The organism is Lentibacillus kimchii (genome assembly GCF_055381965.1).
This window is the reverse complement of record NZ_AP043934.1, coordinates 576,716-692,058: the sequence shown is the minus strand read 5'-3', so window position 1 is coordinate 692,058 and position 115,343 is coordinate 576,716. Positions and strand designations below refer to the sequence as shown.

At 42.9% G+C, this 115,343-nt stretch carries 101 protein-coding genes, 1 pseudogene and 1 riboswitch (1 of these 103 cut by a window edge); of the genes and pseudogenes, 35 read left to right on the top strand and 67 right to left on the bottom strand.

Annotated elements, in window-relative coordinates; all coding sequences use genetic code 11:
* Positions 1-590 carry the 5' end (the start) of an SH3 domain-containing protein gene (locus tag ACZ444_RS03895; protein ID WP_382358664.1) on the bottom strand. Its footprint begins 1,390 nt before the window's first position, so the window shows 590 of its 1,980 coding nt (coding positions 1-590); it begins with the start codon at positions 588-590; the stop codon falls past the left edge of the window.
* Positions 591-782: 192 nt separating this feature from the next.
* On the opposite strand from ACZ444_RS03895, the gene ACZ444_RS03890 reads away from it, so the two are divergent.
* The 3 genes from ACZ444_RS03890 to ACZ444_RS03880 are packed head-to-tail and all read left to right on the top strand — an operon-like array spanning position 783 to position 1,295.
* Positions 783-908 (top strand): hypothetical protein, encoded by a 126-nt coding sequence (locus tag ACZ444_RS03890; protein WP_382358663.1) that lies wholly within the window; start codon positions 783-785, stop codon positions 906-908.
* A gap of 17 nt (positions 909-925) precedes the next feature.
* On the top strand, positions 926-1,075 hold the full coding sequence (locus ACZ444_RS03885; RefSeq protein WP_464433583.1) for an amidase family protein: 150 nt from the start codon (positions 926-928) through the stop codon (positions 1,073-1,075).
* A 25-nt stretch (positions 1,076-1,100) separates the two neighbouring features.
* Positions 1,101-1,295, top strand: a complete 195-nt coding sequence (locus tag ACZ444_RS03880) for an amidase family protein (protein WP_382358662.1) — start codon at positions 1,101-1,103, stop codon at positions 1,293-1,295.
* 324 nt (positions 1,296-1,619) lie between these two features.
* On the opposite strand, the gene ACZ444_RS03875 is transcribed toward ACZ444_RS03880, so the two are convergent.
* The 7 genes from ACZ444_RS03875 to ACZ444_RS03845 all read right to left on the bottom strand — a co-directional run bounded on the left by ACZ444_RS03875 (position 1,620) and on the right by ACZ444_RS03845 (position 8,483).
* Positions 1,620-2,480: a MurR/RpiR family transcriptional regulator gene (locus ACZ444_RS03875; protein WP_382358661.1), complete on the bottom strand. Its 861-nt coding sequence runs from the start codon at positions 2,478-2,480 to the stop codon at positions 1,620-1,622.
* 19 nt (positions 2,481-2,499) lie between these two features.
* Positions 2,500-3,975, bottom strand: a complete 1,476-nt coding sequence (locus ACZ444_RS03870) for a PTS transporter subunit EIIC (protein ID WP_382358660.1) — start codon at positions 3,973-3,975, stop codon at positions 2,500-2,502.
* A 37-nt stretch (positions 3,976-4,012) separates the two neighbouring features.
* Positions 4,013-4,906 carry an N-acetylmuramic acid 6-phosphate etherase gene (gene murQ, locus ACZ444_RS03865; protein ID WP_382358659.1) on the bottom strand — a complete coding sequence of 298 codons (894 nt, stop codon included), beginning with the start codon at positions 4,904-4,906 and terminating at the stop codon, positions 4,013-4,015.
* A gap of 12 nt (positions 4,907-4,918) precedes the next feature.
* Positions 4,919-5,980, bottom strand: coding sequence for a MupG family TIM beta-alpha barrel fold protein (locus ACZ444_RS03860; protein WP_382358658.1), 1,062 nt, complete (start codon positions 5,978-5,980; stop codon positions 4,919-4,921).
* A 377-nt stretch (positions 5,981-6,357) separates the two neighbouring features.
* Positions 6,358-6,615 carry a hypothetical protein gene (locus tag ACZ444_RS03855; RefSeq protein ID WP_382358657.1) on the bottom strand — a complete coding sequence of 86 codons (258 nt, stop codon included), beginning with the start codon at positions 6,613-6,615 and terminating at the stop codon, positions 6,358-6,360.
* Positions 6,593-7,240, bottom strand: a complete 648-nt coding sequence (locus ACZ444_RS03850) for a cyclase family protein (protein WP_382358656.1) — start codon at positions 7,238-7,240, stop codon at positions 6,593-6,595. Before ACZ444_RS03850 ends, ACZ444_RS03855 begins: the two co-directional genes overlap by 23 nt.
* A gap of 94 nt (positions 7,241-7,334) precedes the next feature.
* Entirely contained in the window at positions 7,335-8,483 is a 1,149-nt protein-coding gene (locus ACZ444_RS03845) for a S1C family serine protease (RefSeq protein WP_382358655.1), read from the bottom strand.
* Positions 8,484-8,767: 284 nt separating this feature from the next.
* Here ACZ444_RS03845 and ACZ444_RS03840 point away from each other — a divergent pair, with 284 nt between their 5' ends.
* Positions 8,768-9,364 carry a class I SAM-dependent methyltransferase gene (locus ACZ444_RS03840; protein ID WP_382358654.1) on the top strand — a complete coding sequence of 199 codons (597 nt, stop codon included), beginning with the start codon at positions 8,768-8,770 and terminating at the stop codon, positions 9,362-9,364.
* 40 nt (positions 9,365-9,404) lie between these two features.
* Here the strand turns inward: ACZ444_RS03840 and ACZ444_RS03835 are convergent, their stop codons facing one another.
* A complete protein-coding gene (locus ACZ444_RS03835; RefSeq protein WP_382358653.1) occupies positions 9,405-10,211 on the bottom strand; it encodes a transglycosylase SLT domain-containing protein in 807 nt (268 codons plus the stop codon).
* A gap of 212 nt (positions 10,212-10,423) precedes the next feature.
* Here ACZ444_RS03835 and ACZ444_RS03830 point away from each other — a divergent pair, with 212 nt between their 5' ends.
* Together ACZ444_RS03830 and ACZ444_RS03825 are read left to right on the top strand one after the other, a co-directional pair.
* Complete coding sequence (locus ACZ444_RS03830; protein WP_382358652.1) at positions 10,424-11,341, top strand: ABC transporter ATP-binding protein; 918 nt, start codon at positions 10,424-10,426, stop codon at positions 11,339-11,341.
* Between the two features lie 4 nt (positions 11,342-11,345).
* Entirely contained in the window at positions 11,346-12,323 is a 978-nt protein-coding gene (locus ACZ444_RS03825; protein ID WP_382358651.1) for an ABC transporter permease, read from the top strand.
* A gap of 213 nt (positions 12,324-12,536) precedes the next feature.
* On the opposite strand, the gene ACZ444_RS03820 is transcribed toward ACZ444_RS03825, so the two are convergent.
* Both ACZ444_RS03820 and ACZ444_RS03815 read right to left on the bottom strand, forming a co-directional pair.
* Entirely contained in the window at positions 12,537-13,844 is a 1,308-nt protein-coding gene (locus ACZ444_RS03820; RefSeq protein WP_382358650.1) for a Na+/H+ antiporter NhaC family protein, read from the bottom strand.
* Between the two features lie 149 nt (positions 13,845-13,993).
* A riboswitch (SAM riboswitch) is annotated at positions 13,994-14,103 on the bottom strand.
* A gap of 108 nt (positions 14,104-14,211) precedes the next feature.
* Entirely contained in the window at positions 14,212-14,673 is a 462-nt protein-coding gene (locus tag ACZ444_RS03815; RefSeq protein ID WP_382358649.1) for a YrvL family regulatory protein, read from the bottom strand.
* Positions 14,674-14,845: 172 nt separating this feature from the next.
* Here ACZ444_RS03815 and ACZ444_RS03810 point away from each other — a divergent pair, with 172 nt between their 5' ends.
* A complete protein-coding gene (locus tag ACZ444_RS03810; protein ID WP_382358648.1) occupies positions 14,846-15,505 on the top strand; it encodes a type 1 glutamine amidotransferase domain-containing protein in 660 nt (219 codons plus the stop codon).
* A 116-nt stretch (positions 15,506-15,621) separates the two neighbouring features.
* Here the strand turns inward: ACZ444_RS03810 and ACZ444_RS03805 are convergent, their stop codons facing one another.
* Positions 15,622-15,954 carry a YolD-like family protein gene (locus tag ACZ444_RS03805; RefSeq protein ID WP_382358647.1) on the bottom strand — a complete coding sequence of 111 codons (333 nt, stop codon included), beginning with the start codon at positions 15,952-15,954 and terminating at the stop codon, positions 15,622-15,624.
* A gap of 366 nt (positions 15,955-16,320) precedes the next feature.
* Between ACZ444_RS03805 and ACZ444_RS03800 the strand changes: the two genes are divergently transcribed.
* Positions 16,321-17,130 carry an alpha/beta hydrolase gene (locus ACZ444_RS03800; RefSeq protein ID WP_382358646.1) on the top strand — a complete coding sequence of 270 codons (810 nt, stop codon included), beginning with the start codon at positions 16,321-16,323 and terminating at the stop codon, positions 17,128-17,130.
* Positions 17,131-17,352: 222 nt separating this feature from the next.
* On the opposite strand, the gene ACZ444_RS03795 is transcribed toward ACZ444_RS03800, so the two are convergent.
* Together ACZ444_RS03795 and ACZ444_RS03790 are read right to left on the bottom strand one after the other, a co-directional pair.
* Positions 17,353-17,988 (bottom strand): SDR family oxidoreductase, encoded by a 636-nt coding sequence (locus ACZ444_RS03795; RefSeq protein ID WP_382358645.1) that lies wholly within the window; start codon positions 17,986-17,988, stop codon positions 17,353-17,355.
* A 151-nt stretch (positions 17,989-18,139) separates the two neighbouring features.
* Positions 18,140-18,616 carry a GNAT family N-acetyltransferase gene (locus ACZ444_RS03790; protein ID WP_382358644.1) on the bottom strand — a complete coding sequence of 159 codons (477 nt, stop codon included), beginning with the start codon at positions 18,614-18,616 and terminating at the stop codon, positions 18,140-18,142.
* A gap of 347 nt (positions 18,617-18,963) precedes the next feature.
* Here ACZ444_RS03790 and ACZ444_RS03785 point away from each other — a divergent pair, with 347 nt between their 5' ends.
* A complete protein-coding gene (locus ACZ444_RS03785) occupies positions 18,964-19,815 on the top strand; it encodes a sulfurtransferase (RefSeq protein WP_382358643.1) in 852 nt (283 codons plus the stop codon).
* Here ACZ444_RS03785 and ACZ444_RS03780 read toward each other — a convergent pair.
* The 3 genes from ACZ444_RS03780 to ACZ444_RS03770 form a co-directional block, all read right to left on the bottom strand.
* A complete protein-coding gene (locus tag ACZ444_RS03780) occupies positions 19,812-20,099 on the bottom strand; it encodes a hypothetical protein (protein ID WP_382358642.1) in 288 nt (95 codons plus the stop codon). The two genes, ACZ444_RS03785 and ACZ444_RS03780, sit on opposite strands and share 4 nt — an antisense overlap.
* A gap of 213 nt (positions 20,100-20,312) precedes the next feature.
* The gene (locus ACZ444_RS03775) at positions 20,313-21,557 is read right to left on the bottom strand and encodes a metal-dependent hydrolase family protein (RefSeq protein ID WP_382358641.1); all 1,245 of its coding nucleotides are present in this window, start codon (positions 21,555-21,557) and stop codon (positions 20,313-20,315) included.
* 189 nt (positions 21,558-21,746) lie between these two features.
* Positions 21,747-22,919, bottom strand: a complete 1,173-nt coding sequence (locus tag ACZ444_RS03770; RefSeq protein ID WP_382358640.1) for a hypothetical protein — start codon at positions 22,917-22,919, stop codon at positions 21,747-21,749.
* Between the two features lie 323 nt (positions 22,920-23,242).
* Between ACZ444_RS03770 and ACZ444_RS03765 the strand changes: the two genes are divergently transcribed.
* From ACZ444_RS03765 to ACZ444_RS03755, 3 genes are all read left to right on the top strand, one after another.
* Positions 23,243-23,662, top strand: coding sequence for a MarR family winged helix-turn-helix transcriptional regulator (locus ACZ444_RS03765; RefSeq protein ID WP_382358639.1), 420 nt, complete (start codon positions 23,243-23,245; stop codon positions 23,660-23,662).
* A gap of 2 nt (positions 23,663-23,664) precedes the next feature.
* The gene (locus ACZ444_RS03760; RefSeq protein WP_382358638.1) at positions 23,665-24,870 is read left to right on the top strand and encodes an MFS transporter; all 1,206 of its coding nucleotides are present in this window, start codon (positions 23,665-23,667) and stop codon (positions 24,868-24,870) included.
* Between the two features lie 124 nt (positions 24,871-24,994).
* Complete coding sequence (locus ACZ444_RS03755) at positions 24,995-26,062, top strand: M42 family metallopeptidase (RefSeq protein ID WP_382358637.1); 1,068 nt, start codon at positions 24,995-24,997, stop codon at positions 26,060-26,062.
* Between the two features lie 109 nt (positions 26,063-26,171).
* Here the strand turns inward: ACZ444_RS03755 and ACZ444_RS03750 are convergent, their stop codons facing one another.
* From ACZ444_RS03750 to ACZ444_RS03730, 5 genes are all read right to left on the bottom strand, one after another.
* The gene (locus ACZ444_RS03750; RefSeq protein WP_382358636.1) at positions 26,172-26,492 is read right to left on the bottom strand and encodes a TM2 domain-containing protein; all 321 of its coding nucleotides are present in this window, start codon (positions 26,490-26,492) and stop codon (positions 26,172-26,174) included.
* A gap of 169 nt (positions 26,493-26,661) precedes the next feature.
* Positions 26,662-27,936, bottom strand: coding sequence for an O-antigen ligase family protein (locus tag ACZ444_RS03745; protein ID WP_382358635.1), 1,275 nt, complete (start codon positions 27,934-27,936; stop codon positions 26,662-26,664).
* A 365-nt stretch (positions 27,937-28,301) separates the two neighbouring features.
* On the bottom strand, positions 28,302-29,702 hold the full coding sequence (locus tag ACZ444_RS03740; RefSeq protein ID WP_382358634.1) for an S-layer homology domain-containing protein: 1,401 nt from the start codon (positions 29,700-29,702) through the stop codon (positions 28,302-28,304).
* 143 nt (positions 29,703-29,845) lie between these two features.
* Entirely contained in the window at positions 29,846-31,603 is a 1,758-nt protein-coding gene (locus tag ACZ444_RS03735; protein ID WP_382358633.1) for a GMC family oxidoreductase, read from the bottom strand.
* A 32-nt stretch (positions 31,604-31,635) separates the two neighbouring features.
* Positions 31,636-32,520: a gluconate 2-dehydrogenase subunit 3 family protein gene (locus ACZ444_RS03730; protein WP_382358632.1), complete on the bottom strand. Its 885-nt coding sequence runs from the start codon at positions 32,518-32,520 to the stop codon at positions 31,636-31,638.
* Between the two features lie 283 nt (positions 32,521-32,803).
* On the opposite strand from ACZ444_RS03730, the gene ACZ444_RS03725 reads away from it, so the two are divergent.
* A complete protein-coding gene (locus ACZ444_RS03725; RefSeq protein ID WP_382358631.1) occupies positions 32,804-34,582 on the top strand; it encodes an S-layer homology domain-containing protein in 1,779 nt (592 codons plus the stop codon).
* Positions 34,583-34,639: 57 nt separating this feature from the next.
* Here the strand turns inward: ACZ444_RS03725 and ACZ444_RS03720 are convergent, their stop codons facing one another.
* The 3 genes from ACZ444_RS03720 to ACZ444_RS03710 form a co-directional block, all read right to left on the bottom strand.
* Positions 34,640-36,310 carry an aryl-sulfate sulfotransferase gene (locus tag ACZ444_RS03720; RefSeq protein WP_382358630.1) on the bottom strand — a complete coding sequence of 557 codons (1,671 nt, stop codon included), beginning with the start codon at positions 36,308-36,310 and terminating at the stop codon, positions 34,640-34,642.
* 133 nt (positions 36,311-36,443) lie between these two features.
* The gene (locus ACZ444_RS03715; protein WP_382358629.1) at positions 36,444-38,168 is read right to left on the bottom strand and encodes a pyruvate oxidase; all 1,725 of its coding nucleotides are present in this window, start codon (positions 38,166-38,168) and stop codon (positions 36,444-36,446) included.
* A gap of 145 nt (positions 38,169-38,313) precedes the next feature.
* Positions 38,314-39,987, bottom strand: coding sequence for an S-layer homology domain-containing protein (locus ACZ444_RS03710; protein WP_382358628.1), 1,674 nt, complete (start codon positions 39,985-39,987; stop codon positions 38,314-38,316).
* Positions 39,988-40,302: 315 nt separating this feature from the next.
* Here ACZ444_RS03710 and ACZ444_RS03705 point away from each other — a divergent pair, with 315 nt between their 5' ends.
* Positions 40,303-40,779, top strand: a complete 477-nt coding sequence (locus tag ACZ444_RS03705; protein WP_382358627.1) for a nucleoside deaminase — start codon at positions 40,303-40,305, stop codon at positions 40,777-40,779.
* A 66-nt stretch (positions 40,780-40,845) separates the two neighbouring features.
* Here ACZ444_RS03705 and ACZ444_RS03700 read toward each other — a convergent pair whose 3' ends face one another.
* The 3 genes from ACZ444_RS03700 to ACZ444_RS03690 all read right to left on the bottom strand — a co-directional run bounded on the left by ACZ444_RS03700 (position 40,846) and on the right by ACZ444_RS03690 (position 43,422).
* Positions 40,846-41,385, bottom strand: coding sequence for a GNAT family N-acetyltransferase (locus ACZ444_RS03700; RefSeq protein ID WP_382358626.1), 540 nt, complete (start codon positions 41,383-41,385; stop codon positions 40,846-40,848).
* Positions 41,386-41,609: 224 nt separating this feature from the next.
* The gene (locus tag ACZ444_RS03695; RefSeq protein WP_382358625.1) at positions 41,610-42,176 is read right to left on the bottom strand and encodes a transposase; all 567 of its coding nucleotides are present in this window, start codon (positions 42,174-42,176) and stop codon (positions 41,610-41,612) included.
* Between the two features lie 343 nt (positions 42,177-42,519).
* Positions 42,520-43,422, bottom strand: a complete 903-nt coding sequence (locus ACZ444_RS03690; protein ID WP_382358624.1) for a polysaccharide deacetylase family protein — start codon at positions 43,420-43,422, stop codon at positions 42,520-42,522.
* 164 nt (positions 43,423-43,586) lie between these two features.
* Between ACZ444_RS03690 and ACZ444_RS03685 the strand changes: the two genes are divergently transcribed.
* Entirely contained in the window at positions 43,587-45,479 is a 1,893-nt protein-coding gene (locus tag ACZ444_RS03685; protein WP_382358623.1) for a S8 family peptidase, read from the top strand.
* Positions 45,480-45,536: 57 nt separating this feature from the next.
* Here the strand turns inward: ACZ444_RS03685 and ACZ444_RS03680 are convergent, their stop codons facing one another.
* From ACZ444_RS03680 to ACZ444_RS03650, 7 genes are all read right to left on the bottom strand, one after another.
* On the bottom strand, positions 45,537-47,918 hold the full coding sequence (locus tag ACZ444_RS03680; protein ID WP_382358622.1) for an EAL domain-containing protein: 2,382 nt from the start codon (positions 47,916-47,918) through the stop codon (positions 45,537-45,539).
* Between the two features lie 207 nt (positions 47,919-48,125).
* On the bottom strand, positions 48,126-50,519 hold the full coding sequence (locus tag ACZ444_RS03675; protein ID WP_382358621.1) for a bifunctional diguanylate cyclase/phosphodiesterase: 2,394 nt from the start codon (positions 50,517-50,519) through the stop codon (positions 48,126-48,128).
* Between the two features lie 468 nt (positions 50,520-50,987).
* Positions 50,988-53,141, bottom strand: coding sequence for a S8 family peptidase (locus ACZ444_RS03670; RefSeq protein ID WP_382358620.1), 2,154 nt, complete (start codon positions 53,139-53,141; stop codon positions 50,988-50,990).
* A 121-nt stretch (positions 53,142-53,262) separates the two neighbouring features.
* Positions 53,263-54,906 (bottom strand): S-layer homology domain-containing protein, encoded by a 1,644-nt coding sequence (locus tag ACZ444_RS03665; protein ID WP_382358619.1) that lies wholly within the window; start codon positions 54,904-54,906, stop codon positions 53,263-53,265.
* A gap of 132 nt (positions 54,907-55,038) precedes the next feature.
* Positions 55,039-55,737, bottom strand: a complete 699-nt coding sequence (locus tag ACZ444_RS03660; protein WP_464433582.1) for a hypothetical protein — start codon at positions 55,735-55,737, stop codon at positions 55,039-55,041.
* Positions 55,738-55,797: 60 nt separating this feature from the next.
* Positions 55,798-56,580 carry a hypothetical protein gene (locus tag ACZ444_RS03655; RefSeq protein WP_382358617.1) on the bottom strand — a complete coding sequence of 261 codons (783 nt, stop codon included), beginning with the start codon at positions 56,578-56,580 and terminating at the stop codon, positions 55,798-55,800.
* Positions 56,581-56,646: 66 nt separating this feature from the next.
* Positions 56,647-57,069, bottom strand: a complete 423-nt coding sequence (locus ACZ444_RS03650) for a hypothetical protein (protein ID WP_382358616.1) — start codon at positions 57,067-57,069, stop codon at positions 56,647-56,649.
* Between the two features lie 237 nt (positions 57,070-57,306).
* On the opposite strand from ACZ444_RS03650, the gene ACZ444_RS03645 reads away from it, so the two are divergent.
* A complete protein-coding gene (locus ACZ444_RS03645) occupies positions 57,307-57,450 on the top strand; it encodes a hypothetical protein (RefSeq protein ID WP_382358615.1) in 144 nt (47 codons plus the stop codon).
* 172 nt (positions 57,451-57,622) lie between these two features.
* Here the strand turns inward: ACZ444_RS03645 and ACZ444_RS03640 are convergent, their stop codons facing one another.
* From ACZ444_RS03640 to ACZ444_RS03610, 7 genes are all read right to left on the bottom strand, one after another.
* Entirely contained in the window at positions 57,623-58,093 is a 471-nt protein-coding gene (locus ACZ444_RS03640) for a DinB family protein (RefSeq protein WP_382358614.1), read from the bottom strand.
* A gap of 293 nt (positions 58,094-58,386) precedes the next feature.
* Positions 58,387-59,421 (bottom strand): immunoglobulin-like domain-containing protein, encoded by a 1,035-nt coding sequence (locus ACZ444_RS03635; RefSeq protein WP_382358613.1) that lies wholly within the window; start codon positions 59,419-59,421, stop codon positions 58,387-58,389.
* Between the two features lie 51 nt (positions 59,422-59,472).
* Entirely contained in the window at positions 59,473-59,634 is a 162-nt protein-coding gene (locus tag ACZ444_RS03630; RefSeq protein ID WP_382358612.1) for a hypothetical protein, read from the bottom strand.
* A gap of 254 nt (positions 59,635-59,888) precedes the next feature.
* Positions 59,889-60,512 (bottom strand): hypothetical protein, encoded by a 624-nt coding sequence (locus tag ACZ444_RS03625; protein WP_382358611.1) that lies wholly within the window; start codon positions 60,510-60,512, stop codon positions 59,889-59,891.
* Positions 60,513-60,743: 231 nt separating this feature from the next.
* Positions 60,744-64,043 (bottom strand): S-layer homology domain-containing protein, encoded by a 3,300-nt coding sequence (locus ACZ444_RS03620; protein WP_382358610.1) that lies wholly within the window; start codon positions 64,041-64,043, stop codon positions 60,744-60,746.
* 301 nt (positions 64,044-64,344) lie between these two features.
* The gene (locus tag ACZ444_RS03615; RefSeq protein ID WP_382358608.1) at positions 64,345-64,518 is read right to left on the bottom strand and encodes a Zn-dependent hydrolase; all 174 of its coding nucleotides are present in this window, start codon (positions 64,516-64,518) and stop codon (positions 64,345-64,347) included.
* Positions 64,519-64,573: 55 nt separating this feature from the next.
* Positions 64,574-64,939 carry a hypothetical protein gene (locus tag ACZ444_RS03610; protein WP_382358607.1) on the bottom strand — a complete coding sequence of 122 codons (366 nt, stop codon included), beginning with the start codon at positions 64,937-64,939 and terminating at the stop codon, positions 64,574-64,576.
* A 79-nt stretch (positions 64,940-65,018) separates the two neighbouring features.
* On the opposite strand from ACZ444_RS03610, the gene ACZ444_RS03605 reads away from it, so the two are divergent.
* From ACZ444_RS03605 to ACZ444_RS03585, 5 genes are all read left to right on the top strand, one after another.
* Positions 65,019-65,237 (top strand): hypothetical protein, encoded by a 219-nt coding sequence (locus ACZ444_RS03605; protein ID WP_382358606.1) that lies wholly within the window; start codon positions 65,019-65,021, stop codon positions 65,235-65,237.
* A 223-nt stretch (positions 65,238-65,460) separates the two neighbouring features.
* The gene (gene istA, locus ACZ444_RS03600) at positions 65,461-66,339 is read left to right on the top strand and encodes an IS21 family transposase (protein WP_464433581.1); all 879 of its coding nucleotides are present in this window, start codon (positions 65,461-65,463) and stop codon (positions 66,337-66,339) included.
* 57 nt (positions 66,340-66,396) lie between these two features.
* Complete coding sequence (locus ACZ444_RS03595) at positions 66,397-66,966, top strand: hypothetical protein (protein WP_464433580.1); 570 nt, start codon at positions 66,397-66,399, stop codon at positions 66,964-66,966.
* Positions 66,967-66,971: 5 nt separating this feature from the next.
* Positions 66,972-67,700 carry an IS21-like element helper ATPase IstB gene (gene istB / locus ACZ444_RS03590; protein ID WP_449280300.1) on the top strand — a complete coding sequence of 243 codons (729 nt, stop codon included), beginning with the start codon at positions 66,972-66,974 and terminating at the stop codon, positions 67,698-67,700.
* A 185-nt stretch (positions 67,701-67,885) separates the two neighbouring features.
* Positions 67,886-68,266 carry an integrase core domain-containing protein gene (locus ACZ444_RS03585; protein ID WP_382358603.1) on the top strand — a complete coding sequence of 127 codons (381 nt, stop codon included), beginning with the start codon at positions 67,886-67,888 and terminating at the stop codon, positions 68,264-68,266.
* A 184-nt stretch (positions 68,267-68,450) separates the two neighbouring features.
* Here the strand turns inward: ACZ444_RS03585 and ACZ444_RS03580 are convergent, their stop codons facing one another.
* Both ACZ444_RS03580 and ACZ444_RS03575 read right to left on the bottom strand, forming a co-directional pair.
* Positions 68,451-69,389, bottom strand: coding sequence for a hypothetical protein (locus ACZ444_RS03580; RefSeq protein WP_382358602.1), 939 nt, complete (start codon positions 69,387-69,389; stop codon positions 68,451-68,453).
* A gap of 16 nt (positions 69,390-69,405) precedes the next feature.
* Positions 69,406-69,849 carry a toxin-antitoxin system YwqK family antitoxin gene (locus ACZ444_RS03575; protein WP_382358601.1) on the bottom strand — a complete coding sequence of 148 codons (444 nt, stop codon included), beginning with the start codon at positions 69,847-69,849 and terminating at the stop codon, positions 69,406-69,408.
* A 571-nt stretch (positions 69,850-70,420) separates the two neighbouring features.
* Here ACZ444_RS03575 and ACZ444_RS03570 point away from each other — a divergent pair.
* Entirely contained in the window at positions 70,421-71,623 is a 1,203-nt protein-coding gene (locus ACZ444_RS03570) for an IS256 family transposase (protein WP_464433579.1), read from the top strand.
* A 125-nt stretch (positions 71,624-71,748) separates the two neighbouring features.
* Here ACZ444_RS03570 and ACZ444_RS03565 read toward each other — a convergent pair whose 3' ends face one another.
* From ACZ444_RS03565 to ACZ444_RS03550, 4 genes are all read right to left on the bottom strand, one after another.
* Entirely contained in the window at positions 71,749-72,309 is a 561-nt protein-coding gene (locus ACZ444_RS03565) for a DUF1871 family protein (RefSeq protein ID WP_382359412.1), read from the bottom strand.
* A 133-nt stretch (positions 72,310-72,442) separates the two neighbouring features.
* Positions 72,443-72,817, bottom strand: a complete 375-nt coding sequence (locus ACZ444_RS03560) for a hypothetical protein (RefSeq protein WP_382359415.1) — start codon at positions 72,815-72,817, stop codon at positions 72,443-72,445.
* Between the two features lie 67 nt (positions 72,818-72,884).
* Positions 72,885-73,688: a hypothetical protein gene (locus tag ACZ444_RS03555; protein ID WP_464433578.1), complete on the bottom strand. Its 804-nt coding sequence runs from the start codon at positions 73,686-73,688 to the stop codon at positions 72,885-72,887.
* A 45-nt stretch (positions 73,689-73,733) separates the two neighbouring features.
* Positions 73,734-74,555: a hypothetical protein gene (locus ACZ444_RS03550; protein WP_382359421.1), complete on the bottom strand. Its 822-nt coding sequence runs from the start codon at positions 74,553-74,555 to the stop codon at positions 73,734-73,736.
* Between the two features lie 270 nt (positions 74,556-74,825).
* Here ACZ444_RS03550 and ACZ444_RS03545 point away from each other — a divergent pair, with 270 nt between their 5' ends.
* The 3 genes and pseudogenes from ACZ444_RS03545 to ACZ444_RS03535 form a co-directional block, all read left to right on the top strand.
* On the top strand, positions 74,826-76,019 hold the full coding sequence (locus ACZ444_RS03545) for an IS256 family transposase (RefSeq protein WP_464433219.1): 1,194 nt from the start codon (positions 74,826-74,828) through the stop codon (positions 76,017-76,019).
* Between the two features lie 1,272 nt (positions 76,020-77,291).
* On the top strand, positions 77,292-78,647 hold the full coding sequence (locus ACZ444_RS03540; protein ID WP_464433229.1) for an IS1182 family transposase: 1,356 nt from the start codon (positions 77,292-77,294) through the stop codon (positions 78,645-78,647).
* Positions 78,648-78,877: 230 nt separating this feature from the next.
* Positions 78,878-79,075 (top strand): annotated as a pseudogene (locus ACZ444_RS03535) (ankyrin repeat domain-containing protein); the annotation flags it as partial.
* Positions 79,076-79,183: 108 nt separating this feature from the next.
* On the opposite strand, the gene ACZ444_RS03530 reads toward ACZ444_RS03535, so the two are convergent.
* From ACZ444_RS03530 to ACZ444_RS03520, 3 genes are all read right to left on the bottom strand, one after another.
* Positions 79,184-81,688 (bottom strand): AAA family ATPase, encoded by a 2,505-nt coding sequence (locus ACZ444_RS03530; protein WP_464433577.1) that lies wholly within the window; start codon positions 81,686-81,688, stop codon positions 79,184-79,186.
* 391 nt (positions 81,689-82,079) lie between these two features.
* On the bottom strand, positions 82,080-83,207 hold the full coding sequence (locus ACZ444_RS03525) for a J domain-containing protein (protein WP_382359209.1): 1,128 nt from the start codon (positions 83,205-83,207) through the stop codon (positions 82,080-82,082).
* 1 nt (position 83,208) lies between these two features.
* Positions 83,209-84,759, bottom strand: coding sequence for an Hsp70 family protein (locus ACZ444_RS03520; protein ID WP_382359206.1), 1,551 nt, complete (start codon positions 84,757-84,759; stop codon positions 83,209-83,211).
* Positions 84,760-85,131: 372 nt separating this feature from the next.
* On the opposite strand from ACZ444_RS03520, the gene ACZ444_RS03515 reads away from it, so the two are divergent.
* Positions 85,132-85,725 carry a cell envelope integrity protein TolA gene (locus ACZ444_RS03515; RefSeq protein WP_382359203.1) on the top strand — a complete coding sequence of 198 codons (594 nt, stop codon included), beginning with the start codon at positions 85,132-85,134 and terminating at the stop codon, positions 85,723-85,725.
* Positions 85,726-85,943: 218 nt separating this feature from the next.
* On the opposite strand, the gene ACZ444_RS03510 is transcribed toward ACZ444_RS03515, so the two are convergent.
* Positions 85,944-86,474, bottom strand: a complete 531-nt coding sequence (locus ACZ444_RS03510; RefSeq protein ID WP_382359200.1) for a Fic/DOC family protein — start codon at positions 86,472-86,474, stop codon at positions 85,944-85,946.
* 337 nt (positions 86,475-86,811) lie between these two features.
* Here ACZ444_RS03510 and ACZ444_RS03505 point away from each other — a divergent pair, with 337 nt between their 5' ends.
* Entirely contained in the window at positions 86,812-87,162 is a 351-nt protein-coding gene (locus tag ACZ444_RS03505; RefSeq protein ID WP_382359197.1) for a hypothetical protein, read from the top strand.
* A gap of 37 nt (positions 87,163-87,199) precedes the next feature.
* Here ACZ444_RS03505 and ACZ444_RS03500 read toward each other — a convergent pair whose 3' ends face one another.
* Positions 87,200-87,799 carry a LuxR C-terminal-related transcriptional regulator gene (locus ACZ444_RS03500; protein WP_382359194.1) on the bottom strand — a complete coding sequence of 200 codons (600 nt, stop codon included), beginning with the start codon at positions 87,797-87,799 and terminating at the stop codon, positions 87,200-87,202.
* A 551-nt stretch (positions 87,800-88,350) separates the two neighbouring features.
* Here ACZ444_RS03500 and ACZ444_RS03495 point away from each other — a divergent pair.
* From ACZ444_RS03495 to ACZ444_RS03485, 3 genes are all read left to right on the top strand, one after another.
* The gene (locus ACZ444_RS03495; RefSeq protein ID WP_382359191.1) at positions 88,351-89,253 is read left to right on the top strand and encodes a mechanosensitive ion channel family protein; all 903 of its coding nucleotides are present in this window, start codon (positions 88,351-88,353) and stop codon (positions 89,251-89,253) included.
* A gap of 127 nt (positions 89,254-89,380) precedes the next feature.
* Positions 89,381-89,701: a transposase gene (locus tag ACZ444_RS03490; RefSeq protein ID WP_382359182.1), complete on the top strand. Its 321-nt coding sequence runs from the start codon at positions 89,381-89,383 to the stop codon at positions 89,699-89,701.
* Entirely contained in the window at positions 89,665-90,537 is an 873-nt protein-coding gene (locus ACZ444_RS03485) for an IS3 family transposase (protein WP_464433808.1), read from the top strand. The genes ACZ444_RS03490 and ACZ444_RS03485 overlap by 37 nt, the downstream gene beginning before the upstream one ends.
* A gap of 101 nt (positions 90,538-90,638) precedes the next feature.
* On the opposite strand, the gene ACZ444_RS03480 is transcribed toward ACZ444_RS03485, so the two are convergent.
* From ACZ444_RS03480 to ACZ444_RS03430, 11 genes are all read right to left on the bottom strand, one after another.
* Complete coding sequence (locus ACZ444_RS03480; protein ID WP_382359276.1) at positions 90,639-92,000, bottom strand: HAMP domain-containing sensor histidine kinase; 1,362 nt, start codon at positions 91,998-92,000, stop codon at positions 90,639-90,641.
* Between the two features lie 29 nt (positions 92,001-92,029).
* Complete coding sequence (locus ACZ444_RS03475) at positions 92,030-92,701, bottom strand: response regulator transcription factor (protein ID WP_382359273.1); 672 nt, start codon at positions 92,699-92,701, stop codon at positions 92,030-92,032.
* Between the two features lie 114 nt (positions 92,702-92,815).
* On the bottom strand, positions 92,816-93,421 hold the full coding sequence (locus tag ACZ444_RS03470) for a PepSY domain-containing protein (protein ID WP_382359270.1): 606 nt from the start codon (positions 93,419-93,421) through the stop codon (positions 92,816-92,818).
* Between the two features lie 302 nt (positions 93,422-93,723).
* Complete coding sequence (locus tag ACZ444_RS03465; RefSeq protein ID WP_382359267.1) at positions 93,724-94,353, bottom strand: hypothetical protein; 630 nt, start codon at positions 94,351-94,353, stop codon at positions 93,724-93,726.
* Positions 94,354-94,359: 6 nt separating this feature from the next.
* Entirely contained in the window at positions 94,360-95,316 is a 957-nt protein-coding gene (locus ACZ444_RS03460) for an ImmA/IrrE family metallo-endopeptidase (RefSeq protein ID WP_382359265.1), read from the bottom strand.
* Between the two features lie 4 nt (positions 95,317-95,320).
* Positions 95,321-95,662 (bottom strand): helix-turn-helix domain-containing protein, encoded by a 342-nt coding sequence (locus ACZ444_RS03455; protein ID WP_382359262.1) that lies wholly within the window; start codon positions 95,660-95,662, stop codon positions 95,321-95,323.
* Positions 95,663-96,202: 540 nt separating this feature from the next.
* The gene (locus ACZ444_RS03450) at positions 96,203-96,403 is read right to left on the bottom strand and encodes a putative motility protein (RefSeq protein ID WP_382359259.1); all 201 of its coding nucleotides are present in this window, start codon (positions 96,401-96,403) and stop codon (positions 96,203-96,205) included.
* 532 nt (positions 96,404-96,935) lie between these two features.
* Positions 96,936-98,291: an IS1182 family transposase gene (locus ACZ444_RS03445; RefSeq protein WP_464433565.1), complete on the bottom strand. Its 1,356-nt coding sequence runs from the start codon at positions 98,289-98,291 to the stop codon at positions 96,936-96,938.
* A gap of 245 nt (positions 98,292-98,536) precedes the next feature.
* A complete protein-coding gene (locus tag ACZ444_RS03440) occupies positions 98,537-98,797 on the bottom strand; it encodes a hypothetical protein (protein ID WP_382358207.1) in 261 nt (86 codons plus the stop codon).
* A 69-nt stretch (positions 98,798-98,866) separates the two neighbouring features.
* On the bottom strand, positions 98,867-99,007 hold the full coding sequence (locus ACZ444_RS03435) for a hypothetical protein (protein ID WP_382358208.1): 141 nt from the start codon (positions 99,005-99,007) through the stop codon (positions 98,867-98,869).
* Between the two features lie 323 nt (positions 99,008-99,330).
* Positions 99,331-99,549, bottom strand: coding sequence for a hypothetical protein (locus ACZ444_RS03430; protein ID WP_382358209.1), 219 nt, complete (start codon positions 99,547-99,549; stop codon positions 99,331-99,333).
* A gap of 181 nt (positions 99,550-99,730) precedes the next feature.
* Here ACZ444_RS03430 and ACZ444_RS03425 point away from each other — a divergent pair, with 181 nt between their 5' ends.
* The 4 genes from ACZ444_RS03425 (at position 99,731) to ACZ444_RS03410 (ending at position 102,427) form a co-directional block, all read left to right on the top strand.
* Complete coding sequence (locus tag ACZ444_RS03425; protein ID WP_382358210.1) at positions 99,731-99,967, top strand: helix-turn-helix domain-containing protein; 237 nt, start codon at positions 99,731-99,733, stop codon at positions 99,965-99,967.
* A gap of 106 nt (positions 99,968-100,073) precedes the next feature.
* Complete coding sequence (locus tag ACZ444_RS03420) at positions 100,074-100,634, top strand: sigma-70 family RNA polymerase sigma factor (protein ID WP_382358211.1); 561 nt, start codon at positions 100,074-100,076, stop codon at positions 100,632-100,634.
* 90 nt (positions 100,635-100,724) lie between these two features.
* Complete coding sequence (locus ACZ444_RS03415; protein WP_382358212.1) at positions 100,725-101,816, top strand: DnaD domain-containing protein; 1,092 nt, start codon at positions 100,725-100,727, stop codon at positions 101,814-101,816.
* Between the two features lie 119 nt (positions 101,817-101,935).
* Positions 101,936-102,427, top strand: coding sequence for a helix-turn-helix domain-containing protein (locus tag ACZ444_RS03410; protein ID WP_382358213.1), 492 nt, complete (start codon positions 101,936-101,938; stop codon positions 102,425-102,427).
* A gap of 409 nt (positions 102,428-102,836) precedes the next feature.
* Here the strand turns inward: ACZ444_RS03410 and ACZ444_RS03405 are convergent, their stop codons facing one another.
* A complete protein-coding gene (locus tag ACZ444_RS03405; RefSeq protein ID WP_382358214.1) occupies positions 102,837-106,241 on the bottom strand; it encodes an immunoglobulin-like domain-containing protein in 3,405 nt (1,134 codons plus the stop codon).
* A gap of 1,202 nt (positions 106,242-107,443) precedes the next feature.
* Between ACZ444_RS03405 and ACZ444_RS03400 the strand changes: the two genes are divergently transcribed.
* Positions 107,444-108,541 carry an integrase core domain-containing protein gene (locus ACZ444_RS03400; protein WP_382358215.1) on the top strand — a complete coding sequence of 366 codons (1,098 nt, stop codon included), beginning with the start codon at positions 107,444-107,446 and terminating at the stop codon, positions 108,539-108,541.
* 631 nt (positions 108,542-109,172) lie between these two features.
* Here the strand turns inward: ACZ444_RS03400 and ACZ444_RS03395 are convergent.
* On the bottom strand, positions 109,173-111,812 hold the full coding sequence (locus ACZ444_RS03395; protein WP_382358216.1) for an Ig-like domain-containing protein: 2,640 nt from the start codon (positions 111,810-111,812) through the stop codon (positions 109,173-109,175).
* A 105-nt stretch (positions 111,813-111,917) separates the two neighbouring features.
* Positions 111,918-115,103 carry an S-layer homology domain-containing protein gene (locus ACZ444_RS03390; protein WP_464433576.1) on the bottom strand — a complete coding sequence of 1,062 codons (3,186 nt, stop codon included), beginning with the start codon at positions 115,101-115,103 and terminating at the stop codon, positions 111,918-111,920.
* Between the last annotated feature and the right edge of the window lie 240 nt (positions 115,104-115,343).

Here is a 115,343-nt window from a genome sequence, read left to right as displayed (position 1 = left end):
GTCGCAAATTGCCCTCGGGTTACAGCTTCATACGATCTAAAATCACCTTTTAAGCTGGTTATATCGTTCTGGGCTAAGATTTTGACATTTTTTCTATGAGAGGATGAGACGGTCGATAGATTTATAGCTGGATCTGTGCCGTCATCTTCAAAGTTAAATGCCCGTACGATGGTTGTGGCCATCTGTTCCCGAGTCATCTCGTTATAAGGGTTAAAATAATCCTGCTCACCTTTGAAAATAGCAGGCGTTACGGCCGCGATTTCGAAAGCGTAGCGATGGTCAGCATCAATATCTTCGTAGAAACTGAAGTCCTGTGAGGCCATCGTGCGCCTTCCAGACCACAAAGCATCATAGAATAACTTCGCCGCCTGCTGCCTTGACAGATGCTTATTCGGACGAAATGTCTCGTTAGGGTAGCCATTAATAATCCCCTCTTGCGTCAGCTCCATAATCGCCTCAAAATGCGCATTACTCGCGTTCATGTCAGTGTAAGGATTACTGAAAGCAAGCGTCACCCTCGGCATGACCAGAAGCAGCATGACAGCCATCAGCACAATGACGCCTGTTTTCGTTTTATCCAAATTCTGCAAACATTTTCACCTCCTCCGTATTCCCTACTCACTATCATCGTCTATTTATCTCTCAAAATGAAGGGTCTTTTTTCTCAAATTGGAATACTTTTCTATAAAATACAAGTAAATGCTTGTGCAAAATATTATAATCGGGAATAAATATAACATGAGACAAGTTGTTGAAGTTTATTAAAGAGGAGATTGATAGTTTTGCAGTTATCGATTGGACAACTGCTCAAAAACAGAGGGATTCAAATGGGTGACGGCCATTCAGAAGTGCTTCAGGCCCGTTGGCAGGCATCACAGGATCTTAAAGGAGACCTGAAACATATTTAAATGGCCATTACCGCGGTATGTACTATGGCATTCCAATGGCATTCAAAAATAATTTATATATAAAAGATGATGTCACCACGATGGCTTCAGAGATCCATCAAGATTTTATCTCTAACTATGATGCAACAGTCACAAAAAAATTAAAAGATCCCAGCGCTTCAGTATAGTGATATCGGCAATATAGTACGTTTTATGGGACCTGGAAATTTAACCGGTCTCCCTGCATTATCGCTCCCTTGTGGATTTAAGGGGGAGCTTCCAGCAGGAATGCAAATTATGGGGCCAGCCTTTCATGAAGGAACCGTGCTGAATACAGCCTATGCATTGGAAAAGTCAAATCCTTTGAAAAATAAGAAACCATACGCTGCCAGCAAGTCATCCCAGTAACATATTGACTATTGGAAGCCTGTACGGCTGAGACAAATGTATTTTTATTAACTAAAAACCGAACAATTGGAATACATGGTTAGAGTAATACCCGCTCCGGAAATATATTCTGATTTCCGCGGGCAGCTGGTGAGCCTCCGAAGCGCTGGCGCACTCCGGGGTCTCACCTATCCTTTGCTCCCACAGCAATCTACATATATTTTCTCCACTGAATCCCGCGTTCAGTTCGTTTATACAGCTGGTCACTTAAGTTATGTCTCAGCCCCAACAAAAACAGGCGCTTATAGCGGATTCGTTAACACCTCTTTCATCCAGGACACATTTTCAGTCATCTTCATTATGAAAAAAAGCCTGAATATTAATTTTGGACTCCTTCAGCATGTCCAGAACATGATCTGAATTCTGGCTGACGTAAGCAAAGTATAAAACATCAATCATAAATAGCTGCGACATGAGTGATGTTGTAGCAGCACTCCGCAGCATCACTTCCTCACCGCCATGATGGATAAGCGGGAAATTAGCAAGCTGCGCGAGTGTGCTCTCCTCATGCTGCGAAATGCCAATGGTGTCGAACCCTCTTTTATTAGCAATCTCAGTTAATTTAATCACTTCATTCGTTTCACCTGAATTTGATACAGCAACAAATAGCTGAGGCTCCTCTGCATTAATAATCAGCGAGCTCATAAGATGATGATCGAGCATATGAATAACAGACTTGCCAATCCGGGAAAATTTCTGTGCGAAATCTTCAGCAACAATATGAGAGGCGCCAAGACCGTACACATAAACACCCGCAGACTGTCTGATTAAAGAAGATGCTGACTCAATCACCTCCCGGTCCAGATGATTCGTAGTTTGCGTAATTGATTGATTGAACCGCAGAGCCAGCTTTTCCGCAATCACCCCTACATCTTCATTTGGCGTAATATCGGTATACAAATCACTGTCTACTTCTGATGCGTCAGCATATAACTGGATCTTTAATTGTGAAAAACCGGTCAGCCCAATGGAGCGGCAAAAACGAATGACCGTCGCGGCGCTGACACCGGCTTTTTGAGCAAGTTCATTGGTATTGCACGTCACTGTCTCAACAGCATGTTCAAGTATATAAGCCCCAATCTTTTTCTCCGCTTTGGGCAGTTTCAGTAATTTTGCTTGAATGTGCAATATGATGTTTTCATTCATCTGCATTCCCTGCCTGTTTTTAGTCTTCTGTCACTTCTTCCTGAATATCTTTTGGCACACCAAAGAAATACGTCGCCACAAAGCCGCCAAGATAACCAGCACAGAGTCCTATAATATAGCTTAACCATTTCCCATTAGCAATCAGTGGAATAAGAGACAAGCCGCTTGGTCCAATGGCTGTGGCACCAATCGTTCCAATACTGGCAACAACGGCGCCGCCGATACCACCGCCAATACATGCTGTAATAAATGGCCGGCCCAGCGGCAGTGTAACCCCATAAATAAGTGGTTCACCAATGCCTAAAATACCCACGGGCAAGGCCCCTTTAACGAGACGGGTAATACGCTTGTTCTTGTGGCATTTAACCCATATAGCAAATGCTGCACCTACCTGACCGGCTCCAGCCATAGCAAGAATCGGCAAAAGTGGTGTGAAACCAGACGAATTAATCATTTCAATATGAATAGGTGTTAATATTTGGTGCAGGCCAAACATAACCATCGGCAGGAAGAATAGCCCTAAAACAAATCCGGCAAACGCACCGCCTATATCAAGCACCCATGTTATTGCACCGACCAGACTGCTCGAGACAAGACCTGCAGCAGGCATGACGATAAAGATCGTAAATAATCCAACAAGCAGCAGTGTAATGGTTGGTGTCACGATAATATCCAGTGAATTCGGAATGATCTTGCGCACACGTTTTTCAACCATTGAGAGAATCCAGACAGCAAAGATAACCCCAATAATACCACCCTGTCCGGATGCTAATGCATCACCGTTGAAAATATTAATCAGCGGTTCTTCCGGATCCATTCCGCTCAACATAGTCACAGCACCAATAACACCGCCAAGACCAGGCGTTGCCCCGAATTGACGGGCAGCATTGATACCGACAAAAATAGGCAGATAGGCATACAAACCACTTTGGATAACGGTTAAAGTCGTGATAATACCTTGCCAGCTGTCACTGATATCGCCGGCTTCCTGCAGGTTTGCCAGCACAGAAGCTATACCGCCAACGATACCAGCCCCGACAAATGCCGGAATCAGTGGAATGAAGATGTTTGCAATCGTTTTCAAAAGACGTTTAAACCGGCTGTCTTTATCACGTTTCGCTTTCGACTCAGCCTTCATTTCCTTAGCTTTTGATTCAACTTTTTCCCGGTCTGATTCATCAGTTTCTCCACCAATGTCATTAGCTGCAGCGTTGTCATCGGAGATTTCCTCGCCGAGCTCAACACCTGCCTGCTCCGCCATGATCCCTGCTACTTTACCGGCGATTCCGGGGCCAACAACTACCTGAAGCTCATTTTCTTCCACGACCCCCATCACACCATCGATCGCCTCAAGCTGTTCCTTATCAACCTGGCTGTCATCGCGAAGTGTGATCCGGACTCGGGTCATGCAGTTTGTCAAGCTGCTGACATTTGCTATACCGCCGATTTGCGCATAAATGTCTTTCGCTAATCGCTGTTCTTTTGATTCAGCCATAAGGTTTCACTCCCCCTCAGTTTTGACACGAATACATCTATTCCTCTGTAATACGCCTTACAAACCCATCATTTGCTTTAAGCTGTTGTTTGGCTTCATCTTTGGACAAATGAGTTAAAATCATGACAATGGCCAGCTTCACGTTTTCATCAGCTTCATTGAGGTAATCTTTCGCCGTTTCAGCGTCACATCCTGTTGCCTCCATGATAATCGATTTGGATCGTGCGATTAATTTTGCATTCGTTGGCTTAATGTCGACCATTAAGTTTTTATAAACCTTTCCAATTCCGATCATCGAAGCAGTCGATATCATATTAAGAACCAGCTTTTGCGCTGTACCCGACTTTAATCGTGTGGAGCCTGTCAGCACTTCCGGACCTGAAGAAACCTCAATATTAATGCTCGCATACTGACTGATGTCCGCTTCTTTGTTGCAGGCCAGACTAGCTGTGGCCGCCCCCATTTTGTCAGCGTATTCAAGGGCACCCATTACATAAGGTGTGCGGCCGCTGGCAGCGATACCGAGAACCGTATCTTTTTCCGTTACGGGGATTTGCTGTAAATCCTGCTTCCCTTGTTCGCGTGAATCCTCCGCTCCTTCAACAGACTCCGTCATAGCGCGTTCACCCCCGGCAATCACAGCCTGCACCATGGACGGATCAGCATTGAAAGTCGGAACACATTCTGCAGCATCCAGCACGCCTAAGCGCCCGCTCGTCCCAGCTCCGGCATAAATCAAGTGGCCTCCTTGATCAAATGACTGTTTAACCGCTTCGATGGTTTCTTCAATTTGCGGCAGCACCTCTTTAACACTTGAGGGAACACTTTGATCTTCATAGTTCATAATTTTCAAGATTTCATAAGTTGAAAGACTGTCTAAGTTCATGGTTTTCGCATTACGCTGTTCTGTTGCCAGTTTACTCAAATCCATCATAAAGCCTCCTCATACTGGTGATTGCATGGTAAATAACGTCCCGCTTTGTATATAATCTATTAAAGCTAAATCGTTTTCCAGGATATGACCAATCACATTCACTTTCCTGTCTTGCGGAAGCTCACGCCGTGTTATTTGCAATTCACCTTTATAGCGCTGATATAAATGATTATCAATTGTAATACTTCCCAGGCAGCGCAACACAGTGTTTTCAGGCGGAATAGTATCATAGGCATTCTTGCTTCTCGATCCATCACTGCGCACAACATCCCGCGACACATCCAAACGATTCGAGTGGTCACCGTCCAGATAAGCACGAGCCTCAGGCCAATGAGCTGCAGTATGCAATAGCAAACGGCCACGATGCATATAAGCGTTAAATTGCTCATATACCCACTGGGATATACCGGGATCACCTATATAGACATCATCAACGTCATACCTCTGCTGGAGCGCCAAGAATGAAGCAAACGGATTCTGCTGGCGGTGGCACTCTAATGTAGGAAGTGTCTCAAATAATGGCAAACGCAAATCGCGATCACCCGGTGCAAAAGCAGCCACCCGAAACTTTTTCGCCTTCAGCCAAGCATTTCGCGCAGAAAACCAGCTTTCATCTAAACCAGTCTCAGGCTTCGGATAATAATTATGCCAGGCAATCATATGATTAAAATCTGCCCCGTACTCGACAAGCTGCGCATAATCGTTTTCCGTCAGTGTACTGGCATTCAGTCCAATAATCATGTGATGTGACAGACCTGCTGCTGTCTGCATTCCGATGCCATCATCCAAACGCAAACCGCTGAATCCGCTTGCTATGATAGCTTCTGGATCATGTAAAGAAAAGCCGATTTGTCTCAGAGCATCACCAGAAATATCAGCCACCAATTTAAGCCTGCGCTTCTGCACAATCGCCAGCAGCGGCTGAAGACGATCCCAGTAAGAAGTACCATTGTCTTCCGGAATATGCAACGACGTGAACACACCCTCAAAACCAGCATCAGCCATGTCATTCACATAAGCTTCTTTTGCCTCAGTCCAATTCTCATTAAGAAAAACAGAAAACCCCAGCAACCAGCATCCCCCCCTTTTTCAAGGATTAATTTACGATTTTTGAAAGCGTTTTCTACATCCTTGACTTCATAGTACTACTTATGAAATAAAATTTAAATATATGAGACAAAATTTATTTAAAATGAAATATAATTTCATACAGTGAATAAAAAAACGCGTGAAACATGACGAATCTTGAGGTATATAGCTACAGAAGCGTCCCGTAATTAAACTGGGGACTGATAGGAAGGAAGCCAAGAGTGGTGTTATGGACATGTATTTAAATAATAACCATTAAGAATCTAAAAATAATGCTGAATCAAACATAAGCACAAATAATAATACAAAGACTAATATTGCTTAACCAAATATCAGAGCGTGGTAAATCATAAAACAACTTAAACAGCACCAGACGATTGTCGATCGAATCTGGGCAGTGCTCGATCGAAATTCTGTTCTCCTCGATCAAAATTGCGTGATGCCCGATCGAATCTGTACGGTGATCGATCGATTTTCTGTGCGCCTCGATCAACTTTCCGCACGCCTCGATCGGTCCTGTGCAATCCACGATCGATATTGTGCTGCTCTCGATAGGTCCCGCGTCCGATCCAGATCAAGGCCGCTCCCGCGTAATCAGCCTTGCATGGCAACAGCACGAACGGGTGAACCATCGCCGCCTGATAACTTCAGTGGCAATACCGATATAAGCGGGTCAGGAAAGTCGATCGCTCCGAGATTGGTCAGATTTTCAATGATCACACCATCCCGTCCTAATATTTCCTCATGGGCTGAAAAATCCTCACCGCCTGTTTTGTCGGGATTGAGTGCATCAATGCCAATCGTGCGGACACCCTGATCCATCAGCGCACGCGCGACAGCCGCGCTTATATACGGATGGCGCTCATATGTGTCAGTGCCGGCATACTGCGCCCATCCGGTATAAAACAGGGCGATATCACCAGGCCTGGCCTGCTCGATAAATGCTTCGGTATCAGCAAGTGTAATGGGTTCCTGCTCACCTTTATTTGGTACCGGAATGATCAAGCCTCTTCCCATAAATGCATTTAAATCAAGCTGATCAATGCGGGATCCATTTTCAAAAAAGTGCAAAGGCGCATCAACATGGGTTCCTGTATGGGAAGCAATATTGATATGATGCACACTGCACCCGTCATTTTCCAAAGTCGCGGCCGGATAAATATCTGGCTTCGGGTCTCCTGGATAAACAGGCGTTTCATTATTTAAGCCAATCGTTAAATCAATTATTTGTTTCGGTTGCATATAGATGATCGCTCCTTTATATAGGATGACATTCGCGACGCTATTTATGTCCGGTTCACACGTGGAATGCATTTCTAAGAAACAACCCCTTCACTTATGGTCCCTGCAACATCTTACCTGTACCAGAAAGCAAGGTCATCCGATTATTTTCATAGCCCGCCTGATAAGTCATATGGTAATGATGATAGGCTGTGGAACCATCATCGGCTATTTCTTTAGCTGTTATATTAAATGCAATTTCCACAGTATCACCATTGGATGTGGTGGTCATATTGTCGATTGTGACAGACATCGTTTCCAGATAACCGTTATAAAATTCTTCGAAAGATAATTCTGACTGCCAGCTGTTTCCCAGTAATGAATAGGCTGCTTCGTAATCCTCAGCGTTGACCCGTTCATAGAAATAACTGACCACATCCTCTGCTCGTTTTTTATCATTAGCCTCATGATCTTTTTCCTCAACTGCACCATTATCCCTATGAGACGGCAGCGATGTCATCGGACTCTTTGACCACCCTTTAATTAAATCAATGACCTGCACAATAGGGATACTAAAGCCAATGGATCCTTCATCCGTACTGGCTGAATTAATGCCCAGAACTTTTCCTGTCTCACTGTTAATCAGTGGCCCACCGCTATTCCCGGGCGCAATCGGAGCAGATATTTGATAGGCTTCATTGTAGACATAAGATTCCAATTCAAAATTACGGTCATTTCCGCTGATGATCCCTGTCGTGGCTGTATCCTTCAGACCAAAAGGGCTTCCAAACGTCAAAATCTCTGTTCCAACATCTGCCTTTTCCGTTGCCATATCCAGCGGTTTCTGATCGTCCAGACCTTTGACTCTCACAACAGCGACATCTTCATCATTACTGATACCGATGACCTGACCAGAATAAACCTGCCCATCTGATGTCCTAATCGTTGCCTCTTCCGCACCAGCAACAACATGGGCATTAGTGACCACATCACCCTGATCATTATAAAGAAAACCAGATCCCTGACGATCCTGCGAGGTATTTGTCTGTTCAATCTCCACTACTTTCTTTTGCGTTTCCTGAATAACATCTTTTTGATCCTTGTTTTTTTCCGTTTCATCGTCAGCATGCGGCTTATTCATATCATCTGCTGCGACTGTTTGCTCTGCGGACTCTTCTTCTTCATTTCCAAGGGAAAAACCGAGAACTCCCGCACCGCATACAACAGCCAGAATAGCACCCCACATTATCCATTGTCTGCTCAAAACACGTTCACTCCCCACATACGATTTCCAATCCTATCCACCTGTATATTTAGTTAATTGAACCATGCCAAATAATGTAAGATTTATACGCATTATATCATATTGATGTCTGTCAGAATTATAAGAAGTAATCACCTTTTTCTTATTGGCCGAAGTTTATGGAATAGGCAGGGAAAAAGTGGACGAAGTTTAGGTCATAGTCAACGAGCATCACTAAGACAAAAAAATGGTACAATGGTATTAAACGCTGAAAGTGACATCCTATTCCTGTCGAGGTGATAACGTTGGGTAAGTGGTTTTCCAGACTATACGATCCGTTCATGGCACCATTAGAGAAAAAATCTTTCAAAGGCATACGGCAAGATCTCATCTCAAAGGCGCGGGGAAACGTATTGGAGGTTGGCTCGGGGACAGGCATTAATTTTCCCTATTACGTTAATGCCGAGCAGGTAACAGCTGTGGAACCCAATCCCGATATGCTAAAAAAATCATTACGGCGACTTAAAAACCGTGATCAACCAATTCACACACATGTGGGAGAAGCGGAAGATCTGCCGTTTCCGGATAACACCTTTGATACAGTGATCGGAACACTTGTCTTTTGCACGATACCTGAACCGGATAAGGCGTTTGCCGAAATTCGCCGCGCGTTAAAACCGGACGGGAAGTTGCTATTGTTTGAGCATGTCCGTCTCGAGCAAAAAACCCTTGGAAAACTGCAGGATATCCTGACACCATTATGGAAACACGTCTGTGACGGCTGTTGTTTGAACCGCAACACGCTGAACATGGCAAAAAAAGCTGATTTCCATGTTGAAAACGTCCAGTCAATGTACAAAGGCCTCTTCCTCACAATCGAACTGACCCATCCAAACACTTAATTGTCAGAATCGTGTATGTACCTGGCACCCCGGCACCCCGCTATCGCAGAAACATGTTGGATGGTTCGGTCAATATGCCTGGTTCTTGGGTGACAATTGTCAGTGGGGTGTCAGCGCTGTTTATAAAGGAGTCAGATGGAAAACGTGTATAGCTATTCGGTGTATTCAGGAAAATAAAATCATTCAAATCGTACAATTGCTGCGAAACGGTTTGCTGTTGTGTGGCATAATGGTTACCGGACGACAGCGACATGATCTGACTGTTCGGTTGATATTGGATGTCATACGATGGAAACGTGAAATACGAGCCATTCGGACCAGGCAGAAACGAAGCCTGTTCAATGCGGTTATAAACCTGATTCTGATACGTGTCAGCGCCATGAAGGCCTGGATCATTGGCAGCGGACAAACCATTATAAGCCATAATCGCAAAATACCAATCCTCAAGCACAGCCTTATCGTGCTGGTTCACATCCGGAATACTGTCAAGCTGCCATTTATTTAACAGGACGCGTGCACCCATTTTTATATTATAGGCAATATCCTGTTTCAGCTTGTCCTTATCAAGCTCCATCGAAAGTTTAGCCGGGTTGACCTGCATAATGCCAATACCACCACCCGGCGACATGTGGGGTTCACCATCATGGTCAAACTGACGGTAATCAGACTCTTGCGCTGCGATTGCTTTTAAAATCTCCGGCGGAATACCCTGCTCACGTGCCTCTTCCGTTACTTTTTCCTTCACCTTGCTCACGGGGGGATTAGCCGTGTCTGCAGCTGCTGCACTCATAGGCACAAAACCGCTTATCCCGATACAAACGGCTGCCGTCATTAGACATCTCGTCACAGCAAAACCTCCTCTAATCGTCAATAGTCATTAACACACATTCCCGGTTCCACAGAATTTTAATCCAGACTGGTACTCACAATTGTCAGAATCGTGTATGTACCTGGCACCCATTGGAGTTGTCAAAATACTGTTGACATTTATGATGTTATTGATATAGTCATATCGTAATCATATTTAAATAGAGAAATGAAGCAAAGGGGGGGCTTTATATGGCAGAAACGGCTATGGCATTAGATGGTGTCAGCAAAACTATCCGGAATAAAACCATTATCAGCGATCTGACATTCGCCATCGACAAAGGGGAAGTATTCGGCTTCATTGGGCCAAACGGTGCCGGCAAAACAACGACGATCCGCATGATGGTTGGTCTTATGAAGATAAGCGACGGTGATATCCGCATTCTGGGCAAGAGCATTAAAAGTGATTTTAAAGAAGCTATCCAGGGGATTGGCGCCATTGTGGAGAATCCGGAACTTTATCCGTTCATGAGCGGCTGGAAAAATTTAAAACATTTTGCCCGCATGATTCCCGGCATTACAGATGAGCGCATCCTGGAAGTGGTACGGCTGCTGGGCATGGAAAAGCCTATCAACGAAAAAGTCGGCCGGTACTCACTCGGCATGCGGCAGCGTCTCGGAATTGCCCAGGCCCTGTTGCACGAGCCATCTGTTCTGATTTTGGATGAGCCGACAAATGGGCTCGATCCGGCTGGTATGCGGGAAATCAGGCAGTATATTCGGCGGCTTGCGGTTGAGGAAAATGTCGCCGTGATTATTTCCAGCCATCTTCTATCAGAAATTGAGCTTATCTGTGACCGAATCGGCATTATCAAAAACGGTGAGCTCGTCACCACCCAATCTGTGCATGACAACTCAGACCAGCAGCTAAGTAAAATACAGCTGGAAGCAGCACCTGCCGAACGAGCCATTCAGCTGCTCAAATCCCAGCATGATATCGATGCCTCGGATCAAGACGGATCGGTAGCCTTTAAGTGCGAAAAAGAAACCATCCCAGCCCTTGTCAAAACACTGACTGAACAGGATATAGCCATCTATCAGATCAAGACGGCCAACGAAACACTTGAGGACACATTCTTTGATGTGATTGGGGCGAATACAATTGAGTAAGCTAATGAAGCTCATCTACAATGAAGAAATGAAAATCATTATCCGCAAGTCGACATGGGCTATGTTTGCCATTCTTGCCGTCATTATTATCGGCAGCGGGCTGATCGAAGTATTTCTCGGTGACCATCAAACGGCACCCGATGACAATTGGCAGCAGGCGCTGCAGGATGAAAACCAGCAAATCACGAAAGAAAATGAAGAATATAAAAAAGAAGTGGAAAACGATAACCGGCCATCGACCATTCCGCCGAGTATGGATAAGGTGGACAAAAACAACTATTACTTGGATAACGACATTCAGCCGAAAGAATATGGTGCCTGGCAATTTGTTCTCCAGAATAAATCCCTTTCATCACTGGTCAGCCTTTTCACCATTATTATGGCAGGCGGCATTGTCGCCCAGGAATTTAAATGGGGGACGATTAAACTGCTGCTGATCCGCCCGGTTTCACGGTCACAAATCTTGCTGTCCAAGTTTGCAGCGGTTATTCTCTTTGCCTTGGTGACTGCCTTGTTTGTGATTGTCTTTTCTTGGATCACCGGTGCAATTATGTTTGGCATCGAAGGTTTTCTGCCTGAAGTTGTGCTGCAAAATAATATTTTAGATACCAGTGAAGGTTTCCGGCAGACATTTATTGTCGGCGACGTATTCGCTGATTATGGGTATAAGCTCATCAATCTGGTCATGATGGGAACATTCGCGTTTATGATTTCCGCCGTATTCCGAAATAATACGCTGGCAATCGGAGCCGCTATTTTTCTTATGTTTACAGGAAATACGATTGTTACAGCTTTCAATGACTACGACTGGGCTAAATATATCCTGTTTGCCAACACCGATCTTGAGCAGTACACCGTTAGCGGATCGCCCGTTATTGAGGGTATGACGCTCGGTTTCTCGATTACCATGCTGATCGTTTACTTTGCTATTTTCATAGCTTTATCGTGGCTCGTCTTTAGCAAACGGGATGTTGCCAGCTGACAGATAGCGACTCAGCAGAACAAACGCGTGTCATAGCAAACAAAACAACCAGATTAAAATGAACAATCAACCGCTCCGGAAATAAAGGTAGCTTTTTCGCGGGCGGCTGGTGAGCCCCCTCGTGCTTGTTGCGCCCACAAGCTTTTCCGGGAAGCTTTGCGCTGTGCTTATCGCACGCCAGGGTCTCACCTATACCTCTTTTCCCGCAGGAGATTAGCCGTTTTCCCGTACAGAAAAGCGCGGAAAACCTGCTGCAATAGCAATCAAGCCAGCAATTCCTAATAAAATCGGATAAATGCAGTACGGCATAATGGCGACAGGCGATATCGACGCCACGCCGGCAATTGCCAATAATTGCGCACCATATGGTAAAATGCCCTGGAAAGCACTGCCGAAAATATCCAGAACACTGGCTGTGCGGCGCGGATCAATGCCAAAGCGCTCCGAAATTTGCTTGGCCAGGGAACCGACACTGATAATCGCAATGGTATTGTTAGCCGTTGACAGGTCAAACACCCCAACAATCCCGGCAATACCAACTTCAGCCCCTTTTCTTGAGTTAATGCGCTTGCTGATTGTCCGCAACAGAAAATCAATCCCGCCATTCACACGGATAAGTTCAACCAATCCGCCCAGTAAAATGGCTAACAGCGCCAGTTCCTGCATGCCTGCCATGCCATCGCCAAGCTTCGTCAAAAAAGCCATGACATTAAAGGAACTTTCATAAAAACCAACAGCTCCCGCTAACGCAATGCCGCCGATCAGGACATAAATGACATTAACACCTATAACAGCAAAAATAAGGACAGCAAGATACGGCAGCACTTTAATCAACTCAAATGGATGCTCACCGCTAATGGAGCCGCCGGCGTTCCATGTCAGAACACCAAACACAACCGCCGTTATAACAGCAGTAGGCAGCGCGATGAAAATATTCACCTTAAATTTATCGCTCATCTTCACAGCCTGCGTTTTGACAGCAGCAATCGTTGTATCCGAAATAATCGACAAATTATCCCCGAACATGGCACCGCTGATGATCGCACCCAAAATCAGTGGCATGCTCATGCCTGTCTCATCAGCCAAACCGACACCAATGGGGCCAAGTGCCACAACCGTGCCCACCGATGTTCCCATAGAAATGGAAATGAAGCAGCCAATCACAAACAAGCCCACAACCAAGAGACTTTCCGGCAGAATTGTCAGACCGAGATTCACCGTCGAATCAACAGCCCCAACGCCTTTAGCCACTTCAGAAAAAGCACCTGCCAGCAGGTAAATAATGACCATAAGCATAATATTCGGATGCCCTGCTCCTTTAGTCAGATAATCCAGCTTGTCGTTAAAAGGCATTTTCCGGTTCATCAATAAAGCTGCCAGAATAGCGATAAAGACCGCTACCAAAATAGGCAGTTTATAAAAGTCACCACTGATAATACCGGAACCGATAAACAGGACGAGAAAAATGACAAACGGGATTAACGCCGATGCACGCCCTTTATTCAAATCTGATGTATCCATGTCTACTCCTCCATTCATGATAGTTTCGCGCGTCTGCGTCCAGGACAGTTAAGCAAGGCAGACTGAACACTCGGCCTGCAAACAAATGGCTGTGCCGGCGTTTTAAGGGAATAAAAAAGCCCTCCGTTTTGGAAGGCGTTAGTCCGGACACCTTATCTGTCAAAACGCTCAAAACGCGAATTGCTGGATTTAGCACCTTGCATATTTGCAGGTTGCCGGGCTTCACAGGGCCAGTTCCCTCAGCCGCTCTGGATAAGTCATATGAAATTGGTTGATAATTCGAAAGTATAATAGAAGAAGCTGCATGTGTCAATAGCCGTACCTGTAAAAAGTGAATCGAATGGTGATACTTATGGCCGTAAGCCGCTTAAACTGCTTGATCATGCCCCTTCTGTTTATTATCAAATACAGGGTCCAGGACCGCCAGCAGTAATGAAAGAATCAGCTTGGTTCCACCCGAAAGTGTGATACTGTCTATAAACGCATCCACCGCCACAATAACTAACCAGTTCGACGCAAACGAAAAAAGCAATTGAACAAAAAATGCGAATCCCCTGCCTGTCATATTTTTAACAGACAGTTCAGCCATCGCCTCAAACGGCAGATCAACCACCGTTCCCAGGATAAAAAAGCTGGCCACAAACAACAGAAGGGACCAAATCGACTGGTACTGAACGCCCAGCAGCTCAAATGCACCCGCAAAACCAAAGAAGAACATCGCTAACACAAAACCGAGAACCAGGCTCATAAACAGCGTGGCGCCAATAACAGTAACGATTTTATCTTTTAATGTCATATCGCGAAACGAATGGTCCTGTTCATCAGACAAAAAGGGACCCTCCCAGCACGTTAATTAAAGAATAGTTCGATTGTAACATTTACCCATTAAAGGATCATATTGTGACGAATACCTACTTTCAAGCACCCTGCTTTATTTTTTCACGCCAACAATTTATGATGAACAGTGTACGGGATAAATTTGCGTTAGGAGACACACTAATATGCCTAAAAATATTCTAATGGTCGTAACCAATCATGAAAAGATTACAGAAGAGATCAAATCGGGTATATGGCTATCCGAATTTGCAGAAGCCTACAATGAATTTAAAGAGCAGGGCTACACGGTTATGGTTGCAAGTCCACAGGGCGGCAAATCGCCAGTGGATCAAAGCAGTATCGATGATCAGACACCACAGGCCATTCTCGATGCACAGCCCTATCTTGAGGAGACCGTCAAGCTGGATGAGCTGGATCCCCGGAACTTTGATGCGATATTCCTCCCTGGCGGCCATGGTGCCATGTATGATCTTCCGGAAAACCAAACGCTGCAGACATTTTTACGTGATTTCTATGAAGCTGATAAACCAGTAGGCGCTGTCTGTCATGGTCCAGCCGGATTGGTTGGTGTCACACTTTCGAACGGCGAACCGCTTATAGCCGGCAAGAAAGTCAACGCCTTCACAAATCTGGAAGAGCGCGATACAACACTTGATAACTATGTGCCTTTCTTACTGGAAAGCAAAATCCGTGATCTCGGAGCTATTTACGTCGCCGCTCCTAACTGGACATCACATGTTGAAAAAGACGGCAACCTGGTTACCGGACAAAATCCGCAATCAACGCTCGCCGTGACACAATCATTCATCAAACTGCTTGGCTAATAATGAATAGGGGATCAGCTGCGGCTGGTCTCCTTTTTTAATAGATGAAATAGAGTCTCCGGTCATGACTCGCCCATCATTAGCTAGTGCAACAGCCACTCCCCATTCAGAAAAAGCTATTCCACAACGACATCGACCACATCCGGAAGTGATACAACGCTGTCCGCTTGATCAAATCTTAAAACACCGGCAAACGTATCAATCATAAGCAGTCTCCCCCGGATTTTTTGAAAATCATGCAAGTCGTGATCATAGTACTCGGCTTCAATCATCAGATCATCGTTTATAGCCAGCTGCAGCTTTGTATCGATTTCCATCTGCTTCTGTTCATCAAGAATTGGTTTTTCTTTATATTCCTGCTCCTGCCATAGCTGTCTGAGCATTTCCTCATGTTCCGGCATCATCATAGCCGTCCATTTTTTAGTGCCGCGATCATTAATGTCAGCCATACAATCACTTCTTTCAAGAACATTTGTTCGTATTATATCATAAAAATAGCGATTGTCCAATGGTTACTTATATGGCAAATAAACTGAGACAACGAATGATGCCCGATCGAAATTGCAACACCAGCATTAAACTAAATGGTTCACAAAACACATTTTTATGGTATACTTTATACAGAATCTTCGTACATTAAAACCGGCAGTAAATCAGCGGTCAACAATAGACTGAACCCCTTTCGTCCCACGTCGAGCTGCCAACCCAGGGTGAGGTTTATTTGTTGGCCATGATGTACGATAAATTAGCGGTGTTTCTTCTATTATTGAAATGATTAAATTTGGTAAGACGAGCTATGAAAGGTGTGAGACCGTTTGAATTACATAAAATATTTAGAATCTGAGGATGGCACAAAATTATATACGAAGGTGAATGATGTCGCTGTCCCTAAAGCCAATTTGATTATATCGCATGGTATTGCTGAACATTTAGATCGCTATGATCAAGTTGCGGATTTTTTTCAAACGAATCATATAAATGTCATTCGATATGATCAACGGGGGCATGGACGCTCGGGAGGCAAATCCACCTATTATAGTCGCGTAGATGAAATTACAGAGGACCTTGACGCAATTGTGACATATACTCGGGCCAACTACAGCGGGAAAATTTTTTTACTCGGTCATAGTATGGGCGGGTATACGGTATCTCTTTACGGAACGAAATATCCTAACAAAATTGATGGCTATATTACCTCGGGGGCTGCAACTAGAATGAATAATAGTCCTTTCGGGGAAATCGATACCTCATTGTCAGATGACTATTATGTAGAGAACGCTCTAGCTGATGGCGTTTGTTCTGATCAAGAGGTAGCAGAAAAATATGAATATGATGACCTGGTAAGCAAAAAAATAGCGATGGGTCTTATCTATCGTTTAGCAGAAGGAATCGAATTTTTAAAACAAAATCCAGAATCATTTGTTGATCCTATCCTCATTATGCATGGCCGTCATGATGGTTTAGTTTCAACAGAAGATTCTTTTCAGTTTTATCGTGAAATTGCATCTAAGGATAAATCATTAAGAATATACGACGGACTTGAACATGAAATACTAAATGAATCATCCTATAATCATACAATATTCAATGATATGCTGAATTGGATTAATACCTATTTAGAATAAAACGGGCATTCAAACAAAGCAGCAATTGATAAAGCAAATTCTGCGTGAGTCTCCCCCACGCAGAATTTTTCGCAAAAGCATTCACCTGAAGTAACTTAGATATCTCCTGCTTAGTACGCACGCCATCCGCCGTCTACTGGCAGGGTGACGCCATTTCGAAGCGTTTTCTCCTAAGTCCCGGTAAACCGTGATAAAAGCATAATTGCGGGACGGCCAAATAGCCTATCTGATCATGTCAACCAGCCCTGCTGCGACGTCCATCGGGTCATTTTCGCCATGCGGATTAACGTCTGTCGCGACACTTCCCGGGTCGAGGAGTTCTACTTGCAGCCCATTAGCTTTTTCTTCTTCTGCAACTGTCTGAATCAGACCCTCGGCAGCTGCTTTGCCTGCCGAATAAGCACCGAATCCTTTCATATAAAAGTGCGCAAGACCTGATGTTACCGCAATAATAGCGCCACGCTCACGCTTGCGCAAAGCCGGCAGCATGTACTTGGTCACGAGGAATTGACTCGTCGCATTTTTATCGATTACCTGCTGCCATTGATCGAGTGTCAAGTCGTCAATCGGTCCTCTGGCAGGGACGCCGCCGACATTATTGACCAGAATATCAAGCCGCCCATCCGTTTGTTCCAGCAGTTCATCCCGAAGCTTTTGCACGCTCGCTTCGCTGGTCATATCACCCGGAATCACAAGCGTCTGCTGTTTGCCGATTTCCTCGCTGGCCTTCTGCAGCACGTCCTCCCGTCTGCCTGTCAGAACAACTGTCATGCCTTCATTCACGAGCGAGGCAGCAATCGCTTTACCCAAACCTGTGCCAGAACCTGTCACAAGCGCCACACGATTATCGTTTGCCATGAGTTCATCTCCTTAACGTTTTTTATCTATTTTTAAGCAGATCGTTGTTGTTTGGAAAGAACTATCCATTCGCGTCAGCCACTGCTTTTCAGTGAGGCTAATGACGTTTCGGAAAAAGGCCTCTAGTCCCCGCTGCCAGACAGTGATTAAATTAGAGCGTTTTAATATACCAAGCGTCCATTGCACCATGCTCCGAACCATCCAGCGGTTCATCCAGTTCCTGAAAACCAAACTTGTGATAGAGACTAGCGGCAACCTGGAGTTTCGTGGATGTTTCCAGATAACAATACGTATAATGCTGGCGGGCGAAGTCGAGTACTGTCGTCATTAATTGCTTGGACAGTCCTCTGCCTTGAAATTCAGGCGCAATATATAATTTCTGCAACTCGCCGACGTCGGATTCCTGTGCATAGGGAGCGATCCCCGCACCACCCGCGACTTCGTTCTTATCCGTCACGGCCACCCAATATTTGGCCGCGGTATACTCTTGGTAAAATTGCGCCAAATGACCCAGCTGAGGATCAAAGTAAGCTGTTCCGGGAATATCTAAGCCGGCATCCTCCAAACAGCGTCTAATAATACGTTCCAATGCCTGATTGTCCTTCGTTTCAATTTCGCGAATCTCCATCGTTTTTCCTCCCTCGTCTAAAGCCAGAACAAAGTCGAACGGCAATAATATGCAGCAATATCATGCCAAATTATGTAAGTTCTGCCGTAACAATGGCCGTACTCAGTAATGTTACCTTATAGCGTACCAATAGTCACTATTAGCTTTCCCGCCATGTCAGCTGTTAAACTAAAATGTGGAAAGTGCGGCCCGTCCAAATCAAACAACGGGGCCGTTGTGAAGCATGTTTTCAGGAATCATGCTTAATTGAATCACAATGCGCGCATACTGGAAAGGTGTGCCTTGTAACTTGCTCAGGCTGCATGATATTGTAACATTAGCTGAACGATTCCAGAGGAGGATCAATTATGACGCAGCCATTTTATAAAGATACACTCACCAGCACCGATTGGGTCAGCGATCATAAAGATGACCGCAACGTCCAGCTTGTTGAGGTTGACGTTGATAACACAGCCTATGAAACGGGACATATCCCGGGAGCGATTGCCTGGAACTGGACAACACAGCTCAATGATCAAACCCGCCGTGATATTTTAAACGGTGAGCAAATGGCTGAATTGCTCGGAAATTCAGGAATCACACCTGATACAATGATTATATTGTATGGTGATAACTATAACTGGTTTGCTGCTTACGCTTACTGGCAACTGAAAATGTTTGGCCATGAGCCTGTCAAAATCATGGATGGCGGCCATGTTAAATGGGAGCAGGAAAACCGCACCTATACAACCGACATTCCCGATGTCACGCCTGTCACCTATGAACCGACAACACTCGATCAATCGACACGCGCTGTACAGCCCGAAGTAGCCGAAGCGGTGAAACGCTCAGCCGCGCTCGTCGACGTCCGCAGCCCGCAGGAATACAGCGGTGACGTCATTGCACCGCCCGGCATGACCGAAACAGCTCAGCGCGGCGGCCATATCCCAGGCGCTGCCAACATTCCGTGGAGCCAGGCGGTTAATGCGGACGGAACATTCAAATCACCGGAAGAATTGAAAAAGCTGTATGCCGATCATGGCATTACACCGGATAAAGAAGTGATTACGTATTGCCGCATCGGCGAACGTGCCGCGCACACATGGTTCGCCCTGCATGAACTGCTCGGCTTTCAGAATGTCCGGAACTATGACGGATCCTGGACTGAATGGGGCAGCATGATCGGCGTCCCGATTGAAAAAGGAAACAGTGACCTTTAAGAGCACCTGATACGTAAAACAGCAGCCTTTTTAAAACTGGCAGCACAGAAGTTGTGCTGCCAGTTTTTATCGTTTTCTGTGCGGTGCTCGATCGACTTTCCAGTGCTCCCGATCGATTCTGTGCGGTGCTCGATCGACTTTCCGGTGCTCCCGATCGATTCTGTGCTGTGCTCGATCGATTTTCCGGTGCTCCCGATCGATTCTGTGCTGTGCTCGATCGATTTTCCAGTGTTCTCGATCGATTCTGTGCGGTGCTCGATCGATTTTCCAGTGCTCCCGATCAATTCTGTGCTGTGCTCGCGCGCCCCTGTGCGATGCTCGCGCGCTTTTGCGCGATGCTCGCGCGCCCCTGTGCTGTGCTCGCGCGCCCCTGTGCGATGCTCGCGCGCTTTTGCGCGATGCTCGCGCGCCCCTGTGCTGTGCTCGCGCGCCCTCGTCCTGTGCTCGCGCGGGCGCGTCCTGTGCTCGCGCGGGCGCGTCCTGTGCTCGCGCGCCTACTAATCCAAAGTATTCTTTTCAACTTTGCCGTCTTTCATGACCATTTGAATCGCGTCATTGGCGGCAAGAGAATCAATATCGTTAAGCGGGTTGCCGTTTACGACGAGCACATCTGCCAGTTTGCCGGATTCCAATGTACCAACCTGATCGTCCCATTCGAGGCATTCGGCAGCTGTTTTGGTTGATGCAACGATGGCTTCCATAGGTGACATGCCGATATCAGTCATGAGACTCAATTCACGCAGGTTTGTTCCGTGGTCCATGACGCCTGCGTCGGTTCCCATAGCAATTTTGACGCCTGCTTTATAGGCTTTTTCGATACTTGCTTTATGGGCTTCGATGACATCGCGTGCTTTTTGCACTGCTGTATCCGGCATGCCTTTTTCATCTGCCGTTTCGAGAACAGCGACCGGTGCCAGCAAGGTTGGTACGAGGAATGTATCGTTTGCAAGCATCAGTTCAATGGCTTCATCATCGAGAAAAATGCCGTGCTCAATGGAATGGATGCCTGCTTTGACTGCATTTTTAATGCCTTCTGACCCTTGGGCATGGGCCATGACTTTAGTTCCTCTGCGGAAACGGCCTTCTTCAACGATCACTTTTAATTCCTCAAGCGAAAATTGGGTGAATTCCGGATGATCGGTAGCGCTCATAACGCCGCCTGTTGCGTGAACTTTGATGACTTCTGCACCAGCGCGCAGCATCTCCCGTGTTTTCTTGCGGACTTCTTCTACCCCGTCGCAAATACCATTTGGCATGCCGCGATGGCCGGATGGCAGGATATCATTGGCATCCCCCGAAACCGTATAACCGTCACCATGACCGCCTGTTGTGGTTAGGGCGTTGATGCTTAATTCCATTCGTGGTCCGGAGATCAGCCCATCGTTCACAGCTTTTTTAACGCCGCGGTCGGTGCCCAGCGCATCACGCACCGAGGTGATTCCCGTATTCAGCGTCGTTTTCAAATACTGCTCCGCTTGATAATACATATAGGAGAATGGGGTTTCCAATTTTTCAGCTACTGGTTTATATTGCATCATCATATGCACATGGGAATCAATCAAACCTGGCATGATCGTTCCGCCCCCGGCATCCACGATTGTTTCATCACCAGTTGGTGTATAAGCCGCTTCCGGGCCTGCGAAAACAATCTGGTTATCCTCAACGACGACCGCACCATCAGGCTGAGCGTCGCCTCCGTTACCATCAATTAATTGGCCGTTTTTAATATATGTTCGCGTCATGGTGAATCCTTCCTTTCGCCATTAAATGTTTAAATCGTTTCGTGTCTTTGCTGATTCCTCAAAGCAGCGTTGCCGCATCCCCCCTTTTAAGAGTCGCCGCTCCGTATCGGATCATGCATACACCAATCAGCCTATCATATTTTCCATGCCTTTTACGTCACAAAAATCCGACTTTTCATATTATACTGTCTACAATGTGTTCACAAGCACGCCGGCTATCAGGACAGATACAACGGTTACGGTTGTAAACCCACCGATTAACATCGGTGATAACAATTCATTGAAAATAACATGCTCTTCCTGTTTAGTTCGTGCCACACTTCGGCTTGCCTCTTCACATAACAGGTAATCGCCGGGAAAGCCGAATAATGCCGTTAATGCAACAGGCATGCCTTTTAACGGATCCCAGTTCACCAGTTTGGAAACGATATAGCCGCCAAGTGACAAACCGGCTGTACCGAGAAGCAAAAGTGTGATGATCGCCGGCAGATTGGCCAGAACTTCCTGCGGTGTTACATCCGCCATGGTGCCAATAACGGCAAAAATAACGCCGATCATGGTAATGGTAAACGAATTGGCTTTCTCCAGGGACTTCTCTTCCAAAATCCCGAGCCGCAGTCCTATAATGCCAATCGCCAGGCACCACAGCGTGTAATGAATACCGGTGATATTGCCCAGCGCAACCCCGATGGCTGCCGCAACAAATACAAGGAACAATTTCAGCGTCATACTTGATCTGACAGGGCCCTCCGGCTTCGCTTCACTGGTTTGCGTCTCGTCTGCTGCCGCGGCTTGATCCGTTGCTGTGAACATGCCCTTATCTATCGCTCTCTGCACTTTTCTGGCGTACCTGCGGATGAAATTCAGCGCCAGCGGCATTCCCAGAACACCCTGGAAAGCAACCACCAGAGCAGGAATGACCACCAGACTCGCGCGCCCGACTTCTTTCAAGCTGTCTGTGGTGATCAAAAGAGCGATAAGGCCGCCATTAAGCGGGCCTACCCCAGCAACGGCGGTATGATAGTCAAATACCAGCGTGACAATTGTCAATATAAGGACGGCTGATACAACCATGCCCCCTAAAGCAACAAACACGGCTTTATACTGCTGTTTCAACAGCGAAAAGGGAATCATCGTCCCCATATGAACAATCGCAGGACCAATCAGGATCGATCCCAGCGCTGGAAACTGGGCCTTATCCAAAATGTCATCCGGAAAAACACCGGTCCACGATAAAACGAGAAATCCTACCATAGCCGTAAGCAGCATAGGGATTCTCGCCCGGGTTTTAATCGACAGCCACTCACCGAATGCGATGATGGCAAATACAAGCACCGTAGCTATCAACGGTTCGCTTAACATGAGAATCCCTCCGTTTAATCTTGTTGTTGTTTGTCACTTTTTAGCGAATTTTGTAAAAATAATCACGTGATAGTCGCTAATATAGCACCGTTCTTTTGTCTTGTCCATAGATTTTTTTCTGTTAATTTTTTATTTTCACTAATCTATTCGAAACCCTGACATAGCAAACTTGACGCATGACAATAACGTAAGCGGATACATGAATTCGATAAATTTTTAGGCAGAAAACGGCTTGAGTGATGGTTCTATTGACAACTGTATGTCATCATAATATAGTTGCCTTTGTTAATTATTAATAAAGGCAACTATATAGGAGGAGGAGCATGCAAGGGTTTTTTCAGCAATTTTTACGCTTGTACAGACCGCTTACCAATAAACTGAATGAGCTGCTGGCTGAATTCGGGCTGTCTTATTCGCTATGGCAGGTTATCTTTTATATTAAAAATATGGGCCCCTCACAGCTGTCATCGATTTCAGCTTATTTTTATATCGAACGGCCTTCTGTGACGAGAGTTGTGCAGCAGCTCGAGGAAAAAGGGCTTGTCGAACATGTCCCCGGGCAGGACAAGCGGCAAAAGAGTATTCAGCTTACAGAGCATGGTGTGGCGATTTACCATGCCTGCCGGGAAAAAATATCGGAACTGGAACACAGTATGCTGGCGGACATTCCAGACGAAACGCTGCAGACAGCTTTCGATCTGTTTCCTGAAATACGCCAGAATCTTATAGAGAAAGAGGAATAAATGTGACACCGACGAAACTATGGAACAAAGATTTTATTATCGTTTCGCTATCTAACTTATTTTTATATTTTATATTCTATTTATTAATTTCAACCATCTCTGTTTTTGCAATTAATCAGTTCGATGCCAGTACCAGTCAGGCTGGTTTTGCAGCTGGTGCCTTTGTGATTGGCATGCTCATAGCTCGCGTTTTTGCGGGACGGTATGTTGATTCATTCGGACCGAAAAAAATGCTGTATCTCGGATTCATTTTTACTGTTATAACAACATTCTTTTATTTTGCAGCCGGTAATTTAACGATGCTTTATATCGTCCGCATACTGCATGGCGGTTCGTTAGGCATCGCGATAACAGCAACAGGCGCGATTGTTGCGCGTATTGTGCCACCCGAAAAACACGGGGAAGGCATCGGCTATTATGCTTTAAGTATTCCCTTGGGCGCGGCAATAGGACCGCTTTTAGGCATGTTTATCACGCAGCACGCCCCATTTGATGTGAACTTTATTCTGTGCGCTGGTTTAGTTATCATCAGTTTCCTGTTTTCCCTTTTTCTAAAGGTTCCTAATGTGGCATTGACGGACGAGCAATTAGACGAAAAGGAAGGATTTAAACTCAGCAATTTCTTTGAATCCAAAGCATTGCCGATCGCGATTATTGCGCTGTTTGTCGGAACAGGCTATTCGAGTATTATATCCTTCCTGAATTCGTACGCGATCAACCTTGACCTCGTTGACATGGCCAGTTTCTTCTTTATTTTCTACGCAGCCGCAACGGTGGTTTCCCGGCCATTTGTCGGACGCTGGTTTGATTTGAAAGGCGAAAACGTCGTGATGTATCCAGCCTTTATAGCATTCGCAATTGGTTTGGCTGTCCTGAGTCAGGCCGATATTGCCGGCTGGTTCATTCTCCTGGCGGGCATCTTCGTCGGTCTTGGCTACGGCTCATTCATTTCCAGCGGACAGGCAATTGCTGTTAAAAACGCGCAAAAACACCGGGCAGGACTCGCAACGTCAACATTCTATATTTTCCTTGACGGCGGCGCGGGCGTCGGACCAAGCGTGCTCGGACTATTCATCCCCATGCTCGGTTTCCCCGGCCTGTACCTAACAATGGCCGGCCTCGTCATCATCAGCGGCATCCTGTATTACATGCTCCACGGCCGGAAAAAAAGCGCTGTGCAGCATACCGGCTATCAAGAAGCATCGTAATAATAATAAGAAGTACCAGGTACATACACAATTCTGAATAGTGTATGTACCTGGCACCAATGTATACCCGGCATTTTTCCGTCCAAACTATACGTAATACGACGAAAAAGATAGGATGAGTTAGATGCCATTATTAGAAAAGTTAACGCAAGCTCAAAGCACGTCTGGCTATGAGAATGAAGTACGTCAAATCATGAAACAAGAACTAGAGGGAGTAGCCAGCGAGATTTTGTACGATCGCACAGGAAGCATTTATGGGAAAAAAGCCGGAAACGCCGAAGGACCGCGCGTCATGCTCGCAGCACACATGGACGAAGTCGGTTTTATGGTGACAGGCATCACGAAAGACGGCTTCCTCCGCTTCACCCCGCTCGGCGGCTGGTGGGATCAAGTATTGCTTGCCCAGCGCGTCACCGTCATGACCAAACATAAAAAATTCACCGGTGTTATCGGTTCAAAACCGCCCCATTTACTAAGACCGGAAGAAAAGAAAAAAGTTTTCCCTATACGTGAGATGTATATTGATGTGGGCGGGCACAGCAAGGAAGACATTCAAAACTGGGGCATCTGCGTTGGCGACCCGATCGTTCCCATTTGCCCGTATGAAACCATGCCTGACGATGATACGATTCTCGCCAAAGCTCTCGATAACCGGATCGGCTGCTACATGGCAATTGAAACGGCGAAGCAATTAAAAGGAGCAGAACACCCCAACACCGTGTTTGCCGGCGCAAACGTTCAGGAAGAAGTCGGCCTGCGAGGCGCGGAAACATCACCATACGCGGTTGATCCAGACGTCGCCATCGTGCTCGACGTCGGTGTTTCCGAGGATACCCCAGGCACAAAAAGCGGTGATGTTGACCAGCCAGCTTTGCAAGAGGGGCCTCTTGTGTCATTTTTTGACGCCTCAATGATTCCCAATACACGGCTGCGTGATCTGGTCATCGACACCGCCGAAACGCATAACATTCCTTACCAGATTGAAGTCACAACTGGCGGCGGAACCGATGCCGGAAAGATTCACATGTATCAGGAAGGCGTGCCAACCATCGTCATAGGCGCACCCATCCGCTACATGCACAGCCACGTCTCACTCGCAAGCCAACAAGATATCGATAACAGCGTCAAACTGCTCACCGAACTAACCAAACGCCTCGACACCGACACATTCAAGTCCCTTATCAATTATTGATTAGGTGCCAGGTACATACACAATTCTGAATAGTGTATGTACCTTGGCACCAAGAAGAGCAAAAAGCCCTGCAGAGACTTATTTCCCTGCAGGGCTTTTAAACACAATATTATCTTTCTAAAGTGGCAACAATCTCATCCTCAATTAAACTGTTTTGATGCTCAACTATTGCAGGAACTAAGAACAAATCAACAATCAGCCAAACCCCGACAACAATCAAGGCGACAATACCAATTATCAGAATGGCTGTGAGCCAGCCGCCAACTGTCAGACACAGCTGAGCAATGGCTGATCCTTTTTTACCCAAATAAAAGCGGTGTATTCCTAAAGATCCCAGGAAAATCAATAAAACATAAGATAATAGCATGCTTTTTCCTTTTCGCTGCAACTCTGAATTCACAAGCATTCTTTCTTCATTTGTCAACTGCATTCTAATCACCTCCTATCCTCTATTGAATCAATTCGGGATATGCGACAAAAATCCTGCTGGTTGGCACACAAACAATTCTGAATAGTGTATGTACCTGGCACCAAAAAGGACACCCAGAAGTGATTGGCGCCCGTGCAGGGCTTTTCGGAAACAGGGCAGCTGCTGCACTCTATCTCGATCGATGTTGTCTGCTTCTCGTTCGGGTTTGTGTGTTGTTCTGGTTTGCTTCGTCCGGGTTCGCACTTTGGCCCCATTCGGGTGAGTGGTACAGCACAGCACTGAGGCCGACGCCGATGATAAACCATTGCAACAGGCCGATTGATGGCATATTGGAAAAGAACGAGATTTCCACACTCTGATAGACGAGCAGCCCAAGAAAAAAGCATGCTGTCCAGCGCACAACGGTTAAATTCAAGCGTTTCAGCAGCACTTTCCAGATTCCAAAAAGCAATAGTATAAAGAATGCAAGGCCAACCAGACCATTTTCCAGAAAGATTTGCAGATACTGATTATGAGCATGAACATACTGCGTACCATCCATAAAATCATTAGGATCGATACCCAGACCGTGTCCGAAAAATGGCTTTTCCAGCCCGTATTGAATCCCTTGCTCCCAAATATCCTGCCGTCCTGATAGTAATCGTTTGCCGAATGCATCGATCGACCACGCATTCAATTTCTCAAATAAACTCACATGGGAAGTCATACCAAATACTAATAGAAAAATAGCGTTAAAACCCATGACAGCGTAAAATAGTTTGGAAAACAATGGCTTAAACAAACTTAATACGATCCTGGCCGCAAGCATTACTAGAATTAACAGCATAGCAGCTCTGGCTGATGAAACATAAATAAGAATCAGGGCACTTGCTATGCTGATTCCAAGAAAAATCCGCCAGGCTGGCCGCACACGGTTGAAACGAACCAGCGGAAAAAACAGTAAGATAGACAGCAGGACACCCGTGATATTCGGATTGCGGATAAGACCTTGGAACCCTGTCAGTGGTGTTCCGGCGAATAGCCAATGAATTAAGAAAATCAGCGTCAGCCCTGCACTAATACAGGCAAAACGATTGAGCTGCGCGTCATTCCAAGCAATGTGGGCTGCTCCAAGCGCGAATGACAACACCAGCAAAATATGTATGAGCATAGTACCATCCTGATCGATGGGATTTGATATAAACAGCAATGCATTAAATACAGTAAATAGCAGCATACCCAAATAAAACAGCTTAAAAGATCGCAAAAAGACCATTTTTCGCGCAAATAAATAGCCAAGGATAAACAGCATCAAAAAATGAGTCAAACTCACCGTAACTATAGCCACGTCGCGAATCGGCAATTTGGTTAACATAAATGCATTAAACAATAATAACAAAAAAAATAGTGACGCCCGCCCAGCATAAGAGCCGGACGCAGTACCATTAGCATTCCATCTCTGCATAATAAGACCCCTTACTCCGTTTCTAACTGTTCTTGCCTAAGTTATTATATCAGTATCCGTACATGGGTACCAGGTACATAAACAATTCAGAAAACAACCCTGTGGATTACACCAGATAAACTGCGAACCAAGCAAGTTGATCAGGGACGTTCGCTGATTGATCCCAATTCAATGCATGACGATCAAACTATGAATATCGCGTTGGTGCTTTTTTTAAAAAACAGTGTCAATCTGTCAAATCCATATCCGCAACAAGCCTGAATGAGATCATTCCAAAAGCCAATTAAAAGATCCTGCGCAGGACTTTCCTCCACGCAAGGCCTTCCAATCAGCCAAATTGACAGAATTGTTTTTGTACCTGGCACCTATAGAACCATTGTCCGATAGATGAAGAGGACAAATTGGGATCGGGTTATGTTTTCTTCGGGGTTGAATGGATCGGCTATGGTCACATTGTTGTAGTACATTGTGTTGACTGGGCCTGGGTTCCAGAGCTTATCCTGATCTTCGAATGAATGCATCGATTCTGGCTCATCGTAATACGAATCAAATGCATCGTTCATAACCTGCGCCATTTGGGCACGCGTGAAGTACTCATTGGGGCGCAGTTTGCCGCCACCGCCGAGCAATCCCTGGTATTCGGCTTTACGCAATTGCTCCCTGTACAACTTAACTGCATCTGCATCTGACGCTTTTATATCATAATCGTCCGGGGCATCAAGGTCCAATATCTGATCAAGAATAACCGCGACGTGTTCCCTTTTTAACGGTTCATTAGAGCCAAAACGGCCATTATCATAACCTTTAATATAACCGTTCATCGAAGCATAGGCCAGTGCTGCCGCCCGCTTATCATCAATTGGATCAGAGAACACCATATTCTCGTTTCCCAGCTGAAGATATGCTGAAGCCACATAACCATCGGCTTGAACACCCTTTACCTTGTAGTAAGTAAAATCATTAGCAGGATTTGATGACTCGATCGGGTCACTGGTATCAATGGTTAACGGCGTATAAGGCCATAATCTCGTCGTCTCTCCCGTTATCGAGCCTGAATGTATATTGACATAACCATCTTTTCCGTCAATATAGACGACATCCCCCGCGTTATATTGCTGCTTCGAGGTGGTCTTGTGCGATGTTTTATAATGCTTGCCGGCAGGAAACTTCATCGTCTCATCCTCGTGCTCATACCGGATATCAAATTTCGGAAATTCAAAATACGTTTCATTCTTGCCATACAAAAGTGAGGCCTGTTCAATGCGCTGATAGATTTCCTGCTGATAGGTATCATCCGAATTGATGGCCGGATCATTCGTCTTGGCTAAACCATTATAGGCCATAATGGCAAAATACCAATCTTCCAGCACAGATTTCTCGTGCTGATTGATGTCCGGAAGATAACGTAGATTCCATTTATTCAAAAGCACCTGTGCTCCAATGTTAATATTATATTTCCAATCGGTTTTCAGCCGCTCGCGATCCACTTGCATATCGATGTTGTCAGGCGTTACTTGCATGATGCCAATGCCGCCATCCGGCGACGTATGCGGTGTTCCGTCGTCGTCAAACTGTCTGTAATTCGATTCATGGGCGGCAATCGCCTTTAAAATTTCTGGTGGAATATCCAGATCGTGCGCCACGTCCACTGCTTTTTCCTTCACCTCATCAACTGGCGGATTAACCGTTTCCGCAGCCGATGCATTGGCAGTCATCAAACAAAACAAAGCTGTGCAAACAACCGCCGCCATCATTAAACGTCTCACTGCCGACCCCCCTATTCACACATTTCTGAAGCTAATTATAACGCATATTTTCATAGATTAATAGAGGTGGTGCCAGGTGCATACACAATTCTGAATTGTGTATGTACCTGGCACCGCGCAGGAGGCACCCGCAGTAAGGCCTGTCAGGCATATCGTTCAGCCGTGGCGCTTTTTGTCAGCAGGCCGCCGCCTTCTTTCAAATATGTTTCCATGCCTTCTGCTGCGCGGTAAGCGAAGGCGCCGATGGTTTCGGTTGGGTTATAGTTGCTGAAATGCGGAAAGGATGATGAGCCGACAACGAATAAATTTTCCATATCCCACATTTGCGAGTACGTATTGACTGCGGATGTGGCTTTATCCGCGCCCATGATCACCCCGCCGCCATTATGAGAATTGGTATAAGCATTGTTGAATTCCACATCATCCGGCAGATCATCTGAGTCCACAATATCAGCACCCATTTTCTTCATAATCTCCGTAGCGCGCTTAATCGCGTATTGCCCCAGTTTGCGCTCCTGATCATGATATTCGTAGGTGACCCGCAGCAAAGGATTGCCGAGAAAATCTGTATATGTCGGATCCAGATCCATATAGTTCGTATCCCAGGGCATCGCACCGCACTGGGCATCGACATATAAATTGCGATTCGTATAATGGAGCATCTTATCCTTGAATTCCTTGCCCCACGTCGGCGTCCCATCAGGCACATTGTTATTTTCAATCGGCCGATTGCCCATCACACGAATATGCGGCTCAAAACCATGCAGAAAATCCAAATCACTGTGATCAATATTATCGCCGCTAAAATCATCCAATGTAGACGCGAGTGCGCCCGCTCCAGCAAAGTTATTGAATTTCTTATCATCAAAATACCCTCTCGCACCAAGGTAATTGATATTATTAAAATGACCGGTGAAATTTTTGCCTATAATGCCTTTGCCGGTTTTCGGATCATACGGTTCGCCAATATCCGACAAAAGCAACAAACGGGTATTGGTGAAGACAAATCCCGCCAGAACCACGATGTCCGCGGGCTGCTCGAATGTCTCGCCGGTTTTGTTATTAACATACTGAATGCCGGTCGCCTTCTTGCCGTTATGCAGCACTTTGGTAGCGGTGGACTGGTTGCGCAGCTCATAATTGCCGGTTTTTTTCGCTGTCGCCAGAACCGTAATAATCGGATCCGCCTTCGCGCCAAAATCACACCCAAACGTCTCGCAAAACGCACAGTACATGCACGCATTAATTTGTTCGCCATCCGGGTTGGTATAGGCCTCCGTTACGTTGGCAGATGGAATTTGATAGGGATGATAGCCCAGCTCCTTGGCCGCCTGTTTGAACAGCTTGGTAGATGGCGTATCTTTCATGGGCGGATTGGGAAATTTGTCAGAACGCTCCGGCCCGATCGGATTCTCCTCGCCAGAGATGCCAGCCGTCTTTTCATATTTATCATAATAAGGCTCCATGTCATCATAAGTAACGCCCCAATCCTGCAAATTCATGCCCTCGGGAATCTTATCTTTCCCGTAGCGATCAACAGTTTTGCTGTAAATTTCAAAGTCATAGGGCAGATAACGAAAATTGTGGCCATTCCAATGGACACCCGCCCCGCCTGTATTCGTCCCGAGAAACGCATTTTCGTTGCTGCGGACCGGCAACGCCTGTTTATCGCCATCGTTGCGCGACGTGATCGTTTCCTTCGATAAATCCTGCATCATTTCATAGCGCATGGAAAAACGAAGCTCATCCTTGCTTCCGACGTAATCATCATGATTTTTATCTTTCCCTCGCTCCAGACCGACCACCTGATAGCCTTTTTTGCTTAATTCAGCCGCCGTAATACCGCCAGCCCAGCCTGATCCGACAATCACCGCGTCCACTTTATCCAATTTCGTTGCCATTTGCGATCCCTCCATATAATGTCCCTGTCCGATTAATGATTTTGATAGGTCGTTAAACTGACAGGTTTCATATTGACAAATTCATCTTTTTCAATAATATTTTTATACGACGTTTGGGCACCGGGAAACTCTTTCATTTTCCAGCCTTCCATGTCCCGGTTGCCGCCATATAAAGGATCACTGAACGCGCCTTCCAGGGTCATCGTTCGCAATAACACGAAAAAATTTTGCGCCGCAACACCGCTCATCTGGATGTCACCGCTCTGCATATCCTGCAAAATCTTCGTCTGCTGATCCTCATTTGCTTCATCAAATGTCGTATCAAAACGCTGCTGACTTTCCTGATCCATTTTGCGCAGACCGTCAATCATAATCTCACCCCGCGTCATGCGGGACTGGTGACGCTGCAGATCCGTTTCAGTCTTATTAAATACATAAGGCGGATTCGTCGGCTGCGACTCTTCCTTTTTGCCTTTCATACTCTCCACCTGCTTAAATTCCGCAAATGGCCCCTGCCGGTAGTCACTGGCATTTTTGCCCCACTGGCCGGCTAATTGTTTATCAATATAATAGGGAACATGCAGCTCAACAGCGCCCGGCCCGTTATCATCCTTAGGCAAAATCCGCTCAGAAGCCGCTGCCAGCACATGAAAATCAGCTAGACGCATGAAAAATTGCCGCGCTTTGGGATAATCCGTCTGCGACTGCTTGTTATCAGTTGCCTTTTCATCCGTTTCCGAGGTGAATTGATCGGTCAAAAAACCCCCAAGCAAAGACCCGCCAACAACACCGCCCGCGGCTATACCTGTATTCTTCAAAAACTTCCGGCGCGTCGGATCATGACCTTCTGATTTCGCCGCATCCGGGTTCTTGTCAGATGACTGACGTTTATCATCGTCCGAATACTTATCTGTCAACGTTCATAACCCCCTTCAAAAAAACTGCTTAAAATCTATAACTAAACCTATTTTTCCCAGCGTTTCCACGAATATGTATATAGCAGGGTGCCGGGTGCGGGGTACATACACAATTCAGAATTGTTTATGTACCTGGCACCCCGCACAACACACAAAAAAGACCCTGCATGAGATTGCTCTCACACAAGGCCTTTCCATCGGGACGTTCGACAAAAACCGGGAAGTGACAGGCACCGTAATTATGGTATAATTTACCTATCTGTTTTGAAGGAGGTTTCATTTAATGGCATTATTCAGGAGAACGTTTGAAAAGGTGGTCGTTGTGCTTATCGGTCTGCTGCTTGCTGCCGGTTTTATGGCGGTACAGGCAAGTCCTGCTGAGGCGCAGGGACAGCCGGCTTACACGATTACACCGGACAGTAAAACGTATGAAGGCAACATGATGAATTATTCCACGTATAATGACAATACCAAGCATTATTACCTGCTGCGTTCTTATCTTGAGCAGCTGGAAGAAACAGACGGCGGCACACTTATTCTGAGTCAAGGCACTTATACCATCTCGAACACGCTTTATGTCCCGTCCAATGTCACGATTAAATTGCAGGATGGCGCCAAAATTGTCAAAGGCAATCAATCAGGCACCAGCCAATTTTCCGCATCCTCGTCCATTTTCCAGTTCATTCGCCCTTCCCTGGCCAAACAGGATGGCGTTTATGGCGGCTATAACGGCGAGAAAAATATTAAGATCAGCGGCAGCGGAGACGCGACGATCGACCTGAACGGTGTCTATGGCAGTCTTGCTATCATTGCCGGTCATAATCAGAACGTCACCATCGAAAATATTCATTTTAAACATATGCACGCGAACCACTTTATCGAAATGGATGCCACGAAAAATGCGGTGATCCGCCATAATACGTTCACCGATGCTAAACCATCGCCTAAGCGAAATAAAGAAGCGATCAACCTGGACACGCCTGACCAGAAAACAAATGGCTGGAGTCAGGATTGGAGCACCTATGATAAAACAGCCAATAAAAATGTGACGATCGAAAATAATGTATTCCGCGATCTGGAAAGAGCCATTGGGACGCATAAATATTCCGGCGGCAGCTTTCACGATCGGATAATTATTCGCGGAAACACCATTGACACGATGCAAAAGGACGCCATTCGTGTGATGAACTGGCGCGATTCGGTGATTGCGGGTAACCTGATCAAAAACGTTGCTCCCAGTTCCGACCATAATAACCGGGGAGTTCTGGTCAGCGGTGCTCACAATCCACATTTCCGGAACAACACATTTGTCAGCATGCCCCGCGCTATGCAATTCATGGTATGGCAAAATCATGGTGCCGGCTCAGAATATGATACAACATACAATGAGTTAAGCAGCCAAAATATCAAGGATTTGAAAACGAATACCATCGTCAACGGAGACGAGAATTTCATTCGCAACAATAAAAAACTCGGGGAATTCGGCAAAGATTATACCGATAATATCGACATCCAGACATCTCGATTCATCGATATGGACCAAAGTCAATCAGGCTATGATCAAGTCGTCAGTCTGATGGATCAAGGCATTATTAGCGGTTATGATGATAATACCTTCAGACCCTATCAATCTATCAGCAGGCAGCATGTCGCACTGATGCTGGCCAACGCGCTGAACCTGTCAGCACCAGCCGATACAAAGGCTGTTGTAAGTCAATTTGAGGATATTGATTCTGATCACTTGTATGCCGGGCAAATAGCGGCGATGGCCAAGGCTGACATATTCAGCGGTGCCAACGGCTTTTTCAAACCCAATGAAAATATCACACGCAGTCAAATGGCCACCGTTCTTGTAGGAGCAATGGGACTCGAAGCAACCGGCGAACCTGTCGAATTAACAGACATCGCTGACATTGGCGCGTCCCACCGGCAGAGTGTACGGATACTAGCGCAAAATAAAATAACCATCGGCAAAACAAATGCCAATGGCGATCACTATTACGACGGCACCGGCAAACTAACCCGCACCCAATTTGCCATCCTGCTGAAGAAAGCCATGTAAAAGGTGCCAGGTACATACACAATTCAGAATAGTGTATGTACCTGGCACCCACTCAAATCATGTACCTGGCGCCGTATACAGCGGCCATCTGTGGGCGCGATAGGCAAATTTGTGGCTGTCTTCGTTAAATCCGGAGAGTTTGATTTCGTAGAGCACATCGGCGTCGTCTTTGTCATTGGTTTCGACAATGCGGCTCTCACGCGCATCACCGTCCGGATTGGGTGCGATATAGCCGGATGTAATTAGGCGATTGCCTGTATCAGGCATATATTGCACATTGCCGACAATCGATGAATAAAAATCCTCGCCACGGCCTTCACCATAGGACCAGATTTCGTCAACGGTCTGTTCCTTTTCATTGATCCGATACTGCACCATACGGCTGTAATCGTCACTAATCGTCTCATCACCACGCGTCACGACATGATTATTATCAAAAAGAATAATATCTTCCGTGTCCGGATCGTCATCCATGTCCGGCAATTTTTTAACCGCATGCTGAGCAGTCGGGAATTTCACATCATCATCCACTGGTTCAAGCAACTTGTCCTCAAGATTATCGGACCAGCCCTCGTCAGCACCCAAAATCCACTGAACATCAGCATCCGGATAACTCAGGTTCATCACCGCGTCCTGATGCCGGCTGGATACGAGAATCGAGTTGTCCGCCTCATCAAACCAGACTGCATTCTGATGGAACCAATCGTTGTCATCGGCATATTCCCCGTCATAGTCTTCATAGACCTTTTCCGGAAAAATATCCTTAAGATCGATTTGCTGCACCGTTTTTCCTGTATTGCGGTCGATTTCAATCATAGTATCTTCCACATATTTGGAATCGGGATCATGCACAGTCGCGAGGAGATTACCGCTTGGCAGATCAATCACATCATGATGGATAAGGTTATCGTCATCATAATTGTCGATGCTGATCCGATAAGCATTGTAACGTTTTCCGAGCGGATCTATTTCCAGCATATCTTTGTATTGATCCTCGTCATTACCACGAACATTGATCAGAAAATGACCATTCGATAAGCGGCTCAAAATCAGCCGTGTATCCAGACTGCTGTACCAGCGAACATTCGCATCCTCATCCACTGCATACAAATAATTCTTGGCCGTTGTAATAAACGTCAGCCCATCCGCCATTTGCTCCGGATTCGAGGTCTTCAGATCTGTCTGCGGCATGTCATCTGGCAGTGGGTCTGTCTTAATCGACACCTCGGTTGACTTCTTGTTGCCATCCTTATCATAGGCCTTAATGAGGACCTGATTTGTTTCATCCGGATAAAGACCCAAAACTGGAATTTCATGCTCTGTTTTATACGCTGACCATGTCTTAGTAATGGGAACTTCACCATCTCCAGTTCCCGTAATCACTTCAATTTGCATCGGCTTGTCCGTCTCAAACTGAAGCAGTGCCGAAAGGGGTGCGGCATCATATGGATCAAGCTTCACATATGGGTCTTCCAGCGAATAATCACCCGAAGCAAGATCCTCAGCCAATCTTTTATCGGCATCCTTCTGTGCCTGCATCCGATCGTCATCATATTCCGTCAGCTGCGCTGCATCCGGATCCGACGCAGGATCAAACACCTTTTTCTGTTCATCATCGTTCCCCTCAGGCGGCCCACTCTTCCCTTCGTCCTGCTCCGAACAAGCCGCGAGCAGCCCGACAAGAAGAATAATGAGACCCAAAATCGAAACCAGCCTTCTCCTCTCCATCTCCGTCCCTCCAAATACTATATTTCCTGTTTATTATAACAGACATAACTCAGTACAGGGGACAGAAGGAGGCTGGAAGGAAGGCGGTGCCAGGTACATACACTATTCTGAATTGTGTATGTACCTGGCACCCTTAAAATAACCGCCGGAGTGTTTTTTCGGGGTCTGGGAATTCGATTTTTTTGTTGAGGAAGAAGTCTTTGATTAGAAATTCGCCGTAGCTGACCGCTTGGTCGTAGGTGATTTTTCCCGGAAGCGGGGCCATATCTTCTGTCACCACATCAATAATAGCGGGTTTGGCTGAGAGAAATGCTTGTTGCATGGTCGTGTCCAAATCCGCCTGCTTATCAACACGGTGCCCTTCTCCGCCGCAATTTTCGGCAAATCCAGCAAAGTCAATGGCTCCTAAATCCGTTTCATAATCGACGTTTCCGGTTTCTTGCTGTTCATATTTAATCATACCAATTTTGCTGTTGTTCAGGATGATTACTTTGATCGGCAAATCATACTTGACAGCTGTTACAAAATCCTGCATCACCTGAGCAAAACCGCCATCCCCGCAGATAGCAACGACCTGTTTGTCCGGATAAGCAAGCTGGGAAGCGATGGCACCCGGCAGTCCAATGCCGATCGTGGCGAGCCCGCCGGACAGCAGAAAGTGCTGCCTGGTAAGATAGAGAAAACGGGATGTCCAGACCGTTACGTTGCCCACATCACACGATACGACAGCATCATCTTGCATATTGTTCTCCACGGCACCGATGACTTGCGGTCCATAAAGGCTGCCTTCCCTTTTATTTTTCTCATCATCCACATGAGCATGCCACCGCTTCATCTTTTCCTGATAGGTTTCAAGAAAATCGGTGTTTTCTTTTTCTGAAATCCGCTCCGTCAGCATGGGCAGAATCTCTTTCGTATCCCCGCAAAGCCCCTCAGTAACGGGGTAAATGCCGCCTACCCGGTCCTGCATAATCTCAATCTGAATCGAGCGGACGTCATCCGGCAGATAACCCCGATACGGAAAACTAGTCCCGATGAACAGCAGCAAATCCGTATCCATCACTGCTTCAAAGGCCGGCTTGGTGCCAATTTGCCCGTGCTGTCCGAGGTTTAGAGGATGGCGATCCGGAATCGTCCCTTTTCCAAGCAAACTTAATACAATCGGTGCGTTGATTTTTTCCGCAAATTCAAGCAAGGCTTCCCTGGCTCCGTAGGCACCTTTTCCAGCAAGAATAACTGGCTTCTCTGCCGCCTCAATTAGTTGAACGGCGCGCTGCAGGTTATTCTGATGAGGAACGGGCGTGGACGCTGCCAGGGTTCTATTCGTTAGTTTTTTCTTATCCTGTTTTTGTTTCGCCGCGAACAAGTCATCAGGCACAATTAAAACCGAGACACTCCGGTGCGTATAGGCCATGCGAATCGCCGTATTCAGCATATCCGGGAGATGTGTGGCGGTCTCCGCGCGCCTGTTATAAACAGCCACGCCATCAAACATTCTTTCCAGATTAATTTCCTGATGCGTATCGGTGCCAACATCATCAGATGGCACCTGTCCAACAATCGCCAGCACCGGAACCCGGTCTTTTTTAGCGTCATACAAGCCATTCAGCAAATGAATACCACCCGGCCCTGCGATCGATGAACAAACACCCAACTTTCCGGTCAACTTAGCATAAGAGGATGCCGCGAGGGCGCCAACCTCTTCATGGCGAATTTGCACAAAATTAATAGCATCTTCCTTCTTGCGCAAATCATCCATGAATTCATTTATGGAATTTCCGGGCATGCCATAAATACGATTAACATCCCAATCAATCAGCAAATCAGCCATCACTTCACCAGTCCGATTATCAAACATGTCTATCGCCCCTTCTTTCGCGCGTTATCTATCTGCTTTTACTATAACCCATATAGCAGAAAATATGAGGTAAATCACAATTAGGTGCCAGGTACATAAACAATTCTGGCAATTGCCAATCGTGTATGTACCTGGCACCTATCGTTTACAGCGTGATATCTGGTTTCATTTCTTCTAGTGTTGCGGGGCCGATGTAGCTGACATTGTCTAGTTCTTTTAGTGTGTCGAATGAGCCGTGTTCCTGCCGGTAGTCTATTATATTTTGAGAGATTGCTGTGCCGACGCCGGTGATTAATTGAAGATCTTCCCTATCAGCATTATTGACGTTAATCGGATAAGGATCTGGATCTGGACTGGGCTCGGGCTCTGGATCCGGCTTAGGATCGGGCTCTGGATTTGGCTCAGGGTCCGGATCTGGCTCGGGCTCTGGTTCAGGTTCCGGTGCCGAACCATATTCTGACGCATCCACTTTATAAGCAAATTTATTGGAATCTACTGTGATGTCACCTGACTGCATCGTTGAATACAGGCTGGTGCCAGCATCATTCAAGCGATCCACGACTGCGTCATCAGGATGACCATAATTATTTTCCCCATACGACAATATGCCCACATCCGGCTCAACTTCATCGATGAAAGCTTGCGAAGTTGACGTACTGGATCCATGATGGCCAACTTTCAATATGTCAGATGACACATCGTAATTTTCCATCATTTTCTGTTCGTTTTTCGTCGTTGCATCACCCGTTAATAAATAATCAACATCACCTTGTGTCAGTTTTAGCACAATGGATGAATCATTATTATCACTGCTTGTGTTTTTGCTGTTCAGCACTTTAATATCCAAACGTTTATCCAGATCGAGCATTTCGCCGGACGCCGCTGTATCCATGGGAATATTTTTCTTATCAATCACGTCCGTGTATTCTTCATAAGTTTGCGTCGTATGCGATTTCCCGCTATCCAGCACACGATCAACGTTAAACTGTTTAAGGACATCGATAAGACCGCCAATATGGTCGGCATCGGGATGTGTTGCCACAAGAAGATCGATCGATTCAATGCCTTCCTGATGCAGGTAGTCAACCACGTCATCTCCCGCGGATTTAGGACCGCCATCAACTAAAATAGTTTCATCGTTTGGCGTCTCGATCAGAATGCCATCACCTTGCCCCACATCAATAAAATGGGCGGACATTTCTTTGTATTGATCAGACGTCACCTGCAAAGTCTTATACAGGAACGTGGCAAACTGACCGCGTGTCACTTTTTCAGCCGGCCGAAAGTCATCTGTCTGATTGGAAATGCCATGCTGTAACAATCGTTTCACATTCTTTTTGTGTGATGGACTCACGTTGGAAACATTGGCATCAACAGTGTTTCCGCTGTCCTTAATATCATAAGCGTGAACCAGCACCGTTGCCATCTGTTCCCGTGTTAATGGCTGACTGCCATTAAAATAACCATTTTTCCCTTTGAATATGTCAGCATCATATGTAGCAGCAATCGGGTCAGCATAATAATCTGAAGCTGATGTATCCTTAAAATGATTTAATAGACGCGACGGATGAGATGGTTCCGAGAGATCTTTAGCTTTGAAAAATAACGCCGCCGTCTGCTGTCTGCTGATGTCTTCATATGGATGGTACTCATTTGAAGCATAGCCGTGAATGATGTCATCTTCCGTTAATGTCGCTATCCCCATATAGTGAGAATTCTGCTGAGACACATCTTTAAAATCAGATGCGGCATCTGCCGGCGATGTAAAAACCGCAAGCAACATACCGACCAGAATAACAACAAAACCATACCTTCTCACTTAAATTCCTCCCCAATACTAAATTACGTGCAACATGATAGTACTTATGAAGGGAAGGAAACAAGAAAGAAATAGCGGTCGGTGCCGGCGGTGGGTGCCCGGCGGTGGGTGCCCGGCGGTGGGTGCCAGGTACATACACAATTTGGAATTGCCGGAATTGTTTATGTACCTGGCACCCCGAATCTGTCGCCTATACGCCAAAGCCACGTTATAATGGCAGGTGACTGAGATGTCAGCCTGTCATTAGATGCAGGGATTATGACTGCCGGATGATGAATGATTGAGTTTACGATATATTCAAGGAGGGATAAAACGATGATCGATGAGACAGATAGGAAGCATTTGCGCCGATGCGTTGATTTAGCGACGACAGCTTTGGAAAATGGAGATGAGCCATTCGGTTCCATCCTTGTTTCAGCTGAGGGCGATGTGCTTGCTGAAAAACTTAACCAGATTTCCGATGGTGACAAGACCCAGCACCCTGAATTTGCATTGGCACGCTGGGCAGGAGAAAATATGGCACCTGAAGAAAAAAGTAAAGCGACGGTCTATACTTCAGGGGAACATTGCCCCATGTGTGCCGCAGCTCATGGATTGGCAGGGCTGGGCCGGATCGTTTATGCAAGCTCATCCGAGCAGCTGGCTGAATGGTTCGACGAAATGGGCATAGCCGGAACACCACGCGCTATCGGCCGCCCTATTCAGGAAGTGATCCGCGACACAACAGTGGACGGCCCTGTTTCGGACCTTGCCGAAGAAGTGCACCAGCTCCAGCGACAATGTCATATGTAAAATTCAGGGGTGCCAGGTACATACACTATTCTAAATATACAGAATAGTGTATGTACCTGGCACCATTTATCCCAGCTCTTTCTGAAATACAATAAACTTGCTGGGTGCGTCCAGCTCTTTCATCAGCTCTGGGAATGAATCGTCGATGATATGGGTGTCAGCCTGCTGGTAGCCCATACGCGAGTACCAATTTTTTAAGCTTACTTTGCCGGGGTATGATCCTTCCCGTGGCATAAGCATCTCAAGCTGCATTTTGGGCAGCTGTTCGGATTGGCACCGCTGTTCTGCAAAACGGACTAATGCCCGGCCAGCTCCTGTGCCCTGAAATGCTTCATCTACTGCAAGCATTCCTAATCCTTCCGTCTCTGAATCAAGCTGCCGGACACGGACACAGCCAATTGTCTGCCCATTCGAACGAGCGACAGCGAGCTCCCCGTCACTGGTGAGCTTTGTCACATCCTCCACCGTCGTGCGCACAACCCAAGGCTTCATAACGCCTTTCTCAGCTCGTGCAAACGCGCGGTTCACGAGGTCTGTTATGTGTTCCATTTCGGCCGCATCCGTATGCGCCTCACGCGGCAGCATGTGTATATCGAAGGATTCCATAAGATTCAACACCACCCTTTCCAGCTTTCTTTAACAAGTATTTTAGCCATGTTACTTCTCGAAAAAACATCAACAGCACCATATGCAGCGATTCTAACCGTACAAAACACTGCCTTAGCTGGGTTTGTTTGAATATAAGGTAATTGTACTGAAAATCAAAAATGATATCAAAAAATAGGTACCAGGTACAGACACTATTCTGAATAGTGTCTGTACCTGGTACGCTACTTCTCCTCTTTCCGGCTCAGGCACCATTTAGCATAGGATAAACCGTCTGGATTATTCATTTTATTTAATAGGCCGGGCAGCATTTCGAGATGGATGTAGGGTTGGGGACTTAGCTGATTGCCAAAATAACTGGGATAGGTGGAATACGGATACATTTCAAGTTTTTGTGCCATCGGATATGTTGTTTCAATGGGATTCAGATGGATATAAGCCGAGGTATGCAGAAGTGCTTGAATACTTGTCACGTCTTTGGAATAATACCGGTTTTCATAAATTTGGCCAGTATAGTCATACCGATCCCGGTAATAATCGCTATACCGTTTGTTGATATGCCTCATAATGACACTTATATTCACATGCGGAGAATGAAGCAGCAGATGAACGTGATTCGTCATGACACAGTAAGCATGAATCTCAAAAAGATGCTTATAATAAACATCTGTCAAAATGCGGTGATACTCCTGTATATCCGTCGAGTCTGTAAATATTCCCTGCCGATTATTACCGCGCATTACAACATGATAAAACCCACCGGGATACCAATCACGCTTGCGTCTGCCCATCGCTTGTCCCTCCTTTCTTTCAATTGGTGCCAGGTACATACACAATTGGCAATTATCCGAATCATATGTGTACCTGGTACCCACATCATAGCCTAGATGTGAACTGCTGTAAAAAGCGTAAAAATTGATTTTGAGCGCAATAAGCCTTAAATCGCCCCGCCAATTTTCTCTTTCCAAACCTTCAACCGGACAAATCACACCCACTTTGTATGCAAATTATAATTTTCGGGGTGTCTTTGGGGTGGTGCCAGGTACATACACTATTCGCAGTTATCCGAATAGTGTATGTACCTGGCACCTGCAAAAAAGTGCACCGCCGTCAGTACGGGGTGCACTTTTTCGTCTATTCCGCTTCTGGTGATTGCGGTGTTTTCAGCAGGGCTGGGTCAAGGATGGTGTAACCTTGATCGCGCAGGCCTTTTACGATATCTTCCAATGCTTTATTCGTCCAGTCGCGGTCATGCATTAAGAGAATCGCACCGTCACGCAGCAAGCCTTCCGGGTCTGGATGAAGCATGATATCAGTCAGTTTAGCCGCATCTTCATAACCGGGTTTAAAATCATAGCCATATGACCAGTTCATCACCAGTGCATCGCGTTTTTCCGCCAATTGATCCGACACGTCGGTGTTAACACCATGCGGCGCACGGAAGAATTTAACAGGATTGCCCGTTATGTCTTCAATCTGATCATAAACCGGCGTCAATTCATCCCGCTGCTCCTGTCCTGACAGGTCGGAAAGATTAGGATGGGTATCTGTGTGGTTGCCCAGCGGAAAACCCATGTCATGAATTTTCTCCAGCTTTTCCTTGCCGCCATCCTGATCAACATACATCTTATTTATGTAAAAAATAGCACCAGCATCCATCTCTTTCAGCTTTTCCGCCATTTCCACCGCATGATCTTCTGGTGCATCATCAATCGTCAGCAGCACCACTTTCGAATCTGCATCATCAATGGGCTCAATGTAATAGTTATCCGTCATTCTATATTCCGGCTTTTTCTGTTTAAACGCGGCATCATTTTGCTTGTCCTTTTTATCTTCTGATTCATCCTCCTCTGCTGCCTCTTTCTCATCCTGATCCGCATCATCTTCTGCAACTTGCTCGTCCTCTGTTGTTTCGCCAGACGTCGTCGCTTCTGCCTGCTCAGAATCATCCGACTGGGATTCATCAGAAGTCGATGACGCAGAACAAGCGGACAAAGCAAGCATAACAGCCAACATTCCTATGGTGATTGCCCTCATGTGTCTAACCCCCTATTTAAATTCACCCCTTTATTATAAAGGAAATCTATGGCGTGTGCCAGGTACATACACAGTTCAGATAATTGTCAATCGTTTATGTACCTGGCACCCCATGATATAATAATAGAAAAAGTAAAACACTAGTAATACTGGAGGGGACTGACGTGACAAACTGGAAGCGAAGCAAACTCAGAAGGGCCGCAGCATCCACGATGGCAGCCATGCTCATGTTAGGTTCTATGCCGGCAATGGCTCAGACAGCGGGCGCATCGGATTCTATTCCGGCACCTCCCTCACTGGACGCGGGGGCGCAAGAAACACCGGACACGTCCCAGGTTACGAATGGCGCGTATATTCTAACCTTTAAAAATGGCATATCTAAACAACAGATGAAAGAGACGATTCACACGTATAACGGTACAAAAATCGATGGAAACTATAAATCTCATATAGTGTCTATAAAACTGGCAAACAAGCAATATGACAAGATAAAGCAGGATCCGGTCGTTGATACCATTGAGAAGAACCAATCTGTTAAAATACAATCTCAGGATTCCATGACGCAATACAGCCACAAAAAGACAAAGGTTCCCCAAGCCTGGCAGCATGACCTGACCGGTGAAAATGAAAAAATTGCAGTCCTGGACACAGGTATTTCTGACGAACATCGTGATCTGGATGTCGAAAAGGGCACTTCCACCGTGAATTATACGGATTCGTCTGCTGATGACAATGGCCACGGCACACATGTCTCGGGCATTATTGCGGCAAATAATAATGATATGGGCGTCACAGGTGTTGCAAGTGATGCAGACCTTTACCCAGTTAAGGTTCTGAACGCTGACGGCGAAGGCAATCTAATGGATGTAATTGAAGGGATCGACTGGGCCATTAAGCATCAGATGGACATGATTAATATTAGCTCAGGTACATACACCGCATCCCATGCATTAAAAACAAAGCTCGACGAAGTAGCATCTAAAGGGATCCTGATTGTTGCATCAGCGGGGAACAGCGGTGATTCCCCCATTGGGTATCCCGCCAAATATAATCATGTGATCGCTGTAGGCGCGACAGACAAGCATAATCAGCTTGCCTCCTTTTCCTCCAGAGGTCCGAATTTAGATGTTGTCGCTCCCGGCAAAAACATTGTCAGCACCTATTTGGATAATGACTATGCAAAAGGCAGCGGCACATCTCAAGCGGCACCCTATATTACGGGAATGCTCGCATTATTACAGGAACAGCACCCTGATATGTCTGCCGAAGATCTCACAGATACACTTTATGCCAGTTCACACGACCTTGGTGCGAAAGGCCAAGACACGACATATGGACGTGGACTGGTCCAATATCCGGATTTTGCTGAAGCAGGAGAAGGACAAGCCGGCAACGACGAGGATGACAATGCGGATCAACAGCCGAATAAAGAAAAATCGACACAACATGATTCAACCAATCAGAATGGGGAAACAGCTCCCAAAGATAATGGCGAAAACAGCACACCTTCTGATGGTTTCCCTGACGTTACAGAGGGAGAAACAGGCGGTCATTATAAGGCAATTATGACTATGTCCAAAAAAGATGCGATTAAGGGCAAACCCGACGGACGCTTTTATCCCTGGGAAGATGTTAAACGGGGACAAATGACCAACATAATTCAAAATTTACGTCACTTTCCTGTGCCAACTCTAAAACAAGTTTTAACAGCTTATGACGACATTAATAAGCATAATGACTATGCCAAATCCATTGCAACACTGACTCACGCTAATGTATTAAAAGGAGACAATGGCCATTTCGGGGAGTACGACAATCTCACAAGAGAACAAATGGCAACAATCCTGAATAAAGCATTCTCCCTTAATGATATTAATGAAAAGAAAAACAATGACGACGCTGATGTCTATCTAAATAACGTCGACCCCTCTCATAAAGAATCTGTGCAAATACTGGCTAATCTGGGCATAACAACGGAATTAGACGACTTCCGTCCATATGAAAACGTCACAAGAGCACAAGTTGCCACCTTTTTGGACAAAGTGCCAGGTACATAAACAATTCAGAATTGTTTATGTACCTGGCACCCGCACCGCACCGGGGCAGCCGCACCGCTATATAGATTCAGCTGGCAGCGGTTTGCTGTAATAGTAGCCTTGGTATTCTTCGCATGCTTTACCGGAGAGAAGCTGAAGCTGGCTTTCGTTTTCGATTCCTTCAGCGATAACGTTGAATTCCAGGCGGTGTGCCATATGAATGATCGCATCCACAATCGCTTTTTCCTTGCTGCCCTGTTCCATGTTATCGACGAAGGACTTGTCGATCTTCAGCGTATTGAGCGGATAATCCTTCAGATAGCTCAGAGAGGAATACCCCGTCCCAAAATCATCAAGCGATATTTTAACGCCCATTTCCCGTATCTCGTTCATAACGGGAACGGACTTCTCGGGATCTTGCACGATGCTTTCCGTCATTTCCAGTTCCAAAAATTCTGCGGGAAGTCCTGTTTCAGCAAGAACGTCTTTCACCATCTGTACAAAGTCCGGCTGCTGGAATTGAATGGCGGATATATTCACCGACATTCGGGACACTGCTTTGCCCTGATTCAGCCACGAGACCATCTGCCGGCACGCTTCTTCCAGCACCCACTGGCCAAGCGGCACAATCAGGCCCGTTTCTTCAGCGAGCGGAATAAAATCGCCGGGCGAGACCATACCGCGCTCTGGATGCTGCCACCGGATAAGCGCTTCATAGCCTTTGACGTCACCCTCCGCGACACTGACCTGGGGCTGATAATAAAGCAGAAAGTGTTCCTCTTCCAGCCCTTTTCTGAGCTCAGATTCAAGGATTAGTTTTTTCGATATCTCCTCGTTCATGTCCGGCGTGAAAAAACGGAATTCAACCTGACTGTTGTTCTTGGACTGATACATCGCGGTATCCGCATACCGGATCAATTCTTCCGCCGTCTTTCCGTTCTGAGGGTACATGCTAATGCCGATAGAAGCCGATACAAACAATTCATACCCTTCCACCAGAAATGGACGCTTCAATGTTTGAATCAGCGAATTAGCCGTTTGCACCGCTTGATACTGGTTCGCATTTGGAAGTACCGCTACGAATTCATCACCGCTCTGGCGGGCAATGAATTCCCCTTCCTGAAGCTCCTCACTCACCCGTTCAGATGTCGAAATAAGCAGGCCATCCCCGACTTGGTGACCAAACACATCATTCACATTTTTGAAACGATCCAGATCGATGAAAAGAACCGCCACCTGAAATACAGCTTTTTGATCGAGCATATACTGCAAGTGTTCATTCAGCATACGCCGATTCGGCAGTCTTGTGAGCTCATCACGATACACCAGTTCCTGGATTCGCTCATTCTTTTTGACCCGATCAGAAACATCGCGGACAATGCCGGTGTAATAGCCCTGATCGCCACGCCCCTGCCTGGAAAGCGAGAGTTCAATTGGGAATGTACGGCCATCTTTGTGCTGCCCTTCAAGCTCCACCAGTTGTCCCGTCATGTTTTTTTCTCCGCTCCACTGCTGTCCCAATGCGGGAATGATCTTCAGCGCGTCTCCGCCGACAGCCTCTTCTTCGTCATAACCAAAAATGCGTTCCGCTGCTCGATTCCATGATGTGATGGTCCCATCCTGTTTCGCCGTCACGATCGCATCCGTGGCGGAATGGATAATCGACTGATACAGATCTTCGAGATATTCCGACTTATCTTCACTTGATTCAACTTTCCGGGTAAAAACAGCGAGGATGATACTGGTCGTCGAGATCATCATCACAACCATCGTTATCAGGACAGACAGCATCTCTGGTCCGATGAATGAAGAAGATGCCGGACGGATACCGTCTCCGTTTAGCTTAAAATAGGTTCCCGCCATGGCCGTATAATGAAGCCCGGAAATCGCGATTCCCATTATGATAGAACTTCCAGTGAATCCTGCCTCCCTTTTCAAAGGGTGCTCAATGGAAGGAACAAATGAAAGGAGCCGGAGTGCGGCAAACGAAGCAGCCAAGGCTATCAGACCCGACAGCGTGACATAGGTCCCGTCATAAATCAAATCTGCGCCTAGCTTCATGGAGGCCATACCAATATAGTGCATGGACACAATGCCGGCACCAATCAATACTGACCCAATCAGATGATTAATAAGTTTCACGTGAGAAAACTGCAGTATCAAAAAGGCCAGAATGCTTGCTACCATCGCGCAGACCACGCTGAGTGCAAAAAGCAGCGGATCATACGTAACAGCTATCCCCATGTCATAGGCCAGCATTCCGACAAAATGCATCGACCATATCCCGCCGCCTAGGCAAAAGCCGCCAAAAATCGCCCAAATGAGTTTGTTTTTCGTCGTTGAACCGTTAAGCCGGCCCGCTACATGAAAGGCTGCATACGAAGCGAACACGGCAATAAAAAGAGATAATAGCACAAGAAACGGCTTATATGTTCCCTGCATCATTTCCACCGATATCACATTTCCTTCCTATATCCCAGTACAAAAACCAAAAACGAAAGCAAAAGCTGCCGATAATGGCTGCTCATAAAATGACTACTTTTAATATCGGTAGAAATAAACAGACGTTTAACAGATATTATGACAAAATTTTCAAAGTGCCAGACACACAAATGATTCACGGTATTATGAATTGTTTGTGTCTGGCACCCGCAACACTTATGCCCCTCACACCCGCTCGGGCACCCGCTCTGCGCCGGGAGGAAGGGGCTGGCTGTAATAATAGCCTTGGTATTCGTCACATGCCTTGTCATAAAGAAGCTGAAGCTGGTTTTCATGTTCAATTCCTTCGGCGATGACGTTAAAGTTCAGGTTGTGCGCCATATGAATAATGGCTTCCACAATCGCTTTTTCCTGGGAGTCTTGTGTCATATTAACCACAAAGGACCGGTCGATCTTCAAGCTGTTGAGCGGAAAATTCCTCAGACAGCTCAAAGAGGTATATCCCGTTCCAAAGTCATCAAGTGATAGTCTGACACCCATTTCCCGCATTTCTTCCATAATGAAAACAGCCTGCTCGGGATCTTGCATAATACTTTCCGTCAATTCCAGTTCCAGATAGTCGGCAGGAAGCCCTGACTCAGCAAGAACATCTGTCACCATCTGCATAAAGTTCGGATGATAGAATTGAACAGCAGATATGTTCACAGATACTCTGGACACTGTTCCCCCTTCCTTCCACCAGGACATCATCTGCCAGCACGCTTCTTCCAGCACCCATCGCCCCAGCGGCACAATCTGCCTTGTTTCTTCAGCAATCGGAATGAAATCGCCGGGATATATCAGACCATGCTCCGGATGTTCCCACCGGATAAGTGCTTCATATCCTTTGATTTCTCCATCCGCAACACTGATCTGCGGTTGGTAATAGAGCTGAAATTCCCTCGCTTCCAGCCCTTTCCTGATATCAGACTCGCGGAACCCTTTTACCGACATCTCCTCATTCATATCCCGCGTGAAAAAGCAGCATTGATTCTCGCTGCTATTTTTCGCGTGATACATCGCGGTATCCGCATACTGGATTAATTGTTCTGTCGTTTTACCATCTTCAGGGTACAGACTAACGCCGATAGACGCCGAAACAAACAATTCATACCCTTCCACAACAAACGGGCGATTCATGACGTCAATCAGCGACTGGACCGTATGCTGCACTTGATCCTCAGACACATTCTGAAGCACCGCCACGAACTCATCACCGCTCTGACGGGCAATGAATTCGCCTTCCTGAAGCTGCTCACTCATCCGTGCCGATGCTGCAATCAGAAGTCCATCCCCGACATGATGGCCAAATACATCATTCACACTTTTGAAATGGTTCAGATCCATGAAAAGGACCGCAATACGCGATACTGATGCTTGATCCAGTATGTACTGCAGATGCTCGATCAGCACACGCCGGTTCGGGAGTTTCGTAAGCTCATCCTGATACACGAGTTCCTGGATCCTTTGATTCTGCTCCACCCGTTCGGTAATATCGCGGATAATGCACGTGTAATAAGTCATCTCACCGCGTCCCTGCCTGGAAAGCGATAGTTCAACCGGAAAGGTATGGCCATCTTTATGCCGCGCTTTTAGTTCCACCACGCTTCCAAGCACAAATTCTCTTTTTTTCCGCTCGTAGTTTTCCGGGAAAAAATTCATGAAATCGGTGCCGAGAATCTCGTGTTCCGCATAGCCATAAATTTGCTCCGCCGCTTTATTCCATGAAATGATCGTGCCTTTTTCTTCTTCTGCTGTCACGATCGCATCCGTAGCGAAGTGGATGATCGACTGATACAGATCTTCGAGGTAGCCTGACTTATATTCACTTGATTCCACTCGTCTGGTTAAAAAGGCGATAACGACCGCGGCCGTTAATATCATGGTCACCACAATACTTATCAGGACAGACAGCGTCCCCGGTCCTATGAATGAAGAGGCTGACGGACCCAAATCCCCCTCGTTTGTCTGATAATAGGTCCCCGCCATGCCACTATAATGCATTCCGAAAATCGCCAAACCCATCACGATGGCACTGCCAAGGAATATTTCTTCCCTTTTTAAACGCCGCTTAATAGAAGGGAGAATCGAAAGCAGCCGGAACGCGGCAAACGAAGCAGCCAAGGCTATCAGAACGGACAGCGTCACAACATCGGTCCCATCATAAACCAGGTCTGCCTCTATCTGCATAGAGTTCATACCCAAATAATGCACGGACAAAATGCCGGCAGCCATGATAGCGGATTCAATTAAACGAACAAACCATTGAGGCTGACAAAAATGCAGTAATAAAAAGGTCAGAATACTTGCCGTCACCGCACAGATAACACTGAGGGCAAAAAGCATTGGATCATAGGTAACCGTTATCCCCAGGTCATAAGCCAGTATCCCGATAAAATGCATGGTCCATATCCCGTTACCGAGACAAAAACCGCCCATGATTGCCCAAAAGGTTTTGCTTTTCGCAGTCGAACCATTGAACCGGAACGCAATATGGAAAGCTGCATACGACGCGAACACGGCAATAAAAAGAGATAACAGCACAAACCACGTTTGATAGGTTCCTTGCATCAGTTCCATCGCTATCACATGCCCTTCCGATATCACAGTACAAACGCCCGATAAAAAGCAAAGGCTGCCGATAATACCAGCAGCCTTGTCAAAGTCTTTATGAATCGTCTTCTGCGTTTAAACCACTCGTCAAAACTGGCGGAGAGGCCGAAGTAAAAACATAGTCAGTAAGATCGCAAAGACTGGCTGTCATCCGTCTCTGCGATCTCACAGGACTTGACAATGAAGATGGCATATCGACATCCAAATCAGGGGACTGATTGTCACTGATACTCTCTCGATGGCATGTCCTGATGAATCCCCGTTTATATATGGAATCTGCTAATCACATCAGCTATCTGCATTCGAAATATCTGGTAAAATATCTCAACAAGTTTGTTTATTATATCGCCTTTCCACACGTAAATCAAGATAATAGGCACATAGAATCAGGAATAAAGAATCAGGGTGCCAGGTACATAAACAATTCAGAATTGTTTATGTACCTGGCACCACCGCGTTAAGCATAATGGCGAAATGCTCGCGGCTGATAGTTTCGTTTGGTCTGAACGTCTGATCTTCGTAGCCTTTCGCTATATCGTTTGCGACAAGCTTACTGATCACATCGTGCGCCCAGTGATCGCTGGCAATATCAGCAAATTCCACATCAGCTGACCCCTTCAGGTCATAAGCACTAACCATAATTGCCGCCATTTGCCCACGTGTCAATTTCCCATACGGATCGGCGGTACCATTGTCTTTTCCTGTTAGGATACCCAAATCAGCTGCTGTTTTCATAGAAGCATAGGTTGCAGAATCCTGATCGATATCCTTGAAACCAGGATTAGGAGCATCATAATTTTCCGGATCGATCGCCATTTCCTTCAGAATCATGTGCACAGCTTGCAAACGGGTGATATTATGTTTCGGCTTAAATTCGCCGTTCGGATAGCCGCGAATGATGTCCTGTTCGACTAATTGCGCAATCGGTTCCTGATAGTGTTTAACGTCAGAGAATTGCGTGCTTTTTGCCTTTATAGTGTAATCGGACGCTGACCAGTGCTGATTATCGTCATAGACGGAAAGATGATAGGTCCCTTTTTCAGCCTGGAACGAAAAGCTTTCATCTTCTCCGTTTTCTCCGTCGTCATAAAATCTTCGTTTCCCGTCCGGATCATCGAGCGCAACCACCAGATCAAGTGTATCGGTCGGTATTGTCACATCGATTGTCACCAGACCGTCATCTTCCACTTCAAAACGATACCAGTCCACATCCATCGGGTAATTGATGGCGTTTTGTTCCTTCTGAAAAGCCGTGATCGGCTCTGCTTCACCTTTTTGACTCGGTGCGTTATCACGCCAATCAGGCAGTTCATCGCGTTCTAACGTCCTGTCGGCATCCATACGCCCGTAGCCGCGTTCATCATTCCATTCGACATTATCAACAGCAAACGCCCCGTCTTCCAGCGCCCAGGCCATCTCATTATTGGTCCAGTCAGGATGTTCTGCTTTGACAAGTCCTGCCAGACCACTGACGAGCGGTGCAGAAAAAGATGTCCCGTCGACTTCATGGTAGCCTCCTTCAGGATCGGCGGCTTTGATAGCTTTTCCGGGCGCAGCCATATCAATCGTATTGCCGTAACTTGAAAAAGAGGTGAGCGTGTCATCTTTCCCGGTTGCGGACACGTTGAGGACACCAGGGTAGGAAGCAGGGAAGGACGGAAGACTGCTCGCTTCGTTGCCTGCCGCTGCGACCAGCGTAATCCCGGCATCATAGGCATCAGCAATAGCGTCCTTTTCCAATTCACTATATAAACCAGCACCGTAGCTCATATTCATAATGTCAGCATCATGTTCGATCGCATAATAGATGCCATCGACAATGTGATCGGTGGTCACCGTGCCAGTTGGGCCAGTCACTTTAACCGGAAGAATGCCAGCATTTAAATCCATCCCTGTCATCGCCTCTTCGCTGCTGGCCGCAGCAATAAGACTGGAAACAGCTGTCCCGTGACCAAGGTCGTCCGATGTATCCTTATTATCACCTATAAAATTATAGCCATCGAGAATCCGGCCTTTCAGGGCAGGATGATCAGCATTCACACCGCTGTCCAGAACGGCGATGACCGTATCGGCAGACCCCTTTGTTTTCTGATGTGCGCCGTCCAAATTGATTTTTCCAGTATACCATGGTTCATCGCTTTCGTCGCTTACAGACGGACCGTGCAGCTGCCGCTCGTAGTTCGGCTCCGCCTGTTCAACCTGCCCGTCGTCAGCGATAGCGCGCACTGTCTTGTCAAAATCGCTATCTTCCGGTACGCGGGCAACAATGTAGCGGTCACTTTGCATCCCGGAATCGCGGGAGGCTTGTTCGAGTCCCCATTTTTCTGCGGAAACATCCGCTCCTGCTTTAAGTTTTATCACAACCTCACGATTATGTATCGACTCCAAATCCATACTCTGAAGCTGCTTCACAGGCCTGGAAGATTTATGATGCTGGAACATCGGCATATCTTCATACGCGCCAATAGCCTGTTTGGCCCTCTCATCCTGCAAATCCTTGGCTTCGGCACTCAAGCCAGCCGATCCGAATGCCATAACGGCGGCCGAACATACAAGTGTCGCTGCCAATATCCTTTTCAGGTGCAGCATACCCTTACCTCCTTAAATGCTCGTAAACTCGTTTCATAATAGCCGTATCGACCATCTATGAAGCTATATAATACGAGCGGGAAGACAGCGAATCTCCCCGCTCATGTTTTATATACGGTCTCTAGTCAATGTCCTCGACTTCATCGGGTACATCGCCCGGAGCTCCCGGTACTTCATCCGGCAGCTGATCTTCCATGATGTCGTTAAATTCTTCTTCGGTGATCGTTTCGTCCTGATCCGGTTTCTCGATGGTGACATCGCCGTTTATATTCTGCTTCGTTTGCTCGGAAGACAGATTCAATCCAGCGGTTTCACCTTCATTGGTAATAGCCAAATCCAGATCCATCGCGTTGCCTTGCATAAAGTTGTCACGGTTGATGGCGGTATATTGTTCAAATGTCTTGATATCAACGGTGTCGTCGATTTCCGATTTGATATCTTCAATATTAGCCTGCATGTCATTCATTTGTTCCTGGGCTTTCTGGATGTCTTCTTCGGTCAATCCCAGTTCATCAGCATAGTCTTCTTCTTCGATAACATTCAGAAATTCAGGCAAGAAGCCCGTCAGCAGTGTGTCAGCAAAAGGCTGCAGATTTTCATTGTTCAAATTGAATTTCACAACCTGGTTCTCATTGACATAGTCAGGAAAGTCATAAGAACCTGCTTCAACCTGATTGTAATAATCCTTTGCGAAGTAGTCGATGAACATATTTTGAATGTCCTGGCCCAGTTTCATATTGATATCTGAGCCTGCTGGCATTTGGCCTTCTGCGGCTTCCAAATCATATTCAATGTATTTACCTGCAATTTCTTCAGGTAATTCCTTGCCTTCTGGCTGCGGCTGCTTCATCCACATTTTATCTTCTGTCATAACCATAGGAAGCGAAACCGTTTGTTCTACGCCTTCACCCGCCTGCATAGTGACGTCGACGGTCATATCCATTGCCATCGGATCCTGCTGAAACGACCCTGAGAAGTCGACTTGAATATCATCCAGAAGCTGGGCTATAGCCTCATCTCCCGCTTCCGTCTGTGCAGATTCCGGAAGATCGACGCCGATATTGGCATGGCCTTCCATGTCATAAGCGTCCAGATCCTGTTCATTGGCATAAGCCTTTTTCAGAAGTCCTTCAATGTCGTCGCCGTTATTTTCTTGTGCATCAGTCGCATGGTCAAGAAAATTCAGCATTTGTACGCGCTTAACATTTTCGTAAGGCCGGAAATCCTCCAGCTGGTTCGTGATGCCGAGGTCGCCCAGTACTTGCACGTTAGCCTTATGGGAACCGCTCACATTGCCGAGGTTTATATCCGCTTGATTGTCTTCACTGGTTAAATCCAAGCCTTTGACAAGGATGGTTGCCATTTGTTCGCGTGTCAGCTTTTCAAAGGGTTTAAAATGATCATCATCGCCGGTCATAATCCCCTCTTTGGCGACAGCAGCTATTTTATCAGCATTGCCATCATCAGCCTGGACGTCGTCAAAATACTTTGTGACACTACTACTCTCTGGAACATCCAAGTCCAGAGCTTCGGTCAATATAACAGCAGCCTGCTTCCGCGTCAGGTCGTCAAACTTCCTGAATGTACCATCTTCATAGCCATTGATGACACCTTCGTCGACATAATGATAGATAACATCGGCTGCGGGATCATCCTTGTCCACATCTTTAAACGACGTATCACCAGATGCACCTACAGTCGCCGCCGGAAATGCAAGACTAGCAGTCACCGCCAAAGCGGCCATAAAACTACCTTGTTTTTTCATTCTGTTCCTCCTCAACTAGATTTTATTTCCAACTATTCCAACAATTTACACTGTAACATAAAGTGCCAGGTACATAAACAATTCGTAATTGTTTATGTACCTGGCACCACCGCATAAGCCTCTTACTTTCAATTACTTTGTTTCTTGTTTACTATCAGATTTCTTTTCTTGTTCGACATCATTTGATTCGTCCGAATCACCAGCATCAGCCTTTTGATCTGATTCATCTTCACTGCCGGATTTTGATTCATCTCCTTGACGATGTTCATCTTCCTCGTCAGATTCAGATTCCTCTTCTGGTGCGGACTCATTTTGATTATCGGCATCTTCATCAGTTTTTGATTCATCCTCTGATTCAGATCCATCTTCATTATCAGATTCGGGCTTATTATCAGGTTTAGGTTTATCATCCGTTTCGGGCTTTACATTAGCCATTTTACTTACTGCCTGCTTGACAATACTGTCCAATCTCTGTTCATATGCGTTATTATTTGAAGAACTGCTTGATTGGTTCGACTTATGCTTTTCAATTAATTGATCTGCATAATCCCGGAGTTTCTTTTTGGCTTTTTGTTTTTCCTGCTGCACATTAGTATTAATATCTTTTTCTGCAGAGTCAATGACAGGGCCCAGATTTTCCTTCAGACGTGCCGTTTGTCTATCCAGTTCTTTATTAACAGTATTATCTATTTCGGTAATGGCATCATCACTTTTGCCCTGAAACCATTCCTTTAGCATACCTGAAATGTCAGGGCTGGCAGCTACAGAAACACCACTTGCTATCATGATCAAAAAAAGGGCTGCAATCATAACTAATTTCCTGGTTCTCAAAGTAACACCACCTTCTAAAAAATAAGGGGACTTTGCAAAGCCCCCTTATAACCTTTCATATTAGTTATTCATATTAGTTACAACATCATCTAAAGAGCCTTTGGCGTCTTCAACCTTTTGATGAGCTGCAGTCTGAATAGCTTTTTTGCTTTGAAATACCAGATCCTCTGACACAGACTTTGTTTGATCTTTAACATCTGATACAGCTTTATCTATAGCTTTTTTCAATTCGGTCTCTGTATCTTTAGATTCATTTTCCAGCTTACCGGTAAGATCATTTTTTGCTTCAGAGATAGCTTTATCTAACTGTTTTACTGCTTTGTCCGTCTCAGCATCAAGTTCGTTATTTACTTCCTCAATTGCATCTTCCTTGTTACCATCGATGCTATTAGTCAAATCTTTTTCAGCCTTTTCTTGAGCTTTACTCTTAATGTCATCTAAAGCAGCCTTCCCTTTAGCAAATAATTCATCGAATTGTTTGCTCATTGAATTTTCAATGCTGGACTTCTCCTGCTCTAATTTAGCAATGCGATCTGCTTTTTCATCGCTAATATCCTTTTTTGCTAAATGCTTTTCTGCAGCTTTTGCTACGTCAATCCTATCACCAGCATCGGATTTTAGATCATTGTGATTTTCAAGAGCATCTTTTGCTTTCCCCTTACCATAGTTAATAACATCTGTTTTCCCTTCTTCTACTTGTTCAGTAAATTGACTATCATACCAATCCTGAAACTGAGCCCCAATGTCAGTGCTTGCGTATGTAACAGCACCACCGCCTGCTACAAGAACCAAACCAGTTGCTCCAGCTACCACTTTCTTTTTCCCTGTGTCTAAGAATCTCATAATTCCTACATTCCTCCTAAAATAAATTTATATATATTAAAAACCCGATTAGGTTTCTAATCACAATTAATCAAGCAATTTCTGCAGAACTTTTTCTGTTCTGTCGTCAATTTCCTCCTGCTTGTTTTTCTTGTATGTTTCAAAGTTTTGCTTCTGCAGCGCTTTTGCTTCATCTTCCAAATCAGATAGGCGGTCGTTATAGTATGTTTCTATATCATGCTGAGATTGTTTCAGATATGTTTTCTGCTTATCATTCAAAAGGTTAACGGAATCTGTGATCTTGGATGATGTGTTTTTTTGTAATTGATTTTTTGTTTCAGATAGTTCTTCAACATTATGGGAGCGAGTCTCTTCCTGGATGTGTTGATTTTGATTGTGTAATATATCTGCAGTATCTGGTTGATGTGCTGATACGTCTCCGGATACGAAACTAAGCGTTCCTACTAACGTAATGGCCGCACTGGCTATTAATTTATTTTTAATTTTCATCCCTGCGAGACCTCCTATATTTCCTTTTTGAATTAAAGCACAATTGTGACTATACAGGCATATCACGTATAAGTCGAAACAATTTCACGTACAATTCAAGACAAAAATATGGTTTTTTGGGCAACTTTTAACGGATTTTGTAAATTCTAGTTCTTATGGGCGATTGTCAAAAATGAAAAATATGTCGATAATAGGAGTGATTACACGAAAAAATCATAGGGGTGATCTAATTTGTCTTTGGAATCAAAACGAATTGACATAAGAATTCCCGTTAGATTAATTAAAAAAGTGGAGAAGTATCAAGAAGAAAAAGATATTGCTACTCGAACTGGAGCCTTTTTAGAACTAATTCGTATTGGCTTAAAACACTCGGAAGAATAACATCGGCTTAAGTGCCAGGTACACAAACAATTCTGAATCATTTGTGTACCTGGCACCACCCAAAAAATAAAGTCCCGCAGAGAATTCTCTCCACAGGACTTCTGATGCATTCACCCATCTTAACTGCTTTAAGGCAACTGGGATGGGAGACTGCCCGCGTATATGTATATGATTACATTTCGTCTGGACGGCGGATGAACTTGGGTAAATCTTTGACGCCAATCAGGTGAAGATAGGTGAACAACTGACCTTTATTGTGAACCTCATAATCAATGGCATGGGAAAACCAATATGTACCGGGTGCACGCATATCACCATATAAAACGTACCCTTTCATCTGCCAGGTGAAAATCGATGAAATCTCTTCCTGCGTCTGATCAGTGTAATGCTGTACGATAGTGCGCAGTTCATCTATGGTTTGATAATCCCCCACATTGGGCGGCTCATCGAATTCGCCTTTTTTAATGCCTGTCATAAACTTATGAGTTGTGGTTACGAGATGTATCGTCAGTTCCCCAAGAGACATGGCGCCTTCCCATGGCCTGTAATGCAAGTGCGCATCATCGACCAGTGCCAGCAAATCATCCAGTACCATCCGATGCTGCAGCCAGCCATTAACAGCACCATCCATTGCGTTACTCATTTAAATCCCTCATTTTAAAAAATTATTATACAATTAGTATAACCCCTATCAGCAGGATTTCACATCTATTACGTTTGCTAGAGTTGTTAGAGTGCCAGGTACATAAACAATTCGGAATTGTTTATGTACCTGGCACCACCGCACCACAAAAAAAGCTCTGCAGAGAACTTATCTCCGCAGAGCTTTTAGTTTTATTAAGAACGTTCGTTCGATAAACGGGAAGGACAGGCACCCAAGCGTTTTACTCATTGCTATCTTCGTTCTTTTTGCTTTCTTTTAGGTGCTTATCAAAATCATAAGTTTTTTTCTGTTGTTTCGCCATTATCATCAGTGTAAGAAACGTCAACGGTGTCAGGCGCACCCTCCACTTCAACTAATGCTGGGGAAAGATCGAAGTCTCCATCAGCATCGACAGTTGCTGTAAAGTCTTGGTCTTCTTCGTCTTTTTTAGAGTGGAATATGAATTCAATTTCTTCACCTTTATCAACGTTAGAAACTGTGCCAGTTACTTCATACATATAGTTTCCATATTCTAGTGCATGCTTATTTGGAGCTACTGCCTCGGCAGAAACATTACTGAATGAAACCTCATCAACTTCTTCCTCGTTATCTTCGTCAGGTTCGTTTTCTGAAACATTCACCGTAATAGCCGTTGCTGTCTTGTTGCCATCTTCGTCTGCAGCGGTGTACGTTACAATGTAGCTTCCCGCTTCTGATGTATCAATGCTATCTACTTTATTGCCATCTGAATCCGTGATTTGTGTGTCTACCTTAACGGAACCATCTCGATTATCTTCCGCTGTTGCTTTTGGAATGCTGAAATCAGCATCATGGTCCACATTGACTGTGCTATCACTGTCAACGCTGATATTTGGCGCTTCTTTATCAACACCTGGCGCATATCCTTCAATCATTTTTTGCATTTCATACATGAACGTTGCAAACTGGTCACGGTAAAGTGCGCCTCTAGCATCGAAACCGTCCGTTTGATTCGTGATGCCCAGGTTAGCTAAGATTTGAACGTTACCAACGTGTGACGCATCAATGCCATCTGTATTTAAATCAACATCGTCACCGTTGTCATATTTATCCAAGTCATATGCTTCAACAAGGACAGTTGCCATTTGTTCACGGGAAATCGTGCCATACTCATCGAAATGGCCGTTTTCACCTTGGAAAATGCCTGCTTCCGTTACAGCCGCGATAGCCTCAGCATGATCATTGGTTGCATCAACATCATCGTATTGTTCAAGTACTTTATTGACATTGTCAGGGGTATCCAGGTCAAGTGCTTGTACGAACATCTCTGCTACGCCGCCGCGCTTCATTTTTACATAAGGCGCGAAAGTTCCATCATTATAGCCATGGATAATCCCTTGTCAGGCCAGCGCCATAATGCTTTCGTAGTGTGTATTGCTTTGATCAATATCAACAAAGTCCACTTGATTGTCTGCCGATACGGCTGCAGGTGCTACTGCAGCAACTGTTGCCGATACTGCCATTGTCGAAATGGCTGCGTTACGAAACGTTTTCTTATTCATCGTAAAACGAATCCTTTCTTTGCTGTATATCTTTCACCGGATCTGAGTATAGAAATAAATCCGAGAAAAACTCGTAAACTACTCCAATAGAACATAGTAACTATGAACTATGCATTATTGTAGAATTAGCAGCATGTAAAAAACAACAGTCCTGCAAGTATATTCCCTCGGTAACTGAGACCAGACTGTCCAACTTTTACCTCAATTACTATGAATCCAGCATGAAAGCAGTCTGCATGATTTCAAGCCGTCCTTTAGTTACCGGACGTCGCTGGGGATGGACCACCACTTGTATTTAAAGGTGCCTGGTTATTATAACCCTTGACAGCCCCTTGAATATTCCAAAGATAGCCTTCAAAGTTACTTATAATCTGCTCCTCGACATACAATCGCAGCGACTCAGGCTCTACTTTTACAAATGAAACACCAATAGATTCTCCTGACCTAACCATTTTCTTGACTTCCGTTAGCTTTGAACCTGTTTGTACGTTCTTATCGATTAAATGCTGCGTTATCCGCTCACGCATGCCACCCGTCTTTCGCTCTCCCACGTACATAGGTATCCATTTCTTATCTGCCGCGGACCATTTATGTATAGCGTAGATATTGGCATTACGGCCAAGGTTCGACAGGAGATCGTCATTTTTCTGCTTCATCACATCTATATATTCCTGCCATGTCGATTCATCATTATCATGCCGTACCTCATCCGGATAAACAAATTTCTCGATATTTCCGCTTTCTTCAAGCAATTTTTCTCCGCAGTGCTTAGCGAACTCATTTAAATCTTTATAAGCCATTATTGGAATGGGTGCCATATTGATAACATCCTCTTCTTTATAATTATTTGTTATAATTACTTTAACATATAATTCCATAAGGCAGCTTCATTTTCCACGATTAACTGGAAAGTTTTGTTTTAGGTTTCTCAACTGCTGAATAATGTTCACTAGCAGGAAATTAATCGACTATATCTTAATTGTTTATGTACCTGGTACCACACCGCACCACAAAAAAAGCTCTGCAGAGAACTTATCTCCGCAGAGCTTTTTTAACAAGAACTTTCGTTCGATAAATATCGGGAAGGACAGACACCTCACCTTTTTCGTTTACTTTGCGGTATTTTCCTCAAATTCGTTACCAGATACGTCATATTGATTGTCTTGAGGGAAATTCGACTCTTCTGTAGAATTGTTAATGGCTTCTCGATGATCACCACTGCCATCGAACAATTCAATTCCAACTTCACTGAATGTAATATCATTGTTCTTAATAGTTACGTTCTCACTAGTATCGGCACCAATACCTTTTCTGGAATCAGTGATTTCATTTCCGATAACTTCACCGCTGCTATTCTTATTGAAATAAATAGCCATTTGACCAGTGTTATTTATCACGTTATTTTCAAGATTAGCTTCAGTTACACCGTGTGCAACATCAATTGCATTAGCTTCCGCAACATCTAAATTTAGATCCTTAACGGTAACATTATCTGAAGTAATTTTTACTTCTTGATCAATACTATGACCATTACCATCTAATGTTACCTGACTATTCAAGTCTAATGGTGAGTTTAAATCAATGTTTCCACCCAAAGTGATGGTATCAGCTGCATCATCACTAGTGTGATCTATTGCATACTCTAGTTCATTTGCACTATCAACTGTGTTTTTAACACTAAATGCTACTGTTTGAGTAGAATCTTCACCCGTATTAAATTTGACATTGACTATCGTTTCGCCAGCACCTTTGCCTGCTATCCTGTTAGTGTCATTATCATTCACAAAATGGTTTAATATATTATCGTTAGATACGTCAACAGATTCAATATCATCTTCATCTAATGTTGCTTTTACATCATTGCCGTCACTGTCTTCAGTCATCATGACGTCGCCATTCTGGTCAGTCATCGTAACGCCTTGATCATTAAGAAGGTCGACTAAGTCTTGTTTTTGGCCTTCCAGTTTAAAGGAGTTACTGTCAAAGGAAACATGATTTAACTCTGGTGTAGAGTCAACTACTTTAAAGTCTACACTGCCGTAGTCAAAGCCATTTTTAGAAGCTGAAAGTGTATAGTTGCCTACTTCCAGGTTACCTGAATTAACCTTGCTTTGAACATTATAGGTTTTAACAGTTTCACCATTAGAAGTATCGATTTCTTCTCCGTCTTCATTAGTAACTTTGAAATCAACACCATTTTCAGGATCTTTATCAGTATGATTACCGTCAGCGTCTACACCATAAACACTGAATTCTAGTGAATCATCATCGGCATTTTTATCATATTCAAGATTATCACCAGTATTGGCAATCTCGTAATCATCTGTGTCTCCAGCTTCCGTGACATTAACAGTAATCGTCTGCTTATCAAGTTCACCTACTTTAACGTCTACCGTTGCTTCACCTTTTTCTTCAGGCGTAATCTCTATGGTTGCTTCGCCATCTTCGTTAGTGGAAATGCCATCATTAAGAGAAACACTGTCACTATCTGTTTCAGCTGTTACGTCTTCTTCATCAACAGCATTACCATATTGGTCTTTGACCGTTACAGTAACGTTTTGCGTATCAGCAGTGTTTGAAGTATTAATTGATGAATCAGATAGTTCAAAATCACTTACCTCAGCCGGTTCTTGAACATTCACATTAATGACTTTTTCAAAGTTAGTGCCTGGAGCTGTGACTTTGACTTGAGCATTACCATTGTCATAAACGCCCTTAATTTCACCGCTGTTTTCATCTACGAGCATCGTCTCTGGGTTCAGAGATTCAAACTTGAAATTGCCATCGGTAATAGCCTTACCGAATTGATCATTAACGTGAGGAACAATATAGTTACCTACTGTATCAGCGTTATTATTAACGGTTTGTTTGGCATCTTCAGTTTTAAGATCTTCGTCAACGTCTCCATTGTCATTGATTGTGAAGAACTGATAACTGTCGGCCATTGAATCTTCAACTGTAACAACTTGCTTGTCCGACTCAATAGCATTATCGCCAGAACCAACGTGTGCTCTTACTATGAACGAATCGCCATCTTTCATATCACTGGTATCAACTGAACCGTCTTTTTCAACGTCACCAGAATCAGATGTGTATGTGACATCAAAGTCTTCAGTAACATTTTGATCATCAGCTAATACTTCGGATTTCAGATTAACAGAGTCTTCACCTTGAGCAACTGTCTCAGTTGTTACATTAATATCAGTTGGTGTTGCTTTTTCGTAAGTGAAATCAATAGTTTGATCCTCATCCTGACCAGTATAGGTCAATTCATAGTCAGTATCTTCAGAAAGAGCTGAGGTTAGGGCAAGATTAATATTGCCATCTTCAGTTGACATACTGTCGATTTTCACATCGTCATATTGATTGTCAGTATTTTCAATTTCAAAATCGTCTTTGCTGACATCATCCGGTAGTTGATTGAAAGTAACATCTACTGTTTTAGAAGTAACCGCACTCACATCTTCAACAGCTGGTGCTTCAATTTCGAATTTACCGCTTTCGGATTTCAGTGAGCCATGGTTGCCATTTTCCATGCCCATGATCGTGTAGCTATAGTTACCTGCATCAAGTTGATCTGATGTGAAACTGAAGCTATTGTCATCTTTATTAATGTCAATATCCTCGTTGTTGATGACTTTTTTGCCGTCTCCATCTGTTACGATGAGATGAGCTGAATCGGCGATACCAGTTGCTGAGCCACTGATGGAGAATGTATTATCATCATTCACAGTTGTCTCAACATTTTCAACGCCTGGAGCGTTTTCTGATACAACTTCTTCCGTTTTTGCGATCATTGTTGCGAACTGATCACGGCGCTCTTGTTCATAAGCACGGTAGTTATCCAGTTCTATGGTGATGCCCAGGTTAGCCAATGTCTGCACGTTATCTACGTGAGAATTACTGATATGCTCTCGATTGAGATCAGCATTCATGCCTTGATTGTCATATTTGTTTAAATCATAGGCTTCAACTAAAGCAGTTGCCATTTGCTCACGCGTGATGTTCTCGAACTCGCCAAAGTGACCATGGTCACCTTTGAAAATATTAGCGTCAGTGACAGCTGCGATTACCGGAGCATAATCACTATTGCCGTCAACGTCGTCGTATTGCGCCAGGACTTCATCCATATTGTCAGGCGTATCGAGATCTAGTGCATTCGTCAGCATAGCGGCAATTTGACCGCGTACGATATTGTTGTAAGGTTTGAAAGTGCCATCTGGATGACCTTGAATAATTCCTTGTTCTGCCATCTTAATTATATTATCATAATGTGTATGTTCTGGGGTTACATCGGAAAAACTAACATCTTCTGCCGATACGGCCGCAGGTGCTACAGCTGCGACAGTTGCTGATGCAGCCATAGTCGAAATCGCTACGTTACGAAATGTTTTCGTTTTCTTACTCATAGTCAAATGTCCTCTCCCTTTGCTAAATATTTTTTCATCAGGACAAGGCTTAAAAGCAAGTCCCTGAAAAAATGAACAAACGATTGTTTAATCGTTCTATTAGAATATTTTAGTGACAATGACAAATAAAATCAACAGTTCCTGCAACTAGTTTAACTGGTAACTAGAGTCAGTTTACACAAGTTTTTCCTCATTTTCCAGAGTGCCCACACACAGTGCCAGGTACATAAACAATTCTGAAAATATCGAATTGTTTATGTACCTGGCACCCATAAAATGATAATTGTCGTTTTCCTGTTCGTTATACGTCCTCATGTTCCATCAAATCCTTAATAAGGCTTGGTGTAATCTCAGCTCCTGAATTAACAATCTTAAGAATTCGTTTTTGCTTCTCAAGAGGCAGGTTAAGGTTTTCCAAATGAAGGTTTTGCATAACACGTTTAAATTCCTTGGATTCCAATGTTAAATGCTTCAAAACACTCGCCCCTTTCATCTATTCCCTTCACTGCATTAAACAGATAAAACGTCAGTCATGAGCGATTCCCCGAATCACGGTGATCCGCAAGAGGTCTATACGCCCCCATCTTAATCCCATTGTTTAATTGTTCCAGATAAATCTTGCTTTTATCGAGTGCTTCGTTAAGCTGTTTAATCGTATCGTCCTCCGGCAGCTCACGCTTAATAAATTCGCTTTCCGTCAAAAACGCTTGACTGATGGCTCTATCCGCGAAAAGATCCGCTAACAGATCACTCACACCAGATCGCCAATCTCTAAATTCGTCAAAAGGCTGACCTCTCAGGTTATTGGAAAGTTTTATTTTGTCAAGCTGTCCTACCTTCTGATTAATTTCCTGGATAGCTGTATCAGGTTCCTTTAATAAACTATACTCGACCATTGTCCACCCTCCCTATTATGACCATTGTATCATTCCTCAATTGGTTTTGATGGTATCGAAAAAACAAAACAGCCTGTGTATGCTGATACAAAATCAGGAAGGGAGAATCATTATGGATGGATTTAACCACAAAGCGCAGGAGCGGGGGTCTGCTGCAAGGCAGCCAAACCATGCCATCAGTTTAAAGAAGACTCTGGAAGCGATTGATATAAGCACAGACGTGGAAGTCAGGTCATTTTATAGCGACCAGGACATAAAGGAAATGAGACAAGAATTAGCCAAATATGATCTTAAATGAGCCGTTTACCACCAAAATAAGCGTGGAATCTACCATTTAATTGGTGGATTCCACGCTTATTAAACGCACTCACCGGGGGGTTGTTTATGGCAGAATTAAAGTACATAATTTGGCAGCCTAAAACTACACAACTGCCATTATAAAAAAGAGCCTTGCCAGTCATCCCAAATTCTATTAACCTCTTACATGAATACAGCAATAAACATGGGGAGGTATGAAAGGAATGCTAGCAATGGCTCAAGTAGACTATATCAATTTTTTGCGCGAAGAGGAAGGGTTATCAATCAATTCGTTGGCAAAACGCCTTGGCATTAATTGGCGGACTGCCAAAAAATATGCTGATCGGGATGATTGGAGCCCTGACATCCGGCATCGCATGAAGCGTTACCCCATTCTGGGCCCGTACTTAGATATCATCGATGCATGGTTGACGGAGGACCTGTCCCGGAAGCGTAAACAGCGTCATACCAATATACGAATTTATCAGCGTCTTCGGGATGAATGTGATTATACCGGAGGTGTTCGAACCGTTACCGGTTACGTGTCGGAACGAAAAAAGGCTCTGATGCAAGATCAAAAGACCTATAGCGACCTGATACATCCAGGCGGTGAAGCACAGGTTGATTTTGGGACAGCCGACGTGATCTATGACGGGACATGGCTTCAGGTCAAATATTTGGCGATGTCTTTTCCATACAGTAATGCCGCTTATCTGGCGGTATTGCCCAGGGAGAATACCACCTGCTTTCTGGAGGGACTTAAACAGCTTTTTGATCAGGCAGGCGGTGTGCCGCGCAAGTTATGGTTTGATAACTTATCTGCCGCTGTTGCGAAGATAAAGGGGCACGGAGAACGTGATTTAACGGATATGTTCCGCCGTTTTAAGCTTCATTACCGATTTGAAGCTGTATTCTGTAATCCTCGTGCTGGTTATGAAAAAGGCCATGTGGAAAATAAAGTTGGCACAAGCAGAAGAAACTGGTTTGTGCCTGTTCCGGTCATGACATCGTGGGAACAGATTAACAACGTCATGCATCAAAAAGCCCTGAGGGCTATGGATCAGGAACATTATAAACATAAACAACTCGTTCAATCATTGTAGGAAGAAGAACAGGTCAAGCTTCTACAGCTTCCCCGGGATCCGTTTGAAGTCGTTCATTTGGAAACAGCGACACTCGACAAATATGGAAATGTCCATGTGGACCGGGAACGCCTTCCAGTACCAAAAGGGATGGCTCAGCAGTCTGTCACTTTAAAAATCTATTGGGATAGCCTGGAGGTAATGGATGAAACATATACAACATTAGCTGTTCTTCCACGTCCGAATAGTCTTAAACAACAGAAAATCAATTGGACTCAGGAACTCGAGCAGATCCAGAACAAACCCAGAGCTGTTCCCTATACAATGGTTTATTCAGCCCTTCCGGAGGTGCTTCAGCGATACCTGTCCATTGACGATCTCGTGTACCGAAAAAGACGCTTAAAGTGTCTCATCCAATGGCTTGGTAAGGATTATCAAATTGATCAGATTGCCGAAGCGATTACGCATATCGCCCCACACCTTTGGGATGAAGAAGGCGTGGTTTATCAGGAATTGTATCGTACGATACATCCCGAAAAACCTAGCCCATTTGACCGTCTTGAAGAATCCTATACACCTTCAGGTGTCAGGAATTATGAGCCTGTTCTCGAGGCGTACGATGTACTTACAGGGGAGGTGTGGTCATAATGTCAATGGATGAACGCATCCAGGCTTACTGCAAGAAATTAAAACTGGGCCATGTGGGAGCCATTTATGATCAAATTGAGGCTGATACCCATGAGGAATTCCTTCTGCGCTGCTTAGAGAAAGAGGCAAAATCACAGGAAAACAATAAAGTGCAGCGCTTAATTAAAAAGGCTGGATTCAGCCAGTTCAAAAGCATGGAGGACTATGACGAAGCCTGGGCTCCCGAGTTTCCATCAACGGTTACACTAAGTTCATTAAAGGATTTAACTTTCATGAAAGACCGGGAAAATATTATGATGGTTGGATCTGTCGGAACGGGTAAAACACATCTGTCCACCGCGTTGGGAGTCGAAGCATGCCGGAACGGCCAGGAAGTAAGATTTTACCGGGTTAACAGTCTCGTATCCAAACTGTTGGAGAAGCATCAAAATGGTCATTTGAATCGATTTATGCAGGGTTTTCGAAAGGCAGATCTGGTCATTTTGGATGAACTGGGTTTTGTGCCCTTTCATAAAGACGGGGCTGAACTCCTGTTCAGCCTAATTGCCGAGTGTTATGAGCAAACAAGCGTGATTGTAACGTCCAATCTTGAGTTTGGACAATGGAATACAATATTCGGCGACAAACGTCTGACGGCAGCTATTATGGATCGACTGGTGCATCATGCCCACATAATCACCTTTACAGGTGATAGCTATCGATTGTCAAACGCTTTAGCCAAGAGTTTTGAATAATTATTAGCATCATATGGGATAACTGGCAAGGTTATGTAAAAAGTATTGCCATTTTATGTACTTTTAACTTGCCAAACACAGGGGTGTGACTGCTAAACTAAAATAGACAGTTTTTGCTCGATAAAAATGAACACTTTCTAAAACTCATGGGTTGAGTCAGCGTCATCGAAAATACAATCGTATGATTGGATCCCAAGTATCTCATCCTCAATAATGATCCGGATTTCCGTTCTAAAGAGATTAAGGATTTTTTAGCTTCTTCGGGGATTCAACCAAAAACGACATTCTACCGTTCTCCTTGGCAAAATCCTATAGCCGAAAGTGTAAACGGGACACTTCGCAGGGAATCATTTAATTATCTTAATCCATTAAGTGAAGCTCATTTGCAAAAGGAACTGCCCGAATATGTTCATAACTACTATAATTCCCATCGGACGAACCAAGGAATCAACTTTAATACGCCAATACCAACGCCAACGTATTTACCTGTGAACGTAAATCAGGCAAAACTAAAAGTTATTCCTGTCCTAAATGACTTATACCATACTTATAAAAGAATCGCTTAATCTTTAAATCCTATAACAGCACTTCAAGCCTTTAGATCTTTCCTATGAAGGCTTGCTTATCATGCTTTATTTTCCTTTTAATCTGCATTGTCCCTATCTTTCCGTGCATCTCCCACATACAGTGCCAGGTACATAAACAATTCTGAATTGTTTATGTACCTGGCACCCCCCAAAACCAAACCCGCTACAGCTCTGCCAGCGCAACCCATGCCGGATAGTCCATATCATGCATAATACACGACCGTTTAATTTTTCCGACAAACCAGACATCAATCAAGAATGGCACATCGTCAACGTCTTTAGCGACTAAACTCGCTAATTCGTCTTGTGCAAAAATACCGGGATAATCTGTTTGAGCACAGATAGACTCGTAGTGCCAGCCTTCAGACGCACATTCGGCCATGGTGTCGGGTAAAAACAGACCGCAGCCACTATCGCATGAAAAAACGTCGTCAACCATTATTTCCGCCATATCATCGGCAAAAAGCGCCTGAAAATGGTCACGTACCTCCTCAGCTTCAGCCCGTGTCTCATAGGTTAATTCGATCGTATTGTCCTGAAGCAGCCAGAATTCCGGGACGGCAAAGCTCAGATCCAGCCATTCGATTAAGACATGCTCCGCGCGCCCCGTTCGTGTCCTGATTTCCTCTTTCAGGTGCCGGACACCTGTCTCATGCATATCCCGCAGCTGCACCGGGCTTTGCCGCCTGAAAATCACGGCCACCTGGTAATACACGTCCCGCTCCGGCCGCCACTGAATAATAGTCTTTTCAAGCTGGTTAAGTTTGTGCAAGTACTTCCTGATCTCAGCATGAAAAACGCCATCATCGCCATCTGATAGATAAAAATCCATATGTTCGCTGATCAAAGCATCGATGTCACTGATCATCTGATTGACTTCATCGATATATTTGTCCGCCAGAATTAAACGGTCTTCCCAATCTTCCATCCAGTGTATGTACTCGCGCCGCACATACTCATACACATCAATATAAGGGTGATGCCGGTCCGTATGCGCATCATCACCGCATGCCTCATAGCAATCATCCCCGCAGAAGATAGCCCCATCCTCATTGACACGGTACTTAAAGGAAACCTCACGTCCGCACTGAACACATGTCATGTGTGCACCTCCTGTATTATTTCCGGATAAATCCATGGAGAACGCGCCTGCCGTCTGCCAAATACTCGACACCAACGTTATATTTATAGTTCTTCGTACCTTTGAACGTTCCTTCATATTTCAGGCTGCCATCGATATTATACAGGCATCCTTCAATATAATTCCGCGTGCCATAAAAGAAATAGTGACTTTTCTTCTGCGTCCCTGTGAATTTAACATGGCCATTTTCATAGAATTCGGTTCCATAGCCGCAAAATTTAATGTCACTTATTTCCCCGCGATAGCGTATCCGGCCGCTGGGAAAGTACATCTCACCCCAGCCATTGGGCTTCCCCTGGCTAAATTCACCCTTGTACCATATAACGCCTGTTTCCCAGTAGGCGATTCCCTGGCCTGCAGGATTGCCGTCTTCTCCTTCGCCACTGTATTTCAAGCTGCCATCAGCATAATATAATTTCATCTTACTTCTCTCCCTTCACCGGCATAATACAAAGGGCATTTGGGTTTTTCGACGCTTTAAGGGCGGGAGAGCTTATAAAAAAAGCACCTGCGATGAAGAATGATTCGATCACAAGTGCTTGTCAGCTAGTCCAACCTATTCCCGCTATCAGTTAAACACAGAAAAAGAGAACCAGTTATAAGGGACTGCTTCTCCCGCATTTAATCAATATTATAATCACTATCATTCCCGCCATATCCATCCCATGTCACGAGTATTGCTATTAGACCTATGGATGCAAGTTTATCATCAATTCAGATTAAGGGGAAATTCGTCCGCTTTGTTAACTATTAATCAGCATATTAAGTTTTTCTCGCCCTCCCATCTTAAAAGACAGGATTCAAACAAAAAGTTACTTCTAGACCTAGTAAAATTGTATGTATATAGTCTATTAGTATAAAAGGCTGTTTTAACCTTGAGAGCGTAAAATAGTTTGTGTAAATCGCAATGACTCAATAATGGTCATAGAAAAAGGAAGACCCTTTCCTGTAGAATAGAGTTAGCCAAAACACACCCACAGGAGGTCTTCCCTATGAGCCATCTTACTACAGATTTGCTTGAATCACTAGCCCAAAAACAGGATATTGAAGAAGTTTTTCGCCATCACTTGGAAACAGCGATCAATCAGCTTTTAAAACACGAATTAACAGCTTTTCTGGACTATGAGCCTTATGAGCAGGCTGGCGTTAACTCTGGTAATTCCCGTAACGGATTTTATGGCCGTACGTTTAAGACAGAATACGGCAACCTTGAGCTGCATATTCCCAGAGATCGCAACGGTGCCTTTCAGCAACAAACCCTGGCACCCTATAAACGTTCCAACGACACACTGGAACAGTTTATCATCCACCTGTACGAAAAGGGCATCACAACGGATGAAATCGCCGATTTGATCGAAAAAATGTATGGTCAGCACTATTCCAAACAAACTGTATCCAACCTGACACAGCTTGTGTCAGAAGATGTTAAGGCTTTTCATGAGCGAACGCTGGAACAGCGTTATGTCTGCATTTATCTGGATGCCACGCAAATTCCAATCCGGCGTCAAAGCGTTGAAAAGGAATCGGTCTATATCGCCATTGGCATTGCGGAAGATGGCGGCAAAGAAGTGCTCGACTTCACCATCGCCCCAACGGAATCCGCCGAGGTGTGGGAGGAGCTCGTTCAGCGCTTATATGATCGCGGTGTTGAACACGTCCTTCTTTTCATTTCGGACGGCTTGAACGGCATGACGGATGCGCTGCATCGTGTCTATCCCAAGGCTAAACATCAGGTGTGCTGCGTTCATGTTTCCCGCAACATCGCTAACAAAGTACGTGTGAAAGATCGTGCCGTCATTCTGGATGATTTCAGGGCTGTCTATGAGGCTGAAAGCCGCCAGGATGCTTTAAATGCCCTGGAACAATTTCAAAACAAATGGCATAAGACGTATCCACGTGCTGTCGATGCCGTGATGAAACAGGATCGCTTATTAACGTTTTATGATTTTCCGGCATCCATCCGATCCAGCATCTATACAACAAACCTCATCGAAGGATTTAACAAGGAAATCAAACGCTACGTCAAACGCAAAGAACAATTTCCAAATGAAGATGCCCTGGAACGTTTCCTGGTGACCCAGTTTTTAGATTATAACCATAAGTTCGGTATGCGGTGCCACAGAGGCTTCAAAAAAGCAAAGCCTGAATTACTGCAGATGTTTGAATCGCTGGAGGAACAAGTTTTAAACGACTAAAACACTGGCTAACTAAATTCAAAAGGGATAGGGTCATTTACACAAAATTATTGACGCCCCCGTCCTATATATAACATCGGTAAATTTTTGTATTAGTTAACCGATATTACTTAACTAATGTTAATTCATACTTTAAACGACGTTTCAAATACTTTCTGAATGAGTTCTGTATACTCTTTATATTCATCAGTATCTTTAACTTGGTGCAGCACTTCTGCGATAGATTTGTAATACCAATGCTGCTGTTCTTTACCAGCATTGAATTTGTCCCATAGTCTATCTTTATCAACTTCATAATCTCTCGATATAGCTTTCATGTTTGACAACTTATCAGCAAGTGTCGCAACTTCGACATCCTGTGAATTGTTTCTCTTTAAAAATTTTATAGTATCTTGTTTTCTATCCATCCACTTTTTTGATTTATCTTCACTTTGATATTGAACAAGATTTGCAATATTTGGATTGAACGTCTCTTTAAGCGTTTCATAGGTCACATATGCATCCTCTGCCGTGTCATGCAATATGGCAGCAGATACGACATCACTATCTATTCTTCCGTCTTTATTTGTCATATTGGCTGCAATTGTTCCAGCTTCAAGACAATGCAATATATACGGGATGTCAGTACCTTTTCTCTTTTGATTTCCGTGACACACTGTAGCAAATTGGATTGCTTTATTGATCAATCAATCAACTCCTTTTGTATATCTTTTTTTATTTACTATATTTATAATACCACTTCTGATGTGCCAAAAAAGACACATTGAGGTGGTGTTTATTTTTACTCCTCATCTATTGAGTGCCAGGTACATAAACAATTCAGATATCAATGCCACTAATCTTGTACATTTCCTCATTCACCCATGGAAAATTAATACTTAAACATTTCCAAGTGTAAGTGCCGTATTCACTATCCTCTAACAAATAGAAAAGATCCATGTCTATTAAAAATACGCCATCCTCAGGGTCAGGAATATCATAGTAGTATTTATATTCGTATGTTTCTTTATTCCAACCCCCATCCACAAAGCTCATCCATTCTAAAATTGTATCTTCGCTGAGATTATGATTAAATTGAATTGTCACCTCATATTGTTGACCGTAACGATTATTTTCGATAAACTCTCGCACTTCCTTATACTGTTTAGCGAACGCTTCACTGATTTCATAACCTTCAATTAATATTTGACTCATGTAAATTCCTCCAAATATTTGAATTTAGCTATTAACTAGTCATTTTTCTATTGGTTGTCTACGATAATTATAGCCCTAGATATTCCTCGAAGAATTCCTTAATAAGCGCTATATACTCTCGATATTCCTTTGTGTCTTGAACTTGTTGGAGTGTTTTAGCAGTTAAACTATGGTACCAATACATTTCCCTCATTAATCTAATTAGATTTTTATACTCATTCGTTTCTTTTATATCTGGTGGAAGCTCTCTAACTGAATAAATTTCCCAAGATCGTTTGTCCTTTTTCACACCTAATTCATCATAGAATTTTTCTTTTTCTACCTTGTATTTTCGCACCATTTCTCGCATTTTCGATAAGTCATTAGCAAGGGTCGCAATCTCAATATCTTTTGACTTGTTTGCTTTTAGAAAATTGATTTTGGCTAGTTTTCTTTCACTCCATGATGTCATTGTATCTTCAGTCAAAGCTAGAACTAATTTTGCGATGTTCTTGTTGAACTGTTGCTTCAAAACTTGATAAGATACCTCATCTTCAGGTATTCTCAATGCCTCTCTTTCTCCCAGGGTATCTTGGATAATCGTAGCTACGACCAAATCACTATCCGTTTTATTTATCATATTCGCTGCAATTGTCCCTGCTTCAAGACGACGCAGTACATACGATGCTTCAATTCCCTCATATGCTCGGTTAAATTGATTGACATTATAAATCATTATGAATTCGATTGCTTTATTGATCACTAACAACATCTCCCTTTTAAATCTTTTCATTTGCTTATTTTTATAATAACAATCGATATGTGTCATTAATGCCCCATTAAAAGACGCATAAAAAAAGCACTGGTTCCATGAAACCAGTGCTTTTTGCATCTTTTTAACAAAGATACTATTATTCATTTCAATTTATTTATAACGTTATACTTTAGACTTGATACTTTCTGCAATTTGTCTAATTTCCGAAGCATACATATCATCATATGATTCGAATCCTCGGTTTCTATAAGAACTTCCATTAGGACTATAATGATGTAGTTGTTCGAAATAAGGTTTATATCCGAGTTCTTTTTCAATTGCTTCTCTGACACTTGTTCTATTTAATTTAGAACTAACAGTTATAATTACTTTTGGCTTGATTCCTAATAAGTCAAACTCCTCTTTTAAGCCCTTAGCTTGTATATAAATCTTATCCTTAGAGAGAGAGTCAGCAATTATATCAGCTCCTGAGTTTGAATCTGGTATCCCTGCTGGAAGAAGTTTACCATCATCTTCTACGAATTTAATGAAGTCAGTCATGTACGCACCGTGTAATATATCCGATTTCATAAATTCTGGTGCATATCTGCGAGCAGCAGCTTTGTACATATTGTAAAACATGAACCTTTCATCATTTTCTACCAAGTTCATTAATTCCTCATATCTTTTATTATTGTACGCTTCGTCCTTATATTCATTTAAGATTTTTAGTAATGGATTTGGATTACTTTTAGTTTCTTTTGGACAAGAGAAATTTAATGCAAGAACCACAACATCTCCATGTAGTAACTTGTCTAATCCTTTTTCTTTATATTCTTCTTCGGAATTAGCAATCAATAGTTCTTTTCTCTTTTTGTAATCCATATCTACATTATCCTTGCTGCCATCTAAAATATCTTCATCCCACAATGCCCAAGTTGAGACGTGTCCATATTTTGATTTTAACGCTTCATAGTTCTCATAATCGATATAGTTTTTTCTCATTTTAATAACCACCTTTTAATATGATTTATTTTGTGAATCTTGACCTAGATATACTTGGTTTTTGATAGAATTATTCATTTATCATTTACCTCTCTTACTTTTTATAAATAGAATAATATTTTTGCTCTATATTAAAATTAACAAAAACAATGTGCGAGAGCGTAAAATAGTTTGTGTAAATCGCAATGACTCAATAATGGTCATAGAAAAAGGAAGACCCTTTCCTGTAGAATAGAGTTAGCCAAAACACACCCACAGGAGGTCTTCCCTATGAGCCATCTTACTACAGATTTGCTTGAATCACTAGCCCAAAAACAGGATATTGAAGAAGTTTTTCGCCATCACTTGGAAACAGCGATCAATCAGCTTTTAAAACACGAATTAACAGCTTTTCTGGACTATGAGCCTTATGAGCAGGCTGGCGTTAACTCTGGTAATTCCCGTAACGGATTTTATGGCCGTACGTTTAAGACAGAATACGGCAACCTTGAGCTGCATATTCCCAGAGATCGCAACGGTGCCTTTCAGCAACAAACCCTGGCACCCTATAAACGTTCCAACGACACACTGGAACAGTTTATCATCCACCTGTACGAAAAGGGCATCACAACGGATGAAATCGCCGATTTGATCGAAAAAATGTATGGTCAGCACTATTCCAAACAAACTGTATCCAACCTGACACAGCTTGTGTCAGAAGATGTTAAGGCTTTTCATGAGCGAACGCTGGAACAGCGTTATGTCTGCATTTATCTGGATGCCACGCAAATTCCAATCCGGCGTCAAAGCGTTGAAAAGGAATCGGTCTATATCGCCATTGGCATTGCGGAAGATGGCGGCAAAGAAGTGCTCGACTTCACCATCGCCCCAACGGAATCCGCCGAGGTGTGGGAGGAGCTCGTTCAGCGCTTATATGATCGCGGTGTTGAACACGTCCTTCTTTTCATTTCGGACGGCTTGAACGGCATGACGGATGCGCTGCATCGTGTCTATCCCAAGGCTAAACATCAGGTGTGCTGCGTTCATGTTTCCCGCAACATCGCTAACAAAGTACGTGTGAAAGATCGTGCCGTCATTCTGGATGATTTCAGGGCTGTCTATGAGGCTGAAAGCCGCCAGGATGCTTTAAATGCCCTGGAACAATTTCAAAACAAATGGCATAAGACGTATCCACGTGCTGTCGATGCCGTGATGAAACAGGATCGCTTATTAACGTTTTATGATTTTCCGGCATCCATCCGATCCAGCATCTATACAACAAACCTCATCGAAGGATTTAACAAGGAAATCAAACGCTACGTCAAACGCAAAGAACAATTTCCAAATGAAGATGCCCTGGAACGTTTCCTGGTGACCCAGTTTTTAGATTATAACCATAAGTTCGGTATGCGGTGCCACAGAGGCTTCAAAAAAGCAAAGCCTGAATTACTGCAGATGTTTGAATCGCTGGAGGAACAAGTTTAAACGACTAAAACACTGGCTAACTAAATTCAAAAGGGATAGGGTCATTTACACAAAATTATTGACGCCCCCCAATGTGCATAAAAGTACACATTGTTAGAATTTAAAATGAATCTTTAAAACATTCAACCTAAATTAATGTGTTACTGCTAAACTAAAATGGACAGTTTTTGCTTGATGGAATTGAACACTTTTTAACCCAAAATAATCCTAACTTCAGTTAAACTAAGTATAAAATAATTGAAGTTATGGGGGAACGAGAATGTGTACTAATTAGAAATGATTGTTGAACTGCATCAATTAAAAAGACAAGGTTTCGCAATTGCAGCTATTGCTAGATAATGCAACTTATCGAGAACGACAGTTTATGAGTATTTAGAAAAAAATAAAAAATTTTGTAGTTGGATGGATGTGTTGAAGACAAGAAAATGAAAATTAGATCCTTACCTGGAACATATCCTGGGGTGGTTAAAAGAACATCCGGACTTATCCGCTTCATAAAAAGTCGTTTCATCGGGTAATTTCAACAAAAGCGGCTGAGTCGGTCCAGCCTCAAGACAAAGATCTTCTACAGACTGTTTAAGCTGATCCCACTTCCTCTAATAAAGATTATACAATTCATTATTATACCCCATAATCCTTGTCCGTTTCCGTTTAGCATTCATGTCCTTAAAGACATCAGGATCCTCGTGGACTGGCTTCTGCAGCAGATGTATCACTCATCGCTGTCTCAAAAACCGCTGAAACGACACAATTAAAATCCCGCCTTTGTGTATTATTACCGCCATTTTTTAGCTGACACCATGTACATTCCATAGATCACCATCAAAGTTGTTTATAATCTGTTCTTCGACATACAATCGCAGGGATTCGGGCTCAACTTTTAGAAAGGAAACGCCAATAGATTCACCTAAACGGACCATGTCTTTAACTTTCGTTAGTTTTGAATCTGTTTTAGTGCTTGCTCAAGTAACGAAGAAGCCACTAGTGAAAATGATACAGAATCAAAGAAGGAAACTAGTAATGAAAAAAATGATGATGCTGTAAAAATCTCAATATTCCTAACTGATCCTTATGATTTCTCTAATAATGAATTTATTAATTTCTTACACAAGCATTATCAATCTTATCGAAAATTAACTAACTGAGCGAATTTCATAATTCATAGCCCTTGCGGCGCAAGGACTTAAAAACGTAAAAAAGGAAGTACCTCCCCAAATCTTGTATAATGGTAGTTGAACTAAAACATCCATAGAGATTGGAGGAATACTTCCTATGACTATTATACGACAACCAAGCTTATTTAGCATCCAAGAACTTTATGACATGGAACCTACCCAAAAGTATGAGGCGATCATTTCCGCCGTTGATTTGGATGCCATTTATCACGACATGGCTAAAAAATCCCGTTTGGGCGCGCCTGAAGAGCTGAATGTTGCAGCGATGATTATTTCCGTTTTCATTCGGTATGTTGAACGCATCCCAACCATAAAAGACCTGAAAAAACGCTTAGATGATGATATTGCCTTCAAATTGAATTGTGGATTTCTGGTTTCAGACAAGATTCCTTCGGAAGCTTCCTATTCCCGCCTTTTAACCAAGCTGAGCGAGTCAGATGCATTGGAAAAGGCCCAGGAAAAAGTTGTTCTTCAAGCCATTGCCGAAGGCTTTATCGCTGATGATACAGTCGCCATCGATGCGACTCATTTCGAAGCACGTGATCAGGCCCCGCCTAAAGAAGAAAAGGCAAAGCCGGAACCGAAAAAACGCGGCCGTAAATCCAGGGAAGAGCGTGACCAATGGCTCCAGGAACAAGCTGAGAAAGAAGCGAATCTGCCTCTTTATGACAGGAAAATCGAAGCTCAACTGGATGCATCTTTAACAGAACTTCGAGACGGTGTTCCCCGGGATCCCCAATGGGGGATCAAGAAAAACAGCGAAGGCAAAAATACATTCTGGTTTGGCTATAAAGGACATCTGGCTGTCGGCACATCAAGTCAATACATTTTACAGGCCCTTTTCTCATCAGGAAATCTAAATGATGGAAAAGCCGCAATTCCTTTATTGAAGGGGATGAATGAACGCTTGCCTCTTTCAAACTTGCGTTATCAGACGATGGATGCGGGTTATGATTTTGAACCGATTTACACGCAGGTCTATCGAATGGGCCAGCAATCTATCATTGCCTATAATAAACGCAATGAATCGGAACCCATAGGGTTTGATAAATATTTTGCCCCAACATGTTTCCGTGAACATTCGTACCGTTATGAAAGTTACGATGCCAAACATGAAACCCTGAAGTACACAAACCCAAAGGAATGCAAAGACTGCCCTTTAGCCCATGAAGACATATGCCAGAAAGTATTCAAGATGAAAATCACTAAAGACCTCAGGCGATACACAGCCCCGGCACGGGGCTCTAAAGCTTGGAACACCATCTACAAGCGCCGATCAGCCGTTGAACGTGTCAATGCCTATTTAAAGGAATTCTTTCAGCTCAACAATGTTCGCCATCGTTCAGGGAAACGCGCTCAGATCCATTTTGATATCGTTACGTTGATGTATAATGCATCGAAATTAGCCGCAGACCGCATTGATGCCGCGTTAAAGCAGCAGCAGGCTGCTTAGAGGAATTTTAAAAAAATACACATTAGAAATTCTGCAGGTCTTTGCGTTTTTAATAAGAGCAATTATGAAATTGATTCAACTAATTCAATTTTATTTTTCAAGATTCCTAGATTGTAAAATTAAGCGAGACACAAAAAAGAATATGTCATGATATACTCAATCTAAATCTATCAGTAATGAACAGAATATCGATATCTATTCCGCTAACCCTGGCACAAACAAATACGATAAACGCACTGATCGAAAACGGTGCGAATATAGATATTCGTGATAACAACTTGGCTAATGTGCTTTTGTATGCAGGAGCAAATGGACTGCTTGACATCGTAAAACGTGCAGTTGCGGCCGGCGCAGATACATCGATTACTAATCGCTTTGGATGCACAGCGCTTATACCTGCATCAGAACGCGGGCATGTGGATGTAGTGAATTGTTATGGTCGCTGCCTTTAAACCTAAAGAATTTTCATCTGCATCTAAATTTAGATTATACAAGAATGAAATGACATTTTTGCGAGGACCGATATTGTGCCGCATTCATGTATCATTACTTGCAAAATAGGCTATGATATCTTCGGGTAAAACGTCTAATAAGCCATCTTCTTCGATGGAAGACTGCTCGAATAAGCGGTTGGATTGCAAACGAATAATCTTCTCAACCATTGTCCTTATATCGCGCCCATTACCTTCCATGTTCGCACTCAAACCATCGATATATTTTTTCAGTGTTTGGCTACCCATATCTGTTAGAGCAAATCCCTTGGACTTAAACAGTTGCCGAGCAATTAAAAATAACTCGTTAGCATTATAATCCGGAAAGTGAAACGTATTGGTAAAACGTGATGATATCCCGGGATTGACTTTTAGCAACTCATTCATATGCTGCTGATAACCTGCTAAGATAACAACGATATCCCCCTGATGATCTTCGATGAGTTTTATGAGCGTATTAATCGCTTCTTTTCCAAAATGATCATCGGCAAGCGCATAGGCTTCATCGATAAATAGTACACCGCCAAGCGCATCCATAAATACGTCTTCCGTTTTTAATGCGGTTTGACCGAGGTGGCCGGCCACTAAATCAGATCGAGACACTTCGACCAGATGTCCTTTTTTAAGAATGTTAATACTCTTAAAAAGATCAGCCAGCACTCTGGCAATTGATGTTTTCCCCGTACCGGGATTACCTGTAAAAATGAAGTTCAACGCTTGATCACTTTTATAATCAGGATTTAATTGTTTCCTTTTTTGATTAATGATCTCTTGTTTATATAGTGTTCTGACCATATCTTTTATGTGATCCAGTCCGACGATGTTGTTTAACTGTTTTTCTAGATCAAAGGGCTTTTCTTTTTCAAAGCCAAAGTCCTCTAAATGCAGGGTGTCCATTTCTTTCTCGGATACATCGGTATTGGCCAGTCTGGCTGCTTGTTTTTTAATGGCATATTCCACAGTTTGCCGTGCCAATCTCCCGTTGCCGCCATCTGTTTTACCTTTGATTTGATGTTGTTCAAAAAAGCTAAGCAGTTGTTCCCTGGCCTCAGTATCAATCAAATATCCCTGCGACAAGGCATGATTAAGTGCAATCTGCACAAGCTCATCGTTGGTATAGTCACTAAAATAAAATGTTTGTGTAATTCTGGATTGTAGACCTGGATTTACTTTGAGCAATTCATCCATTTCGTTTGGATAACCGGCAAAAATAACAACCAGATTATCCTTATAGTCTTCCATAGCCTTTACAAGCGTGGCAATCGCTTCCCGGCCAAAATCATTTTCATCACCGTTAGCGAGGGAATATGCCTCATCTATGAATAAGACCCCGCCCATAGCGCTATTAATCTTTTGCTTGGTTTTTACAGCGGTGTGTCCAACATACTGACCAACCAAATCCGAACGATCCACTTCGATCAAACGATCCTCGCTCAAAAAGTCAATGGCTTTTAAGTAATCTGCAATCAATCGGGCTACCATCGTCTTGCCTGTGCCCGGATTGCCCTTGAACAGAAAATGCAGGGGAAGTTTTTCCGACTGATCCCCTTTGGCTTCACGTTTCTTACGATTGACAACATAATCTTGTAAATCTTTTAAAGACGTTTTCACCTCTTGCAAGCCTATTAATTGCTCGATTCTTTCTTGGATAGCTTGCAGATTTTCTCCCGTTTGTTTAACGGCAAGTAATATATGTGTTTCTTCTTCATCTTTTAACATTACCTGGTGATTGTCATATCGGAGCTCAAACGTGCGATCTTCCACCTGATTAACGGCAGAGATAAAGAATTGATTTAATGCTTGGTATATTTGGTTGACAGCAGCTTTTAAGCTTGCTGCACCCCCTTCGTCAAAATAATGATTTATCATGCCTGTAAATTGATCGGGGTCATACTGGATCGTGATTCCAAGATTTGTCTTGATTGTCTCGATACAGTCATCCATCATGGATCGGAATAAGCTTTGCACATCCTTATCTTCCAAAGCAGGTAATGTTAACGTATAAGTGAGTTTGGACCGACTGGATTCTGTAAAGATGTCCAATGCCTTTTCCAACTTGTTATACGTATAAAAAAACAGATATTGCTCCGTTGCCTCTATTGAATCAAAACTGTCAGCAGCCAGCATTTGATTTACTTTTACCAACACACCGTTCTGATAGATATACCTGCCGTCCAGATAAATACGTCCTTCGCTTACAATACTATTTAAATGAGCTATTAAATCAATCGGACACTGATCAACATTTTTAAAAAGCGTAACCTTACTTTTGCCCATAAACGCGTTATAAATATCGACAAAAAACATTTCCACGATATTCTCATCCGCATTATATTGTGCTAAATCAATCACCTGCAGCGCATTACTATCAATTAAATCGTATTGATAAAGAGTATCAAAAAAAACAGAAAGCGTTGTTTGCACGCCTCGACTTTTAGGGCTTGAAATAAGAGCTGCTTCTTTATATTGATAGATAAATTCAGATGTTAATAGAGACTTTTGTAATAGCTGTGAAAGAGAATCGATCAAATCTTCCTGACCGTAAATCATTTTGTAGACATCTTGTTCAACCCCGCGGAGAATTTGTTTATTTTTGTAAAAAGGACTTTTGGTTGTTGTGCTTTTGGATTTTATGTCTGAGTACAGACTTTGTATCTCCGGATCATTTGGTTTTCGTATATAAAGCTTTTTACATAATTTCTCTGCTTGTTCATAGGCTCCTAATTCACACAATCGGGATACAATGACTTTCTGTGCCTCGATATCATGTTTAATCACTTTTTCTTTTGTCAAAGAGGTTAGATCGTTCACCATTTCATCCTGTTTCGTCTGATCCTCTGGTATCACTGAGTGCTGCTTGAGCCCTTGAGCACCTTGATTTTGATAGGCTTGTAGGAAACTCATTGTATCACCCTTTTTACTAAAAAATCACTGCTGTCTATCACCTTAATGAGTTAATATATTTACGGTTCAGTTCATATTTTGGCACGCGTCCATACTTCCAAGTAAAATAACCTGCCGCTGCCATAAAGACAATCATGATAAAGTTGAAACTAACCAATGCATTGAAAAATAAAGGCACAATAAGAATAAACAGTGCTAATATTTTATATCTATTTTTAAAAGAAAGAGCATCATTCGCTTGCGATATCCGATGGTTCACAGCATCTTTGAACGAATTATTCTGTACATATTTGGATGCTTCAGAAAAGTCATCTTTCCCTTTTAATGTACTGTCTCTATCAGTGAAATAATAATCTGATCTACCCCTGCCAAAATTAACTTTTTGTGCCTGGGACAGACCTCTATTGTAATACAAGGTGCCTAAGTCTCCTCGCGCACTATCGCTTAGACCATGGTTTTTTTCAACTTTCTTTAAAATATTAATAGCCTTATTAATTTTGCCTCTTTCTTGGGCAATTGAGGCAGATTCTTCCATATAAGTCGGGTTATCTGGTTTAATATGTAAGGCCTTTTCCAGAAATTCTTCCGCTAAATTCAATTTTTCAGACTTTTTCAGATCCTGTCGGTTATATTGACAAAGAAATGCTATATAATAAAAGAAATCCTCATTTGGCAACAAATTAATAGCCCGCTTAATTTCATACAAGGCATCGCCGTATTCCTTCCAAAAGAAATGAGCTTTGGCGAGTGCCTCCCATGCATAGGGATGATTACCATTTACTTCGGTTGCTTTAGTCGCTACTACAATCGCATCGGCATAATTATCTTGATTGATCAGTGCAGTTGCTTCTTGTATTAATTCATCAGCCGGGTCCATAGACGTGCTCTCATCATGTGGGTCCACTTCGTTTGGGATGGTATCATCACCTTGCTGTTCATAAGCCTCTCTTAGTTGATGATCATACTCCTCCCGTTTTACGGGATCGAGCAATATCTCCCGTGCCTCTTGTAATGCTTCCATTTTTTCAGAAGCTTCACGCTGCTTTTGAGGATCAGGAGCGTTAACACGTTTTCGCCATTTTTTTAAGCCAGAATTAATGGCTTCGTCGATGGCTTCGTCGCTCGCATCGCCATTCAGACCTAATAGGTCATAATAGTCCTCCATTTCACTCTACCTCCATGGCTAACATTGTTTCTTGTCTCTCCTCGTATTCTTCCTGGGTCAGATTGGACTGTCTTTCAATCACAAATTCACCCAGATCCACTTGATTCGATAAATCTTTCGCACCAACGTGAACAATGCCATTTTTATCATAGGCAATGTTGATTTCTAACGGAGAACCCATCGGCAGGTTATCAGGTAAAGCAACCTCAGAAGTCCCAATGATAGTGACATAGTCCGGATCCTCATCTTCTCCTTCGGTAACCTGCACCATAACTGATTCCTGATTGTCTTGAACAGTGACAAAACTCTTCGATCTTTCACAAGGAATTTCTGTATTTCTTTCTAATATAATAGAATTCTCATCGGGATTTTGCCCATCACCGGTAATAATACCCAAGCTATGTGAGTTTACATCACGAACAACAATATGATGACGGCTGTCCTGATCAGAAGGTTCGATTGAGGATGCCTGTACAGCAGCGCCAAGTGCCACAACTTCATCAGGGTTCAAATCTTTTGAAGGTTCAATACCTGTGAGCCGTTCAATCATATCCGAAATGGCAGGTGTTCGTGTGGACCCCCCGACCAATAAAACCTTTGTGATATCGTTCCAAGTTAAATTAGATTCCCCGATTGTTTCTTCCATGATTTGGCTCGTCCTAGCAAGATATGATTCTATTAAATCGTTGAATAATGTTTTAGTGATTTCTTTGCGGATTGTTTGTCCCTGTGAGGATACAGCAACGAGTGACTTATCTCTTTTAGTAAGTGACTTTTTACATTTTTCCGTGCTGTCTCTTAAATCCTGCATGGCCATATCATCATCATACAAGTCCAAACCAGTTTCTTCTTCAAATGCATCTGCTACATAATTAAAAATGGCATTATCAAAGTCGAAGCCGCCTAAATTGGCATCGCCGTCGGTCGCCAATACTTTAACCTCGTTGTCTTGTATATTAACAATACTGATATCAAATGTGCCCCCACCGAGGTCATAAATGGCTACATTCTGATCTGTTGTCTTCTCTTCTAAGTTGTAATAAGCCAGGGCAGCAGCTGTTGGTTCATTGATAATCTTGAGAACATTGACACCAATCATTTCTGCAGCTTCTTTTGTAGCATTACGCTTGGCATCATCAAAATATGCTGGCACGGTGATCACCACATCAGTTATGGTTTCACCCAATTCCTGTTCTGCATCCTGTACAATTCTTTTAAGAATAAATGCTGATGCTTCGACGGCTCCAATGAGCTGATCGGTACCGGGAAGTGGAAATTCAAAACTGTTATTGCCCATTTGTCTTTTGACAAACTGAATGGTATCTTCCGATTGAAACGCTGCGGCTTCTTTTGCCGTCATGCCAATAATTGCTTTTTGATCTTCTATTAAAATAACAGAGGGTGTTGTTCTTTCACCATCACTGTTTTTAACGATCTCGGGTGAGCCATGCTCATTGATATATGACACAGCCGAATTCGTTGTACCTAAATCAATGCCTACTTTCATATAAACCCTGCCTTTCTTTCCTGCAATTTCCATCACTTCAGACATATTATAACATAAACTATCATTTTTTATAGGCCCTTCATGAGTTATCACACTTTGCAAAACCTCCTAAGTCAATCTCATACATATGTCTATGAGTTTAGATCCTGTCATGTCATCCAGCCAGCTTGACGTACATGTTAAAAGTAATTTAATTAAATATTACAAATTAATTCGGCGTGCTGGGCGTATTTACAACCATAAATTGTTAAGATAGTATGAATTCAGATCTCATTTTCGAGCTGAATTTTCTATTACATATTGATAAAAGGGGTGGTTGGAAATATGAAGAACAAATTTCTCACCGGGATCAATAAAGAATTCTTAAAACGAAACTTGCTGCCACTTGCTTTAATCACAGCTATTTTTACAACCGTTATGAATACCTATGCTGATAAAGGCCTAACGTATCTATTTAATTTGAATAATGAATCGATTTATACTTACAACTACTCACTGGGCTTCTTTGGCATATTCTTTGTAATTCCTTCCGCATTATTAGGTACATTGATCGTAAAAGGATTGCTTAAATTACAAAACAAATTTTCTTCATCAGAAACGTCAGATCAGCTATGGTTCCTATCTGTTCCGTTTTTTGAAAAACTGTTTAAGATTCTGGGCAAAGGTGCCCATTTTGCAGGAAAAGCACTGCTTGCAGTCTGGAGGGTTGTCTTCACTTTAATAGGGACGTTCGTTAAGGCGATCAGTCCCAGTTCTACCCGAGGCGGCGGAAAACATACTGGTGGGCTAAGCGGAGGACCTCGCCACTCGGGTGATAACCGAAAAGAAGTTAAAAAACAAGCGGAGTTCCAAGCCAGACAAAAACAAAAAGAGGCGGATGTTGCTTGGAAACATGCAGATAAACAGGCTCGCTATAATGTGAACACCCATCATTTTGATAAACGATACCATAGAGCAGACGCAAAACAGAAAGAAGCAAATGAAGCTTCTAAAAAAGCGCGGAATTTATAATCGCTTTTCTTAAACATTCAACATTTTCTCACCAAATAGAACAACGACAGGTTTTCAGCATTAAACGTTTCAACCGAATCATGCTTAACAGACATTCAACGATTAAACCACGCTTGGTTTGGTACCAAGCGTGGCATTATTATACTAAAATTAAACAAGAAGGATCACTTCCTGTGAAAAGATCCAACCGCTTCAAGGGTTGGATCGCTGTATTTTAATCACACTTCGGAAAAGTCAATGGTCTCCAAAAATACTTCATGTAATATACTCGTGTCTGTGACAGCTTTGATCATTGCTGTTATATATCTTTCTTTATCCATCTTTTCATATTGCCAAATGATGCCTTTTTCTAAGGCATACAGATAAATAAAAGTGCGGATTGTTCGGCCATTCCCTTCTCGAAAAGGATGAAGCATATTCAGTTCTGATTTAAAATAAGCCAAACGTTCAGCTGCTTTCTTCAACGAGTCCCAGGGTGGTTCTTCATCTAGCTGACGAAACAGATTCGTTGCATAGTCGTTCACATACTCAAATTGGCAAAAGAGCGTATCCATTTTCTTTAATTGAACATTTCGAAATTGACCCGCAAAAGGATAAACATCTTGAAAGAAATGAAAATGAAGCTTCTGGAATCCATTCATTGTAAGAGGGATACTTGCATATCCTTCTTGCTCCAATTCTGATGCACGAAGAGAGAAAGCCAACGATTCCCCTTCCTCTAATTCTTCATGTGATTGAGCATCCAGCAAGTTATTTTCTAAAAGATAATCGTCATTATCCTATTCATTATACTTTGCCATGTTCCATTAAATCCTTAATAAGGTCAGGAGTAATTTCAGTTCTTGAATTAACAATATTTATAACACTTTTTTGCTTTTCAAGGGTTAGGTTAAGGTTTTCTAAATTCAGATTTTGCAAAACTCTTTTAAATTCCTTGGATTACAATGTTAATTCTTTCAAAACACCAGCCCCTTTTTCGACGCTTCAAAAAAAAACACCTGTGATAGCGCATAAAACGATCACAAGTGCTTAACTCTTCCTTGTTTAAAAAGCAGACCATATTATAATATAATATGGAACGCCATCTTGATAACGATTATTTTTAAACAGGTGATGACTTTGTTCAATATTGTCGCTGAATTCACTATGATATTCCGTTCGCATCAGACAGCCCTTTCGACCGCCTATAACCTGCTTAATACCAATTTTCAGGAATACAGCGTTTTGTCGCATGATATTTATCAGGATTTACACAATATACATGTCAAATGCACATTGGATATTAACCATAAACCAGAAGATCCATACCGGGACTTGCGGGATGAACTACACTTCAGATTCACACCTGATATGAGTTTTGCCTCGCTTTATATCCATGCGACAGATATGACGCAATCGCCGGCATTATCGTTTGTCCGTTTGATCGATCGCTCATAAGGAGACGGGGCAGGTATGACTCCTGTTTCTGGCTTGTTCATAGCTTCTGCATAAGTTCCGTTAAAAACTGATACACGTCTTTTCGTCTGTGAATGTTCAGGTGCTTATACACGGTGCTGACATAATCCCGGACGGACTTCTCAGCCAGTCCAAGCTCAGCTGTGATCTCCTTATTGGTTTTCTGATGATATAACAGCTGCAGGATCGTTAAATCACGATTTGTTACCTCAATACCTTTTGCCTGTAACAGCTGTTGCATCCGCTCCTTCTCATCATACGGCTTCTCATGCACACTGCTTATGAGAGCTTTGGCTATCTCACCAGCGATCACATACCGCCCATCATAAAACTGCCGGATGATTGCAGGCAATCGCTCAGGTTCTGTATCTTTCAGGACAAGACCAGTCACGCCCAGCTCAACTGCCCGGACAATCCATCCTATATCCGCAGAAGGCAGGAGATACAGAAATTTATTTGCTGGAAAGCGCCGGTGTAAACGATCTTGTAATGGAACGTTATCTGCTTCAGTATCCAGCAAAATAATATCCGGCTCTGCCTCTGCTGCATTGATATCTGTCACCGTCTCAGCATATCCTGCTGCATGCATGTCGGATTCCTGGTTTAATAAGTTTATCATCTGCTCGGAATATACGTGATTAGTAGCCGCTAGTAGAATGGTTATCACTATGTATCTCTCCCGATTAGTTTGTTTATAAAGCTATTAGCTGCACTGCGACACTATACCCTTATACATTTTATACAAACTTAAAAAATAATAATTATTATTAAATAATTGATTGGGTTATTTTATCATTCTGCTATATTAGACTCAAAGGAAAGACATAGTCATTGAGGTGATTGAACATCCATTTGATTGTAATCTTTTCAATGGCCAAAGTGCTGCATCATCAAATCCAGCTGTTATGCTTAATATCGGCAGATCTTATTAACCATTCAAGTTATTAAAAACATAATAACAATGGTGACGGCGGCGATAGGAAAGATAGAACCGCTTTAAGCTTATACGCTGTGAAAATTCTTGTTATGTCATTGTTACTGCCCCCGCTACTTGACTAATGACCTTTAAATGATAATATTTAAAATAATAGAATCATAGATATATTTCGTGGTATCAGTAACATATAGAAACGCAGGTTTTTCCGTTCATCCGATGAAAGGAGATATCAAATGGATTTTTTTGCAGACGTTTTTCACTCGATATATGATTATATCACCAGCGAAACTTTATGGATGACAGTAGGCAAAACAATACTAAAAATGGTCGCTATCATACTCGTTGCATTTGTTTTAAAACACCTGGGAAACAAAGTCATTAATACTGTCTTTAGAGACAAGAAAAAGTCGCGGATAAAGCTGACAACAAACAGACGGGAACAGACATTAAAAAATTTATCCAAAAACATTCTGTCTTATCTCATCATGTTTTTAGCCACCATGATGATCCTGGATGCATTTAATATACCCATTAAAACAATGCTTGCGGGAGCTGGGATTGCCGGCCTTGCTATCGGTTTTGGGGCTCAGAGTCTGGTCAGTGATATTATTGCAGGTTTCTTTATCATCTTTGAGGATCAATTCTCAGTTGGCGATTATATTGAAACGGGCGAAATCGAAGGAGATGTCGAAATCATCGGGCTGCGCACCACGAAATTAAGAAGCTACTACGGTCAGACATATGTTATTCCCAATGGTAAAATCGATATTGTAACCAACTATTCTGCAAGCAATGGCTTTGCAATGGTTGAAGTCAATGTGCCATATGAAACAGATATCATGAACATTGAAAAAATCATTAGCAACGTATTAACAACCTTGCCGTACAAATACGAGATATTTGTCGGAGAACCCGAAATCAATGGTCTGCAGGCACTTGAGTTATCTAATTATGTCATGCGTATTCGTGCGGAAACCCTCCCCGTCATGCAGTGGGCAGGTGGAAGGCTCATTCGAAAAGAAGTCAAAGAAAACTTGTTCGAGCAAGGTATCGATATCCCGTCACCAAGAATCGTCTTCTCTTCAAAAGATGATCATAAAAAGTCCGATTACCGTGAAGTGCAGCAACAGGGCTGACACTTACACTTAGTGATCACTTCCTATCGTTCGACAAAAACCGGGAAGTGACAGTAGTCCGTACCCCTTATACTGGACACATAAATGATTCGACATTTACGCTGCGAGTATGAGGGGAGGTTTTAGAATGTCTGAATCACAAAAGAAACAGCGCTACAGTAAGCAAACAAAATTAGAAGCGATTCGGCGTGTCCTGGAAAATAATGAAGCTGTCCAGTCTGTCGTGGATGATCTTAATATTCGCCATCGGGATAACATCTATGAATGGATTAAGAAATATCAAAGAAATGGTGAAGCCGCCTTTGACCGGTCTTTAGGACGTCCCAAAAAGGGCGAGACTTCTTCCACCACAGAGGAAAAGGTCGATCGCCTCCAAATAGAAGTTGATGCCTTAAAAAAGTATTTAGAACTATCACGCCAAAAGGAGGAGAAACAAAATTTCAAGTAATCGATCAGCTTCGAAGCGAAGCTTATCCTATCAATGCTTTATGTGAGGCATTGGGCGTTTCCCGAAGTGGTTATTATGCCTATCTTAAACGTTCCAACAAAGATGCCAATGAAGAAGAACTTATTTCTTATATTTATCATCAATACAAAGGTGTTCTGGGCGTACGGGGTATCGAATCAAGGATTCGCCAGGATTATTGTTGGGACATGAATCATAAAAAGGTATACCGAATCATGAAAAGGCTTGGCTTAAAGGCGGTTATCCGACAGAAAAGCCATAAGAGGAAATACCAGCAATCATCTGCAGGAAGAGTTTACGACAATCTATTGAAACGGGATTTTGATGCAGATAAACCATTTAGGAAATGGGTGACAGATGTCACGGAGTTTAAGGCAGGCAATCAAACGATTTACCTTTCGGTCATCATGGATCTGTTTAATAACGAGATTGTTGCCTATCAGGCAAGTCGGGATCACGACATTAATCTGGTCGAAAATACGATCAAGAAGGCGGTTAAAAAGAAAGGAACGCATACTGATACCATCTTACACAGTGATCGGGGTATGCAGTACCGTTCCAATAGATATCATCAATTAATGAAAGCATATAACCTGACACCAAGCATGTCAAGAAAAGGCACATGCCTTGATAACGCATGTGCAGAGGGGTTTTTCTCGCATTTTAAATCCGAAGCTTTTATTCTATTTCCGTGCCAATCCGTTCAAGGCGCTTATAGAACCATTTCCAAGTACATTGCTTATTATAATAAGCAGCGCTGTCAAAAAGGTTTGAACAGGCTGTCTCCGAGTCAATATTTTCAATGGATGGCAGCCTGAATCACAAGCAAACAATCGAATAAACATGATCATTTATGATCAATGTGTCGAATATTTTCTTGTCCGAAAAATGGGGTATTGACCACAGGCACTTAGCCACCTTACCCAGGAAAAGTAACAGTCACTGTTGTCCATTCGCCGTACCTGCTGTCGATGTCTATCGTTCCGTTATACATAGCCACCAGGTCCATCACGATCGCTAGTCCCAAACCGTTCCCGCCATGTTTTCTGCTTCTGGATTTATCCACTCGGTAAAAGCGGCGGAATACAAATGGTATTTCTGCTTCAGGGATGCCCGTCCCAAAATCCGTCACGTCAATGGTTAATTGCTCCGCTGTCTGTCTTGCTCTGACGTCAATCACCTTGTCATCTTCTGAATAGGTGATAGCGTTATCCAATAGGATGATCATCATCCGTTCAAAATGGTTTTGGCTCATTTTCAGGGTAACGCCGGTATCAAAATCCAGATGGGGTCTGATCTCAAATTCTCTGTGAATCAATTGATAATTCTCGATTAACATCTCCAGCTTCTGCTTTACCTGGCTGCTTTCCATATGGCTGACGTCTGACGAATCGTTCTGTCCTTTTGTCAGGGTCAATAATTCTGAAACGAGATGGGTGAGCCGGTCGGTTTCATTCACGCTAAGTTGAATCGATCTTTCCAAAACTTCAGGATTGTCCTTCCCCCAGCGCTGAATCAAGGACAGATGCCCATGGATAATGGTCAGTGGTGTCTTCAGCTCATGAGAGGCATCTTCAACAAATTGCTGCTGCTGCTGAAAAGATGTTTCCAGATTATCCATTAGCTCATTGAACATCATACCCAGCTCAGCCATTTCGTCCTGCTTTTGTTTGATCGGCATTCTTTCCTTCAGTCCGTTTTCCTTCACTTTTTTCATCGTGCTGATCATCGAATTAATGGGTTTGAGGAGTTGCGACGAGATGAACCTGCCGCCGATAAAACTCAACACAACCGCTGCAAGTCCGGCTATTATCACCACCATGCCGATTTGTTCGAAGAGACTCTCATAGTCTTCTATATCCCTTGTTATTTCAACAGTCCCGCTGAATTCGCCGGTTTCAACAGGTGTCTTGTAAATGAGTAATGGGTCATCCTCCTGGTTTGCTTTCACCAGGTTTTTCTCTGTCACATGTTTGGGAGGGCGTAATTCATCAGCATCATCGGCAATTGTCACGACCGTTTTATCATTGTCATTGATAAGCCGTATCGTCTGATCGTCTTCGTTAAGGACCTCCAGATAACTTGCACTCTCAGAGATCGCTTGTTCAGAAGGCATTTCGTCAATATAGGCGGTTACTTCTTTCATTGTTTTTTGAACGGTTTTCGTTTCTTGATTCGCTGCCCAGTTTTGAATGACGACATATTGTGACAGACTGTAAGCTAAAAATAAAAATAATATTAAAAACGTCGCCCATAATGTCAATTTCCACTTGATACGCATGCTTCCCCGGAAAATGTTTCTGATATGTTTCATTTGCGCATCACATACCCTGCTCCACGCAGCGTTTGAATATAACTGTCTTTGTCGGAGGCGTCCAATTTAATTCGGAGATGTCTGACATAGACATCCACAACATTTGTTTCAGCTTCTGCTTCGTATCCCCAGATATTTTCAAGCAGAACCTCTCTTGTCAATACACGGTCGATGTTTTTCATGAACATATATAAGAGTTCATATTCTGTTGTCGTCAGCTCAATGATCTGATCGCCTTTTGTCAATAATCGCGTTTCCACATCCAGTGCCAGATCTTTAAAGGTGAGCCGGCTGGATGATGCGAGGTTTTTTTCTTCACGTCTGACAATGACTCTGATCCTTGCCAGCAATTCCTCGATCGCAAAAGGCTTTGTGATATAATCATCAGCACCATTATCAAGACCCTGCACTCGGTCCATGACACTATCTTTTGCCGTAATCATGATGATGGGAATGTCTTTTTCTTTTTTTAACCGCCGGCAAACTTCCATGCCATTCAGGTTTGGCAGCATCAAATCAAGAAGGATCACATCCCAGTCATCCGCCACTGCCAGCTCAAGCCCTTTCCTGCCGTCAAAAGCAGCCAAAACCTCATACCCTTCATATTGCAGTTCCAGTACAATGAATTCGGATAAAGCTTCTTCATCCTCAATAACCAGAATATTCATGGAAAGCCTCCCGGTCCGTTTAATGCCATTATAAAGTAAAAAAATACTTTCTTCACATAAATGGGCCCTGCATGCCATATGCGCAGGACCCATTGAACAAATCATTCGAGATGGTTAGTCATCATCTTCTTCGTCGTCATCGCTGTCATCATCTTTCTCCATTTTTAAAACGTCACCTGTTTTGGCATCGACGTCGACGTCATGTTCAGTGCCCTGATCATCTCTAATCTCCAGGGAATACACAACCGTCCCGTCTTCTTTATCCAGTTCATTATCAATGACGTCACCTTTGACTTCTTTTAAGGCAATGGACTGACTCTTTTCTGCCGTTATAGCCGCTTCTTTTTTCAGCTGTTTTTGTTCTTCCTTATCAGAGAGCTCGTCGTCTCCATCGTCCTCGTCCTCGTCGCGACCTTCGTCGTCATCTGCATGCTTTTGCAGCACGTCACCGTTTTGGGCATTGATGTCAAGGTCCCACATCTTGCCATCTTCGCCTTTGACATCGACTTCATAAACCGTTTCACCGTCTTCATCGTCCAGATCTGTTTCAATGGCTTTACCCGGCACTTCTTCCAGAGCGGTGTTGATCGCTTCTTCTTCTGTAATGGCTGCCTCCTTAGCATCATCCTGACTGCCAGATGAAGCAAATGCAGACGTCCCTGCAATACTGCCTCCAATTAGTGTCGCTGCGATGCCTGTTGTTAAAATTCCTTTTTTCATTGGTAAGCCTCCTCGTTTTTGATGATACATGCTCATCATAAACGGGCCACATGAAAGAAGAGTGAACTGAATCTAAAAAAATTTTAATGTGCGAATTGTTTATGTACCTGGCACCTATATTTGATTTGCCCAACAAAAAAGAAAAGACCCTCTCAGGTCCTTTTTCGATTAACAATTGAATGTCTGTTTGACCTCCGCATTTAACTGTTTCTTCGCTAGCAGCTTTTCATCACTCTCGGATGCCACTTTGCCAATTACCTTCATATGATTTCTTTGTTCTGAGTTTCAATCATTTTATAGTATCATATTTGATTGAATTGACTTTGAACAAATTGATTAAACGTAGGTGGTATTTCGCCTGCTTTGATAGCAGGTGTACAATAGGTTTTATAAATCGATTTGTATCGTTTATCCGGTTTGTCACCTTGTTCATGATTCTTAAGGAAACCCAGTAACAAAAGATGTTCAAATCCACAAACATCAACATGTTCTAATTCAATTAATTCTTTGACAGCTTTAATAATTGACCCATCACGCGCTGATATAAAAGGTATATTGTAATAAGCTGCGTACGCCAAAGAAAAGACATCACCTTTATCTCTTTTGTCTAAGCGTACATATTTAAATAAGTCAAAATTGGCTATGGTATTAAACAGGGTAGTATACTGCGCATCCCGTCCATATAATTCTCCTTCTGATACGATGGTAATGGAATGCCCTTTATGTTGTTCAACATACTTTCTTCTTTGCTCATCGAGTTCGTCCATAACAGTTTCGTGAATTAAAATGTTCTCAAAATGATTCAATATGGCATGGATATATAGTGATTTCATATTTTCAAAGTTATACGTTTCATCTTGTTTATCGACACCGACTAGTAACACGCTTGCATCAAAGAGAATAGGCTGATTTTTCAGTTGGTTAATTACCATATGACTTTAACTGTCATCCTCTAACTGGGAATTTAAATATTTTTTTAAGTCCATTAAATATTCATCATCCTCGTCATCACTATCCTCAGTTATGTCAGTGTCTACATCTAAACGTTCTTTATCCAGCGAAAGTTGGTCGGCATCCCATTTTAGTTTATCTAATGAAACATAGCCCTGGTCAAATGCTTTAGGCATCTTTTCGTACATAATTTCATCGATATACGGATTCTCATTTGCTATCAGCTGATTAACTTCACGTTTATAAACCCGTTGGGATTCTTTAAACGCACCTTTTATAAAATCATAATTGGATATGAGCAGCTGAAATTTATCTTCGGTAATATGCTCTTCCTCAAAAAGACGATACAGAACAGCTTTTAATGGTAAACCGTATTTAATTGTCAGTCGGTGAGATAATAATGTTAAATCAGTTATATTGGTATCACTAATCCGATTTTTATTAATACGGGACAGCCAATCATCAACCATAACATTAAGCGCCTCATCGGGTAATAAAAATTCTGCTGCAAAACGAGATGCCTTCTGTTCTGATTTTTCATTTAGTTGGGATAAAGAACAAACATGAGGTGTCTTCTTGAGCCCTTCCAAATCGACAAGATAATGGTAATATTCGTGGGCTGTAGCAAATATTTGATTCAATAGGGGTTGGCTGGAATTTAAAATAATAAATGCAATGTCCCTTGATTTGGGGAGCACTATTATCATGCCGTCCAAATCCGGATTATGAAAGGACTGCTTTTCAAAATAAATATTCTTCTCCTGTAGGTTAATATAATCAAATATATTGGTTCCAATCGGAGCTATGCCATAGTCTGCTCGTTTTTCGCGTGCCAGTTTTTTTATTGAATTTATTTCAGTTTTAGTTAATTTTTTCGGGTCAAAATCATAACGGGATTGTGAATACGCATCCAGTAAATTATTCAAATCGTGCGCTTCCATCATTAATTTAGTGACCTCCTCTGCGGTCTATCGCAATATAATGCTCTCTAATTTTAATACGCTCCATAACTTCGACCAGATTGTCTTTATCAGAAGATTTAAGTTGGCCCATTAGCAACAATACTGGGTCTTCCTGTTCTTCCTTAAAGAAGGTATTTAAGTCCTGGTTTATCTTTTGGCAAACCTGGTTTAACGTTTCTAACGTTGGGTCTTGCTTCCCATTTTCCAATAAAGAAATCGTCGAGCGTCCTACATTCAATTCAGACGCAATATCAGTCTGCGACTTATCATCTCGATACGCTTTGAGTTTTTCAGCAAATAACTCGCGGTTAAAATGCAATGTTGCCATGTGTGATTCCTCCCTTTGCTCCTGAGTTAATTATACTAACACATAGTATGAATTAAAAGGGAAAATGTTATTCATTTTAACAACAATTATATAAAAATGGACCGTTCGGTTAGCAAGACTCATTCCCGGACTTCGGGCGCCTTGCAGTTGGCAGGCAACAGAAAAACCCGCCTTATATAAATGCATTGTTGTGGCGGGCAACGCAATAACCTGATACGCATTTCCGGACTATGGGCGCCGGATGGTTGGCGGGCAGAGGTCTGCACGTAAGACTGTTTTCAAAGGCGGTTGGGGACTGTCCCCGATATCTCCCCGCGCTTTGCGGCCTGATTCTTCTTTTCCTCCTAGATCTGTGATGTTACATCTCCCTGGCCATCCTTCTCCTTGTATAATCCCTCCAAATAAAAATAGACCCTACCATCCGCGCTGGACAGTAAGGCCTTCTAAAAAATCATGATTCGGGATTATAATATATATTTGTCTCCCCAGTTAACACGTCATGCCCCATCAAGCAGGGGGGGGATTGTCCCCGATATTCATTTAACCTTTCATGTCAATGTTTCCTCCTAAATGTGGTTGAGCTGCACGTTCGATGGCAGCCATATTATTTGTACTCATCAACTTTTGAACAGCTTCTCCCTGTCGCTCGGCATTTCCCATTGCCATCTTCGTAACTGAAATAGAAGCCTGTTGCTGCACTTGGCTTTGACTCAACGCCGTTGACATTGATGCAATATCCATCAGAACACCACCTTTCTCTAACGGACAACTGGGTTTCAATCATATATCTTATTTTAATTTTAATCTACTAATTTCCATTATATCACAGATGAAGGACGAAATAAGTTAAACTTAAAATTCATCTCATCCATCTCTGATCTATACCCTCTTATATTTTAAAACAACGATTAAATTTCACGAAATTGAATAAAATAACTTGCAGCCTTTAGAAATGAGTAAGTAAAAAGCTGTTTGGGCATTTGTGACTGCTAAACTAAAATGGACAGTTTTTGCTCGATAAAAATGAACACTTTCTAAAACTCATCGGTGGAGTCAGCGTCATCGAAGATACAATCGTATGACTGGCTCCCAAGTATCTCATTCTCGATAATGACCCGGATTTCCGTTCTAAAGAGATTAAGGATTTTTTAGCTTCTTAATTATCTTATTCCATTCTATTAAAAATTTTTATACTTGAATCAATTTCATAATTGCTCTTATTAAAAACGCAAAGACCTGCAGAATTTCTAATGTGTATTTTTTTAAAATTCCTCTAAGCAGCCTGCTGCTGCTTTAACGCGGCATCAATGCGGTCTGCGGCTAATTTCGATGCATTATACATCAACGTAACGATATCAAAATGGATCTGAGCGCGTTTCCCTGAACGATGGCGAACATTGTTGAGCTGAAAGAATTCCTTTAAATAGGCATTGACACGTTCAACGGCTGATCGGCGCTTGTAGATGGTGTTCCAAGCTTTAGAGCCCCGTGCCGGGGCTGTGTATCGCCTAAGGTCTTTAGTGATTTTCATCTTGAAGACTTTCTGGCATATGTCTTCATGGGCTAAAGGGCAGTCTTTGCATTCCTTTGGGTTTGTGTATTTCAGGGTTTCATGTTTGGCATCGTAACTTTCATAACGGTACGAATGTTCACGGAAACATGTTGGGGCAAAATATTTATCAAACCCTATGGGTTCCGATTCATTGCGTTTATTATAGGCAATGATAGATTGCTGGCCCATTCGATAGACCTGCGTGTAAATCGGTTCAAAATCATAACCCGCATCCATCGTCTGATAACGCAAGTTTGAAAGAGGCAAGCATTCATTCATCCCCTTCAATAAAGGAATTGCGGCTTTTCCATCATTTAGATTTCCTGATGAGAAAAGGGCCTGTAAAATGTATTGACTTGATGTGCCGACAGCCAGATGTCCTTTATAGCCAAACCAGAATGTATTTTTGCCTTCGCTGTTTTTCTTGATCCCCCATTGGGGATCCCGGGGAACACCGTCTCGAAGTTCTGTTAAAGATGCATCCAGTTGAGCTTCGATTTTCCTGTCATAAAGAGGCAGATTCGCTTCTTTCTCAGCTTGTTCCTGGAGCCATTGGTCACGCTCTTCCCTGGATTTACGGCCGCGTTTTTTCGGTTCCGGCTTTGCCTTTTCTTCTTTAGGCGGGGCCTGATCACGTGCTTCGAAATGAGTCGCATCGATGGCGACTGTATCATCAGCGATAAAGCCTTCGGCAATGGCTTGAAGAACAACTTTTTCCTGGGCCTTTTCCAATGCATCTGATTCGCTCAGCTTGGTTAAAAGGCGGGAATAGGAAGCTTCCGAAGGAATCTTGTCTGAAACCAGAAATCCACAATTCAATTTGAAGGCAATATCATCATCTAAGCGTTTTTTCAGGTCTTTTATGGTTGGGATGCGTTCAACATACCGAATGAAAACGGAAATAATCATCGCTGCAACATTCAGCTCTTCAGGCGCGCCCAACCGGGATTTTTTAGCCATGTCGTGATAAATGGCATCCAAATCAACGGCGGAAATGATCGCCTCATACTTTTGGGTAGGTTCCATGTCATAAAGTTCTTGGATGCTAAATAAGCTCGGTTGTCGTATAATGGTCATAGGAAGTATTCCTCCAATCTTTGTGGCTGTTTTAGTTCAACTACCATTATACAAGATTTGGGGAGGTACTTCCTTTTTTACGTTTTTAAGTCCTTGCGCCGCAAGGGCTATGAATTATGAAATTCGCTCACTTTTTTAATTAAACTAATGTGCTCTAAACGCTGCCATAATGCGATTCTTCATCCAAATGTTTCCCCAGACCAAATTATACCGTAATTTTAAAGTAGTGGGGGACTGTCCCCTATTTAATCTGAAACTTCCACGTCAGCTATGTCATTAAAATCAACATCCTGAGGAACTTCTTCTTGCAATATCAGTTCGCGTATCAATTCAAGTTTAATAGACACATCTAAGCTGATAATTTCTTCGCCATCAGTGTCCATCATAGAGTAAGGCACATTCCGAACAGTCATTTTCTTGTCAGAAGATACATGCCAAACCATGTCTCTGGTTAGATTATCCGTTTGACCGCTCATTACGGGAGCCTCCATGGATAATGTACTCATTTTATCTTCCCCCTTTACTCTATGATCTATACATATGACTTATAAGATAAATTTAACGAGAGTTTAATCTTAATTCAGTTTTTTCTTTAGTTCCTTCAGCGCTTCAAGGTTTTTCTCGGCAAGAGAAGTTTCCATTGCTTCAGCCTGACTTCTATTCTCTGATATGACAGTTATGATTTTAATGACTCGATTACCGCTTTCTCTTTTCATAAAACTAATCGGTATTGTATAAGCATCAGGATTACTCTTATCTTTTGTACTTTTATTTCAGCAACTTGGTCACTTTTAAACGAAATGATGTCATCTATTTTTATTGATTCTTGGTCACTAAACTGCACTTGAAACCTTGACATGCTGACTACACGTCCCTCATCGTACCCTATGATTCTAATATATCCGACTCAGGATATAAATGTCAAGATTTGTGCAGCTTATAGACTTTTCGAAGCCTATGATGGCAGTCATGGCATACCAGCTTACAATTCCAAATATCTTTTACATGAAAAGGTACATCCTACTTAAAGAATGTACCCTCATTGGTTCAGCAACACCTCTACCTGCCGCTCATACCCGTAGGCTTTGAAGAAATTAATCAGGGCCACCTCAAATATATCCCGCTGCGACATATTCTTCTCTCTGGAAAAGTCCGTGACCATCTGATCCAGTGAGTGAATCATCTGGACGGTTTTTGTCTTCCCAACGCCTGGAATGGTGTAGCGCGGAATTTCACCGCCTTGGCCATACGGCTGCAATAGTGGGGGACTGTCCCCAATACATTCTTGTCAACAACAACCGTTCGACATATTCCGGGAAGTGACAGGCACCTCAACGATGTCTCGTCCTAATGTTTCCCCAGACCAAACAAAACCGTAAATACACGGTGTTCCATTTAATTCCCTTTAAGGATAATGAACCTTGAAAAGGGGGATATGCGTGGATAATGAGGTAACTCAAATTTGTACTGGCAGAGTAATTCGCAAGTATCGCAAACAACAGCTGAAATCCATTGAAGAATTTGCTTGGAACACTGGTATGAATGATAAATACTTAGGTGCTGTTGAACGTGGAATTTACAGCATATCATCCAATTACTTACTCAAACTGCATGCTGAATTTGGCTGTCCTCTTTACTTCTTTGAGGAAATTCATGAATGTGTTCATAACAAATAAATAATTGTTTTGATACTTCTCGACAGAATCACCCGCCATTTTTCCTTCAAAAGTTAAAACCCGTATATATCTTCCCTTTATCAACCCCACAAAGGAGCTAGACCACATGGAAAACAACAAAATAACGTTCGAGGAAATCTTCGAGCAGAACAAGCGGCGGATTCATTACCAGCTTCACAAAATGAACATCCGCGATCCGCATCAGGAATTCTTTCAGGAAGGCCTCATTGCGATGTGGAATGCCTACGAGAAATATCAGCCGGACAAAGGCCCCATGGCAACCTACTTCAACTACATGATCCGGAACCGCCTCATTGACCTCATGCGCAAGGAAAATCGCCACACAGATCTGAAAGACCGAGCCGCCCATGAGTTCAGCACACAACTGACTGATGGCAATCACCGTGTTAGTGAAGGTGAAAACGCTCAGCCTCTGACAAACGCGTCCAGCCCTGAACCGAACGATCCCACTCTCTGGAACGATCTCAAATCCCAACTGACAGACAAGCAATGGAAATGGGTGCAGTATCATATTATCGACGGCATGAGCATGCCGGAAATCGCCGAGCAGGAAGGCGTCTCCGTTGAATCCGTGAAAAGCTGGGCCAAACAAGTCAGGAAAAAGCTGCGCAGTCACAGCGACATACTGGACAAACTCAACCCATAGAGTGCCGCTCTCTCCAAAGTGCGAGGTACATAAACAATTCGTTTATGTGCCTGGCACCCACTCCAAATAACCACGACAAGGAGCATTCATATGAATTATATTAAAGAACTGAACGCCTTTGATGACACGCTCGTATTCAATCCCCTGTCCGGGTCGGCCATCGCCGTCTGGCACGCTTTGATGCATTTCAACAATAAATCGGGCTGGCAAACGACGTTCACCGTTCCTGCCAGTATGCTTGAAGTCCATTCCGGCATCAAAGGCACCACTTTCAAGCGCGCTCGCACAGAACTCAGTGAAAAAGGCCACATCCACGTGACACCCGGCAGCGGCAACCAAGCTCCGACATATCGTATGCTGTCCCAAATCAAATCATTCACCGAACCTGTCGCCGCTACTGCCGCCACGCAACCGAATCCATCCGACCAGTCTGACGCTCACCCAGCAGAAGACCCTGCCGCAGAGCAGGAAAACCAGCAAGCTAACCAGAATCGCCCGGCACCCGACGATACAGCGGACTACACCGCGGCCCACACAACGACCGCCACAGTTCAGACGAGCACTACGAACCACGCGACGGACAAAGCACCGGTCCGAAGCCATGACCGCCATCCAGTCCACATCCCGGGCCACAATCTGGACCGCAACACTGACGACAATCCGGTCCACAGTGCGGCCCCATTAATTAAACAAGACTTAAACCAAACCCAGACAAAACAAAACCCAACAACCACAACAACCATGGCCGCCGGTTTCTACCAGCAGCATTTTGATACAGCCAGCCCATATATTCTTGACGACATCCAGCACTGGATCAGCCATATGAGCGATCCACTCGTTCTGGATGCCATGAAACGTGCCTTGGAGCAAAATAAACCAACCTGGCGTTACGTCAAAGGCATTCTAAAGTCATGGCAAACTAAAGGCATCCAAACCGTTGAAGCAGCTGCAGCTGATGACCAGCAGTTCCGCAGTAAGCACAGCCAAAAACCCATAAGCCGTCATTCTGAAAAGGCTGAAGTCATCCCGGCATGGTTCCAAGAACGAAAACAGACACACGACCAAGCTCAAAATACAACCACCCAGAACAATACAACCCTCAACCAGGCCGAATGGGAAGAATGCGAACGACTTCTGACGAAGTATGGGAAGAAAAAGCAACATACAGTGCCAGGTACATAAACAATTCAGAATTGTTTATGTACCTGGCACCCAGTTCTATTACATTACCGCTCAATATTTCCGATAAACTAATTAGCAGTCTGAAAAACTGCTAATCTAGACATAATGGAGTTGTTATCATGACACTAAACGATGCAACATACAGAGAGATTTTAGATTTTATTCTAAACGGAAAACCTTATCGGGAAATTGCTGAGACAGTTGGGGTATCCAAAAATACAGTGACAGATCTCATTAAGCGATTAAAGGATACTGGATCTATTTTCCCCTCTGCTGCCAAAACGTCTATATACGATCCGGTCATAAAAGAGATACAAGAACATATCGACCATCTTTTAAGGTTGAGGAAAAGTACATACAACATACGCCACCAAATTAAGTTAAGCAACAAAGAAATTTATCTTTTGCTGCTTGCAAAGGGTTACAATATTTCCAGGACCAAAGTAACAGAACTCATTAGACTAGGGAAGAATAAGATGAAGGAAAGCCACTTAAACATTGTTCATTTGCCTGGTGAGGCGGTGCAGTTCGATTGGGGAACAATCCGAGTTCAAATCGGTGAGGAAGAATCAGGCACAAACGTTTCCCTCGAGATTACTGCCGCTGCCTAATAAAGAATACATATTTTACTATCACAATTCGGAAAAGTTAGTAGTAGCAAAATGGTACAATTCAAAAATGAGGAGTTATATTCACTTTTCAAAGCTTTTGGCCAAAGCGTCAATTATAACTTTTTTGTCGCTGTTTTCAATAACAATCACGCTACTCGTTTTCCATAAGCTCAACTAAAACTAAATATCTTCAATCTTAATTTGATCTATAATTTTACTAATATAGTCTATTTCATATGGATTTTTATGTATTATTCTTTCCATTTTTAATCATGAAGCTTACAGTCATTTCTTTTATGTCAGCACACCAAAAAAAAGATTCCATACAATTTTTAATGTATGGAATCTAATGTGGCAACCGATTAGTTTAGAAAAATCGACTCTTACCTAACATAACTCTTTATTCTGTTTATTCAACGTCACGACCTGTATCTGTTGATTCTACAGTGCGCGTATTGCCTTCACTGTCTTCAAACTCCATTTCAACCTTATCAGGAGTTACGCCTTCTGATACAACTTGTGTTGTATTCCAGTAACCATCTTCAGTATCTTCACCTATATAAAATGGACTTGAAACACCTGATTTTTCGAGATTAAGCGTTTTTTCTGTTGCTTCTTGTTCGCCAATGTTGTCTCCGTCATTATACAAAGTGAACTTTAATGATTGTAGTTCATTTATTTTCAGTTCTTCAAATTCAGTTTCAATAGACCAATAGGAACTGCCATTTTTATCATTTGTTCTGATTTCTAATACTTTAACCATAGAATCAGAACTTTGCGGAACAGTAACTTCGATAGAGTCAGTAGTTGCTGTTTTTCCATTTGCTTTCTGTTCCGAAACAAGGAATTCTACATCTACTGTTGATTCGTTTTCAGGAGGTATTACTTCGCCATTTGATGTGATTACATCTTCATCAGTCGAACTTGCAACAGTAGCAGTATAACCATCACTTAGTTCAGGTAGAGTTAATACTTCTGCATCTTGCTTAACTGTAACATTATCACTAGTGAATTTAGCTACTTCATCTTCAAATGCTTGTTGACTAACTAACTTCTGGGCTTTATTAAGCTTTTTCTGAAGCAGTTGAGCATCTTCTTCGGTATCATAATTCGTTGCATCTAAACGGGATTGAAGATCATTAATTGCTGCTTGATCTACATCAGCTGATAAATCTTCATCTTCATCAACTAAGCCTGTAACACCTTTTGCAATAGATGCCATTTCTTTATTAGCTTCCTGTTTCTCATCTAGTAATTCTTGTGCTGCATTAAGCTTTTTCTGAAGTAATTGAGCATCTTCTTCGGTATCATAATTCGTTGCATCTAAACGGGCTTGAAGATCATTAATTGCTGCTTGATCTACATCAGCTGATAAATCTTCATCTTCATCAACTAAGCCTGTAACACCTTTTGCAATAGATATCATTTCTTTATTAGCTTCTTCTTTTTCTTCTTCAAGTGTTTCAATCTTATCTTCGGCATCAGTTAATTTCCAAACGTTATTAAAATCTGCTTCTTTTACATTATCAAAGTCAGTTGCCTTATTAAGTGCCGTACGAGCCTTTTCTACTTGACCTTTATGATCTAAAGTAATGTTTTCAGCAATTGGCAAATTAGTGAGCGCTGATCGAGCATCCATAGATGCTGCTTCTGCATTTTCCATTTGATCTTTTAGTTCATCGATTTTGTTTTGAGCAAGTTCAAAGTGATCGTAGTTAACAATAACATTTTCTGCTTTAACGTCTGAGTCTTTAACTACTTCCACTTTGTCTTCTGCATTAGCTACTTTAGCTGCATCATCATCAAGATCTTCTAATGAGAAATCCGCTGGATCACCAATGTCACTAATTGCATTAGTTGCTTCATCCACCGCATCTAACTGCTCTTCTAGTTGATCAAGCGCATATGTTTCGAAAACGACATTTTCGTCTAATTCATGTGCATCAGCAACGAAGTCTTTTGCTTCAGCAACATCATTTCGAACATCATCAATGTTTTCAGACGTTACCGTTTCAGGAAGATTATCAATTGCATCTTGTGCTGTGTTTACAGCATTATCAACTTTATCTTGATGATCTGAAATGTAATCAGCAATCTTATCTTCTAGTTGATCAAGCGCATACGTTTCAAATACGACGTTCTCATCTAGATCTTTTGCTGTTGCAATTAAGTCTTTCGCTTTTGACACATCGTCTTGTGCCTCAGTGAGGTTATCTCCTGTGATTTCTACATCTTTATAGTCTTCACCAAGTTGATCAATAGCATCTTGTGCCTTGTTTACCGCTTCATCAATTTCCTCTTGATTTGCTTTTGTAAAGTCATCGATATTTTCTTGGGCTTCGTCAATAAGACCTTGTAAGGTATCTTTGGCATCGCCATCTTCAACAGCGTCTACAAAGTTTTGAGATTTTGTAACCGTTGCCTTCGCAACGTCAAGGTTATCCTTATTTAAGTCTTCAGTAGAATCTTGTAAGCTATCTACAGATCCAGCAGCAATAAGAACGTCATTAGCTGCATCCAAGCGACTTTGTAATTCTTCTTTTTCCTCGCCACTATTCAACTTTTGAATGGTATTTGCAGCCGGAACATAAGAATTCATTACGTCATTACGCTCATCGCTGTCAGTAACAAGTCCTTCCACTTTTTCTGCGGAGTCAACATTTGCTTCGAAATCTTCTACTGCCTCTGTAGCTTCAGCAACTAGATCAGTAGCTGGAGATAACTCAGCAGGAACTATAACGGTAGCTTCCTGAGTAGCATCACCTTGTGTAACACCGTAAGTGACTTTAGTTACCCCTTCAGTAGATGTTTCAACTTTAGGTACAGTAATTTCTACTTGGCCATCCACTACTTTAAATGCGTCAGCATCTAATTCTAGTGCTTCGTCATCTTTTGTAACAGATAAATCCTCAGGTACTTCTTCAACATCTTTGTTGAATGTTACGGTAACTGTGCCATTATTAGCTCCTACAGAGTCAACTACTGGAACTGCTGGGGTTGGTGGAACTGGTGGAGCTGCTTCAGCAACGTTCACGGTTACTTCTACGTCATCAGCCTTATTACCAGCCTCATCTTCGGCACTGTAAGTTATTGTGTAAGTTCCTGCTTTTGTTGTATCGATTTCATCCAGCTCGTCACCAGCAGCATTGGTGATGACTGATGTTACGTCAACGTTTTCGTCCCGGTTATCGGTACCTGTTGCATCAGGAAGATTGAAGTCTCCACCATTTTCAACCTCAACAGTTTTATTACCATCAACGCTTAGTTCAGGTGCTTCTGTATCAGCATCATAGCTTACAGTAGCAGTGAACTGATTGCCTTGATAAGTAAATGTGATTTCGTTTTCACCGTCAGTAAGTGCTTCATCAAGATCAATTTCAGTTGTTTCATCATTATCGAATGTTACTTCAACAGTATAAGCATTAATTGCGCTTACAGAGTCGACATAAATTTGACTGTCAATTGGATTAGCATCTTCAACCCAATCTCCTAATGTACCGTCAGGATTTTGGCTTTTTTGGTAGTTGATTGAGTCCAACAGATACGTTTCGTCATTAATTTGGACCGTTTGAATATCATACTTCAAATTACCATCGTTATTAAAATAAGTATCATAACCATCAGCATCCTGATGATTTTTAATATAGTTCAATTGATCGGGATTCTCTGTTACGATATTTCCGTCAATTTCAAAACTCACTTCATCCATTTCTGCATCTGCCGCTGCAGCAGAAACTGGCGCTACTGCAGCCATTGAAGTAGCAGCTACAGCTGCTACTGATGCGGTGGAAAACACTTTAAATGGTTTATTCATATAGTATAACTCCTCCAATTATTCTAAATGATTTAGTTCAGAAGCATCATTGTTGTTAACATAGCCTTGGATTGTTTCCAGTGCTTTTTCTGCTTCTGTTGGTGCCTAGACTTCGTCAGATCCAGATCCGTTGTCGCTATTCTCACCTTATTCATTCTATATGAATGGTTTTTAATGAGCCTACACTGTACGTGCGACTTTCATCGCATACAGAAGTTCCTGATAATTTCATCATCAACCATAATGATTTCAGGCTTCTCTTACAGGGAACCATTATCTTCAAAATAGGTGGAATAATTATCATCATTCGGTGCTGATCTTAATTAACTAAAGATCTATAATCTTGACTATCTCGTGAATCAAAGCTCACCTGATCCAAATCTGCATCACTCGCATCTGCAACAGATGGCGATATTAATGCAGTGCTCGCCACAGTAACAATCGCTGCAGTCAATCAATTCCGCATATATAAATATCCTCCTCATATTTTTCTACAAACATACTTATGATTTACTTCCTAGTCTTATGTATCAACCATTAATAGAAAAAACGTAAGTTCAAATTTAATCATATTAAATTTAGTAAATATTCCTACGTTATTTAAATTCATTCTTACTATTATAAACGAAGATTACAATTTTTATTCTTTGTCTAGTACTCTCTTTTTCAAAATTTATATTAAGAATGCATAATGGAGCTGATTCCAACTCCGCCCTTTTCTTGATAGGCCAAATTGCTGATCTACGGTCTTAGCAATTTGGTTTAAGGATTTTGAGTCCTTCAATATCTTTGGATTATCAGTATTATTTGAAGTCGCTGGGACAAGCCTTCCATTTATACGTGTATAGCCCAACGGCAGTTGATTGAAGAATTCTTATCGTCAGAGGCTTGGAGGTGAGGTAGAGGATGACTGATATCCTGAATAAAATCAGTCGAGGCTGCCAGCATGGCCATTAAAAAAATTCTGCATGAGATACTTCCCATACAGAGTCTTCAAACATTATCATCTTAATAAGTTACAGATTAATACAACAAAAAAGTCCCGCAGAGATTTCTCTCCGCAGAACTTCATTCCTGTCAAGAACAATCGTTCGATATATTCCGAGAGTAACAGGCAACTCACCTAATTTCGACAAAGTATTGTATAATCCTGCCATCTTCTAGTATTCTAGTTTTAAATTATGGGTTGGAGGATGTTGCATATGATTTTCATTAAAAATGTTCTTAATCTTTTCAAAAACTGGTCATACTATTTGTGGCAGTTTATAAAACTTGGATTCAAGAGTAAACATGAGATTAAAATGGAAAACATGGCTTTAAGAAGTCAATTGTCTCTTTATATTCATCACTACGAAAAGAAGCAACTTCCAACACCAAGACCTGATCAAGCATTTAGACAACTATGGGTTCTTATTTCAAAAACCTCCAGTATTTGGAGGTCAGTTCTTAAAGTTGTGACACCCAAGACAGTCATTGGATGGCATCGTTCAGCATTTAAAATTTATTGGAAAAGAAAATCCCAGAAACCAGGACGACCCAGATTATCAAATGAATGGATTTACGAAATCAAAAAGATGTCTAAAGACAATTCTTTGTATTCTCCCGAAAAAATACATGAACAATTTTCCTTAAAAGGTTACACTGATGTGCCAGCACCTAATACGATTGCCAAATACCTGCCAGAGACTCGTAAAAATCCGACAAAAAAGCAACTAGAAACCTGGAAGACATTTATGTCTAATCACATGGACGATACTTGGGCTATGGACTTTTTAACCGTTCCCACGATAAAGTTCGAGATCTTATATGTATTTGTTATCATTCACCATAAGACACGCAAAATCATTCATTTCGGCGTTACCAAGAATCCCAACACAGCTTGGGTCAAGCAGCACCTCAGAGATGCAACGCCGTATAGTAAGGCTCCAAAATATCTCATGCATGATAACGATCCGGTTTTCCGTTCGAAAGAAATTAAGGATTTTCTATATTTTTCGGGGATTCAACCAAAAGCAACATCTTTTCGTTCTCCGTGGCAAAATCCTTATGCTGAAAGAGTGAACGGCATATTGCGCAGAGAATTATTCGATCACCTTATTCCGTTAAATGAAAACCACCTGCACAACAAACTGTATGAGTATGTTCACAACTATTATAATTCGCATCGTACACACCAGGGAATCAACAGCAATACACCAATACCAACACCTACGCATTTACCTGTGAACATCAATCAAGCAAAACTAAAAGCGACTCCTGTCCTAAATGGTTTATACCATACTTATGAAAGAGTTGCCTAGTTTCTTATTTTCAATTCTATATTTAGCCCCTCAAAGCCTTTAAAAACATCCTGTGTAAAGGCTCTTTTGGTATGTCTTATTTTAATTCTAACCTCGATAATTCTATCTTTTCTAAATTTTTCAATTTTAATTAGACCTATAATTCTACTAATATAGTTTATTTCATATGGATTTTTATGTATTATTACTGCCGATTTTAATTTTTGAAGCTTACAGCTAATACGAGACCTAAAACGGTTACATATAAAAAACCGGAACGAAACATATTCAACTGACAGACTAATGTTACCATCGATTTTGATGAGTTCCTGGCATTTATAGAACAAATTAAGGATAAACCCAGAAATCTTATACGCAAATTTGTTGCACGATATAAAAATAAATTGGAAGACTTTACACCTGACCAATTTATGAATGACATATTAAAAATCTAGTTCTATAAATATGCACCTTGAAAATCTAAAAAAATTTGTAAATCTCACAGCGGATACTTATAGTCTTTTTTATTTATTGAATATTTAGTTATCTTATCTTTTTATAAAAATACCCTCTCCAAAGCTAGAGAGGGCATTTTTACCAACTTTAGATAGACGATTTAGCATTGAATGGCTAAATTCTATCCACTTATCTCTTATTCACCTGTTGTTTCAGCATTTTCTTCTGCATCAGCAATTCTTTCAACATCTAATTTGTCTACCCCAATAACCTCTTTATCAGCATTGAACCAAGTGTATACTTTAGTCCAAGTTTTGTTATCAGTAAATGCAATATTGTCACCATCAGCATTTTCATAACCTACAGGGTAGTAACCAAAGATACCTGCTCCATCACTTGGATTCTCATACGTAAGATCATGCTGTCCGATTTCAAGTAATTTTCCTCCATCGGTAGAAACATACTTAGCAGTATCGGGAGCATCAACACGAACTCCATGATAAAGATGTTTTTCATTTGCACCTAAATCAGTATTAGGGTTTTGATCTTCTCCGCTAAAATCAGCTGATTCAGAATTATAAGAGAGGGTAGCCTTACCTTTTTCACTATTATAATTATATTCTACACCAGAAACTTGAGTTGCCCCTTGTTTAACGCGTGATTTAGGAGAACTAGCCATTTCACTGAAATCAACATTCAAAGTAATAATGTCATCTACTGAAATTTCATCATTGTCTACAGTGACAGTATCCATTACCAATGTCGCTTCACCTTCTCCTTGATAATCAACACCATCATCGGCAATAACATCATCATTATCAGATGTGAAAGTAGCAGCGGTTACTGAAGAATCATTACCATCAGCATCTTTTGAATTAACGATTTCATTTAAATCATCAAGGAAATCCAAGTTTTCAGCATCAATAGTGCTGTTTGTGAAATCAACTGATGCTTTTTCCTCAGTATCTACTATGTTGAACGAATCACTAAATACTTCGATAGAGCCAACTTTAGCTGTTACAGTATAAGTTTCGCCAGCTTTAAATACATCATTGCTTCCACTTTCTTCAGTTGCATTAGCATCTACTGGATTATTTGTAGAAACAACTTTACCATCTTCATCTTTCACTTCATATTCAACATTAGAAGGTTCTTGACCGGTTTTCACGCCATCAGCATCAACTGGGTATACAGAAAGATTCATTTTATCTTCTGTATCATCGTTTTTATCGCCATTTTTATCAAGTTCATTTTCGAAACCTTCTACAGTATAATCATCAACAGCACCAGCTTCTGTAACATTTACATTAACGGTTGTTTTAACATCATCATTAACTTTTACTTCTACTGTTGCATTACCTGATTTCTCATTTTTTGGAGCAATTGATAGCTTTCCATCAGCAAATGATGCATCGACTACATCCTTTCCTGATAGAACTTCGATGTTAATTTCTTCGTCTCCTGTTAATGTATATCCATTACCATATTGATCTTTTACATCAACATCTAATTTAGTTGGGTCCGTAATTTGATTTGAAATAGATACTTCTGTGTCTTCAACTTCAAGTGTTGCTGCTTTTGCATCAGCTACAACTTCTGCTTCAATTGTTTTGGTTACATCACCGCTTGTTACTTTAACTGGTACTTTACCTTCTTTAAGGGGTTTGATTTCACCCGAATTACGATCAACTAGTGCTACTGTTTTATCTAAAGATTCATACTTAACGGTATCAGGATAATTTGTCTCTCCAAATTGGTCCTTACCAGCTATATGAACAAACTGTGAACTTTCAGTGTTCATTTGTACAGTCGTGTTTTGTTCATAGTTTTTACTTTCAAACAGACTTGCATCTTCAGGGCTTTTATCAGCAATAGTCCAATCAGTTATTTCAGCAAGTGTGGAATCTTCTGCTTTTACAGAGATTCTTTCGGATTTAACTAACTCTTTACTATCTTTATCATTTGCTACAACATAGACAAATGCAGTATCATCAGCGCCCAAATTAATGACAGAGTCCGAATCGTTTTTGAATTCAGCAGTTGTTTCAAATGAAACGTTAGCTGAAGAAGTAATATCTAAACCATTTTCATCAAGAACTTTATAATCTAAGGCCTTAGATAAATTAACTTCACCTGAATTGTGTTGTACAGTTTGTGTCGTCTCAGTTTCAATTGTGGTTGCTTCACCAATTTCAAATTCAAGGTCTGATGATACTGTTTCTCCATCTACGTCAACTGAGAATGTATACGTATCGCCTGATTTGAGGTCGTTATAGAATTCAACTTTAAGATTAGTTGATTCACCAGCAGCAAAAGTTTGCGCTTCTGGTTCAACCACTTCAACGGATTTAACATACTGTTTTTCACCGTCTTGGTTGGTAACTGTTAAATTATCTTTTGAAACCTCTTTAAGCTCAGTGTTCATTGTTACTGAAGCTTCTTTAGGGTTAATCGCACTTACAGAGTCAACTGAAGCTTCAGTATTTACTGGATCAGCTGCTTCAACCCAATCGCTCATTCCACCATCAGGGTTCTGGCTTTTTGCATAGTTTAAAGCTGCCGGATCATAAGTTTTGTCATTCACTTGAACTGTTTCGATTGGATTTTTTAAATCTCCATCGTTATTAAAATAAGTGTCATGACCTTCAACATCTGGATTATTTTTAAGATAGTTTAAACTATCGGCGCTCTCTGTTACAGTCTGTCCATTAATTTCAAAATTAACTTCATCTATTTGTGCATCTGCAGCTGCAGAAACCGGTGATACAGCAACGAATGATGTTGCAGCTACAGCGGCTACTGATGCAGTAGACATAACCTTGAAAGGTCTTTTCATATTATAATACCTCCAACTTAATTTTACATGATCTCTTAGTTAAATCCTTGTAAACCTAGAGTCACAGAGTGATCTAGGTTTACAGGGTTAATAAACTTTAAGCACTTATTTCTTTAAAGATACAGTGCCTTTATTTAATTCTTCAACTGAAGGATTAAGGTTTGATTCAATAAAGATTCCATTCGGTCCAATATCTTTATTAAAGTTGATTTCGGATGTTTCATCTCCGGTTTTAACAACAACTACTGACTCCTTAGTAGCATCAGCGAAAACACCTTGTAAATCATCAAGTGTGAATTGAACCGAAGATCCGAATCCTGTTGCATCTTCTTGAACTGTTGCATTTAAGTCATCTAAACTTACCATGTCTTCACCTACAGTGATATCCATTGAGTCTGTTGCGTCACCTTTTGATACGGTTGCAGTGTATTTACCATCTTCGATAGCACTATCAAATGTGAATGCACCTTCAAAAGAACCATTTTCTGCTACAGATGCGGATACATCTTTATCTACATCATTACCTGTAAGGTTAAGATTTAGGTCTTCACCTTGTTCAACATTCTTAGTTGAACCAGTAACTGTGATTTCATTATCATCAGCATTAACGTTTGAGTCATCAAAGCTAACAGAAGCTTCTTTGTCACCAGCGTCTGGATCACCGTCGAATGATGCAACTTCGAATGTCCAGTCATCGCCGTCTGGTTTAACGGTCAATTCAACGTTGTCATTGTCAGCCAGCATTTTTTCAAATGCGTCTTTATCAAGGCTGTTGCCATTCATGTTAGTGAATGATCCATTTTCATAACTGATAGCATTCTTATCATCCAGGCTGATTGTCTGGTTATCAGTGTCATAGCTTGCAACGGTTCCAGTGTACTCGCCACTGATCTCGTCTGAATCAGCAAAGTGAATGTCAGCTTCCTGATCAGGCAGACCATGGGAAGAAGCTTCAACTTGTGCGTTTGTTTCAGAAGTGCCATCTGCACTTTCTACATCAATGGAAGCAAAACCGTCAGTTGCTTTAACCGTAACTGTTTGTGTTTTGCCTTGCTTAACGGTTACAGGACTTTGATCATCTTTGAAAGTACCAGATACTTCAAGATCATTTGCGCCGGCTGTTACTTCGAAGTTAACCGGAGCATCGCCATCTTCAGCATAGTAGTCGAATCCGTTCTGATCTTGTGACTGATAGCCGAACGTTACAGTTTTATCAGCTGTTGTCCAGTCAACGTTTTCGCCATTGACTGTGGCAGTGAGCTCTGAATTAGCTACATCAGCATCGACAAAGTAAGTCTTTTCAGCTGTGCGCTGCAGGTCAGCACTGTCCAGTTCACCGTCATCATTGCCATTATCAAGGAAGATTGTTGGCATTGCGAAACCATCTTTCTCGCCTGTCAGATGGAATGTGATTTGACCGTCCTCATCTGCTTCATACATTTGAGGTGTTCCTTCTTCAGCTTTAACAAGGTTGTCTGCATCTGCAGGGTCCGTGATATTAACATCTTTATCACTGCTGAGAGCGCCGTCTTCAAATACAACGCCTACGTCGGTGCCTTCTGGAACACGATCGCCATCTTCATCTGTCACGGTAACTTGATAGTCGCGGCCGCCCATGCCTTTATCAGTGTCAGCTGCAGCGCGCTGCTCACCTTGTGCATCAATGTTGATGCCAAGTGAATGTGTCAGTTCAAATGTTACAGCTGAACCTGCTGCCTGACGCTCAGTGGCATCAATTTCATTTTCGTTGGCTCCGTCAGCGAATACAACTGGTGTTACAGTCGCATTATTGCCGGACAGTGTGAAGGTTGCTTCACCGTCTTCATCAAGTTCAATCTCAACGGCTTCGCTGCCGCCGGTTGTAACCTGAGAAGGATAGCCTTTGTTATTGCCTTCTGAATCAATCACGTCAACGGAACGAACTAATTCATCAGGATCAACATTCGTGTTTTCTTCAAATGCAATGTTGATGGTTTCGCCTGGCATGCCAGTAACTTCATAGGCTTTCTTAGCGCCGTTAGCTAGCGTGTCATTGTCTTTAACTTCATCAATGCTGAGTGATTCGCCCCAGTATACTGAAGCTGTGTCAAACACATCACTTTTTTGAGTTGCATAAGCTACAACACTGTCATTGCTATTTCCTTCATCGTAATAACGCGTGTAGGAATACTCAGCAACGCCTTCTTCATTTGTGTTTGCTTCAACTTCGATTGTTTCGTTATCGTCATTATCGTTTGTGATATTGAATGTGACAGGAATGCCTGCAGCTGACTCGTCCTCATCAACGTCAACTTGTGCTTTCAGTGTCACTTCTTCACCGATTGTACCCTGCAGGGATTTCGTCGTAACCTCTACGTTATCCGGGGTAACAGCAGAAACACCTGTGAATTTACCGAGTTTGTCACCGTCTCCAGTAACCGTGTACTCTTTGTTAGCTTCCTGTGCTGATGTTGTTAATTTAACAACGGAATCGTCTGTCTGCTTAACAACAGCATCGTTTATATCAAGGCCATCGATAGCGAAATCAATATCGGCAACGTTGTTCACATCTTCGCCGAAGTCAACTTCAACGGTTGTGTTGTTAACAGCACTAACGGATGCTGCTGCACCAGGAACGCCTTCTTCTACAACATCCAGCGTTTTCTTCATCATGGTTGCGAACTGATCACGACGGATATCGAGATAAGCATCATAATTGTCGAGTGCAACCGTGATGCCCAGGTTAGCTAGTGTCTGAACATTGTCTTCATGGTCTTTACTGATATGGTTCTTGTTCAGATCAACGCTTTCGCCTTTGTCATACTTGTTCAGGTCGAAGCCTTCAACAAGCGCTGTTGCCATTTGTTCACGTGTGATGTTGTCATACTCGCCGAAGTCGCCGTTATTGCCAATGAAAATACCAGCTTCTGTGACAGCTGCGATAGGTTCAGCATAGTCACTGCTTGCATCAACATCATCATATTGATTGAGCACGTCGCTGACATTGCCAGGAACATCAAGATCAAGTGCATTTGTCAGCATAGCGGCTACCTGACCGCGCGTGATGCTGTTATATGGACGGAAAGTACCGTCATCATGCCCTTTGATAACACCTTGCTCAGTGAGCTGCATAATGTTTTGAAAATGCTCATGATCCTGTGAAACATCAGAAAAACTTTCTGCAGACACTGCAGGTGCTACGGCTGCGACTGTCGCAGATGCTGCCATTGTCGAAATGGCCGCGTTACGGAACGTTTTCTTATTCATAGTAAAACGTGATCCTCCCTTTGCTGGAATATTTGTCTTTTTCATATGTTGTGTACACAAACAGAAATTCTATGAAAAAGCTGATAAACCTATTTAATAGAATACAAGTCTATTATAGGGACAATGGAACATCCTGTCAACACTCCCAAAAAGTGTCAACGGTGTAAAAAAGTCCCGCCATTGTTAGGCTTTTCCCCATATGACCTGTTGGGCATTATATGGGTTTTTTTGCTAGATTGCAAGGATTTTACATCCTTTTTCATAACTTTTAAATACATCTGAAAT

Coding starts and splice junctions, on each gene's coding strand:
- ACZ444_RS03885 (WP_464433583.1), top strand. CDS start 926: ATGTACTATGGCATTCCAATGGCATTCAAAAATAATTTATATATAAAA.
- ACZ444_RS03880 (WP_382358662.1), top strand. CDS start 1,101: ATGGGACCTGGAAATTTAACCGGTCTCCCTGCATTATCGCTCCCTTGT.
- ACZ444_RS03875 (WP_382358661.1), bottom strand. CDS start 2,480: ATGAATGAAAACATCATATTGCACATTCAAGCAAAATTACTGAAACTG.
- ACZ444_RS03870 (WP_382358660.1), bottom strand. CDS start 3,975: ATGGCTGAATCAAAAGAACAGCGATTAGCGAAAGACATTTATGCGCAA.
- murQ (WP_382358659.1), bottom strand. CDS start 4,906: ATGGATTTGAGTAAACTGGCAACAGAACAGCGTAATGCGAAAACCATG.
- ACZ444_RS03850 (WP_382358656.1), bottom strand. CDS start 7,240: ATGCAACCGAAACAAATAATTGATTTAACGATTGGCTTAAATAATGAA.
- ACZ444_RS03830 (WP_382358652.1), top strand. CDS start 10,424: ATGGCAGAAACGGCTATGGCATTAGATGGTGTCAGCAAAACTATCCGG.
- ACZ444_RS03825 (WP_382358651.1), top strand. CDS start 11,346: ATGAAGCTCATCTACAATGAAGAAATGAAAATCATTATCCGCAAGTCG.
- ACZ444_RS03820 (WP_382358650.1), bottom strand. CDS start 13,844: ATGGATACATCAGATTTGAATAAAGGGCGTGCATCGGCGTTAATCCCG.
- ACZ444_RS03810 (WP_382358648.1), top strand. CDS start 14,846: ATGCCTAAAAATATTCTAATGGTCGTAACCAATCATGAAAAGATTACA.
- ACZ444_RS03805 (WP_382358647.1), bottom strand. CDS start 15,954: ATGGCTGACATTAATGATCGCGGCACTAAAAAATGGACGGCTATGATG.
- ACZ444_RS03795 (WP_382358645.1), bottom strand. CDS start 17,988: ATGGCAAACGATAATCGTGTGGCGCTTGTGACAGGTTCTGGCACAGGT.
- ACZ444_RS03790 (WP_382358644.1), bottom strand. CDS start 18,616: ATGGAGATTCGCGAAATTGAAACGAAGGACAATCAGGCATTGGAACGT.
- ACZ444_RS03785 (WP_382358643.1), top strand. CDS start 18,964: ATGACGCAGCCATTTTATAAAGATACACTCACCAGCACCGATTGGGTC.
- ACZ444_RS03775 (WP_382358641.1), bottom strand. CDS start 21,557: ATGACGCGAACATATATTAAAAACGGCCAATTAATTGATGGTAACGGA.
- ACZ444_RS03770 (WP_382358640.1), bottom strand. CDS start 22,919: ATGTTAAGCGAACCGTTGATAGCTACGGTGCTTGTATTTGCCATCATC.
- ACZ444_RS03765 (WP_382358639.1), top strand. CDS start 23,243: ATGCAAGGGTTTTTTCAGCAATTTTTACGCTTGTACAGACCGCTTACC.
- ACZ444_RS03755 (WP_382358637.1), top strand. CDS start 24,995: ATGCCATTATTAGAAAAGTTAACGCAAGCTCAAAGCACGTCTGGCTAT.
- ACZ444_RS03750 (WP_382358636.1), bottom strand. CDS start 26,492: ATGCAGTTGACAAATGAAGAAAGAATGCTTGTGAATTCAGAGTTGCAG.
- ACZ444_RS03745 (WP_382358635.1), bottom strand. CDS start 27,936: ATGCAGAGATGGAATGCTAATGGTACTGCGTCCGGCTCTTATGCTGGG.
- ACZ444_RS03735 (WP_382358633.1), bottom strand. CDS start 31,603: ATGGCAACGAAATTGGATAAAGTGGACGCGGTGATTGTCGGATCAGGC.
- ACZ444_RS03725 (WP_382358631.1), top strand. CDS start 32,804: ATGGCATTATTCAGGAGAACGTTTGAAAAGGTGGTCGTTGTGCTTATC.
- ACZ444_RS03720 (WP_382358630.1), bottom strand. CDS start 36,310: ATGGAGAGGAGAAGGCTGGTTTCGATTTTGGGTCTCATTATTCTTCTT.
- ACZ444_RS03715 (WP_382358629.1), bottom strand. CDS start 38,168: ATGTTTGATAATCGGACTGGTGAAGTGATGGCTGATTTGCTGATTGAT.
- ACZ444_RS03705 (WP_382358627.1), top strand. CDS start 40,303: ATGATCGATGAGACAGATAGGAAGCATTTGCGCCGATGCGTTGATTTA.
- ACZ444_RS03700 (WP_382358626.1), bottom strand. CDS start 41,385: ATGGAATCCTTCGATATACACATGCTGCCGCGTGAGGCGCATACGGAT.
- ACZ444_RS03695 (WP_382358625.1), bottom strand. CDS start 42,176: ATGGGCAGACGCAAGCGTGATTGGTATCCCGGTGGGTTTTATCATGTT.
- ACZ444_RS03690 (WP_382358624.1), bottom strand. CDS start 43,422: ATGAGGGCAATCACCATAGGAATGTTGGCTGTTATGCTTGCTTTGTCC.
- ACZ444_RS03675 (WP_382358621.1), bottom strand. CDS start 50,519: ATGGAACTGATGCAAGGAACCTATCAAACGTGGTTTGTGCTGTTATCT.
- ACZ444_RS03670 (WP_382358620.1), bottom strand. CDS start 53,141: ATGCTGCACCTGAAAAGGATATTGGCAGCGACACTTGTATGTTCGGCC.
- ACZ444_RS03665 (WP_382358619.1), bottom strand. CDS start 54,906: ATGAAAAAACAAGGTAGTTTTATGGCCGCTTTGGCGGTGACTGCTAGT.
- ACZ444_RS03655 (WP_382358617.1), bottom strand. CDS start 56,580: ATGAGATTCTTAGACACAGGGAAAAAGAAAGTGGTAGCTGGAGCAACT.
- ACZ444_RS03650 (WP_382358616.1), bottom strand. CDS start 57,069: ATGAAAATTAAAAATAAATTAATAGCCAGTGCGGCCATTACGTTAGTA.
- ACZ444_RS03640 (WP_382358614.1), bottom strand. CDS start 58,093: ATGAGTAACGCAATGGATGGTGCTGTTAATGGCTGGCTGCAGCATCGG.
- ACZ444_RS03635 (WP_382358613.1), bottom strand. CDS start 59,421: ATGAAGCGCGGCGGCGTAGCAGAGATGTTCGTACAAGCACTTGACCTG.
- ACZ444_RS03630 (WP_382358612.1), bottom strand. CDS start 59,634: ATGAATAAGAAAACGTTTCGTAACGCAGCCATTTCGACAATGGCAGTA.
- ACZ444_RS03625 (WP_382358611.1), bottom strand. CDS start 60,512: ATGGAATTATATGTTAAAGTAATTATAACAAATAATTATAAAGAAGAG.
- ACZ444_RS03620 (WP_382358610.1), bottom strand. CDS start 64,043: ATGAGTAAGAAAACGAAAACATTTCGTAACGTAGCGATTTCGACTATG.
- ACZ444_RS03610 (WP_382358607.1), bottom strand. CDS start 64,939: ATGGTCGAGTATAGTTTATTAAAGGAACCTGATACAGCTATCCAGGAA.
- ACZ444_RS03605 (WP_382358606.1), top strand. CDS start 65,019: ATGCTGATACAAAATCAGGAAGGGAGAATCATTATGGATGGATTTAAC.
- istA (WP_464433581.1), top strand. CDS start 65,461: ATGCTAGCAATGGCTCAAGTAGACTATATCAATTTTTTGCGCGAAGAG.
- istB (WP_449280300.1), top strand. CDS start 66,972: ATGGATGAACGCATCCAGGCTTACTGCAAGAAATTAAAACTGGGCCAT.
- ACZ444_RS03580 (WP_382358602.1), bottom strand. CDS start 69,389: ATGACATGTGTTCAGTGCGGACGTGAGGTTTCCTTTAAGTACCGTGTC.
- ACZ444_RS03575 (WP_382358601.1), bottom strand. CDS start 69,849: ATGAAATTATATTATGCTGATGGCAGCTTGAAATACAGTGGCGAAGGA.
- ACZ444_RS03570 (WP_464433579.1), top strand. CDS start 70,421: ATGAGCCATCTTACTACAGATTTGCTTGAATCACTAGCCCAAAAACAG.
- ACZ444_RS03560 (WP_382359415.1), bottom strand. CDS start 72,817: ATGAGTCAAATATTAATTGAAGGTTATGAAATCAGTGAAGCGTTCGCT.
- ACZ444_RS03555 (WP_464433578.1), bottom strand. CDS start 73,688: ATGCAAAAAGCACTGGTTTCATGGAACCAGTGCTTTTTTTATGCGTCT.
- ACZ444_RS03550 (WP_382359421.1), bottom strand. CDS start 74,555: ATGAGAAAAAACTATATCGATTATGAGAACTATGAAGCGTTAAAATCA.
- ACZ444_RS03545 (WP_464433219.1), top strand. CDS start 74,826: ATGAGCCATCTTACTACAGATTTGCTTGAATCACTAGCCCAAAAACAG.
- ACZ444_RS03540 (WP_464433229.1), top strand. CDS start 77,292: ATGACTATTATACGACAACCAAGCTTATTTAGCATCCAAGAACTTTAT.
- ACZ444_RS03530 (WP_464433577.1), bottom strand. CDS start 81,688: ATGATTTACGGTCAGGAAGATTTGATCGATTCTCTTTCACAGCTATTA.
- ACZ444_RS03525 (WP_382359209.1), bottom strand. CDS start 83,207: ATGGAGGACTATTATGACCTATTAGGTCTGAATGGCGATGCGAGCGAC.
- ACZ444_RS03520 (WP_382359206.1), bottom strand. CDS start 84,759: ATGTCTGAAGTGATGGAAATTGCAGGAAAGAAAGGCAGGGTTTATATG.
- ACZ444_RS03515 (WP_382359203.1), top strand. CDS start 85,132: ATGAATACCTATGCTGATAAAGGCCTAACGTATCTATTTAATTTGAAT.
- ACZ444_RS03500 (WP_382359194.1), bottom strand. CDS start 87,799: ATGATAAACTTATTAAACCAGGAATCCGACATGCATGCAGCAGGATAT.
- ACZ444_RS03495 (WP_382359191.1), top strand. CDS start 88,351: ATGGATTTTTTTGCAGACGTTTTTCACTCGATATATGATTATATCACC.
- ACZ444_RS03490 (WP_382359182.1), top strand. CDS start 89,381: ATGTCTGAATCACAAAAGAAACAGCGCTACAGTAAGCAAACAAAATTA.
- ACZ444_RS03480 (WP_382359276.1), bottom strand. CDS start 92,000: ATGCGTATCAAGTGGAAATTGACATTATGGGCGACGTTTTTAATATTA.
- ACZ444_RS03475 (WP_382359273.1), bottom strand. CDS start 92,701: ATGAATATTCTGGTTATTGAGGATGAAGAAGCTTTATCCGAATTCATT.
- ACZ444_RS03470 (WP_382359270.1), bottom strand. CDS start 93,421: ATGAAAAAAGGAATTTTAACAACAGGCATCGCAGCGACACTAATTGGA.
- ACZ444_RS03465 (WP_382359267.1), bottom strand. CDS start 94,353: ATGGTAATTAACCAACTGAAAAATCAGCCTATTCTCTTTGATGCAAGC.
- ACZ444_RS03460 (WP_382359265.1), bottom strand. CDS start 95,316: ATGATGGAAGCGCACGATTTGAATAATTTACTGGATGCGTATTCACAA.
- ACZ444_RS03455 (WP_382359262.1), bottom strand. CDS start 95,662: ATGGCAACATTGCATTTTAACCGCGAGTTATTTGCTGAAAAACTCAAA.
- ACZ444_RS03450 (WP_382359259.1), bottom strand. CDS start 96,403: ATGGATATTGCATCAATGTCAACGGCGTTGAGTCAAAGCCAAGTGCAG.
- ACZ444_RS03445 (WP_464433565.1), bottom strand. CDS start 98,291: ATGACCATTATACGACAACCGAGCTTATTTAGCATCCAAGAACTTTAT.
- ACZ444_RS03440 (WP_382358207.1), bottom strand. CDS start 98,797: ATGAGTACATTATCCATGGAGGCTCCCGTAATGAGCGGTCAAACGGAT.
- ACZ444_RS03435 (WP_382358208.1), bottom strand. CDS start 99,007: ATGAAAAGAGAAAGCGGTAATCGAGTCATTAAAATCATAACTGTCATA.
- ACZ444_RS03420 (WP_382358211.1), top strand. CDS start 100,074: ATGGAAAACAACAAAATAACGTTCGAGGAAATCTTCGAGCAGAACAAG.
- ACZ444_RS03415 (WP_382358212.1), top strand. CDS start 100,725: ATGAATTATATTAAAGAACTGAACGCCTTTGATGACACGCTCGTATTC.
- ACZ444_RS03410 (WP_382358213.1), top strand. CDS start 101,936: ATGACACTAAACGATGCAACATACAGAGAGATTTTAGATTTTATTCTA.
- ACZ444_RS03405 (WP_382358214.1), bottom strand. CDS start 106,241: ATGAATAAACCATTTAAAGTGTTTTCCACCGCATCAGTAGCAGCTGTA.
- ACZ444_RS03400 (WP_382358215.1), top strand. CDS start 107,444: ATGATTTTCATTAAAAATGTTCTTAATCTTTTCAAAAACTGGTCATAC.
- ACZ444_RS03395 (WP_382358216.1), bottom strand. CDS start 111,812: ATGAAAAGACCTTTCAAGGTTATGTCTACTGCATCAGTAGCCGCTGTA.
- ACZ444_RS03390 (WP_464433576.1), bottom strand. CDS start 115,103: ATGAAAAAGACAAATATTCCAGCAAAGGGAGGATCACGTTTTACTATG.